The organism is Pseudonocardia sp. Ae717_Ps2 (genome assembly GCF_001932475.1).
In the GTDB taxonomy this organism is placed as follows: Bacteria; Actinomycetota; Actinomycetes; order Mycobacteriales; family Pseudonocardiaceae; genus Pseudonocardia.
The window spans coordinates 4,251,233-4,366,575 of record NZ_MCIS01000001.1; the positions used below are offsets into that span (position 1 = coordinate 4,251,233).

Annotated in this window: 107 protein-coding genes, 3 tRNA genes and 2 pseudogenes (2 of these 112 running past the window's edge); 68 read left to right on the forward strand and 44 right to left on the reverse strand. The window is 69.2% G+C overall.

The features are described 5' to 3' along the window. The 4 genes from Ae717Ps2_RS19545 to aceA all read right to left on the reverse strand — a co-directional run. Positions 1-692 carry the 5' portion of a bifunctional 2-methylcitrate synthase/citrate synthase gene (locus Ae717Ps2_RS19545; protein WP_075310874.1) on the reverse strand. Its footprint begins 442 nt before the window's first position, so 692 of the gene's 1,134 nt are visible here — the first part of the coding sequence; its start codon is at positions 690-692; the stop codon falls past the left edge of the window. A 33-nt stretch (positions 693-725) separates the two neighbouring features. Further along, positions 726-1,511, reverse strand: coding sequence for an isocitrate lyase/phosphoenolpyruvate mutase family protein (locus Ae717Ps2_RS19550; RefSeq protein WP_075333698.1), 786 nt, complete (start codon positions 1,509-1,511; stop codon positions 726-728). Beyond that, positions 1,511-2,392 carry a 3-hydroxybutyryl-CoA dehydrogenase gene (locus Ae717Ps2_RS19555; RefSeq protein WP_020621524.1) on the reverse strand — a complete coding sequence of 294 codons (882 nt, stop codon included), beginning with the start codon at positions 2,390-2,392 and terminating at the stop codon, positions 1,511-1,513. Before Ae717Ps2_RS19555 ends, Ae717Ps2_RS19550 begins: the two co-directional genes overlap by 1 nt. A gap of 79 nt (positions 2,393-2,471) precedes the next feature. After that, on the reverse strand, positions 2,472-3,776 hold the full coding sequence (aceA, locus tag Ae717Ps2_RS19560; RefSeq protein WP_020621525.1) for an isocitrate lyase: 1,305 nt from the start codon (positions 3,774-3,776) through the stop codon (positions 2,472-2,474). A 208-nt stretch (positions 3,777-3,984) separates the two neighbouring features. Between aceA and Ae717Ps2_RS19565 the strand changes: the two genes are divergently transcribed. After that, positions 3,985-5,433, forward strand: a complete 1,449-nt coding sequence (locus Ae717Ps2_RS19565) for a short-chain fatty acyl-CoA regulator family protein (protein WP_075333699.1) — start codon at positions 3,985-3,987, stop codon at positions 5,431-5,433. A 44-nt stretch (positions 5,434-5,477) separates the two neighbouring features. Here Ae717Ps2_RS19565 and Ae717Ps2_RS19570 read toward each other — a convergent pair whose 3' ends face one another. The 5 genes from Ae717Ps2_RS19570 to Ae717Ps2_RS19590 all read right to left on the reverse strand — a co-directional run bounded on the left by Ae717Ps2_RS19570 (position 5,478) and on the right by Ae717Ps2_RS19590 (position 11,197). Continuing rightward, entirely contained in the window at positions 5,478-6,284 is an 807-nt protein-coding gene (locus Ae717Ps2_RS19570) for an enoyl-CoA hydratase/isomerase family protein (protein WP_075310868.1), read from the reverse strand. Between the two features lie 97 nt (positions 6,285-6,381). Beyond that, complete coding sequence (locus tag Ae717Ps2_RS19575; RefSeq protein WP_020621528.1) at positions 6,382-7,509, reverse strand: bifunctional 2-methylcitrate synthase/citrate synthase; 1,128 nt, start codon at positions 7,507-7,509, stop codon at positions 6,382-6,384. After that, positions 7,506-8,414, reverse strand: coding sequence for a methylisocitrate lyase (gene prpB / locus Ae717Ps2_RS19580; protein WP_075333700.1), 909 nt, complete (start codon positions 8,412-8,414; stop codon positions 7,506-7,508). The genes Ae717Ps2_RS19575 and prpB overlap by 4 nt, the downstream gene beginning before the upstream one ends. Further along, positions 8,414-9,925, reverse strand: a complete 1,512-nt coding sequence (locus Ae717Ps2_RS19585; RefSeq protein ID WP_020621530.1) for an MmgE/PrpD family protein — start codon at positions 9,923-9,925, stop codon at positions 8,414-8,416. Before Ae717Ps2_RS19585 ends, prpB begins: the two co-directional genes overlap by 1 nt. A 405-nt stretch (positions 9,926-10,330) precedes the next feature. After that, positions 10,331-11,197 (reverse strand): fumarylacetoacetate hydrolase family protein, encoded by an 867-nt coding sequence (locus Ae717Ps2_RS19590; RefSeq protein WP_075333701.1) that lies wholly within the window; start codon positions 11,195-11,197, stop codon positions 10,331-10,333. Between the two features lie 197 nt (positions 11,198-11,394). Here Ae717Ps2_RS19590 and Ae717Ps2_RS19595 point away from each other — a divergent pair, with 197 nt between their 5' ends. The 13 genes from Ae717Ps2_RS19595 to Ae717Ps2_RS19655 all read left to right on the forward strand — a co-directional run bounded on the left by Ae717Ps2_RS19595 (position 11,395) and on the right by Ae717Ps2_RS19655 (position 24,957). After that, positions 11,395-13,026, forward strand: coding sequence for a bifunctional 3-(3-hydroxy-phenyl)propionate/3-hydroxycinnamic acid hydroxylase (locus tag Ae717Ps2_RS19595; RefSeq protein ID WP_075334323.1), 1,632 nt, complete (start codon positions 11,395-11,397; stop codon positions 13,024-13,026). Positions 13,027-13,106: 80 nt separating this feature from the next. Next, positions 13,107-13,559, forward strand: a complete 453-nt coding sequence (locus Ae717Ps2_RS19600) for a nuclear transport factor 2 family protein (RefSeq protein ID WP_075310860.1) — start codon at positions 13,107-13,109, stop codon at positions 13,557-13,559. Further along, a complete protein-coding gene (locus tag Ae717Ps2_RS19605; RefSeq protein WP_020622364.1) occupies positions 13,556-14,002 on the forward strand; it encodes a cupin domain-containing protein in 447 nt (148 codons plus the stop codon). Before Ae717Ps2_RS19600 ends, Ae717Ps2_RS19605 begins: the two co-directional genes overlap by 4 nt. 4 nt (positions 14,003-14,006) lie before the next feature. Beyond that, a complete protein-coding gene (locus Ae717Ps2_RS19610) occupies positions 14,007-14,903 on the forward strand; it encodes a VOC family protein (RefSeq protein WP_083695170.1) in 897 nt (298 codons plus the stop codon). A gap of 58 nt (positions 14,904-14,961) precedes the next feature. Continuing rightward, positions 14,962-15,675: a GntR family transcriptional regulator gene (locus Ae717Ps2_RS19615; RefSeq protein WP_075310858.1), complete on the forward strand. Its 714-nt coding sequence runs from the start codon at positions 14,962-14,964 to the stop codon at positions 15,673-15,675. 18 nt (positions 15,676-15,693) lie between these two features. Continuing rightward, the gene (locus tag Ae717Ps2_RS19620; RefSeq protein WP_075333702.1) at positions 15,694-16,881 is read left to right on the forward strand and encodes a cytochrome P450; all 1,188 of its coding nucleotides are present in this window, start codon (positions 15,694-15,696) and stop codon (positions 16,879-16,881) included. Between the two features lie 73 nt (positions 16,882-16,954). Next, positions 16,955-17,884 carry a MarR family winged helix-turn-helix transcriptional regulator gene (locus Ae717Ps2_RS19625; protein ID WP_075310854.1) on the forward strand — a complete coding sequence of 310 codons (930 nt, stop codon included), beginning with the start codon at positions 16,955-16,957 and terminating at the stop codon, positions 17,882-17,884. A gap of 102 nt (positions 17,885-17,986) precedes the next feature. Then, entirely contained in the window at positions 17,987-19,105 is a 1,119-nt protein-coding gene (locus Ae717Ps2_RS19630; RefSeq protein WP_075333703.1) for an aromatic ring-hydroxylating dioxygenase subunit alpha, read from the forward strand. 111 nt (positions 19,106-19,216) lie between these two features. Next, positions 19,217-20,560: an MFS transporter gene (locus tag Ae717Ps2_RS19635; protein WP_075310850.1), complete on the forward strand. Its 1,344-nt coding sequence runs from the start codon at positions 19,217-19,219 to the stop codon at positions 20,558-20,560. After that, positions 20,557-21,606, forward strand: coding sequence for a cupin domain-containing protein (locus Ae717Ps2_RS19640; RefSeq protein ID WP_075310848.1), 1,050 nt, complete (start codon positions 20,557-20,559; stop codon positions 21,604-21,606). Before Ae717Ps2_RS19635 ends, Ae717Ps2_RS19640 begins: the two co-directional genes overlap by 4 nt. Continuing rightward, positions 21,603-22,838: an FAD-dependent monooxygenase gene (locus Ae717Ps2_RS19645; protein ID WP_075333704.1), complete on the forward strand. Its 1,236-nt coding sequence runs from the start codon at positions 21,603-21,605 to the stop codon at positions 22,836-22,838. Before Ae717Ps2_RS19640 ends, Ae717Ps2_RS19645 begins: the two co-directional genes overlap by 4 nt. A gap of 37 nt (positions 22,839-22,875) precedes the next feature. Next, on the forward strand, positions 22,876-23,772 hold the full coding sequence (locus Ae717Ps2_RS19650) for a fumarylacetoacetate hydrolase family protein (protein ID WP_075310844.1): 897 nt from the start codon (positions 22,876-22,878) through the stop codon (positions 23,770-23,772). A gap of 213 nt (positions 23,773-23,985) precedes the next feature. Further along, positions 23,986-24,957 carry a PDR/VanB family oxidoreductase gene (locus Ae717Ps2_RS19655; RefSeq protein ID WP_075310842.1) on the forward strand — a complete coding sequence of 324 codons (972 nt, stop codon included), beginning with the start codon at positions 23,986-23,988 and terminating at the stop codon, positions 24,955-24,957. 43 nt (positions 24,958-25,000) lie between these two features. Here the strand turns inward: Ae717Ps2_RS19655 and Ae717Ps2_RS19660 are convergent, their stop codons facing one another. After that, positions 25,001-25,459, reverse strand: coding sequence for a VOC family protein (locus tag Ae717Ps2_RS19660; protein ID WP_158071517.1), 459 nt, complete (start codon positions 25,457-25,459; stop codon positions 25,001-25,003). Continuing rightward, complete coding sequence (locus Ae717Ps2_RS19665; protein ID WP_233147632.1) at positions 25,456-26,412, reverse strand: EamA family transporter; 957 nt, start codon at positions 26,410-26,412, stop codon at positions 25,456-25,458. The genes Ae717Ps2_RS19660 and Ae717Ps2_RS19665 overlap by 4 nt, the downstream gene beginning before the upstream one ends. 129 nt (positions 26,413-26,541) lie before the next feature. Here Ae717Ps2_RS19665 and Ae717Ps2_RS19670 point away from each other — a divergent pair, with 129 nt between their 5' ends. Then, positions 26,542-27,405: a LysR family transcriptional regulator gene (locus tag Ae717Ps2_RS19670; protein WP_075310840.1), complete on the forward strand. Its 864-nt coding sequence runs from the start codon at positions 26,542-26,544 to the stop codon at positions 27,403-27,405. Here Ae717Ps2_RS19670 and Ae717Ps2_RS19675 read toward each other — a convergent pair. Both Ae717Ps2_RS19675 and Ae717Ps2_RS19680 read right to left on the reverse strand, forming a co-directional pair. Further along, positions 27,313-27,870: a GNAT family N-acetyltransferase gene (locus Ae717Ps2_RS19675; protein WP_075310838.1), complete on the reverse strand. Its 558-nt coding sequence runs from the start codon at positions 27,868-27,870 to the stop codon at positions 27,313-27,315. The two genes, Ae717Ps2_RS19670 and Ae717Ps2_RS19675, sit on opposite strands and share 93 nt — an antisense overlap. Positions 27,871-27,891: 21 nt before the next feature. After that, entirely contained in the window at positions 27,892-28,875 is a 984-nt protein-coding gene (locus tag Ae717Ps2_RS19680) for a 4,5-dihydroxyphthalate decarboxylase (RefSeq protein WP_139318959.1), read from the reverse strand. 79 nt (positions 28,876-28,954) lie between these two features. Here Ae717Ps2_RS19680 and Ae717Ps2_RS19685 point away from each other — a divergent pair, with 79 nt between their 5' ends. The 14 genes from Ae717Ps2_RS19685 (at position 28,955) to Ae717Ps2_RS19750 (ending at position 43,548) form a co-directional block, all read left to right on the forward strand. Further along, positions 28,955-29,842, forward strand: a complete 888-nt coding sequence (locus tag Ae717Ps2_RS19685; protein WP_075312934.1) for a LysR family transcriptional regulator — start codon at positions 28,955-28,957, stop codon at positions 29,840-29,842. 686 nt (positions 29,843-30,528) lie between these two features. Then, positions 30,529-31,401, forward strand: a complete 873-nt coding sequence (locus tag Ae717Ps2_RS19690) for a diiron oxygenase (protein WP_075334325.1) — start codon at positions 30,529-30,531, stop codon at positions 31,399-31,401. Between the two features lie 249 nt (positions 31,402-31,650). Beyond that, positions 31,651-32,385, forward strand: a complete 735-nt coding sequence (locus Ae717Ps2_RS19695; RefSeq protein WP_198932214.1) for a hypothetical protein — start codon at positions 31,651-31,653, stop codon at positions 32,383-32,385. Positions 32,386-32,435: 50 nt separating this feature from the next. Next, entirely contained in the window at positions 32,436-34,751 is a 2,316-nt protein-coding gene (locus Ae717Ps2_RS19700; RefSeq protein ID WP_075333707.1) for a nitronate monooxygenase, read from the forward strand. 38 nt (positions 34,752-34,789) lie between these two features. Beyond that, positions 34,790-35,056: a phosphopantetheine-binding protein gene (locus tag Ae717Ps2_RS19705; protein ID WP_075333708.1), complete on the forward strand. Its 267-nt coding sequence runs from the start codon at positions 34,790-34,792 to the stop codon at positions 35,054-35,056. Beyond that, the gene (locus tag Ae717Ps2_RS19710; protein WP_083702433.1) at positions 35,053-36,108 is read left to right on the forward strand and encodes a methyltransferase; all 1,056 of its coding nucleotides are present in this window, start codon (positions 35,053-35,055) and stop codon (positions 36,106-36,108) included. Before Ae717Ps2_RS19705 ends, Ae717Ps2_RS19710 begins: the two co-directional genes overlap by 4 nt. A 93-nt stretch (positions 36,109-36,201) precedes the next feature. Beyond that, positions 36,202-37,254 carry a thiamine pyrophosphate-dependent dehydrogenase E1 component subunit alpha gene (locus tag Ae717Ps2_RS19715; protein WP_075333710.1) on the forward strand — a complete coding sequence of 351 codons (1,053 nt, stop codon included), beginning with the start codon at positions 36,202-36,204 and terminating at the stop codon, positions 37,252-37,254. Beyond that, positions 37,251-38,240: an alpha-ketoacid dehydrogenase subunit beta gene (locus Ae717Ps2_RS19720; protein ID WP_075333711.1), complete on the forward strand. Its 990-nt coding sequence runs from the start codon at positions 37,251-37,253 to the stop codon at positions 38,238-38,240. The genes Ae717Ps2_RS19715 and Ae717Ps2_RS19720 overlap by 4 nt, the downstream gene beginning before the upstream one ends. Further along, positions 38,237-38,473 (forward strand): lipoyl domain-containing protein, encoded by a 237-nt coding sequence (locus Ae717Ps2_RS19725; protein ID WP_083702434.1) that lies wholly within the window; start codon positions 38,237-38,239, stop codon positions 38,471-38,473. The genes Ae717Ps2_RS19720 and Ae717Ps2_RS19725 overlap by 4 nt, the downstream gene beginning before the upstream one ends. A 32-nt stretch (positions 38,474-38,505) precedes the next feature. After that, entirely contained in the window at positions 38,506-39,849 is a 1,344-nt protein-coding gene (locus tag Ae717Ps2_RS19730) for an MFS transporter (protein ID WP_075333713.1), read from the forward strand. 8 nt (positions 39,850-39,857) lie between these two features. Next, positions 39,858-40,598 carry an SDR family NAD(P)-dependent oxidoreductase gene (locus Ae717Ps2_RS19735; protein ID WP_043283090.1) on the forward strand — a complete coding sequence of 247 codons (741 nt, stop codon included), beginning with the start codon at positions 39,858-39,860 and terminating at the stop codon, positions 40,596-40,598. Further along, positions 40,595-41,458 (forward strand): FadR/GntR family transcriptional regulator, encoded by an 864-nt coding sequence (locus Ae717Ps2_RS19740; protein ID WP_083702436.1) that lies wholly within the window; start codon positions 40,595-40,597, stop codon positions 41,456-41,458. The genes Ae717Ps2_RS19735 and Ae717Ps2_RS19740 overlap by 4 nt, the downstream gene beginning before the upstream one ends. Then, positions 41,455-42,693 (forward strand): MFS transporter, encoded by a 1,239-nt coding sequence (locus Ae717Ps2_RS19745; protein ID WP_075333715.1) that lies wholly within the window; start codon positions 41,455-41,457, stop codon positions 42,691-42,693. The genes Ae717Ps2_RS19740 and Ae717Ps2_RS19745 overlap by 4 nt, the downstream gene beginning before the upstream one ends. Before the next feature lie 3 nt (positions 42,694-42,696). Beyond that, a complete protein-coding gene (locus tag Ae717Ps2_RS19750; RefSeq protein WP_083702437.1) occupies positions 42,697-43,548 on the forward strand; it encodes an ABC transporter ATP-binding protein in 852 nt (283 codons plus the stop codon). Positions 43,549-43,573: 25 nt separating this feature from the next. Here the strand turns inward: Ae717Ps2_RS19750 and Ae717Ps2_RS39230 are convergent, their stop codons facing one another. Further along, complete coding sequence (locus Ae717Ps2_RS39230; RefSeq protein WP_369804847.1) at positions 43,574-44,053, reverse strand: molybdopterin-binding protein; 480 nt, start codon at positions 44,051-44,053, stop codon at positions 43,574-43,576. On the opposite strand from Ae717Ps2_RS39230, the gene Ae717Ps2_RS19760 reads away from it, so the two are divergent. After that, positions 44,014-44,301: a hypothetical protein gene (locus tag Ae717Ps2_RS19760; protein WP_075333716.1), complete on the forward strand. Its 288-nt coding sequence runs from the start codon at positions 44,014-44,016 to the stop codon at positions 44,299-44,301. The genes Ae717Ps2_RS39230 and Ae717Ps2_RS19760 overlap by 40 nt on opposite strands. 47 nt (positions 44,302-44,348) lie before the next feature. Here the strand turns inward: Ae717Ps2_RS19760 and Ae717Ps2_RS19765 are convergent, their stop codons facing one another. The 3 genes from Ae717Ps2_RS19765 to Ae717Ps2_RS19775 all read right to left on the reverse strand — a co-directional run bounded on the left by Ae717Ps2_RS19765 (position 44,349) and on the right by Ae717Ps2_RS19775 (position 46,946). After that, entirely contained in the window at positions 44,349-45,794 is a 1,446-nt protein-coding gene (locus tag Ae717Ps2_RS19765) for an aldehyde dehydrogenase (RefSeq protein ID WP_075333717.1), read from the reverse strand. A 199-nt stretch (positions 45,795-45,993) separates the two neighbouring features. Then, positions 45,994-46,515, reverse strand: a complete 522-nt coding sequence (locus Ae717Ps2_RS19770; RefSeq protein WP_158071519.1) for a helix-turn-helix domain-containing protein — start codon at positions 46,513-46,515, stop codon at positions 45,994-45,996. An 80-nt stretch (positions 46,516-46,595) separates the two neighbouring features. Further along, positions 46,596-46,946 carry a hypothetical protein gene (locus Ae717Ps2_RS19775; protein ID WP_075333719.1) on the reverse strand — a complete coding sequence of 117 codons (351 nt, stop codon included), beginning with the start codon at positions 46,944-46,946 and terminating at the stop codon, positions 46,596-46,598. 419 nt (positions 46,947-47,365) lie between these two features. Here Ae717Ps2_RS19775 and Ae717Ps2_RS40460 point away from each other — a divergent pair. The 7 genes and pseudogenes from Ae717Ps2_RS40460 to Ae717Ps2_RS19810 form a co-directional block, all read left to right on the forward strand. After that, positions 47,366-47,554: pseudogene (locus Ae717Ps2_RS40460) on the forward strand (phenylacetaldoxime dehydratase family protein); the annotation flags it as partial. 94 nt (positions 47,555-47,648) lie between these two features. Beyond that, positions 47,649-47,846, forward strand: a complete 198-nt coding sequence (locus tag Ae717Ps2_RS38365) for a phenylacetaldoxime dehydratase family protein (RefSeq protein ID WP_255407972.1) — start codon at positions 47,649-47,651, stop codon at positions 47,844-47,846. Positions 47,847-48,614: 768 nt separating this feature from the next. After that, on the forward strand, positions 48,615-49,475 hold the full coding sequence (locus Ae717Ps2_RS19785) for an alpha/beta fold hydrolase (RefSeq protein ID WP_075334328.1): 861 nt from the start codon (positions 48,615-48,617) through the stop codon (positions 49,473-49,475). Between the two features lie 838 nt (positions 49,476-50,313). Further along, entirely contained in the window at positions 50,314-51,237 is a 924-nt protein-coding gene (locus tag Ae717Ps2_RS19790; protein WP_075333720.1) for a DUF4231 domain-containing protein, read from the forward strand. Continuing rightward, positions 51,234-54,110 (forward strand): toll/interleukin-1 receptor domain-containing protein, encoded by a 2,877-nt coding sequence (locus tag Ae717Ps2_RS35340; RefSeq protein ID WP_158071520.1) that lies wholly within the window; start codon positions 51,234-51,236, stop codon positions 54,108-54,110. Before Ae717Ps2_RS19790 ends, Ae717Ps2_RS35340 begins: the two co-directional genes overlap by 4 nt. 973 nt (positions 54,111-55,083) lie before the next feature. Further along, positions 55,084-55,971, forward strand: a complete 888-nt coding sequence (locus Ae717Ps2_RS19805; protein WP_075333721.1) for a TIR domain-containing protein — start codon at positions 55,084-55,086, stop codon at positions 55,969-55,971. A 453-nt stretch (positions 55,972-56,424) separates the two neighbouring features. Beyond that, positions 56,425-57,000, forward strand: a complete 576-nt coding sequence (locus Ae717Ps2_RS19810; RefSeq protein WP_143510413.1) for a hypothetical protein — start codon at positions 56,425-56,427, stop codon at positions 56,998-57,000. An 80-nt stretch (positions 57,001-57,080) separates the two neighbouring features. Here Ae717Ps2_RS19810 and mobF read toward each other — a convergent pair whose 3' ends face one another. The 11 genes from mobF to Ae717Ps2_RS19865 form a co-directional block, all read right to left on the reverse strand. Beyond that, positions 57,081-61,448 carry a MobF family relaxase gene (mobF, locus tag Ae717Ps2_RS19815; protein ID WP_075333723.1) on the reverse strand — a complete coding sequence of 1,456 codons (4,368 nt, stop codon included), beginning with the start codon at positions 61,446-61,448 and terminating at the stop codon, positions 57,081-57,083. A 223-nt stretch (positions 61,449-61,671) separates the two neighbouring features. After that, positions 61,672-62,547 (reverse strand): hypothetical protein, encoded by an 876-nt coding sequence (locus Ae717Ps2_RS19820; RefSeq protein WP_143510415.1) that lies wholly within the window; start codon positions 62,545-62,547, stop codon positions 61,672-61,674. Further along, on the reverse strand, positions 62,544-63,215 hold the full coding sequence (locus Ae717Ps2_RS19825) for a hypothetical protein (RefSeq protein WP_075333725.1): 672 nt from the start codon (positions 63,213-63,215) through the stop codon (positions 62,544-62,546). The genes Ae717Ps2_RS19820 and Ae717Ps2_RS19825 overlap by 4 nt, the downstream gene beginning before the upstream one ends. Next, positions 63,212-64,165 (reverse strand): hypothetical protein, encoded by a 954-nt coding sequence (locus Ae717Ps2_RS19830; protein ID WP_075333726.1) that lies wholly within the window; start codon positions 64,163-64,165, stop codon positions 63,212-63,214. Before Ae717Ps2_RS19830 ends, Ae717Ps2_RS19825 begins: the two co-directional genes overlap by 4 nt. Beyond that, positions 64,162-66,105: a type IV secretory system conjugative DNA transfer family protein gene (locus Ae717Ps2_RS19835; protein ID WP_075333727.1), complete on the reverse strand. Its 1,944-nt coding sequence runs from the start codon at positions 66,103-66,105 to the stop codon at positions 64,162-64,164. The genes Ae717Ps2_RS19830 and Ae717Ps2_RS19835 overlap by 4 nt, the downstream gene beginning before the upstream one ends. Then, positions 66,105-66,638 (reverse strand): hypothetical protein, encoded by a 534-nt coding sequence (locus Ae717Ps2_RS19840; RefSeq protein ID WP_075333728.1) that lies wholly within the window; start codon positions 66,636-66,638, stop codon positions 66,105-66,107. Before Ae717Ps2_RS19840 ends, Ae717Ps2_RS19835 begins: the two co-directional genes overlap by 1 nt. After that, positions 66,638-67,090, reverse strand: a complete 453-nt coding sequence (locus Ae717Ps2_RS40465) for a WhiB family transcriptional regulator (RefSeq protein WP_083702441.1) — start codon at positions 67,088-67,090, stop codon at positions 66,638-66,640. Before Ae717Ps2_RS40465 ends, Ae717Ps2_RS19840 begins: the two co-directional genes overlap by 1 nt. Positions 67,091-67,191: 101 nt before the next feature. Next, positions 67,192-67,545, reverse strand: a complete 354-nt coding sequence (locus tag Ae717Ps2_RS19850) for a hypothetical protein (protein WP_075333730.1) — start codon at positions 67,543-67,545, stop codon at positions 67,192-67,194. Continuing rightward, entirely contained in the window at positions 67,542-67,736 is a 195-nt protein-coding gene (locus tag Ae717Ps2_RS19855) for a hypothetical protein (protein WP_075333731.1), read from the reverse strand. The genes Ae717Ps2_RS19850 and Ae717Ps2_RS19855 overlap by 4 nt, the downstream gene beginning before the upstream one ends. Then, complete coding sequence (locus Ae717Ps2_RS19860; protein ID WP_075333732.1) at positions 67,733-67,978, reverse strand: hypothetical protein; 246 nt, start codon at positions 67,976-67,978, stop codon at positions 67,733-67,735. Before Ae717Ps2_RS19860 ends, Ae717Ps2_RS19855 begins: the two co-directional genes overlap by 4 nt. After that, positions 67,978-68,235: a helix-turn-helix domain-containing protein gene (locus Ae717Ps2_RS19865; protein WP_075333733.1), complete on the reverse strand. Its 258-nt coding sequence runs from the start codon at positions 68,233-68,235 to the stop codon at positions 67,978-67,980. The genes Ae717Ps2_RS19860 and Ae717Ps2_RS19865 overlap by 1 nt, the downstream gene beginning before the upstream one ends. Positions 68,236-68,410: 175 nt before the next feature. Here Ae717Ps2_RS19865 and Ae717Ps2_RS19870 point away from each other — a divergent pair, with 175 nt between their 5' ends. Together Ae717Ps2_RS19870 and Ae717Ps2_RS37395 are read left to right on the forward strand one after the other, a co-directional pair. After that, positions 68,411-68,767: a helix-turn-helix transcriptional regulator gene (locus Ae717Ps2_RS19870; RefSeq protein ID WP_075333734.1), complete on the forward strand. Its 357-nt coding sequence runs from the start codon at positions 68,411-68,413 to the stop codon at positions 68,765-68,767. A gap of 205 nt (positions 68,768-68,972) precedes the next feature. Further along, the gene (locus Ae717Ps2_RS37395; RefSeq protein ID WP_158071521.1) at positions 68,973-70,343 is read left to right on the forward strand and encodes an XRE family transcriptional regulator; all 1,371 of its coding nucleotides are present in this window, start codon (positions 68,973-68,975) and stop codon (positions 70,341-70,343) included. On the opposite strand, the gene cutA is transcribed toward Ae717Ps2_RS37395, so the two are convergent. After that, positions 70,299-70,619, reverse strand: a complete 321-nt coding sequence (cutA, locus tag Ae717Ps2_RS19880) for a divalent-cation tolerance protein CutA (protein ID WP_198932215.1) — start codon at positions 70,617-70,619, stop codon at positions 70,299-70,301. The two genes, Ae717Ps2_RS37395 and cutA, sit on opposite strands and share 45 nt — an antisense overlap. Positions 70,620-70,709: 90 nt before the next feature. Here cutA and Ae717Ps2_RS19885 point away from each other — a divergent pair, with 90 nt between their 5' ends. Beyond that, positions 70,710-71,960 carry a helix-turn-helix domain-containing protein gene (locus Ae717Ps2_RS19885; protein WP_075333736.1) on the forward strand — a complete coding sequence of 417 codons (1,251 nt, stop codon included), beginning with the start codon at positions 70,710-70,712 and terminating at the stop codon, positions 71,958-71,960. A 14-nt stretch (positions 71,961-71,974) separates the two neighbouring features. Here Ae717Ps2_RS19885 and Ae717Ps2_RS19890 read toward each other — a convergent pair whose 3' ends face one another. Together Ae717Ps2_RS19890 and Ae717Ps2_RS37400 are read right to left on the reverse strand one after the other, a co-directional pair. Further along, on the reverse strand, positions 71,975-73,786 hold the full coding sequence (locus Ae717Ps2_RS19890) for a tyrosine-type recombinase/integrase (protein ID WP_075333737.1): 1,812 nt from the start codon (positions 73,784-73,786) through the stop codon (positions 71,975-71,977). A gap of 91 nt (positions 73,787-73,877) precedes the next feature. Then, positions 73,878-73,947 (reverse strand) — tRNA-OTHER (locus Ae717Ps2_RS37400). A gap of 291 nt (positions 73,948-74,238) precedes the next feature. Between Ae717Ps2_RS37400 and Ae717Ps2_RS36235 the strand changes: the two genes are divergently transcribed. The 3 genes from Ae717Ps2_RS36235 (at position 74,239) to Ae717Ps2_RS38370 (ending at position 77,553) form a co-directional block, all read left to right on the forward strand. After that, positions 74,239-76,125, forward strand: coding sequence for a hypothetical protein (locus Ae717Ps2_RS36235; protein WP_143510417.1), 1,887 nt, complete (start codon positions 74,239-74,241; stop codon positions 76,123-76,125). Between the two features lie 64 nt (positions 76,126-76,189). Further along, entirely contained in the window at positions 76,190-77,389 is a 1,200-nt protein-coding gene (locus tag Ae717Ps2_RS19895; RefSeq protein ID WP_075332982.1) for an IS701 family transposase, read from the forward strand. Next, entirely contained in the window at positions 77,386-77,553 is a 168-nt protein-coding gene (locus tag Ae717Ps2_RS38370; protein ID WP_170917006.1) for a hypothetical protein, read from the forward strand. Before Ae717Ps2_RS19895 ends, Ae717Ps2_RS38370 begins: the two co-directional genes overlap by 4 nt. 140 nt (positions 77,554-77,693) lie before the next feature. Here the strand turns inward: Ae717Ps2_RS38370 and Ae717Ps2_RS36240 are convergent, their stop codons facing one another. From Ae717Ps2_RS36240 to Ae717Ps2_RS19905, 3 genes are all read right to left on the reverse strand, one after another. Further along, positions 77,694-78,104 carry a hypothetical protein gene (locus Ae717Ps2_RS36240; RefSeq protein WP_143510419.1) on the reverse strand — a complete coding sequence of 137 codons (411 nt, stop codon included), beginning with the start codon at positions 78,102-78,104 and terminating at the stop codon, positions 77,694-77,696. 278 nt (positions 78,105-78,382) lie between these two features. After that, on the reverse strand, positions 78,383-79,855 hold the full coding sequence (locus tag Ae717Ps2_RS19900; RefSeq protein ID WP_075333738.1) for a helix-turn-helix domain-containing protein: 1,473 nt from the start codon (positions 79,853-79,855) through the stop codon (positions 78,383-78,385). A 159-nt stretch (positions 79,856-80,014) separates the two neighbouring features. Next, the gene (locus tag Ae717Ps2_RS19905) at positions 80,015-80,419 is read right to left on the reverse strand and encodes a GntR family transcriptional regulator (RefSeq protein WP_075333739.1); all 405 of its coding nucleotides are present in this window, start codon (positions 80,417-80,419) and stop codon (positions 80,015-80,017) included. A 102-nt stretch (positions 80,420-80,521) separates the two neighbouring features. Here Ae717Ps2_RS19905 and Ae717Ps2_RS19910 point away from each other — a divergent pair, with 102 nt between their 5' ends. The 9 genes from Ae717Ps2_RS19910 to Ae717Ps2_RS19950 all read left to right on the forward strand — a co-directional run bounded on the left by Ae717Ps2_RS19910 (position 80,522) and on the right by Ae717Ps2_RS19950 (position 88,733). Next, on the forward strand, positions 80,522-80,794 hold the full coding sequence (locus Ae717Ps2_RS19910; protein WP_075333740.1) for a hypothetical protein: 273 nt from the start codon (positions 80,522-80,524) through the stop codon (positions 80,792-80,794). Next, entirely contained in the window at positions 80,791-81,396 is a 606-nt protein-coding gene (locus Ae717Ps2_RS19915; protein WP_075333741.1) for a hypothetical protein, read from the forward strand. The genes Ae717Ps2_RS19910 and Ae717Ps2_RS19915 overlap by 4 nt, the downstream gene beginning before the upstream one ends. Continuing rightward, entirely contained in the window at positions 81,393-81,716 is a 324-nt protein-coding gene (locus tag Ae717Ps2_RS19920) for a hypothetical protein (protein WP_075333742.1), read from the forward strand. Before Ae717Ps2_RS19915 ends, Ae717Ps2_RS19920 begins: the two co-directional genes overlap by 4 nt. After that, on the forward strand, positions 81,713-82,615 hold the full coding sequence (locus Ae717Ps2_RS19925; protein ID WP_075333743.1) for a hypothetical protein: 903 nt from the start codon (positions 81,713-81,715) through the stop codon (positions 82,613-82,615). Before Ae717Ps2_RS19920 ends, Ae717Ps2_RS19925 begins: the two co-directional genes overlap by 4 nt. Then, positions 82,615-84,858, forward strand: coding sequence for an FtsK/SpoIIIE domain-containing protein (locus Ae717Ps2_RS19930; protein WP_075333744.1), 2,244 nt, complete (start codon positions 82,615-82,617; stop codon positions 84,856-84,858). Before Ae717Ps2_RS19925 ends, Ae717Ps2_RS19930 begins: the two co-directional genes overlap by 1 nt. Before the next feature lie 198 nt (positions 84,859-85,056). Beyond that, on the forward strand, positions 85,057-85,995 hold the full coding sequence (locus Ae717Ps2_RS19935) for a bifunctional DNA primase/polymerase (RefSeq protein ID WP_075333745.1): 939 nt from the start codon (positions 85,057-85,059) through the stop codon (positions 85,993-85,995). Continuing rightward, positions 85,992-87,359 carry a DUF3631 domain-containing protein gene (locus Ae717Ps2_RS19940; protein WP_075333746.1) on the forward strand — a complete coding sequence of 456 codons (1,368 nt, stop codon included), beginning with the start codon at positions 85,992-85,994 and terminating at the stop codon, positions 87,357-87,359. The genes Ae717Ps2_RS19935 and Ae717Ps2_RS19940 overlap by 4 nt, the downstream gene beginning before the upstream one ends. A gap of 1 nt (position 87,360) precedes the next feature. Continuing rightward, entirely contained in the window at positions 87,361-87,567 is a 207-nt protein-coding gene (locus Ae717Ps2_RS19945) for a helix-turn-helix domain-containing protein (RefSeq protein WP_075333747.1), read from the forward strand. Beyond that, entirely contained in the window at positions 87,567-88,733 is a 1,167-nt protein-coding gene (locus Ae717Ps2_RS19950) for a site-specific integrase (RefSeq protein ID WP_075333748.1), read from the forward strand. The genes Ae717Ps2_RS19945 and Ae717Ps2_RS19950 overlap by 1 nt, the downstream gene beginning before the upstream one ends. 1,344 nt (positions 88,734-90,077) lie before the next feature. Here Ae717Ps2_RS19950 and Ae717Ps2_RS19965 read toward each other — a convergent pair. Next, complete coding sequence (locus Ae717Ps2_RS19965; RefSeq protein WP_075333750.1) at positions 90,078-90,920, reverse strand: AAA family ATPase; 843 nt, start codon at positions 90,918-90,920, stop codon at positions 90,078-90,080. A gap of 232 nt (positions 90,921-91,152) precedes the next feature. On the opposite strand from Ae717Ps2_RS19965, the gene Ae717Ps2_RS19970 reads away from it, so the two are divergent. The 9 genes from Ae717Ps2_RS19970 (at position 91,153) to Ae717Ps2_RS20010 (ending at position 98,203) form a co-directional block, all read left to right on the forward strand. Continuing rightward, complete coding sequence (locus Ae717Ps2_RS19970; protein WP_075333751.1) at positions 91,153-91,575, forward strand: plasmid replication, integration and excision activator; 423 nt, start codon at positions 91,153-91,155, stop codon at positions 91,573-91,575. A gap of 113 nt (positions 91,576-91,688) precedes the next feature. After that, a complete protein-coding gene (locus Ae717Ps2_RS19975; protein WP_083702444.1) occupies positions 91,689-92,039 on the forward strand; it encodes a WhiB family transcriptional regulator in 351 nt (116 codons plus the stop codon). Between the two features lie 187 nt (positions 92,040-92,226). Continuing rightward, a complete protein-coding gene (locus Ae717Ps2_RS19980; RefSeq protein WP_075333753.1) occupies positions 92,227-93,837 on the forward strand; it encodes an FtsK/SpoIIIE domain-containing protein in 1,611 nt (536 codons plus the stop codon). Positions 93,838-93,902: 65 nt separating this feature from the next. Then, positions 93,903-94,622 carry a replication initiator gene (locus Ae717Ps2_RS38375; RefSeq protein ID WP_369804879.1) on the forward strand — a complete coding sequence of 240 codons (720 nt, stop codon included), beginning with the start codon at positions 93,903-93,905 and terminating at the stop codon, positions 94,620-94,622. Between the two features lie 43 nt (positions 94,623-94,665). Beyond that, positions 94,666-94,953 carry a transposase gene (locus tag Ae717Ps2_RS38380; protein ID WP_075333031.1) on the forward strand — a complete coding sequence of 96 codons (288 nt, stop codon included), beginning with the start codon at positions 94,666-94,668 and terminating at the stop codon, positions 94,951-94,953. Continuing rightward, positions 94,950-95,834: an IS3 family transposase gene (locus tag Ae717Ps2_RS19995; protein WP_075333032.1), complete on the forward strand. Its 885-nt coding sequence runs from the start codon at positions 94,950-94,952 to the stop codon at positions 95,832-95,834. The genes Ae717Ps2_RS38380 and Ae717Ps2_RS19995 overlap by 4 nt, the downstream gene beginning before the upstream one ends. 38 nt (positions 95,835-95,872) lie before the next feature. Beyond that, the gene (locus Ae717Ps2_RS20000) at positions 95,873-96,769 is read left to right on the forward strand and encodes a replication initiator (RefSeq protein WP_198932217.1); all 897 of its coding nucleotides are present in this window, start codon (positions 95,873-95,875) and stop codon (positions 96,767-96,769) included. 13 nt (positions 96,770-96,782) lie between these two features. Next, a complete protein-coding gene (locus tag Ae717Ps2_RS20005; protein ID WP_075296915.1) occupies positions 96,783-97,001 on the forward strand; it encodes a helix-turn-helix domain-containing protein in 219 nt (72 codons plus the stop codon). After that, entirely contained in the window at positions 96,998-98,203 is a 1,206-nt protein-coding gene (locus Ae717Ps2_RS20010) for a site-specific integrase (RefSeq protein ID WP_233147635.1), read from the forward strand. The genes Ae717Ps2_RS20005 and Ae717Ps2_RS20010 overlap by 4 nt, the downstream gene beginning before the upstream one ends. 893 nt (positions 98,204-99,096) lie before the next feature. On the opposite strand, the gene Ae717Ps2_RS20015 is transcribed toward Ae717Ps2_RS20010, so the two are convergent. Both Ae717Ps2_RS20015 and Ae717Ps2_RS20020 read right to left on the reverse strand, forming a co-directional pair. Continuing rightward, entirely contained in the window at positions 99,097-99,492 is a 396-nt protein-coding gene (locus Ae717Ps2_RS20015) for a hypothetical protein (protein WP_075333755.1), read from the reverse strand. Positions 99,493-99,589: 97 nt separating this feature from the next. Continuing rightward, positions 99,590-99,660 (reverse strand) — tRNA-Gly (locus Ae717Ps2_RS20020). 120 nt (positions 99,661-99,780) lie between these two features. On the opposite strand from Ae717Ps2_RS20020, the gene Ae717Ps2_RS20025 reads away from it, so the two are divergent. Together Ae717Ps2_RS20025 and Ae717Ps2_RS38385 are read left to right on the forward strand one after the other, a co-directional pair. Further along, the gene (locus Ae717Ps2_RS20025) at positions 99,781-100,350 is read left to right on the forward strand and encodes a sigma-70 family RNA polymerase sigma factor (protein WP_075310820.1); all 570 of its coding nucleotides are present in this window, start codon (positions 99,781-99,783) and stop codon (positions 100,348-100,350) included. Continuing rightward, complete coding sequence (locus Ae717Ps2_RS38385; protein WP_083702446.1) at positions 100,347-101,015, forward strand: zf-HC2 domain-containing protein; 669 nt, start codon at positions 100,347-100,349, stop codon at positions 101,013-101,015. Before Ae717Ps2_RS20025 ends, Ae717Ps2_RS38385 begins: the two co-directional genes overlap by 4 nt. Here the strand turns inward: Ae717Ps2_RS38385 and Ae717Ps2_RS20035 are convergent. From Ae717Ps2_RS20035 to Ae717Ps2_RS20060, 6 genes and pseudogenes are all read right to left on the reverse strand, one after another. Next, on the reverse strand, positions 101,008-102,174 hold the full coding sequence (locus tag Ae717Ps2_RS20035) for an FtsW/RodA/SpoVE family cell cycle protein (protein WP_075333756.1): 1,167 nt from the start codon (positions 102,172-102,174) through the stop codon (positions 101,008-101,010). The genes Ae717Ps2_RS38385 and Ae717Ps2_RS20035 overlap by 8 nt on opposite strands. A 67-nt stretch (positions 102,175-102,241) precedes the next feature. Then, complete coding sequence (locus tag Ae717Ps2_RS20040) at positions 102,242-102,841, reverse strand: sortase domain-bontaining protein (protein WP_075310824.1); 600 nt, start codon at positions 102,839-102,841, stop codon at positions 102,242-102,244. A 193-nt stretch (positions 102,842-103,034) separates the two neighbouring features. Then, a pseudogene (locus Ae717Ps2_RS20045) lies at positions 103,035-103,529 on the reverse strand (CHRD domain-containing protein); the annotation flags it as partial. 73 nt (positions 103,530-103,602) lie between these two features. Next, on the reverse strand, positions 103,603-104,478 hold the full coding sequence (locus tag Ae717Ps2_RS20050; protein WP_075310828.1) for a hypothetical protein: 876 nt from the start codon (positions 104,476-104,478) through the stop codon (positions 103,603-103,605). 15 nt (positions 104,479-104,493) lie between these two features. Further along, entirely contained in the window at positions 104,494-106,224 is a 1,731-nt protein-coding gene (locus Ae717Ps2_RS20055) for a sulfite reductase flavoprotein subunit alpha (protein ID WP_233147636.1), read from the reverse strand. After that, positions 106,221-111,497 (reverse strand): glutamate synthase-related protein, encoded by a 5,277-nt coding sequence (locus Ae717Ps2_RS20060; RefSeq protein ID WP_075310830.1) that lies wholly within the window; start codon positions 111,495-111,497, stop codon positions 106,221-106,223. The genes Ae717Ps2_RS20055 and Ae717Ps2_RS20060 overlap by 4 nt, the downstream gene beginning before the upstream one ends. A 144-nt stretch (positions 111,498-111,641) precedes the next feature. On the opposite strand from Ae717Ps2_RS20060, the gene Ae717Ps2_RS20065 reads away from it, so the two are divergent. The 5 genes from Ae717Ps2_RS20065 (at position 111,642) to Ae717Ps2_RS20085 (ending at position 113,756) form a co-directional block, all read left to right on the forward strand. Then, positions 111,642-111,718: transfer RNA gene (locus Ae717Ps2_RS20065), tRNA-Pro, on the forward strand. A gap of 254 nt (positions 111,719-111,972) precedes the next feature. Continuing rightward, entirely contained in the window at positions 111,973-112,317 is a 345-nt protein-coding gene (locus Ae717Ps2_RS20070; protein WP_075310832.1) for a DUF4288 domain-containing protein, read from the forward strand. A gap of 60 nt (positions 112,318-112,377) precedes the next feature. Further along, entirely contained in the window at positions 112,378-112,692 is a 315-nt protein-coding gene (locus Ae717Ps2_RS20075; RefSeq protein WP_198932218.1) for a hypothetical protein, read from the forward strand. Positions 112,693-112,874: 182 nt separating this feature from the next. Beyond that, positions 112,875-113,078 carry a cold-shock protein gene (locus Ae717Ps2_RS20080; RefSeq protein WP_369804848.1) on the forward strand — a complete coding sequence of 68 codons (204 nt, stop codon included), beginning with the start codon at positions 112,875-112,877 and terminating at the stop codon, positions 113,076-113,078. A 195-nt stretch (positions 113,079-113,273) separates the two neighbouring features. Continuing rightward, positions 113,274-113,756: a hypothetical protein gene (locus tag Ae717Ps2_RS20085; RefSeq protein WP_075333758.1), complete on the forward strand. Its 483-nt coding sequence runs from the start codon at positions 113,274-113,276 to the stop codon at positions 113,754-113,756. Between the two features lie 131 nt (positions 113,757-113,887). Here Ae717Ps2_RS20085 and Ae717Ps2_RS20090 read toward each other — a convergent pair whose 3' ends face one another. After that, a protein-coding gene (locus tag Ae717Ps2_RS20090; protein ID WP_075333759.1) for an NAD-dependent malic enzyme crosses the window boundary here: on the reverse strand, positions 113,888-115,343 show its 3' portion. The gene runs 224 nt beyond the window's last position; only the last 1,456 of its 1,680 coding nucleotides appear in the window; its start codon lies beyond the right edge, outside the window; the stop codon is at positions 113,888-113,890.

Below are 115,343 nucleotides of genomic sequence, written 5' to 3' on the forward strand. Positions count from 1 at the left end.
TCGTTCGCACCGCCGTGCAGCTCGCCCTTCAGCGCCCCGAGGGCGGCGACGACGGCGCTGTAGAGGTCCGAGCGGGTCGAGGTGACGGTGCGCGCGGCGAACGTGGACGCACTGAAGCTGTGCTCGGCGTAGAGGATCATCGCGACCTCGAAGGCCCGCACGACCTCGGGTTCGGGGATCTCACCGAAGGTCATGTGGAACACGTTCTCGGCGTGCCCGAGGTCATCCCGCGGCGCGATCGGACGCTGCCCGCGGCGACGCCGCTGGTCGAGCGCCACGATCGTGGGCAGCACCGCGAGCAGCTGCACCGCCTTCTCCGCGCTGGCCCCGGCCGAGTGGTCGGTGGTCGCCGGGTCGTGGGCGCCGATCCAGCTCACCGCGGTGCGGAGCACGTCCATCGGATGGCAGTCGGTCGGCAGGGACAGCAGCATCGCCTCACACGCGGGGTCCAGCCGGCGCAGGGACCGCTCGCGCCGCTCCAGCGCCGCGAGCTCGGCCGGGTCCGGGAGCTCCCCGGTCCAGAGCAGGTGCGCGACGTCGAGGAAGCCGTGCCGCTCGGCGAGTGCCGGCGCCGGGTAGCCCCGGTAGAGCAGGACGTTGTGACAGGGGTCGACGTCGGAGATCGACGTCGTGTCGGCGACGACTCCCACCAGGCCGCGTCGGACGGGGGTGTCGCGTTGGTCGTCGGTCATGGGTGTCTCCTTCTGCGGCGGGCCGGTGGCCCGCTACCGGACGGCGTCGCGACGTGCTCCGGCCAGGAGCGCGTCGGCGAGACCTCGTGGTGTTCCTGTGTCGCACGGGATCCGGCTGCCACGGTCGGTGGCTGCCGGGGACCGCGGCCCGGTGACGGGGTGGATCACGGCGTCCATGCCGAAGGCGGCGAGCTGCGTGACGGTGGGCAGCAGGACGGAGGTCGGGTCGCCGCCGGTGACCGGGGTGGCGGTCACGAACAGCGGCGCGGTGAGGGCCTCGCGCAGGACCGGGTAGGTGGCCCGCGACGCAGGCGCCTCGACGACGACGAGATCCGCGCCCGCGGCGAGACGGGCGCGGGCCCGGTCGATGGTGTCGACCAGGCCGCGGGCCCGGTCGGTGGTCGTGCGGACCCCTATCAGCAGCGCGGGGTCGTGACGGGCGCGGACAGCGGTGCGGACACGGGTCTCGACGTCCCCGGCCGCCCCCTCGTCGGGCGAGGTGTCGTCGAGGAGCACGCCGGACGCGCCCGCCGCCGCGATGTGCGCCACCGTGTCGGCGTCGCCGGTCGGGCCGAGGTCGACCAGGACCGGCAGCGGGGTGGCCCGGACGATCCGGGCGACCAGCTCCGCGGCGTCCTGCCCGCCCGTGTCGGCCGCCGCCACGTGCACGCCGTCGAGCCCCATGGCCGCGATCTGGCGCGCGGACGCGGCGGTGGTGACGGTGTGGAAGCGCAGCGGGCGGCGTCCCGCACGGGGCCGGTCGAGCGCGGCCCGGAGCACGACGCGTCGGCGGGTGGGTGGGACGTCGGTCTGCAGCATCAGCGCGCCCCTGCCGTCGTGGCCGGGTAGGAGTGGAAACCGCGGCCGGTCTTGCGTCCCAGCAGGCCCGCCTGGACCATCCGCCGCAGCAGCGGCGGCGGTGCGTAGAGGGGTTCGTGCTCCTCGGCGTACATCGTCTCGGCGATCGCGGCGACGGTGTCGAGCCCGATCAGGTCGGCGAGCTCCAGCGGCCCCATCGGGTGGGCGCACCCGAGCCTCATCCCGGCGTCGACGTCGGCCGGTGTGGCCCGACCGGTCTCCACCATGCGGACGGCGCCGAGCAGGTAGGGCACCAGCAGCGCGTTGACGACGAACCCGGCCCGGTCGGCGGCTCGGATCGTCTGCTTGCCCAGCGCCCCGGTCACCCATTCCTCGACCCGGGCGAGGGTCTGCGCCGAGGTCGTGAGCGAACCGACGACCTCGACCAGGGGCAGCACCGGCACGGGGTTGAAGAAGTGCAGCCCCACGACCTGTCCCGGTCGCCCGGTGCCGTGCGCCAGCTTCATGATCGGGATCGAGCTGGTGTTGGAGGCGATGACCGCGTCCGGGTCGGCGAGCACCTTGTCCAGGCTCGCGGCGAGGTCGCACTTGACCATCTCGTTCTCGACGACCGCCTCGATGACGAGCTGGCGGTCGGCGAGGTCGCCGAGGTCGGTCGAGAACGTCAGCCGGCTCGCTGCCGCGTCCCGGTCGGGCACGGAGAGCCGCCCGCGGTCCACCGCCCGGTCCATCGAGGCCAGGATCCGTTCCCGGCCCCGGTCCAGCGCTCCGTGGTGCTGTTCGACGACGTGGACGTCGTTCCCCGCCCGCGCACACACCTCGGCGATGCCCGCGCCCATCTGTCCGGCGCCGACGACGCCGACCCGCTCGATCCCGCTCACCTGTTCTCCTCCTACGACGGGGTGCGGCAGGGGTGGCCGGATGCGCGGACGCACCCGGCCACCCACCGCGGGAACTCGCTCAGCCGTGGAACTGCTCGGCCTCGGTCGACCCGGCGAGCGCGGTGGTGGACGACTCCGGGTTGACCGCGGTGGAGACGGCGTCGAACCAGCCGGTGCCGACCTCGCGCTGGTGCTTGATGGCGGTGTAGCCGTCGGCCTCGGCGGCGAACTCGCGCTCCTGCAGGGCGACGTAGGCGGTCATGCCGTTCGCCGCGTAGCCCTTGGCCAGGTCGAACATGGAGTGGTTCAGGGCGTGGAAGCCGGCGAGGGTGATGAACTGGAAGGCGTAGCCCATCGCACCGAGCTCGCGCTGGAAGCGGGCGATCGTGTCGTCGTCGAGGTGCTTGCGCCAGTTGAACGACGGCGAGCAGTTGTAGGCCAGCATCTGGTCGGGGAACTCGCCCTTGATCGCCTCGGCGTACTTGCGGGCCAGCTCCAGGTCCGGCACCGAGGTCTCCATCCACAGCAGGTCGGAGTACGGCGCGTAGGCGAGCCCGCGGGTGATGCAGGGCTCGATGCCGCCGGTGACCCGGTGGAAGCCCTCCGCGGTGCGCTCACCGGTGAGATACGGGCGGTCCCGCTCGTCGACGTCGGAGGTGATCAGGTTCGCGGCCTGGGCGTCGGTCCGGGCGACGATCACCGACGGGACGCCGGAGATGTCGGCCGCGAGCCGCGCCGCGTTGAGGGTGCGGACGTGCTGGGAGGTCGGGACCAGCACCTTGCCGCCGAGGTGGCCGCACTTCTTCTCCGAGGCGAGCTGGTCCTCCCAGTGCACACCGGCCGCGCCCGCGGCGATCATGGCCTTCATCAGCTCGAACGCGTTGAGCGGGCCGCCGAAGCCGGCCTCGGCGTCGGCGACGATCGGGACCAGCCAGTGCGGGTCGTCGCCGCCCTCGGCGGCCGAGCGGCCCTCCAGGGTGCTGATCTCGTCGGCGCGCAGCAGCGCGTTGTTGATGCGGCGGACCACCGCGGGCACCGAGTTGGCCGGGTAGAGGCTCTGGTCGGGGTAGGTCTGGCCCGCGAGGTTGGCGTCCGCGGCGACCTGCCAGCCGGACAGGTAGATGGCCTCCAGCCCGGCGCGCACGCTCTGCACGGCCTGGTTGCCGGTCAGCGCCCCGAGGGCGTGCACGTAGTCGCGCTCGTGCAGCAGCGACCACAGCCGCTCGGCGCCGAGGCGGGCCAGCGTGTGCTCCTCGCGCACGCTGCCCGACAGCGCCACGACCTCCTCCGCGCTGTGACCGCGGGTGATCCCTGCCCAGCGCGGGTCGTTCGCCCACTCCTGCTTCAGCTCGTCGACCCGCTGCTGCCGGTTCGTCCCGGTCATGTCCTGCTCCTTTGCGAAGTTCGCGTCCGTGTCCGCGCTCACGGTCTCCCGGCGGTGGCCGGGGGCCGTGGCGATCTCTCGAACGGGGTGCGACCAGCATCGGAGCTGCAACGGAGGTGAGGCGACGGTGGCCGCCTGCCAACTCCTGCGCATCTTCCGGCCGGATTCTGCGAATCTTGCAAAGGGTGGTCTCGGCTACAGTCCCGCCATGGCGACCTCCGGCATCCCGGGCACCCGGCTACGCGCGCTGCGCGAGACCCGCTCGATGACCCAGGCGGAGCTGGCCAGGGCCCTGGAGATCTCGCCCAGCTACCTGAACCAGATCGAGCACGGCTCCCGACCCCTGACCGTGCCGGTGCTGCTGCGGATCACCGAGGTGTTCGGTGTCGACGCGGCGTTCTTCGCGGCCCGGCGACCCGAGCGGCTGGTCGCCGAGCTGCACGAGGTGTTCGCCGAGACCACGTCGGCGGCCGGACCGGTCCCGGCGGGACAGATCGAGCGGCTCGCCGGCGAGCTGCCCGCGGCCGCGGACGCGGTGCTGGAGCTGTACCGGCGGTGGCGCCGGGCGGACGAGCACCTGGCCGCCGCGTCGGACCACACCCGGGACGGCCGTCCGGTCGGCAACGACGGCACCGACCGGATCCGGTCGGCGTCGCCGCACGAGCAGGTCCGCGACTACTTCTACCGCCGTCGCAACCACGTGGCCGAACTCGACGACGCGGCCGAGACGCTGGCGTCGGAGATCGGGATGCGCCGGGGCGAGGTGCGCCGCGCCCTCGCCGAGCGCCTGCGGACGGTGCACGGCGTCAGCATCGCCGGGCTGGAGGACGACACGACCGGCTCCGGCGAGATGCACCGCTACGACCGGGTCGAACGGGTGCTGCGGCTGTCCCCCGCACTGCGCGCCGGCCAGCAGGCATTCCGGATGGCGACCCAGCTCGCGCTGCTGGAACACGACGCGCTGATCGAGCGCTTGGCGGCCGAGGACCCGGCGGACGACGACACCCACACCCTGACCCGGATCGGCCTGGCCCGGTACTTCGCGGCGGCGCTGACGCTGCCCTACGGCGAGTTCCGGGCCACCGCCGAGCGGTTCCGCTACGACATCGAGCGCCTGTCCGACCACTTCGGACAGGGGTTCGAGACGATCGCGCACCGGCTCTCGACACTGCAGCGCCCGTCCGAGCCGGGGGTGCCGTTCTCCTTCGTCCGCGTCGACCGGGCCGGGAACATGTCCAAGCGCCAGTCCGCGACCGGGTTCCACTTCTCCCGCGGCGGCGGCACCTGTCCACTGTGGAACGTCTACCGCGCCTTCGCCTCCCCCGGCGAGATCGACGTACAGATCGCCGCCATGCCCGACGACGCCCGCTACCTGTGGGTCGCGCGCACGGTCACCGGCTCCCAGCGCCGATGGGGACGACCGGGCAAGACCTTCGCGATCGCACTCGGCTGCGAGATCCGCCATGCACACCGGTTGGTCTACTCCGACGGGCTCAACCTCGACACCCCTTCGGCCGCGACACCGATCGGCGCCGGCTGCCGGGTGTGCAGCCGGGCGCAGTGCCCACAGCGGGCGTTCCCACGCCTGGACCACACGACGCTGATCCTGGAGGACCGCAGCACCTTCGTGCCCTACCCGGTCGCACCGGGCGGCTGAGGGGCCCCGCGGGCCCCGTCGACCGGGAGCCGGAGCAGGAGCTGTCAGTGCCGGCCGTAGGCCGGCCGGGTCCGATCGAGGATGCTGCGCACTGCCTCGACGTGGTCGCGGGTGCGGACCAGGTCGGCGAACCGTTCCGCCTGCACGGCCCGACCGCCGGCCGCGTCGAGCTGGTGTGCCCGGTTGGCGGCGGCCTTCGTCGCCTCGACCGACAGCGGCGACCGCCCCGCGATCCGGTGCGCCCGTTCCAGGGCGGCGTCGACCACCGCGTCGGTCGGCACGACGGCACTCGCCAGGCCGGTCCGCAGGGCCGTAGCCGCATCGCACCGGTCACCGGTGAGCAGCATGTCCTTGGCCGGGCCGAGCCCGAGCAGCCGCGGCAGCCGCCAGGCGCTCATGATCAGACCGACGTTGACCCCGGCAGCCACGAAGAAGCCGTCCTCGGCGGCGACCCGCAGGTCGCAGGCCAGTGCGAGTTCGAGCCCGGCGCCGACGGCGCCTCCGGCGACCGCGGCGACCACCGGGACGCGGAGCTCCTCGACCCGGTCGGTGAGCTCGACGATCTCGGTCAGGAAGGCCGCAGCGTCGCCGTCGTCGCGGGCGTGCTGCTCCTCGACGAGATGGCCACCGGCGCTGAAGTGTCCGACGCCGGTGAGGACGGCGGCGCGGAACCGGGTGTCACGGTCCACCTCGTCGAGGGCGTGGCGCAGTGCCGCACGCACGGGGCGGGACAGCGCGTTGGCGGGCGGGGCGTCCAGCGTGAGAACGGCGACGTGCTGCCCGTCGCGGCTCAGCCGGACGCCGGCGGTGCCGGGCGGCCTGCCGGAGCTCGCCACCACGGTCGCGGTCATGGACACCTCCGGATGTGGGCGGCCGACCCGCCCGTGATCGACGGGCGGGCCGGCCGCGGGAGAACCGGCGGTCGGCCGGTGGGCGAGGCCGGAACGGTCAGCGTCCGGCCGGGACCTCACGGCGGGCCGAGCCCTCGTAGGCCGCGAGCGGCCGGATGAGGGAGTTCGCCGCGAGCTGCTCGGCGATGTGGGCCGTCCAGCCGGTGATCCGCGCCATCACGAACAGCGGCGTGAACATCGGGATGTCGAAGCCCATGAGGTGGTAGAGCGGGCCCGCCGGGTAGTCGAGGTTGGGGTGCAGCCCCTTCGCCCGGTGCATCGCCTCGGCCAGCGCGGTGTGGGTGGCCAGCAGCTCGTGGGCCCCGCGCAGCTCCACGATCCGTTCGAGCGCGGCCTGCAGGGTCGGGACCCGGGAGTCGCCGCGCTTGTAGACGCGGTGCCCGAATCCCATGATCTTCTTCTTGTTCGCGAGCGCGTCGGCGAGCCACGCCTCGGCGGCGTCGGGCCCGTCGATCTCGGCGAGCATGTGCATGACGGCCTCGTTTGCCCCGCCGTGCAGCGGCCCCTTCAACGCACCGATCCCCGCGACGACGGCGCTGTAGAGATCCGACAGGGTCGAGGTCACGACCCGGGCGGTGAAGGTCGAGGCGTTGAAGCTGTGCTCGGCGTAGAGGATCATCGAGACCTCGAACGCACGCACCACCTCGGGCTCGGGCACCGCGCCGAAGGTCATGTGGAAGAAGTTCGCCGCGTAGCCCAGGTCCGGGTCGGGCGCGATCGGGTCGAGCCCCCGTCGGCGGCGCTGGTCGATCGCCACGACGGTCGGCAGCGCGGCGAGCAGCCGCAGCGACTTCTGCGTGTCGGCGGCCGGGTCGTCCTCCTGGGCGTCCTCGGAGCCGAGCCAGCTCACGGCGGTGCGCAGGGTGTCCATCGGGTGGCAGGTGGTGGGCGTGCCGAGCAGCAGTGCCTGCAGGCTGCGGTCGATCGGGCGGAGCGCGCGTTCCTGTGCCTCCAGCCGGGCCAGGGCGTCGGCGGCGGGCAGCTCGCCGTGCCAGAGCAGGTGCGCGACCTGGAGGAAGCCGGAGTGCGCGCACAGGTCCTGCACCGGGTAACCGCGGTACAGCAGGGAGTTGGTGTCGGCGTCGACCTTGGAGATGGCCGTGGTGTCGGCGACCACTCCGGCCAGCCCCTTGTGGATCTGCGGGGGTGCGTCGGCCACGGTCATGAGGGGTCCTCCTCGTCGAGATAGCCGGCGAGCCCGGCGTCGAAGGCGCCGTACTCGTCGTAGTGCAGGAGTTCGTAGAGCCGGGCGCGGGTCAGCATCCGATCGACCACTCCGGCCTGGGTGCCGGTGCGGCGGATCTCGGCGAGCCCGGCCTCCGCGGCACCCATGGCGAGCCGGAGCAGGGTCACCGGGTAGATGACGACGTTGACGCCGAGCTTCTCGAGGGTGTCCGCGGTCAGCAGGGGGCTCTTCCCGAACTCGGTCATGTTCGCCAGCAGCGGGACGTCGAGGGCGTCGCGGAACGCGGCGTACTCGTCCTCCCCGGTCAGCGCCTCCGCGAAGATCATGTCGGCACCGGCGGCCACGTAGGCGCGGGCGCGGTCGATCGCGGCGTCCAGCCCGTCGACGGCGCGGGCGTCGGTCCGGGCGCACAGCACGAACGCGTCGTCGCGGCGCCCGCGCACCGCCGCCCGCACGCGGGTGCACATGTCCTCGGTCGGCACCAGCGCCTTGCCTGCCAGGTGCCCGCAGCGCTTCGGGTCGACCTGGTCCTCCAGGTGGCACCCGGCCAGCCCGGCGTCCTCGAAGGTCTGGACCGTGCGGGCCACGTTCGCCGGACCGCCCCACCCGGTGTCGGCATCGACCAGGACGGGCAGGTCGGTCTGCCGGGCGATCGTCGCGGCGCGGGCCGCGACCTCGGTGGAGGTCGTGAGCCCGACGTCGGGCAGCCCCAGCTCCGCGGAGAGGACGGCACCGGAGACGTACACGCCGTCGAATCCCTGCTCGGCGATCAGCATCGCCGACAGCGCGTTGAACGCGCCGGGGAACTGCAGCAGCCGGCCGCTCGCCAGCGCCTCGCGGAACGCCACCCTGCGCGCGTGGGGGGTGCTGGTCGCGCCGAGCATCAGAACACCCCGCGACCCGGTGCGGTCGCGAGCGACGCCGGGACGATCGTCAGCTCGCCCAGCTCGGCGGCGCTCAGCTCGGGCAGACGCAGGGCGTGGTCGAGGAACCGGTCCTGTTCGACGCGGTCGACGACATCGCGCGCCAGGTCGCGGAACTTGCCGACGTAGGCGTCACGACCGAACGGGCGGGCGCCGAACGGGTGCGCGTCGGCAACGGCGATCTCGTCGACCAGGGTCGTGCCGTCGGTGAAGGTGACCTCGACCCGACCACCGAACGCCTTCTCCGCGGGGTCGTGGGAGTGGTAGCGGCGCGTCCACTCCGGGTCCTCGACGGTGGAGATCGCGTGCCACAGCCGGACGAGCTCCGCGTCGGCCGCGCGGTGCGGCGGGTAGGAGCGCTCGTGGTGGAAGCCGCCGTCGAGCAGCGCGACGGCGACGATGTAGGGGATCGAGTGGTCCAGGGTCTCCCGCGACGCCGTCGGGTCGTACTTCTGCGGGTCCCCGGACCCGGACCCGATCACGTAGTGGGTGTGGTGGCTGGTGTGGATGACGATGCTGCGCACCCGCTCCGCGCCGCCCGCCTCCCGGATCCGGGGGCCGAGCCGGCGCGCGAGGTCGATCAGCGCCTGACTCTGGTACTCCGCGGAGTGCTCCTTGGTGTAGGTCTGCAGGATCGCGCGGGGAGCCTCCCCGCGCTCCGGCAGCGGAACGGTGTACGCGGCGTCCGGGCCGTCGAGCAGCCAGGCGATGACACCGTCCTCGCCCTCGTAGATCGGCGACGGCGCGCCCTCGCCGAGCATCGCGCGGTCGGCGGCCTCGATCGCGACCTTCCCCGCGAACGCGGGGGCGAACGCCTTCCACGACGAGATCTCGCCCTTGCGCGACTGCCGGGTCGCGGTCGTCGTGTGCAGGGCCTGCTGCACGGCCTGGTAGGTGACCTCGGCCGGCAGGTCCAGCAGGGCACCGATCCCGGCGGCGACCGACGGACCGAGGTGCGCGACGTGGTCGATCTTGTGCTGGTGCAGGCAGATCCCGGTGACCAGCGCGACCTGGACCTCGTAGGCGACCGCGATCGCCCGGGTCAGCGCGGCGCCGTCCGCACCCGTGTGCTGGGCGACCGCGAGCAGCGGCGGGATGTTGTCGCCGGGATGGGAGTAGTCCGCCGCCAGGAACGTGTCGTGGAAGTCCAGCTCCCGCACCGCGACACCGTTGGCCCACGCCGCCCACTCCGGCGACACCCGCTCACGGGTGCCGAACACGACCGCCCCGGCCCGGTCCTGCGGGGCCGCGTGGCGCAGCGCCTGCGCCCGTGCGGCCACGACCGGACGACGGTTCACCGACGCCGTCGCCACACCCGCGTTGTCGACCACCCGGTTCACGACCATGTCGGCCACCTCGGCCGGCGGTGGTACCTGGTCGGCGGCCACCTCGGCGATCTTCCAGGCCAGCTGGTCGGCGCGGGCGAGGTTCTCCTCGCTGCGGTACACGCGCACCTTGTGCTCGACGGTCATACGTTCTCCTCCATCATGAACAGGCACGACGTCGAGGCATGGCGACGGAATCCGCGGCCGGCTCTCCGGCCACGCATCCCTGCCTCGACCATTCGTCGCACTGGCGCCGGCGGGGAGAACTGCCGTTCCCCGTGCTCGATGCACATCGCCGTCACAACGGTGACGAGCACGCGAGACCGCCCTGATCCGCTGGCCCGAGCGGGTCGGGCCGGAGTCCCGACCGGCCGCGCCTGGCGACGGTTCCGATACTCGCGCACGGACCGAGAGCAACTCCAGACTGCGATGGATGCAAATTCGTGCGCAGATCCGGCCCGTTCTTGTGAATGGTGCGAACCACCGATTCGCGGTCGGGGTTCCACCCCGACCGCGATGCCGGTCAGCGCACCTGCCGTGGCCGTCCGGGACTCAGCCCGCCACCACCGGGTTCACGAGCCGGCCGATCCCGGTGATCTCGACCTCGACGAGGTCCCCGTCGGTCAGGAAGACCGGCGGGTCCCGGAACAGGCCGACGCCGCCCGGCGTGCCGGTGACGATGACGTCCCCGGGAGCCAGCACGGTGAACGTGGTGATGTAGGCGATCAGCTCCGGAATGCCGAAGATCAGCTGACTGATCGAGGCCTCCTGGCGCAGCTCGCCGTTGACCCGGGTCCGCAACGTGGCGGCGGAGATGTCGTCGATCTCGTCCGCCGTGACCAGCCAGGGGCCGAAGCCACCGGTGGCCCGGAAGTTCTTGCCGGGAAGGAACTGGCTGGTGTGGCGCTGCCAGTCGCGGACGCTGAGATCGTCGTAGCAGGAGTAGCCGGCCACCACCTGCGCGGCGTCGGCCTCGGGCACGTGGTCCGCCCGCGCACCGATCACGACGGCGAGCTCACCCTCGTAGTCGAACCGGCTCGTCTCCGCCGGCCGCACGGCGGGCTGGTCGTGCCCGATCTGCGTGTCGGGGAAGCGGGAGAACAACGTGGGGTAGGCGTTGTCCGGACGCCGGGTCTCGTCCAGGTGCGACCGGTAGTTGCCCCCGGCACAGATGATCTTCGAAGGATCCGGGACGGGCGGCAGCAACCTGACCGACCCGATCGGCAGGTCGGCGGCACGCCCCTGGGTGGCAGCAGCCAGCTCCGGGAGCGCTCCCGCAGCCAGGACCTCGCGCACGGACCGGAACCGCCCGTCCGTCGCGGTGACTCCGTCGACCACGCCGTCGACCGCGCCGTCGGTCACGACCCGGCCGAACCGTGGCTCGTCCGAGCCCTCCGACATGTAGGACACCAACCGCACGTGAGCTCCTTCCGCGTCCTCGGCCACGGGCCGGAACCGGATGCCGGTCTGCCGGCCACTCCGCTGTGGCGACCCCACCGTACAAGAGTCGACTCTCTTGGCAAGACTCATTTCTGTACTTGACGATTCGACTCCTGAGTGGCTTCATGGGGCGGCCCGGCCACCGTCGGATCGGGCGGAGGAGGGATCGCGTGTCGATGACGCCGCCGGACCGAGAGGTCGACGTCCTGGTCGTCGGTGCCGGCCCGACCGGCCTGACCCTCGCCGCGCTGCTCGCCGCGGACGGCACCCGGGTCCACGTCGTCGACGCTGCCACCGACCCCGTCGACGAGCCCCGGGCGATCGCGTTGGCGGACGAGTCGTTGCGCACCGCGCACGCCCTCGGACTCGTCGACGACCTCCGGCCGGACCTCGTGTGGGTGTCCGGTTCGCGCTACTACGGCGCGCGCGGTCAGCTGCTGGTCCGCACCCAGCCCGCCGTGATGCGTCAGGGCTTCCCGGTCAAGACGCTGTTCGACCAGCCCGGATACGTCCAGGTCTACCGCAGGGCGGTCGAGGACGCCCCGACGGCGTCACTCGAGTACGGCTGTGCCGCGACCGCGCTGACCCAGGACGCGGACGGCGTGGACGTGACCCTCGATGGCCCGTCGGGGCTCCGGACCCTGCGCGCCCGGTACGTCGTCGGGTGCGACGGCGGGAAGAGCCTGGTGCGCGCCTCGCTCGGCGTCCGGATGACCGGGTCGAGCCAGAAGCACCCCTGGATCGTCCTGGACCTCGTCGACGACCCCCGGGACCACGGCGACACCGAGTTCCACTGCGATCCGCGTCGTCCACACGTCGTCGTCCCCGGCAGCGGCGGACGCTGCCGGTACGAGTTCATGCTCCTGCCGGGCGAGCGCGCCGAGGAGGTCCTGCGGCCGGAGTTCGTCGCCGAGCTGGTGGCGCCGTTCCGCACGGTGCGGCCCGACCAGGTGCGGCGCGCGGCGGTGTACGTCGCCCGCCAGCTCGTCGCCGAGCGCTGGCGGGTCGGCCGCGTCTTCCTCGCGGGCGACGCGGCGCACCTCATGCCGCCGTTCGCCGGTCAGGGCCTCAACACCGGCATCCGGGACGTCCGCAACCTGAGCTGGAAGCTCTCCGCCGTGGTGGCGGGCCGGGCCACGGACGGGGTGCTGGACAGCTACAAGACCGAACGGCGGCCGCACGCGACCGCGATGGTCCGTTTCTCGCACCGCCTCGGCGCGCTCGTGATGACCGGTCGGCCCCGCCGCGCCACGGTGCGAGACCTCCTCCTGCGCGCGCTGCGGCTGGTCCCGCCGGTGCACCGCCACGTCACCGAACTGCGGTTCGTGCCTCGCCCGGACGTGTCCCGGGGTGTGGCCGTGCCCGCCGTCGGGCCCGCCGAGGGCTCGCTCGTCGGTTCGCCCCTGCCGCAGGGCCCGGTCATCGACGAGGCGGGCGCCATCGGTCTGCTCGACGACGCGCTGGGCGCCGGCTGGGCACTGGTCGTCCTGACCGACGCCCAGTCGGCCGCGGTCCCCGATCCCGTGCACCGGCTCGCCGCCCGCATCGAGGCCACGGTCGTGGTCGTGTTGCCACGCGGGCGGATCCCGCGCCGGCGGCCCGACGGCACCGTCGTCGCGGAACAACAGCCCGCCCTGCACCTCGGCCCCGCTCCGGGCGGAACAACCAGGTACCTGCTCGTGCGCCCGGACCGCTACGTCGCCGCCGACTTCACCGCAGCCGACACCCCGGCGGTCGCCGACGCCCTCGCCCGCTACTACCCCACGCCCGCGACGCGCGCGGTCGACGATCGGACGGTGGTCGCGTGAAGGCGGGCGTCGGCGCATCGGCGCACGGAGAGCGGCAGACACCTCGGCACGATCGTCCTCGCGGCGGAAGGAGCACGCACATGACCGTGACCAACGAGCCGAACCGGGTGACCGCGGAGGTCAGGGCCGGGATCGAGGAGCTCGTCGCCGAGCACGCCTGGGTCCTCGACCACGGCGATCCCCGGCTTCTCCCCGAGCTCTACACCGACGAGGGCCAGCTGCTCGGCCTCGGTGACCCCCTGGTCGGACGGGCCGCCCTGCAGCGCTGGGCCGACCGGCGCGCGACCCTCACCGAACGGACCTCCCGGCACGTGCACACCAACCTCCGGCTGCGGTCCGGCGAGGACGGCACCGTCGGCGGCACCCTGATGACGCTGCTCTACCGCCACGACGGCGAGGGCACGGGCCCGAGCTGGCCCATGCTCGTGCTCGACTACACCGACGTCTACGCCCGGGAGGGCGATCGGTGGCTGTTCGCGTCCCGCTCGATCGAACGGGTCTTCACCGACCCGGACCGTGAGGCGGCCCGATGACCACGGAGCACACGCCGGGTGCCGGTCCCCTGCCCGGGCGGCCGAAGGCCTATCGGTTCGATCAGATGCCCGTGGAGCTGCTCACGCCGGGGCTCTCCCGCTCGGGGATCCGCAGCGACGGATCGCTGGTGACGATCAACTGGTTCGAGCCCGGGTTCCGCAGCTCCGGCCAGCACTCGCACCCGTTCGACCAACTCAGCTTCGTGCTCAGCGGCACGCTGGAGTTCTTCGTCGGGGACGAGGTCTACGTCCTGGAGGCGCCCGCGGTGCTGCACATTCCCGGCGACGTCCCGCACGGCGCCCAACCCGTCGGCGACGAGCGGGTCCTCAACATCGACATCTTCGCGCCCGTCCGCGACGACTACCGCGCCCTCACCGCCTACCAGGACGCCGAGCACGCCGACCGGTCACCGTCCCTGCAGCCCCGACAGAACAAGGAGTAGCACCGTGCACCAGGACCTACAGCTGGGCTACCTCGTGCTCGAGGTGTCCGACCTCGACGCCTGGTCGGAGTTCACGACGAGGACCCTCGGCATGTCCGTCGACGGCGCTCCCTCCGAGGACGCCCTGCGGGTGCGGATGGACGAGCTCCAGCAGCGCTTCCTCGTCCGGCGGGGACCCGCCGACGACGTCGTCGCCGTCGGGCTGACGGCCCTCAACGGCCAGGTGCTGCAGCAGATCCTCGACCGGGTGACGGCCGCCGGTGTGCCCGTGCGCGAGTGCGACGAGCAGGAGGCGCGAGACCGGCGGGTCAAGCGGCTGTACACCTTCACCGCGCCGGGCGGGATCACCGTCGAGCTCGTGAGCGCGCCGTACCACTCCCGGGACCCCCTGGCCGCCCCGCTGGTGCCCGGCGGGTTCCTCACCGGAGCGCAGGGGCTGGGGCACGCGGTCTTCATGGTCGACGATCTGGACGACGCGCTGAGGTTCTGGACGGGGGTGCTGCCGTTCCGCGTGTCCGACACGTCGGGGCAGGAGACCCCCAACGGCGTCTCCCACGCCGCCTTCCTGCACTGCAACCGGCGACACCACAGCATCGCACTCGTGCAGCGCCCTGCCCGCTCCACCTACCCGAAGAAGCTGCTGCACTTCATGGTCCAGGCCAACTCCCTCGACGCCGTGGGCATGGCGTTCGACCGTGCGATCGACGCGGACCTGACGATCAACCGGAGCCTCGGGCGCCATCCCAACGATCGGATGTTCTCCTTCTACGCGACGACTCCGAGCGGATTCGACTACGAGTTCGGGTGGGGCGCCGTCGAGGTCGGCGAGGACTGGGCGGAGGACCACTACGACCACATCAGCGCCTGGGGTCACCGTCCGTTGCCCCGGCCGGTCCGATGATCCGCTCGGCGCGACGCCGCGGCCCGCGGCGGCCGGACGGACGAGGGGCTCCCTGACAATGGCCCGTCGAGGAGGGGCCGAGACCCTCGGCCTGGACGTCTACCAACGCCTCCGCCGAGCCGTGCTCGACGGCAGGCTGCCGCCCGGGCACCGGCTCAAGCCCGCGGAGCTGCGGCAGGAGTTCGACGTCAGTGTGGGGGTCGTGCGGGAAGCGCTGACCCGGCTGACCGAGCAGCGTCTGGTGACCAGCTCGCACAACCAGGGTTTCCGGGTCGTGTCCCTGTCCCGCCGCGAGCTCGGCGACCTCACGGAGCTGCGCGTGGTCAACGAGAGCCTCGCCCTGCGGTTGGCGATCGAGCGCGGCGATCTGCGCTGGGAGTCCGAGGTGCTCGCCGCCCACCACCGCCTCACCCGCACCCCGCGCCGCGCGCCGGACAACCCCGATCTGATGACCGACGACTGGTCCGCGGCCCACCGGGCCTTCCACCACACACTCATCGCCGGGAGCGGGTTCCCCCTGCTCACCGACTTCTGCGAGCAGCTGTCGGACACGATGGAGCTGTACCGCCGCTGGAGCGCGCCGGCGTCGGGCGGGAAGCGGGACGTCGACGAGGAACACCGGCGCATCGTCGACGCGGCTCTCGCCCGGGACGTGCCGGCAGCGCTGGAGGCGCTCCGTGCCCACTACGAGACGACGACGGCCATCGTCCTGGCCAGCGGGTTGACCCCCGACCCGGGCGAGGCCGCGGAGACCAGCACCCAGGAACTCTGAGTACCGACGAGGACACCCATGTCGACGCTGCCAGGACTGTCCGACGACGAGCTGGACCACCACGATCCAGCGTTCGTCGCCGACCCGTGGCCCACCTACCAGCACCTGCGCCGCGACCGGCCGGTCAGCCACAGCAACCGCTACGGCGGCTTCTGGCTGATCACCCGCTACGACGACATCGTCGCCGCTGCCGCCGACTGGTCGAGGTTCACCTCCGCCGTCCCCGGCACCCTGCTCATCCCGTCGGGCATGCAGCGGTCGTTCGCGTTCCTCCCGCTCGAGTACGACCCGCCCGAGCACACCGTCTACCGGCAGCTCGTCGCCCCCGTGTTCTCCCCACGCCGCGTCAACGCCCTGACCGGTGAGATCCGCGGCCTGGCCGAGCAGCTGCTCGACCCCCTGCTGGCCGCAGGCGGCGGAGATCTGGCCACCGCCTTCGCCGCGCCGCTGACCAGCGGCGCACTGGCCCTGTTCATCGGTCTGCCGGACGAAGACAAGTCGCTCTGGGTCGACCTGGTGCGCCGCTCGTTCGAAGGCAGCGTGCGCGACCACGAGGACGCCGCCCGCGCCGGCGCCGAGTTCCGCGACTACATCGACGGGCTGATCGCCGCCCGGCGGGAGAACCGGTCCGACGACCTCATCAGCCTCCTGCTGGACAGCGAGGTCGAGGGCCGCAGGCTCACCGAGGACCAGATCCGCGGGTTCACCATGCTGGTGCTCGTCGCCGGACACGAGACCACGGCCGCCGCCCTGTCCTACTCCCTCTGGCACCTCGCCCGGCACCCCGCCGACCTCGAACGCCTCCGGGAGGATCGCGCGCTGGTCCCGTCGGCCGTGGAGGAGTTCCTGCGGCTCTCCTCCCCCGTCAGCATCTTCGCGCGCAACGCGGCGTCGGACACGGAGTTCCAGGGCTGCCCGATGTCCGCCGGGGAGGTCGTCGGCCTGTCCTTCTCCTCGGCGAACCGCGACGAGGACCGCTTCGACGCCCCGGAGACCTGTCGGCTCGACCGCCGCCCCAACCGGCACCTGGCCTTCGGCTCCGGCATCCACTTCTGCCTCGGCGCCCAGATGGCCCGTCGAGAGCTGTCGGTCGCCCTCGATGTCGTGTTGGACAGCGGGAGGTCGCTCGCCCTGGACGGCGAGGTGTGCCGGAAGGGGCGGGGCGACGCCCTCGCCCTCGCCAGCCTCCCGATCCGGTTCCACTGAGTCGTCCGCCGGGCGGCCGACCAGGAGAGGCGCGTCGCACCAGCGCGTCCGCCCCGGGTGTCACACTGTCCACATGAGTGCGAGCAGTGGCGCGCCCGGCAGCCCACCCACGCTCGATCTCGCCCGCACCCCGGGGCACCTCATCCGCAGGGCGCAGCGTGAGCACAATCTGCTCTGGGTCGAACACGTCGGTCCCGAACCGACCGGACCGCAGTTCGCCGTCCTGTCCGGCACGGCGCGGCGCCCCGGTCTCGACCAGAAGACCCTCGGGCAGCTGGCCTCGCTGGACAAGTCCACCACCACCGACATCGTGCGCCGCCTGGTGCGACGGGGATGGCTGACCGCGGGCCCCGATCCCGACGACCGCCGCCGCAAGGTGCTGCACCTGAGCCCACCCGCACGGGTGGCGTTGACCTCTCTGACCACCGCGGCCGCTCGGGTACAGCGCGACCTGCTGGCGCCCCTGAGCGCCGACCGCCGCCGCGAGCTGGTGACCGACCTGGCCCTCCTGGCCTACGAGGGCGACCCACCGCCGCGGGTCGAGGACGACGTCGCCGCCGGGCTGGATCTGGCGACCACCCCGGGACACCTGATCCGCCGTGCCCAGCAGGCCTACGTCGCGCGATGGACCCACACGTTCGGCGGCAGTCTCACCGGTCCTCAGTACGCCTTGCTCTGCGCCCTGGCCCACCACGAACCGGCCGACCAGTCCACGCTCGGCGAGGCCGCGGCACTCGACCGCACCTCGACCACGGAGATCGTCGAGCGACTGACCGCAGCCCGACTGGTCACCGCTGCGACCGACGTCCACGACCGGCGCCGCAAGGCCCTGCGGTTGTCACCGGCCGGGCGACGCGAGCTCCCCGACATCACGCGTCGTGCCGCCGACGTTCAGGCAGCTCTGTTCGACCTCCTCCCCGTGTCGTCCCGCGGACGCCTGCTCGACAACCTCGGCGCCGTCGCCTACAGGCGAGAGCCCTCGGGCCCCCCTTCCGCCGCCTGACCCCTCGGGCCCCGTTGACGACGCACCTCAACTGCCCTACCGTCCTCGATTAGGACGTACACGGAACATTTCGGCGACGCGGCCGAAGAATCGAGGCCCTCCATGTATCCCGACGAGTTCCCCCGCAACGCCTGGTACGTGGCAGCCCGTAGTGCCGAGATCGAGCAGGGCCGGATGCTGCCCCGGTTCCTGCTCGGTGACCCGGTCCTGCTGTATCGCACCCAGGACGGAACCCCCGTCGCGATGGTCGACCGCTGCGTGCACCGGCAGATGCCGCTGTCGCTGGGTCGCCTGCGTGGCGACAACGTGGAGTGCGGCTACCACGGCCTGACCTACACCCCGACCGGCGCCTGCGTGCGGATCCCCGGCTCCACCCGAGTCTCGGACAAGGTCCGGGTGCAGACCTTCCCCCTCGTCGAGGGCGACGGGCTGGTCTGGATCTGGATGGGCGACCCCGACCAGGCACGACCAGCGCAGATCCCCGACCACCACTGGTACACCGCCGACGGGTGGAGCACCGCAGCCGGAACCCTGCACATGGATGCCCGGGCACAGCTGCTCAACGAGAACCTGCTCGACCTGTCGCACCTGAGCTTCCTGCACCCGGAGTCCATCGGCTCCCCCGAGATCGCCGAACTGCCGATCACGACCACGTGGGACGACCACACCGTCACCGTGCGCCGCGAGATGGCCGGGGTCTCCTGCCCGCCGTTCTTCACCCGCGTGACCGGCATCGACTCCCCGATCGACCGCCAGCAGATCGCCGAGTTCTTCGCCCCCGCCTTCCACATCACCACCACCACGGTGAAGCCCTCCGGAGACCCGGACGACTCCCGGATGTGCCGACAGAAGACCATGCACGCCATCACGCCCGAGACCCGCACCACGACCCACTACTTCTGGTCGGTCAGCCGCGACTACGCCGTCGGCGACGATTCGGTCACCGACTACACCCTCTCGGCCGTCGCCGGGGTCTTCGAGCAGGACATCGCTGCCTGCGAAGCGATCGAGCACATCATCGCCGCCTGGGAGCCGTCCTACCCGCTCGAGCTGAACATCAAGGTCGACGCCGGCCCGCTCCGGTCCCGCCGCATCCTGGAGAAGCTGCTCGCCGCCGAAGGCGCCGCCGCGGGCGCCCGTCCCCAGGACCGGTTCACCGACACCGCCACCCGCGCCGCCGCCCGGGCCTGGACCGAGCGCGCCACGATCCTGTCGGGCTGAGCCGCACCCGCACGCACCTCGCCGTCCGCCCACGCACCACCTCACGCGCTCGACTCCACGCTTCGGCCGCACGCTGGCCATCTTTTACTACGTACACGGAAGGATTGAGCAGTGGCGCTCACCCCCACCGAGACCCGCGCAACCCGCGCACGACGGGTCGCCCGAGCGAGCTTCATCGGAACCGCGATCGAGTGGTACGACTTCTTCATCTACGCCACGGCGGCCGCGCTGGTCCTGGGCCCGCAGTTCTTCCCGTCGGCCTCCCCGCTGGCAGCAACCCTCGCCGCCTACTCGACGCTGGCGGTGGGGTTCATCGCGCGTCCGGTCGGCGGCATCATCATCGGGCACTTCGGCGACCGCGTCGGGCGCAAGCAGCTGCTGGTGTTCTCGCTGGTGCTGATGGGCGTCGCCACATTCCTCATCGGCGTCCTGCCGACCTACGCCACGATCGGCATCTGGGCGCCGATCCTGCTGGTCGTGCTGCGTTTCGCCCAGGGCGTGGGCGTCGGCGGCGAGTGGGGCGGCGCGGTGCTCATGGCCGTCGAGCACGCACCCCCCGGCAAGCGGACCCTCTACGGCTCGTTCCCGCAGATGGGCCTCCCGGCCGGCATCATCGCCGCGAACGTCGTGTTCCTGCTGCTCAGCCTGGCGATCTCGCCGGAGGCGTTCCTGGCGTGGGGGTGGCGCATCCCGTTCCTGATCTCCGCGGCCCTGGTCATGGTCGGGCTGCTCATCCGGCTGCGGATCAGCGAGTCGCCGGAGTTCGAGGCCGTGCGCACCCGCGGCGAGGTCGCCCGTCGACCGGTCGTCGAGGTGCTGCGCGACCACCCCCGCCGGCTGCTGCTGACCAGCGGCGCGAGCATCGCCGCGCCCGCGCTGGGCTACCTGGTGCTGGTCTATCTGCTCGGTTACGGCACGAGCACCCTGGAGCTGTCGCAGCCCACGATGCTGACGCTGATCGTCATCGGGAGCACGAGCTGGATGGCCGTGATCTGGGCGTCCGCGGTCCTCGCCGACCGGGTCGGCCGCAAGCCGGTCTTCCTCGTGGGTGCCGCGCTGGCCACGGTCTGGGCGGTCCCGTTCTTCCTGCTGATCGACACCGCACAGCCCGTGCTGATGGCGGTCGGCATCGTCGTGGCCACCTCGTCCATCGCTGCGATGGCCGGACCGCAGGCCGCGTTGATCGCCGACGTGTTCCCGGCCCGGGTGCGCTACAGCGGAACCTCGACGGCGTACCAGGTCGGCAGCGTGCTCGGCGGCGCGATCGCCCCACTGGCCGCGACGGCGCTGTTCGCCACCTACGACTCCTCCCTGCCCATCGCCGTCTACATGGCCGCCATGGGGCTCGTCACCCTGCTCTCGATGGCAGCGCTCGCCGTTCCCACCACACCGGAGTTCACCACCGCCCCCGAGTCCACCGAGGCTCCGAACACGACCCCGGAGGTCGCCACATGAGCACCCGCCGGTTCTCCCACTCCGACCCCGAGCTCGACGAGCTCTACAGCGATCTGAGTACCGAACACCTCCAGCCGCTGTGGGAGCTCAAGGGTCTGCTCACCCCGACACCGACCGTGGCGTCGGTCCCCCACCGGTGGTCGGCCGCGCAGCTCCGCAGCCTCGGCGAGCGCTCCGGCCAGCTGGTCGGGATCGACCGCGGCGGGGACCGGCGTGTGCTGGCCTGTGCCAATCCCGGGCTCGGCGGGGCGCCCTACGCGGTCAGCTCGCTGTGGGCGGCGGTGCAGTACCTGGGTCCACGCGAGGTCGCCCCGGCGCATCGGCACACCCCTGCAGCCTTGCGGTTCATCCTGGAGGGCTCCGGTGTGTGGACCCTCGTGGACGGGGATCCGCTGGCGATGTCGGCCGGAGACCTCGTGCTGACACCGAGCTGGACCTTCCACGAACATCACAATCCCAGCGACGAGCCGATGCTGTGGATGGACGTCCTGGACCTGCCGATGGTCGCTGCACTGGAGGCGGTGTTCTTCGAGGAAGGTCCCTCGGAAGACGTCGAACGCCTCACCGATCCCGTGTCGCGGTCGGAACGTTCCTACGGCGCGCCCGGTCTGCTTCCACCGCCGGCAGAGCGCACGACCCCCACGAGACACTCACCGCTTCTGGCCTACCGGTGGGCCGACACCGACCGCGCGCTGGCACGACGTCTCGACGTCACCGGTGCAGGGGCGGCCACGATGACCTACGTCGACCCCACCACCGGCCGTGACGTCATGCCCACCATGCGCTGCGAGGCCCACCGCGTCGTCGAGGGGGCTTCCTCACCGAGGATCCGCCAGACGGGCTCCCGGGTGCTGACCGTGTTTCACGGCAGCGGGGTCGCCGAGGTCGGTGAGCAGCGCTTCGACCTCGGCCCCGGAGACATCCTGGCCATCCCGTCCTGGGTGCCCTGGAGCCTGCACGCCCACGAGCGCATCGACGCGTTCTCCACCAGCGACGCTCCCGTGCTCCATGCACTCGGGCTCTACCGCGAACAGGAGCAGCCATGACTGCGATCGGACCGTCCACCACGTCGCCGCGGCCCCCGAAGGAGGTCGACACGCTCGTGGTCGGTGGCGGCATCGGCGGCCTCGCCACCGCGCTCGCGATCGCCCGCGGCGGTCGAGCGGTCCACCTGCTCGAGCAGGCTTCCGAGTTCGCCGAGGTGGGGGCCGGCCTGCAGCTCGGGGCGAACGCCACCCGCGTGATGCACCGGCTCGGGGTCCTCGACGCCGTCGAGGCGGTCGCGGTACACCCCGAACGCGCCGTGATGCGCGATGCCGTGACCGGCGAACGGCTCACCGGGCTGACCCTGGGAGAGACCTACAGGTCCCGCTACGGCTTCCCCTACCTGGTCATGCACCGCAGTGACCTGCTGCAGATCCTGCTCGACGCCTGCCGTGCCGAACCCCGGGTCACGCTGGAGAACGATCGGACCGTCCGCGACGCCGTCCCCGGCGACGACGACGTGCTGGTCACGTGCGAGGACTCGAGCAGCTACCGCGCCCGCGCGGTGCTCGCGGCCGACGGTCTGCACTCGCGGCTACGTCGTCTGTTCGTCGACGACGAACCGGTCTGCTCCGGGTACGTGGCCTACCGCGGGACCATGCCCATCGGCGACGTCGCCACCGACGTCGACGCCAACGACATCGTGCTCTGGGTGGGGCCGCGGCTGCACCTCATGCAGTACCCGGTCCGCGCCGGCGCCCTCTACAACCAGGTCGCGGTCTTCCACAGCGACAGCTTCGCCGCGGGAGTCCCCGACACCGAGTGGGGCACCCCCCAGGAGCTCGACGCGGCGTACGCGGAGACCACGGACGCGGTGCGGCTCAGCGCCGCCTCGGTCTCGCGAGCCCGACACTGGCCGCTGTTCGACCGCGAACCGCTCGACCACATCGCCGCCGGGCGGATCGCACTCCTCGGCGACGCCGCACACCCGATGCTGCAGGTGCTGGGTCAGGGCGCTTGCCAGGCGTTGGAGGACGCCGACACCGTGGCCACCTGCCTGAGCGAACACTCCGACGACGTGGAGAAGGCCCTGGCCGCCTACGAACAGAAGCGGTTGGCCCGGGTGACCACCTGCCAGCGTCGGGCCCGCCCGTGGGCAGACATGTGGCACCTCACCGACCCGGTCGCGCTCTCCCTGCGCAACCGCGTCCTGCGCGACCGCGCCGACGACGACTACCGCGACGTCGACTGGCTCTACCTCCAACAGCCCGACCCCGGACTCGTCCCGTCCTGACCCGCCCACCCGTCTCCCTCCCGATCGGAGAGCCTCCGTGAAGCTCTGCTCCGTACTCGACGCCACCGGCACGACCCGCCTCGGACTGGCCCACCAGGGCGTCACCCTCGACGTCACCGACCAGGTCCCCGCAGGGCCCGGCAGTCCGCTGCGGCGGCTCCTCGACGCCGGGACCGACCCGGCCTCGCTGCGCCCCAGCGGTCCGGAGCTGGACCCCACCCGGCTGCTCGCCCCCGTGCCGGACCCGAGCAAGATCGTTGCTGCGCCGGTCAACTACGTCGACCACCAGGTCGAGATGAGCCAGGCCTCCCACATCGACTCCCTCGGGGTCTTCCTCAAGGCGCCGAGCTCCCTGATCGGCCACGACGGCCTGATCGAGCTGCCCTACCACGACCGCCGCTTCGACCAGGAGGGCGAGCTCGCGGTGGTCATCGGACGCCGGGCCTCGCACGTCCCGGTCGACGACGCCGATGAGCACATCGCCGGATACACCTGCCTGCTGGACATGACCATGCGCGGTGGGGAGGACCGTTCGGTGCGCAAGAGCTTCGACACGTTCACACCGTGCGGGCCGTACCTCGTCACGCCCGACGAGGTCGGAGACCTCGACGAGCTGGAACTGCACACCTGGGTCAACGGCACGCTGCGCCAACGCGCCGACCTCGCCGATCTCATCTGGGGTGTCCCCGCGCTCATCGCCTACGTCAGCTCGGTGATGGTCCTCGAACCGGGCGACATCGTCTCCACCGGCACCCCGGCCGGAGTCGGGCAGGTCCACGACGGCGACGTCGTCACGGTCGAGATCACCCGCGTCGGGCGGCTGAGCGCCACCGTGACCGACAAGGGGGCGGTCGCCTGCCCCACCCTCGGCCGCGACTCGGGCCCCACGCCACCGACCGAACTCACCCCGGTCCAGGAGCGTCCCACCCGCTGAGCACCACGGCAGCCGTCCGACGGCCCGGAGCTCCAGGACCACGACCGACGACCCCGCAACGAGGAGACATGCGCGAGCCCCTCGATCCGGGAGCCCGCGGGACCCGCTGCTCCGACGGCAGGCCCGGCGCCGCCGGATCGGTCCCGCTCGGCCGCGGCGCCGAGGTGGGCGCTGCCCGCCATCCCCCACTCGACCGCGAACGGAGGCCCCGTAGTGGCACCCCCCGGTGAGCACACCACCCTGACCCTGGAGGTCACCGCACGCGACGAGGGCGCACACGGCGTCGCCGTCCTGACCCTGCAACGCCCCGACCGTTCGGACCTGCCCTCCTGGGAGGCCGGCGCCCACATCGACCTGCTGCTGCAGCCGGATCTGATCCGTCAGTACTCACTGTGCGGGCCGGTCCGGCAGACCGACCGGTGGCGGATCGCGGTGCTCCTCGATCCCGACGGGCGCGGCGGCTCCCGGTTCGTCCACGACGAACTGAAGCCGGGCAGCAGGATCGAGGTGCGCGGCCCTCGCAACAACTTCGCCCTCCTGCCCGCCCCGCGCTACGTCTTCATCGCCGGCGGGATCGGCATCACCCCGATCCTGCCGATGGTGGCCGCAGCCCGGGCCGCTGACGCGGCCGTCGAGTTGCACTACGGCGGACGGTCGCGCGCCTCGATGGCGTTCCTGCACGAGCTACGGGAACGCACCGGGGTTTCGGTCGCGCTGCATCCTCAGGACGAGGTCGGTCCGATCGATCTGACAGCGATCCTCGGCACTCCGAGGACCGACACGCTCGTCTACGCCTGCGGGCCCGCGTCCCTGCTCGCTGCGGTGGAAGCCCGCTGCGCGGCGTGGCCCGCCGGCGTCCTGCACGTCGAACGGTTCGCTCCGAAGCACGTCGTCGACCCGGCCGGGTCCGGACCGGGCGAGTCCTTCGAGGTGGAGCTGGCAACGAGCGGCATCACCCTCACCGTCCCGCCCGACCGGTCCGTCCTCGACGTCGTCGAGCAGGCAGGCGTCCAGGTCATGTACTCCTGTCGCGAGGGAACGTGCGGCACCTGCAAGACACCGGTCCTCGCCGGCGAGGTCGACCACCGGGACTCCCTCCTGTCGCCGGAGGAGCAGGAGGCCAACGACGTCATGTTCCCCTGCGTCTCACGATCCGCGTGCCGCCGCCTGGTCCTCGACCTCTGAACAGTGCTCGTCACCGGCGCCGCACGGGTGGCGAGACGGGCGCTCACGCGGCCGGCCGCGGTTCCTCGATGAACTCGACCGTGGTCCCGTCCGGGTCGCGGACGTAGACGAACCGGGTTCCCGCACGCGGCCCATCAGCCATCTCCCGCGGCCGCCCCGGGGCGGCCCATCCACCCTCCGCAACACGAGCGAGCAAGGCGTCGAGGTCCTCGACCACGAACGCGAGGTGCATCGCACCAGGGGTGTCCGGGCCCGGGGCGTGGTCCGTCGCGGGCCCCGGACGGACGTACTCCAGCAGCTCGAGGCGATGCCCGGGCAACGGGATGATCGCGGTCCGGATGTCGGCACCGGGCACCCCGACGACGTCCTCGGCGAAGGTCCCCGTGAGGTGGGCACGTCGCTCCACCTCGACGCCGAGGACGTCGCACCAGAACGCCACAGCCCGGTCCAGATCGGACACCGTGATCCCGGTGTGGTCGGTCCTGCGCAGTTCGAAGCTCACCGATCCATCATCCGCGCGGCGGCCGCCGCCGGCCAGGCGGCGCTCTCCGGCACCGACCAGGGCGGTAGACGGCATTCACTCATCTCGTCACGCGCCTCGGTCTCGGTCGTGGGGGGGTTCGGTGAACCCATCTCGGCCGCGACCGCCAGGAGGACGGCGCCGGCACCGGCCAGGGCGAGGATGCTGAAGGGCTCTCCGAGCACGGTGATCCCGATCAGGTAGGCCACGAGCGGTACCGCGTAGGCGTAGGTGCTGACGAGCCCGATGGGTGCCCGTCGCAGCAGCCAGTTGTAGAGCGCGAACCCGGCCGACGAGTCGACGACGATGAGGTAGCCGAGGGCCACCCAGGACGCGATGGACACGTCGTCCGGTGCGAACGTCGACAGCTCCCCCGAGGCCAGCCCCGTGCCGACGAGTGCTGCACCACCGGTGATGAGCTGGATCGTGGTCGCGTCGCGGGGCGAGGGCAGCATCGTCGAACGGGAGGCCCACAGCGTGGCCGCGGCCCAGGACAGCGAGGCTGCGACGACCAGAAGTAGCCAGACCGACCATGGGTCGCCCTGTGCCGGGCGTACCGCGAACAGGACTGCCACTACTCCGACGAGTCCCACGACGACCTGGCCCGCCGCCGCGAGCCCCGGCCGATCGCCGAGAACGGCCCGGAACAGCACGACCCACAGCGGGACGGCGGCGACGATGAGCGCGGCGGTGCTGGCATAGACGTGTTGCTCTGCGACGGCCACGGCGCCCTGGGCTCCGAGCAGGCCGATACCGACGCCTGCGGCGACCACCGACGGCCCGAGCCGGGCCCGACGGATGGTGGACGGGAACGCGATGGCCAGCCCGAGGCCCGCCGTCAGGAAGATCGACCCCGTGCCGAGCAGCGGCGGAAGGGTGTCGACCATGATCCGGATCGCCGGGAACGACGACCCCCAGCACAGCCACAGCACCACCAGGCCGACCAGAACACGGGGGCTGGTGGTCGAATTGCCGTCGGTCAGCACATACGCATACGACCCGAGCAGTGAGTATGAGTCCAACAACTTCTTCGAACACCGCTCATGAGCTGTCAGCATGACGCGGTGGATCTGACCCTTGTGAACCTTCGATGCCTGCTCGCCATTGCCGACCGCGGCAGCTTCACCGGCGCGGCAGCAGCTGTCGGGCTCACACAGTCAGCAGTGAGCCGGAACATCGCCACGCTTGAGCGCCACCTCGGTCATGCCCTCGTCGCCCGCCGCCCGGACGGGGCAGCGTTGACGGCGATCGGGACCCGCGTCGTCGAACACGGCCGTCGCGCAGTCGAGCACATCAGGGCCATCGAGGATCTGCGAGAGCAGCCCGTCCCAGCGACGATCCGTGTGGGGGCCGTGCACAGTGCAGCGCTCCACCTCGTCCCGGAGGCAGCCCGCCAGTTCCGGACCCTTCATCCGGATGCAGAGGTCCTCATCGCTCGGGGCGATGACGACGAACTGCTGAGCTGGCTCGATGCAAGGACGATCCACGTCGCGGTGACGACGCGGCCCACCACACCGGACCGCACCTGCTCGTCAGCCGCGGACGAGTTCCTGGCCGTCCTGCCGCGAACACACCCGCTCGCCCGAGCCACGGAGGTTCGTCTGGACGATCTCGTCGCGGCCGGCGTCGCCGATCCCGGCGGCACATGCGGACCGCAACTGGAAGAGGCCTACGCGGAACACGGGGAACGGTGGGCGCCGGCGCACACCGTCCGCGACCTCGAAACCATGTTCGCCATGGTCGCGGCGGGAATCACGGTCGGTGTCGCCCCCGCCGTCGCCGTACCTCACGACATGCCGACGAGCGTCGTGGCACGCTCACTCGAGCCCCGGATATCACGTCAGCTGTTCGTCAGCACCGGGCCGACGCATCCCCTCGGCCCCTCGTTGACGAGCGCCTTGATCGCGATACTGCACCGCAGGTCCTGAGCTGAGCAGGGGCGCCCGCATCACCGGGGAGCGGGAGGCGCGGAACCCGGACTTCTCGTACATCCGACGCCCGTCCTCGGTAGCGAGCAGCTCCGCACGGCCGGCACCGACGGTGCGACTCCAGGCGAACACGGCGTCGAACGCTGCGCGGCCGTGCCCCCGCCCTCGGGCCCCGGGATCGGTGCACACGTTGCAGACCAGCACGTCGCCGCCGGGCGAGTGCGGAGACGGGGGTGCTTCCCGGAGGATGCCCATCGCGGTCGCGACGACCGCACCGTCCACCTCGACGACCATGATGCAGACCCGCGGGTCGTCCAGCCGCCGCGTGAACCACTCCGCCGCCGCGGCCTGCCAGTCGGTGGCATCGTGCTGCGGGACCTCCATCGCCCGGAACATCTCCGCACGAAGCCGCACGACGTCCTCGACGTCGCGTGCCTCCGCCCTGCGGATCCGTCGGGAGCCCACACCGTCGAGCGTAACGGCCGCTCAGGTGTCCAGGAGGTCGGGCGCGAAGACCTCGTCGACGGTGAAGCGGTGTGCGGACAGTCCCTGCTCGTGCTGGTAGCGCAGGAACGTGTCGAGGGCCGCGCGGTTCGCGGCGATCCCGTAGGGCCACCAGTCCTCGCCCATGAGGGCGACGTCGTCCTCGGCCAGCCGGCTCGCCCAGGGCAGCATGGTGTGCACCTGGTAGAGCCGTCGTCCCGCGCCGAGATAGTGGTCCCGGGCGAGGTTCTTGGCGTCGAGGAAGCCCTGGTAGGCGGCGCGGGCGAGGTCGGGGTGCGCGGCGAGGCTGTCGGTACGCACGACGACCGCGTGCATCATCGGGAACAGCCCGGTGCGCCGGTACCAGTCCTGCTCGACCGGGACGTAGTCCTCGAAGAGCCGCCGCACCCCGGGCCCGGCATGGCTCGCGGGCACGTTCGCGCTGAACAGCGCGTCGATCTCACCGGCGGCGAGCAGGTCACCGAGAGCCCTCTCGGACTCCGCGACGATCTCGACGCCCTCGGGTCGGCGTTGCGGGACGAAGTCGAAGGGTGCCATCGGGGTGTCCAGCCCGCCGATCACCCAGCGGTTGCGCCTCGGGTCGAACCCGTACTCGTCGGCCAGGATCCCCTTGGCCCACACCCCGGAGTCCTGCGAGTACATCCCGAACTCGCCGATCGTGCGCCCGACCAGGTCGGCCGGGGTCTCGATGCCCGATCCGGTGTGGACGTAGACGCAGGAGTGCCGGAACACCCGGTTGGGGAACGCCGGGACCGCGACGAAGGCTCCCGGCTCCTCCTCGAGCACCCGCAGCAGGAATCCGAGACCGAGCTCGGCGATGTCGAACTCGCGGTCGCGGATCATCCGGGCGAACACCTCGGGAACGACCGACCCGCTCCGCATCTCGATGTCGTACCCCGGGAGGCTCGCGGTGCCGTCGAACAGGGCGGCGGTCGTGTCGTAGCGCATGGACCCGACGATGATCATGCCTTCACGATGCGCCGCCGTGCCGCCCACGTCCAAGACAGTCTTGCGCTGGGATCCATAGCGATTGATGCTCGGTGCCGTGGAGCTGCGGCAACTCGTGTACTTCGAGGCCGTCGTGCGGTGCGGCGGGTTCACCCGGGCCGCCCACGACCTCCGCGTGGCGCAGCCGGCGATCTCCGCCCAGGTGCGACGGCTCGAGTCGGAGCTGGGCGTCACTCTGCTCGCGCGCACCACCCGACGGGTGACGCCGACCGAGGCGGGCGAGCTGTTGCTGGTGCGGGCCCGGCGGGTCCTCGCCGAGCTGGCCGCCGCACGCGACGAGGCCGCGCAGATGGCCGACGTCGTACGCGGCTCGGTCACGGTCGGGACCACCGGTGTGCTCGGTGGCCTCGACCTGCCCGCCGTGCTCTCCGGCTTCATCGGCCGGCATCCGGGCGTGACGGTCTCGTTGCGCACCGGGCTCATGGACGCCCTGCTCGACGACCTGGCCGCCGGAGCGGTGGACCTCGTGCTCGGCCCGGTCCATCCCGACCGGCCAGCGGGCATTCTCGTCACACCCCTGTCCGAGGACCGGCTCGTGCTCCTCACACCGCTGGACCGGGACGGCGGCGAGCTCACGGAGTTCGCCGGCGAGCCGTTCGTGTCCCTGCCGGTCGGCAGCGGGCTGCGGAAGCTCCTCGACGGCCTCGCCACCCGGCTCGGCGTGGACCTGCCGGTCCGTTTCGAGGCGTCATCGCCCGACGGGGTCCGCGACCTCGTCGCCGCCGGCCTCGGGGTCGCGCTGATGGCCGCCTCGGCCGTCGCGCGGCCGGGCCCCGCCGTCGGGGTGCACGAGGTGGTACCCGCAACCCCGCACCCCACGATCGGCGTGCTGTACGGCGCAACGACATCGCCGGCGGCGCGGGCGCTGCGCTCGTGGGTGATCCGGTCTGCGGGGCGGCCGCCGGGTGGGGAGCAGGCGAGCTGAGAGGACTCCGCCGGTGTCGTCGATGACCGTCCGTGGCGCGCCCCCTCCACCAGTTCATCGAGGCGCAGCTTTGTGTCCGGCACGGTCGGTCTCGTCCAGACGGCTCGTGTCGACCGATCGGCGGGGCGCTAGAAGACAGATCACTCCCAAGATCGAACGGTGGGCGCCACAACCGCCTATGCCACCTCCTGGTACGAACGCGGGACGGCAGCCCTTCCATGATCAGGGGTGGGCACCGTTTCCGCTGCTAGGACCCCCTGAGCGGGCGCCGGGAATCGAACCCGCGTGGCCAGTTCAGAAGGAAGTTCGCGGACTTCGTCCTTCACCTTCACCGAGGACAACCCGCGTCCGGCGCGCTCCTCGGTCATGGTGCCGTCGGTACTGGAGCTGCTGCCCTGCTGCCCCAGTGGGATGCCCGGCACACCAGGCGGGAGCACCTCATCGCCAGCCACCTCCTGCCGATCGCTCTTGTCAAGAGGTCTGAATCAAAGACGCATCTGCGACTGAACAGCAGTCTGCGCACCGCACCTGCGCCAACATCTTGCCCAGAGTCGATCTCGTACGTGTCTTGCATCACGCAAGCCGTCACACTATCGTGCATCGGTACTACCAAACCGGTAGCACCAATGGGCGGGACCTCGGTGGCGCACACGTCCCGAGCGCCCGTCTGGGAGGAGCCCGACGTCGTGCCCACCAAGACTCACGAAGACCAGCTGCAGTCAGTCGTGGATCGCCTGAGCGCTGCTGCGGAAGCTGACTACTACAACCCCTACAAGCGGTTCGCCTGGCCGGACAGGTTGGACGTGGATGGCTACTGGATGAGCCCTGAGCTGATGACAGTTCACGGCACGTCGGCAGCCCGCGAGCTGGACGAAAAGACCTTGCAAGAGATCTCGAAGTGGGAAAGTGGCCACTTCTACAGCCTCAATGTGCACGGGATCCGTGAACTACTGATCGAGGTAGTTCGCCGGATCCACACCACGGGCTTCGAGATCCCGACGAAATTCTTCCACCACTTCGTCGGCGAAGAGAACGAGCACATGTGGTTCTTCGCCGAGTTCTGCCTGCGCTACCTCGGCAAGATCTACCCGGACCGATCCATGAGCTTCGGCACGGATCCCGGGTCACCGCTGGTGCAGAACTTCATCGTCTTCAGCCGAATCCTGATCTTCGAGGAGATCGTCGACTACTTCAACAGCCGCATGGGCTCCGATGACCGCCTCCACCCCACAATCCGGGACCTGAACAAGATCCACCATGAGGACGAGTCCCGGCACATCGCCTTCGGTCGTCAACTTGTGACCCTGGCTTTCCAAAAGGTCTGCGACGACGGCACCGACGATGAGCGTGAATTCTGCCGCACCTACACGCGCCGCTTCCTCGACAGCTCCATCGCCGGCCTCTACAGCCCGGCCGTTTACCGGGACGCAGGCGTCACCAATCCTACGGCGTTCCGCCGAGAGGTCATGAACGACCCCGCTCGCGCAGCTGCGAACCAGGCCATGTCCAGGCGCACTACCTCGTTCTTCCATCGTATCGACGCGATGGCCGCTGCCTGAGCCTCCGCCCCTCGCCTCGCTGCCCCCTCCCCCACACGCTGACGGCCATGAGTCGGCGGAGAACCCGCCTCCTCTGGAACAGGCCCGTGCGCTCCCAAGCAAGCCGACCGGCAACTTGCCGTCCGCGACCCGGACGTTGGAGACATACTGATGACACAGTCCGCGACCACGGATCCGGCTATCACTCCTGTCGGATGTGCCGTACTCGATCCCGCCCAGACCACACTCTTCAACTACGTTGACTCCGAGGTGAGCGAACTCGCCGCGCGACAGGAAGCCGTCCCGGTGATCGGCCCAGGGCTGCTGGCGACAGGGTTCTTGCAGCAAATCGATTTCTTCCAGAACTTCCCACAGCTGGCCTTGCATCCGGCAACGTATGCGACAGATTTTCGTGAGCTTCTGGCGAACGGTGCTGATCCGAGCACGATCGGCAGCGATATCCTGGTTCCCGGAACCGGACTGCTGCCGAGCGCAACCTGCTATGGCGTTTTCGGCTCACTTCAGGGTACCGACTTACATCAGCGCGCCGCGTTCACAGCCGTCGGACGCTGCTTCCGAAACGAGGACACTTACCGAGGGCTCGCCCGCCTGATGTCGTTCCACATGCGCGAGATCATTGCCATCGGCACCCGGGAGGACGTCGAAACATTCCGAACATGGGCCATCGAGGCGGTCCACTCGATGGCGACGCACCACGGATTGGAACTCGGCTTCGAGCCCGCGAACGATCCCTTCTACCTGAAGAGCTCACGAGCCCTGCTGACAGCGCTGGACCCGGTCAAGTTCGAGTTCCTCGCCGATGACGGAACGGCCATCGCCTCCGTCAATCGGCACCGGAACTTCTTCGGGGAGCGCCTCGGTATCACGATCGGCGGCGAGCCGGCTCACTCGGTCTGCCTTGCGTTCGGACTCGAGCGGTGGGTTCATGCGTTGTCGCAGAAGCACGGCTCCGCCGGCGCGGCACTGCCGGCCAGCAGCACATGACGACTGCATCTGCCCAGGCGCGCTGGCATTCCGCTGCAGCAGGTCTCGGAGTGCAGGCCCCGCTGGTGCAGGCGGGGATGGGTGGCGTTGCCGGCGTTGAGCTGGCGGCCGCCGTCAGCAACGCCGGGGCGCTGGGAACGGTCGGCCTGTACCGTCTGCCCCCCGAAGCCTGCCGCTCCACCGTGCACGCCGTGCAGGCGCGGACCACGGCAACCTTCGGCGTCAACCTCATACCTGAAGTCGCAGGTCGTCGGTTGCTCATGCAGCAGCTCGATGCGGTGCTGGATGTCGCCGACCGTCCTATCGTCGTGAACATCTACGGCGTTCCGCCGGAAGAGCTCGCCACGTCGGTGCGCTGCCATCGCCATGTGCTCCTCGTACAGCTGGGCACAGTGGACGAACTGCTCGATGTTGACGCCGATGCCGTGGTCGTCCAAGGGAGCGAGGCCGGCGGGCACCTGCTCGGAGAATCCCCGTTGCTCGAACTGCTGGCTGTCATCGCCTCTCGGCGTTCCGATCTTCCCGTTCTCGCTGCAGGAGGTATCGCCGACCGTCGTTCGTTGGTCGCTGCGATGGACAGCGGCGCGTGGGGCGTACAGGTAGGCACAGCCTTCGTCGTCGCAGACGAGTCGTTGGCCCACCCGCGTTACAAGCAACTCCTGGTCGCCGCCACCCACGCCGACACGGTCATCACCGACCGGTTCGACCACGGTTGGCCTGGCCGTCGTCACAGAGTTCTCGTAGTCGATACCGACGGGTCTGGCAAACGAAGCGACAGCAGCTTCATCGCGGTGGACCGCGATGCTCGCGGCCGGAGGGCCCCCATCGTGCGTGGCTCGGCGAACGTGCCGCTTCGCACGACGGAAGGCGCGGTCGAACAGATGGCTCTCTATTCCGGCGTCGGAGTCGACGAAGTTTCGAGGTCTCGACCGGCACGTCACATCGTCGAAAGTCTCGTGTCCGCCATGCAACCCGAGTTCGGCGCTCCTCGCTCCGTCAGCGGTTCAACATTCAAGGAAACGATGTCCACCGCCACAGCCTTCTCAGATCCGGACGACCCTACTCACCTGGCAACGCCCTTCCCCCTGTCGTCGGCCCAGCGGACACTTCTTCTCGATCCGTACATCTCCAAACGGGTGGTCTCCTGTTGTATCGAGGTCACGGCTCCTGTCGAATCAGAGAAGATCCTGGACGCGTTCGACGAGGTGCTCCGCATCCACCCTGGATTGACGACACGCCTTATCCCGGGGCCCGACACATCCGCGGACGGAACAATCTGGCTGCAGATGCCGACTTCGGTCAGTTCCCGCGACGTGGTTGTTCTGCGCCCGCCTTCGGGGGATCCGGCGCATGTGATCATCCGCCGTGAGCTGGACGACATACGCATTGGGAACCTGGATCCACGCGAGAACCTCCCCGTCAGAGGCAGCATCACACCAGCGCGGGGCGGCGCGATCCTGGTACTCGCGGCGCACCACCTCGTGATGGACGCACTCTCTCGTCTCCTCCTCGTCCGCACCCTCGACCAGGCGCTTCGAGGCGACAGCACCGATCCGACTCCACCGGCGGGCGGCATACGAGACATGGTCGATCGTGAACAAGCCGCCTGCGGCCAACCACCACCAGACTCCGCCGTCGAGGCCGTGGAGAAGGTGCTCCGCGGCGCTCAGCCGATCGACGTCGGCCGGACCGACGTACCCCGAGATCAGCCCGCCGACCTGGTGTCGATCTGGTTGAGTTCTGCCGAGTACGAAGCGTTCCACCGCTGCAGAGCCCGGTTGGGCGCGACGTCGTACACCGTGTTGCTCTCCGGCTTCCTGACGGAGTTGGCATCGCGCAGCAACTCGGCGTGCCCGGCGGTCATGACTGTCCGAACCCGCCGGGTCGGACGAACCCTGCGATCCCTGGTCGGGACGTTTGCCGACGGGATCGTCATCGCCCCTCCCCGGCCGATCCACCCCGAGGCGACCGTCGAGTCCGTCGTTCAGGATATCGGGTCCGTCCTCTTCCGAGGCCTCGCCGCGAAGCACAACCTCGTCGATCTCCTGCCTTCCTCACCCTCGCTTCAGCGCTACCTGGCCGGCGACCTCGGCCCGGTTATTGCCTTCCAGTATCTGGACATCGCGTCCGCGACGCTTCCGGAGCCAGGAGCCAGAGCTCGACTGTGGTATCGCTCCGAGACGGAGATCAACTTCGATGGCATGGGTATGGAGACGCTCCATGTCATCTGCACGGATCACGGAGACTCGATGGAGATCGGCGCCTGGTATCCACCCGGCGCTTTCAGTGTCGACACGGTGCAAGACATGCTGAAAGGATTTGTCCCGAGGGCGATCGAGCCGATCCGTCCGACGCCAACTGCGTGAATCACATCCCGCTGACCGCAATGACACGGAGAAACTAAATGGCCACCCATGCCTTTCCGGAAGCTGAGGCCGCGATCATCGCACTCATTCTGGACAACAATCCTGAGCTCACCACTGTGGATCCAGGCGAGGACCTGATCGAGAGCAGGCTCATCGACTCCTTACAGTTCGTCGAGGTGCTCGCCATCATCGAGGACGCGATCGGGCACGAGGTCGACGTATCACGGTTGACCGTCAACGATTTCCGCTCCTTGGATGCTATCGCGCGAACATTCTTCACCAACGACGTCGGAGCGTCGGCGTGACGGCCGTCGAGCGGCAAGCTGTGCACCGAGAAGCCGCCTCGGGATCCGACCTGCTCACCCGGGCAGCGTCGTCGAAGCTAACTCAACAAGCTTTCGGGTACTGGCAGTCCGGTGCTCTGTTTGAGCTCCTGTCCTCGGGCCTTGTCGATCGACTGGACGGAACCTCCTCCGGTGAGCAGCTGGCGCACGAATGTGGTCTGCATCCGGAGGGAACCCTGGCCTTGCTGCGCGCGGCGCAGGCGATGGGGCTTGTAGCACCTGCAGGGACAGGCTGGGCCCTCGCTCCCGCGGTCGAACCCTTTCTCGACCCAGGGTCGCCGACATCGCTGCGACACTGGTTCGCCGTCATGGATCGTTGGAGAGAGCCCTGGTCTTCGCTGTCGACGACGCTCAAGTCAGCGGAGGGCGGTGGCGGCTCGGCCCGTCTCGAGACAGATCCGGCGTACGTACGCGACTTCATCATCGGAATGCACGAGTTCGCGCGGCTCTCGAGCAACGCAGTCATCGACGCCGTCCGCGACGCCTTCCCCGCGCCTGGAGCTCAGGACACCTTGCTCGACGTCGGTGGCGGCGCCGGGACGTACGCGATCGCTGCCTTGTTGGCCGCGCCCGATGCCACGGGCACCGTTCTCGACCACCCCGATGTCGTCCCGTTGTGTGACGAGATCGCGCGTCACGAAGGGGTCGCCGACAGGTTGTCGGCAGTGGCCGGCGACTACCGGGGTTCGTACGGAGACCGGCGATACGGGACGGTGCTGCTCTCCAACGTCCTGCATCAGGAGGACGACGACAACGCCGTGGCCATGCTGCGGGAGAGTCGCCGTGTCACCCGCCCGGGCGGGCATGTCGTCGTACACACCCATCTCAGTGGGGGACAGCGCCCGAAGCTCTTCCCCGCCCTCCAGGGGGTGTCCGCATTCGTCCTCTGGTCGGGTGGTGCGGGCATGACCGAGGAACGGCTGCACAACCTTCTCTCCGCAGCTGAGCTGAAAGCGGCCCGCATCAGCACCGTCCGGGACAGCGGCACCACCATCGCCGTCTGTCCCGTCTGACGTCACGCTCGCCCGACCCCGCTTATCGCTCCTCAGGCCGGCCGGCGATCCCGGAGACGGCCTTCACACGTCATCTCCGATCGGAGCCGTCGCATGCCCATCACGAAGAAGGGACACCTCTTGTCTCCACAAGCGCTGGATGTCGAGCTGTACACGACCATGAGTCGGATACGAGCATTCGAACTCACGGCAGAGAAGTTGTTCCTCGCGGGAGAGCTCCCCGGCTTCATCCATGTGTCGATCGGCCAGGAGGCCGTTGCCGCCGGCGTGTGCGCCGCGCTCTCGGTGGAGGACTACCTCACGACCACCCACCGTGGTCACGGCCACACACTGGCCAAGGGGGCCGACACCGGCGCCATGATGGCGGAGCTGTTCGGGCGTACCACCGGAGTGTGCGCAGGCCGCGGTGGCTCAATGCACATCGCAGATTTCAGCGTCGGCATGCTGGGGGCCAACGCCATCGTGGCGGGCGGAATCGGGATCGCCGTCGGAGCAGCGCTGACTTCCGCGATGACGAGCAACGGTCGCGTCGCCGCTACGTTCTTCGGTGACGGCGCGACCGGGCGAGGACCGTTCGCCGAAAGTCTGAATCTAGCTCAATTGTGGGAACTTCCTGTCGTTTTCGTCTGCGAGAACAACGGGTGGGCATCAACCACGCGCAACACCGAGGCCCTGGCTCAACCTGATGTCTCACAGCGCGCCCGAGCTCTAGGCATGAACGCGGTCGATGTCGACGGCAACGATGTGTTCGACGTTCACGCCGCCGCGCGCAAAGCCGTCCAGCGCGCGCGTGCAGGAGCAGGTCCCACCCTCATCCAGGCGCACGTACATAGGTGGCGTGGGCACTACGTCGGCGACCCAGCCAAGTACTACAACCCCTCCGAAGTCGCGCGGTGGAAGGACAAAGATCCGTTGGAGCTGGCCGCCGCAGTTCTGTCCGAGAACGGGACGTGGCGGCCCGGCGAGCGAGAGCAGATCGACGCCGAAGCAGCGGCCGAGATCGAGAGCACTGTCACAGCGGCCAGAAAGGCGCCTGAGCCGGACCCTGGATCGGCCGCTCGTTTCCTCTTCCATGAGTCGTCGACAGGCCCGCGGCAGGGTCCTGGAGAACGGGTGACGTCGTCGCGGATGGCAGGTGCCTCGTGAGGACCAGCTACGCGAAAGCGACGCTCGCTGCCATGCGGGAGGAGATGGAGCGCGACGCCGGGGTCTTCCTCATGGGTGAGGACATCGCCAAGCAGGGCGGCATCTTCGGCCAGTTCAAGGGGCTCAGCGAAGAGTTCGGGGCACACCGGGTCCGAGACTTCCCGATCAGCGAAGCTGCGCTGATCAGCTCTGCGATCGGAGCAGCCCTCACCGGACAGCGTCCGGTCGTGGACATGCACTTCAGCGACTTCGTCACATGTGCCATGGACGAGCTGACCAATCAGGCGGCGAAGCTCAGCTACATGTTCGGTGGGCAGGCGAACGTGCCCATCGTCGTCCGCGCGCCGGAGGGTGCCGTCCGCTCCGCGGCCGCGCAGCATTCTCAGAGCCTCGAGGCATGGTTCGTCCACACTCCGGGATGGCGTGTGGTCGCACCCGCCACCCCGGCGGATGCGAGATCGTTGCTGAAGGCAGCGATTCGATGCGACGACCCCGTGCTGTACCTGGAACACAAGGCTCTGTACTCCATGAAGGGGGAAGCGGTTGCGGCGGACGAGCACGAGGACGGCGTAGCCACCCTGGGACGAGCTCGTGTCGTTCGACCGGGCCGGGATCTGACGATCGTGACCTGGTCGAAGTCTCTCCACACCTGTCTGTCCGCCGCGGACGAGCTTGCCGGAGGAGATCGCCCGGTCGAGGCCGAGGTGCTCGATCTCCGCACACTTGCACCCTGGGACCGCCAGTGTGTCCTGGAGTCGGTCGAGAACACCGGGAGACTTCTGGTCGTCCACGAGGCCGTCCGCACCTGTGGTCTGGGCGCCGAGATCGTGGCGACGGTGGCCGAAGACTGTCACGGCCTGCTAGATGCACCGCCTAGGCGAGTGGCGAATCCGGATCTTCCGGTTCCGTTTGCCGCGAGTCTGGAGCGAGCCGTGATCCCCCAGGTCGCGGACGTGGTCGCTGCGGCCCGGGAGGTGGCGGGATGAGCACGGATATCGTCATGCCGCAGCTCGGCCTCACGATGGAGACCGGAATCCTGACCGGGTGGCTGGTCCAGGAGGGTGCGACGGTCGCGCAGGACGACCCTGTCGCCGAGATCTCGACGGACAAGGTCGAGCACGAACTCGTCGCACCTGCCGACGGAGTCATCACGATTCTGCGGCCGGCTGACGACGAGGCCGAGCTCCCGGTCGGCACCGTGTTGGCCCGCCTCAACTGACGCCCGCCCATCGACGTTCAACGGAGACCGTCATGCAGGTCGACCAGCCCACCACTCATACGTCGTCGCAACGCCGGCGAATCATCGTCGCGAGCTTCATCGGGACGGCGATCGAGTTCTACGACTTCTACATCTATGGGACTGCCGCAGCCCTCGTGTTCGGACGGCTGTTCTTCCCGAGCTTCTCCAGTACAGCTGGTACGCTCGCCGCCCTCGCGACCTTCGCGGTCGGATTCGTCGCGCGCCCCCTCGGCGCCCTGCTCTTCGGGCACTGGGGCGATCGACTCGGCCGCAAATCCATGCTGATCGCATCACTTCTGATCATGGGTGGCTCGACGGTCGCCGTCGGGTTCGTCCCCACGTTCGAGGTATGGGGTGTGTGGGCACCGATCACTCTGGTCGTCGTCCGCTTCCTGCAAGGGGTCGGTTTGGGCGGCGAGTGGGGAGGCGCGGTGCTGATGGCCACCGAACATGCCCCGGAGGGAAAGCGTGGTCTCTACTCAGCCTTCCCCCAGCTGGGACCGGCGGTAGGGTTCATCATCGGGAATCTCTTCTTCCTCATACTGAATTCCACGATGAGCGCCGAGGCGTTCTTGAGCTACGGATGGCGTATCCCATTCCTGGCCTCGGCGGTACTCCTCGCCGTTGGCTACTACATCCGGATCAAGGTCGCAGAGACTCCGGTCTTCGAGGCCGCGATGGAGAAGCAGGAGCGTTCGAAGGTTCCGCTACTCGATCTGCTCAGGTTTCAACCGAAGGTCCTTGTACTCGCAACACTGTCGTTCATCCTGGCGCACACGTTGTTCTATACGGTCACGACGTTCTGCTTGTCGTACGGCACCTCCGTGCTCGGGGTATCGAGGACATCGATGCTGCTGTCGGCGCTGGTCGCGGCCGCGGTGATGGGAGTAGCCACGCTGTACTTCGCCGTGGCGTCCGATCGACTGGGGCGACGACGGGTATGCATAGTGGCCGCGGTCGCTGCGGCCGTCTGGGCATTCCCCATGTTCTGGCTGATCGACACCACATCCGGCCCCCTGATCACGATCGCCCTGGTGGGTGGACTGCTCTGCTTCGCCATGCTCTACGGACCGATGGGCGCGTTCCTACCCGAGCTGTTCAGGGTTCGTTTCCGCTACTCCGGTTCATCACTCGCCTATAGCGCAGCCGGCATCGTCGGCGGCGGGATCAGCCCGCTCGTGGCAACAGATCTACTGGCGACCACGGGCACATCATGGCCGGTATCGGCCTATCTTGTCGCGATTGCGCTCATCTGCCTGTTCGCCTTGCTCGGCCTGCCCGAAACCAAAGAGGACGATTTCCCGGACGGCCTCGTGTCGTCCGACACCGTTGGCGAGTCGGAGGCCACAAGATGAGAAAGAGGATGTTCGATCTCACCGGAGCAGTCGCGCTCGTCACCGGCGCCGCGCGAGGCATCGGTCTCTCGGCGGCAGCAGGGCTGACGCTACAAGGCTGTCGAGTTGTCCTCGCAGACATCGACTCGACCACCGTGAAGCAGGCCGCACACGAGATCGGTGACGGGGCCGAAGCCTTCGAGGTCGACGTCCGGGACACGAAGGCACTCGCCGCGCTGGTCGCAGACGTGCTGGGACAGCCTCACGAACTCGGAATCCTCGTCAACAATGCAGCTGTCCTGAACACGGATCCTCTCGAGCAGGTCTCGACCGACGACTGGGCTCACGTCATGGACGTGAATCTGACGGCGGCGTTCGAGGCGACGCGCGCCGCGGCGAAGGCTCTGGACGGACGTCCCGGCCGGATCATCAACGTCGCGTCCGTCGCGGGCAAGCAAGGGGGTGGCGTCTTCGGAACGTCGGCCTACGCGACGTCGAAGGGTGGACTCATCGCACTGACCAAGAGTTCAGCACGAGAGTTGGCTGTGCGAGGGACGACGGTCAACGCAGTCGCCCCTGGCCCCGTCGACACGGACTTCATCGCGCAGCAAGATCCACGGCGGCGCCGTGACCTCGTCGATCTCATTCCCCTGGGTCGTTTCGCACGGGCGGACGAGGTTGGAGCAGCAGTGTGCTTCCTCGCCTCGCGAGAAGCCGGATACGTCACCGGCAGCGTGCTCGACGTCAACGGGGGGATGGTCATGGCATGACCGGACAGGCCGTCACCGGACTAGTGGTCGTACCATTGCGGCCCGGCCTTCTGGTGGCGGCCGAACAACCGGTACCGGGGTCCCCCAGCGGCAGGGCGCGATGGGTCACCGGTCGGAAGGGAACCTCTGCCATGCAACCTGCGCGAGATGCCGAGCAGCTCGACGACGACGTCGACCCCATAGCCGAGGGTCTGTCGGCGATCATCAAGGGCCTGAAGCCCGGGGACAGACTTCCCCCAGAGCGTGAGCTCGCCACCAGGCTGGGTGTGAGTCGTACAGCTCTGCGAGATCGCCTTCAGCAGGCCGAGGCCCTCGGAGTGCTGCGTCGGAGGGTCGGCTCCGGCACCTACGTCGAACGAATCGACCCGAACGGTCTCGCCACCGGCCTGCAACTGGCCATAGACGCGTCACAGATCGACCTGAGCTCACTCCACTCCGTGCGTGTCGCGCTCGAGCGTCAAGCCGCCCTCGATGCGGCTCGGCATCGCCCAGAGATTCCACTTGCCGAGATGGCGGAAGCCATCGCCCTGATGCGGTCGGCCGCCGCGGACCGCGACATGGCACGCATGGCCGAAGCGGACGCCTACTTCCACCGAGCACTAATGGATTCGTCAGCGAACACCGCACTCGCGTTCTTCGGTCATGCCATGGCGAAGGTAAGGCGAGATGCTATGCGAACGAGAACCAGGCAGCTCAGCCTCGTCGACCGGACTCCGACGTTCATCGTCGAACTACACTCGGCGATCTTCAGCGCCATCAGCAGCGGCGACCCGGAGCGCGCCACGGAGGCAGTAGAAAGCCATTTCGCCGAGTTCGCCCAGGCGGTCGTCGAGATCGGCCAGCATCCATACGCGGAGTGAATCTCATCGGAACCAGGAAGGACGACATGAGCCGGCCGAATTCGCATTCTGTCGCGCCCGCGACTCCCGTGGTGCGACTCTGGTTGGCAGTACTAGCCGGTTACCTCGCTCTCGGCGCGACCATCCAGGCGATCCCCGGCTATGTGACCGACGATCTGGGCGCTGGAACATTCGGTAGCGGTCTGGCCGTGGGAATAGCCTTTCTCGCAACCGCAGCAGTCCGGCCGATCGCAGGCCTACTGGCCGACACACGAGACCCCCGGCCGGTCGTCATGCTCGGTGGCGTCCTGACTGCCACTGGTGGCCTGGGGCACTTGCTTGCGCCGAATCTCGTCCTGCTCCTGGTCGCTCGACTCGTCATGGGAGCCGGCGAGGCTGCCTTGTTCTCCGCGGCGCTACCGTGGGTGCTCCGACGAACTCCACCGGAGCGAAGTGGTCGGGTCGCGGGTTGGTTTGGCCTCTCGATGTGGGGCGGCCTCGCGGTCGGGCCTCTTGTCGCCTCGCTCACGGTCCCGGCTGCGGGCTACACCGTGGTCTGGCTTCTGGTCTCGGTGCTCGGCCTCGTGTCCGCTGTCTTGGTGTCGACGACACGCGCCCAGAGCAAGGAAGGCCCTGCACACAGTCGTCCGCTGCGCCAGCTCCTTGATCTCCGAACACTCGTCCCCCACGCCGCAGTCGCGCCCGGCATCGCGTTCGGCTTGTCGAGCTTCGGGTACGGAACCATCGCGGCGATGGTGGTGTTGTTCCTGAGCGAGGCCGACGTGTCAGCGGCCGGGTACGCACTGGCCGTATTCGCGGTCGTCTTCCTGATCGTCCGGGCCGTCGGCAGCCCGATGGTAGATCGTTTCGGCGGAGCGCGGATCGGGCAGATCGCAGTGGCCAGTGAGGTCGTCGGCCTGGTGGTTCTGGCGTTGCTGCCGCCGTCGAACCTCTCCGTCCTCGGAGTGGCCATCGTCGGGGCCGGTGTCGCGCTCACGTACCCGGCGACGGTGTCGATGACAGTGCACCGCGCGAAGTCGCTCAACCTGGGAACAAGCGTCGGCGTGATGATCTCCTTCTGGGACCTCGGCATCATGATCGCCGGTCCGATCGCCGGGATGGTCGCGGTGTTGCTCGGCTTCCCAGCTGCGTTCCTCATCGCAGCGCTGCTCGGGATCGGCTCGATCGCGGTGATTCAGTTCGGCGTCGGACGCCCGGAACCCATGGCGCCGGCGACCCACGGCACGAAGGAGTGAGAAGTGGGAAAGCCCGGCGACATCGGCCCGAGATACGACGGACCGGCGATCGAGCTGGTCGGCGTCACGGTCCGCCGCAAACTGGTGCCACTCGTGCAGGACATCGATTGGAGAGCCGAGTACGGACAGCATTGGGTCGTCTTCGGCCGTAACGGTGCCGGCAAGACGACGATCATGCGAGTGGCTAGTGGAACTACGTTCCCCAGCAGCGGTCACGCAACCGTGCTCGGACATCGAATGGGACGGGTCGACCTTCGGTCGCTGCGCAAGCACGTCGGCCTCGTGACCACCAAGCAACGGCTACCGGACGAAGAACGGTGCACAGTAGAGACTGTCGCGCTGACAGGACATACCGGCACGACCCTTCCCCTGTGGAGCTACTACGACGATGCCGTCCGGGATCGCGCACATTATTGGCTGAAGTTCGTGGGCTGCGACTATCTGAGAGAACGTTCCATTCGCTCCTGCTCGCAAGGTGAGCGAGCACGTGTCCGACTGGCCAGAGCCCTCATGGCCGACCCTGCGCTGCTTATCCTCGACGAGCCATTCGCAGGCCTCGACATGCCGGCCCGCGAAGATCTCGTCGATGCACTCGAGCAGCTGCCTACGCTCAAACCGGCCCTCACAACCGTTCTCGTGACCCATCACGTCGAAGAGATTCCCCGGACATCGTCGCACGCCCTGCTTCTCCGAGATGGCAGAGTAACTCGGTCGGGACCGTTCGACGAAGCATTCACCGAGGAGACACTAGGAGAATGTCTGGATCGCAGAATCCGCTTGACCGAGATCGACAGTCGTTGGACTGCGCTTGTGCCTCGATCAGGGCCATCGAACGGAATCGCACGTCCGAGCTGAGAGAGTTCGGTTCCTCAACCGCCATTCAGGTCGTGGACAGATCTCGACGATCGACAGCTTGGGTCTGCCCGACCACGGGCATCTCGACGAGGACGTCGGTCGACTTGATGATCGCGACGGCCAACGACCCCTGTTCGAGACGTAGCTCGCGGGCAGCTTCGCTACTCATCACCGACACGATCCGGTGCGGCCCACACTGGATCTCGACCCTCGCCATCACCAGGTCGCGGACGACCGACGTCACGAGGCCGACCATGTGATTGCGCGCCGACCGGTCCCCCGGTCTCGGGTCCCCGGCCGCCGAGACATCCTCCACCAGCCCAGCCCCCACCCCGGGCGAGGTGGCCGTGACCGGGGATGTCCGCGCGCCGCGGACCTGGACCCGCAGCGACCTCGCCGCACTGCCACAGACGACGGTCGACGTCCGATACGGCAGCGGAAAGGGGCCGCAGGAGCACACCCTGAGTGGCGTCCCGCTGGTCCGGCTTTCTCCCTCCGGAGGCACTCGCCACGACCGATGCGAAGAACGACCTCCTGTCCTTCGGGGTGCTCGCGGTCGGCGCGGACGGTTACCGCGCGCTCGTCTCCTATGGCGAGGCGTCCCCCGACTTCGGCAATCGCGGACTGCTCGTCGCCCTGACCGAGGACGGGAAACCTCTGGCGCAGCCCCGACTCGCCGTGCCGGGGGATGTGAAGGGCGGCCGCTACGTCAGCGACCTGGTCCAGCTACGGGTCGTGCGGACCAGTGACTGACCCCCATCCGGCCGCCGCCCGAACGCTCAGGGCGGCGGCCGGCGGACTCACGGCGCGAGGTAGATGGACTTCAGCGCCTGGTAGGCGGCGAGCCCCTCAGGGCCGAGCTCACGGCCCATCCCGGACTGCTTGACGCCACCGAACGGCGCAGCCGGATCCGGCAGGTAGGCGTTGATTCCGATCGTCCCGGTCTGCACCCTGGCCGCGACCGCCTCACCCCGTTCCGGGTCCGCGGTCCACACGCTGCCGCCGAGGCCGAAGTCGGACTCGTTCGCGATCCGGACCGCGTCGTCGACGTCGGTGTAGGAGATCACCGACAGCACCGGGCCGAAGATCTCCTCCTGAGCAATCGTGTGCCGATTGTCGACGTCGGCGAACACCGTCGGCTCCACGAACCAGCCCCGGTCGAGACCTGCCGGGCGTCCGCCGCCGGTGGTGATCCGTGCGCCCTCACCGGAGCCCTTGGCGATGTAGCCCTCGATCCGGTCCCGCTGCCGAGCCGAGGCGACCGGGCCGATCTGGGTCCGCTCGTCGAGGGCATCGCCGACCTGCAGGCTGCGCGCGAACCCGGTCAGCGTGTCGACGACCTCGGCATAGCGCGACGACGGAGCCAGGATGCGCGTACCCAGGTAGCAGGTCTGACCGTTGTTCAGCAGCGTCGCACCGAACAGGCTCTCCAGGTTGGACCCGAGATCGGCGTCGTCGAGGACGATCGCCGCGGACTTGCCACCCAGCTCGAGGGTGACCGGTCGCAGCAACCGTGCGCACGTCTCCGCCACGGTCCGACCCGCCGCCGTCGACCCGGTGAAGGCCACCTTGTCGACCTGCGGGTGCTCGATCAGGTACTGACCGGTGTCCCGGCCGCCCTGCACGATGTTGACGACGCCTGCCGGAAGGCCGGCGGCCGCCGCGGCCTCGGCGAACAGCTGGGCGTCGAGGACGGTCTCGGGGCTCGGCTTGAGCACGATGGTGCAGCCCATCGCGAGCGCCGGTCCGAGCTTGAATGCGGCGAGGGTCTGCGGGTAGTTCCACGGCACGATCCCGGCGACGACCCCGATCGGTCTCCGGGTCACCCGGATCCGCCCGCCCATGAGTCCGTCGCGGACCTCGTCGAGCTCGGTGGTGCGAGCCAGGCCGGCGTAGTACCGCAGCAGAACCTGCGGGAACACACCCTCCAGCTGGGTGGCGATGGAGATCGGCATCCCGTTCTGAGACGCCACCCGGCGCGCCATCTCCGGTGCGCGCGCGTCGAGCTCGTCGGCGAGGCGCTCCATCACCGCAGCCCGGTCTCCCGGCGCCCAGCCGGCCCACCCAGACGGATCGTCGAACGCCGAGCGGGCCGCCGCCACGGCGGCGTCGACATCACGCTCCACTGCCTCGGGAACCCGGCCGATGACCTCCTCAGTACTGGCGGAGACGACCTCGATGATCCGGGAGGACGACGGGGCGACCCACTCCCCGCCGATGTACAGGGACTCGTACACAGTGCTCACTGCGACTCCTTTGTCAGGCTGCGATGCACTACAACACACTGCCGCTGATTCGTTCGCGTGTCGACCTTCGATCCGCAGATGCGGACTTGTTCGCTCCACTGCCGACGTCTATCCGCGAGCACGCCTGACAGAAGAAGGGACGTGCCCAGGGGCCGGGCAGGCAGCCCGCCCGGACGAGGTCGATGATCCGGATCCGAGGTCAGCCGGCCGGTCGGACCCACGCGCCTCCATCCGACAGCGCAACGGAGCGGCCGAATCGCGCCCGGAACACCCGTCCGAACCACGCCGGGTTCCGGAACCCCCATCGAGCCCCCACCTCGGCCACCGTCAGGTGCGCGAACCTCGCGTCACGGAGCTCGGCCCGGCAGCGTTGCAGCCGCTGCTCCCGGATGACGGCCGAGACGGACGTTCCGGTCTCGGCGAAGAGCCGGTGCAGATGCCCCAGCGAGATCCCGCACCGCGCCGCGACGAGACCGGGCCCGAGATCGACATCGGAGAGCCGCGCGTCGATGACCGCTCTCGCCCGTTCGACGTGGACCGACTCGGACACCAGCCCTACCGCTTCGCCCGCGAGGATCGCGAACAGATTCCCGACTGTGCGCTGCACCCCGTCGAGAGCCGGACCCGGCAGCTCCGCGGCGGCCACCTCATGCAACGAGCCGAGTAGACCGGCGACCACCGCTCCCAACCCGCCGGTGCCATCGAACCGCACCGCGCTCATCCGGACTGCCTGAGCCCGGCGCACCCGAGCCATGCCGATCGGCTGCGTGCAGATCGTGTAATCGAAGGACTCGAAGGCGGTCAGCGTGAACGAGCTCCCCCATCCAGAACGACGATGTCCCCGGCACCCAGCACGACCTCGCGACCGCCCTGTACCGCTACCGAGCGCCCCCGCCGGATCAGCGCGGCGTGCAGATCGGTCTCAGTCGCAGACTCGATATGGCGCTGCGCCCTGATGAAGCGATGGGGCCCTGACGCGAGCCGGGACACGCGACTGACCCCGATGCTCGCCGCGACGATCTTCCCGAAGACCGTCCGCCCTCCCCGGGGGAGCACGTCGAGGCTCCCGAGCTGGGCACAGACAGAGGACGACCAGCGCGCGAGTCTCTCACTCTCGGGGACCGTCGCAGTGTCGAACTCCACCACGCTCATCCGGTCACCTCCCCGGAATACCGACCGGGCAGCCCCTCCACAGAAGTCGCACGGCCTTGACCGTGACAACACAGTGCGCGCCGCGCCCCGGCGTCCACACGTCGGCCAGTGCATGACCACGATGCCGCTATTGCGCCTGGCATATGCACTGAGAACCGCATCTGCGGGATTCTAACGGCAGCCCGGGTCAGTCGCGTCAATCTGTCAGTACTCGTTGACTCGCGCAGGTAGCTGTTCTTGACTTCCGCCGACCGCCACCTGGGCGGGAACCACAGGACGACCAGGAGCACGCCATGGAATCAGCCATCGACACCCACCTGCAGTGTCCGCGGACGCTGTCCCGACGGGTCGCCGACGAATACCAGCCGCCGTTCCCGATGTTCGTCGCCCGCGCCGGTAGTGATCTCACCCAGGTGGTGATGGGCTACTTCGGCGTCCAGTACCACGGCGACGACCACCGCGCCGAGGCGCTGAGCACGTTGCGGCACATCGTCGGACAGTTCGCGCTCCCGGACGGCCCCGGCGAGTACGACACCACCGAGCACACCGACGCGCAGGACCACGTGAACCTGATCGCCGTCGGATACTGGCGGGACCCGGCGACTTACGAACGCTGGCTGTCCGGCCCCGATGTCGCCGACTGGTGGAACTCCGACGAACGCCTCTCCGCAGACACCCGTGTCGTAGGGCTCACTCGACCTGCTGGAGCGCTGGGCCGAGTCGCACCCTACGCACCTGCGGATCTTCGTGACCTTCTTCCGTGTCGTCGAACAGCTCGAGAAGCTCCGGCTCTACCACGAGGTCTCGGTCTTCGACGCCGGCGACCAGTACTACGAGTACATCAACTGCCACCCGGCGACAGGCCTGTTGCGCGACGCTGCGGTTCCGACCAGCACCTGAACCTTCCCGGTCGCCGGGTGCGCACCACGCGCACCCGGCGGCTGCTCCCAGGGCAGGGCTTGCACACGGTAGGCCTGCAGAGTGTTCAACCGGACCCGCACCACGTCCTCGATGTCGCGTGCCTGCGCCCTGCGGGTCTGTCGGGAGCTCGCGCCGTCGAGCGACCATCCATGGGCACGCAACGAGCGAGCAGCACCGCCGCAGCGGCGACGAGATGGGCACCATGATCGAGCGCGGCAGAAAGCGTCCGCCGGATGCGGAGACCCGACGACCGCACCTCCGAGGGCGGCCAATCGCCCGAAACAACAGCAGCGCCCCTCCCAAGATCGGGAGTGGGCCGTTTCCGCTGACAGAACCACCCGAGGGGGCAACGGAAATCGACCCCGCGTAGCCGGTTCGGAGGCGGAGGGCATCTCCGTCGCCTCCTGTGCTGCCCCTCCCCCGCCGGGCGCCTCCGACTCCAGCAGACCGACGGCAACCGCGAGTCGCCGCGAGTACGCGTCTGTTCTGGCACGCATCTGGCATCGCCCCCGGGATGACAGTGCTAGTTGGCTCCAGCGGCGGAGGTGCTCGTAGTGCCGAGTGACGAGCCCGCCTTGCCGTTGTGAGGGACTGGCCTGACCTTGACGGTTGTTGTCCGTCCAGCCACTAGAGTTCGCGGAAGGCGATCGTCGATGCTGCTGGGTCGCTCGACGCGCGAGAGCGTGCGTCTGCTCGCGGCTCGCGGCTCGGGTCGCGGGCAAGGGTTCTGGAAGGAGCGTGTTCTCTGTGTCGAAGGGCGCCCCGGTCGATGGGTTCACCCTGAGCTTCGACCGTCTGGGATCGGTTGGTCGGCCGCCGGTGGTCCTGCTTCATGGCTGGCCCGGGGACCGGACGGACATGGCGTCCGTCGCCGAGAGGCTTGGGGACGAGTTCGACGTCGTCGTGCCGGACCTGCGCGGTTTCGGCGCCTCGGATAAGCACCTCCGTGACCCCGGCGAGTACTACAGCCTGGTGGCCCAGGCCCGCAGTATCGCGGGACTGATCGAAGAGCTGGGGCTCTCCCCAGTCGTGCTGGGCGGTTACGACATCGGCAGCAGGGTCGGTCAGCAGCTCGCGAAGGACAGGCCCGACCTGCTCAGCGCCATGGTCATCACGCCACCAGCTCCAGGCGTCGGGTCACGGATTCTCAGCGAAGGTCCGTTTCGCGAGTTCTGGTATCAGTCCTTCCATCATCTCGACCTGGCCGAGAAGCTCGTCGACGGGAAACCGGACGCTGTCCCGGACTATCTGGAGTACTTCTGGACCCACTGGTCCGGCCCTGACTTCATCCTGGACACCGCCCGGCTTGAGCACCTGACGTCGGCGTATGGCCCCGCCGGCGCGTTCGTTGCTTCGATCGGGTACTACCGAGCGGCCGGAGACGTCGTGGCGCGCTACCTGGGCGAGACGATCCCCGACGAGAAGATCATGGTTCCCACGACGTTCCTGTGGGCCGAGCACGACCCCCTGTTCCCGGGCGCCTGGTCCGACCGCGTCGGAGAGTTCTTCGCGCAGGTCACCGTGCAGCCCGTGGACGGGGTCGGCCACTTCGTCCCGGTCGAGGCGCCCGACACATTCGCCAGCGCCATCGTGCAAGCAAGCCCCTGAGGGGGCAGGTAGTGGGAGCCGTCTGAGACCGCGAAACACGGCAGGGTCCGAAAGATCAGGAGACCGCCCTCGTCGGGCGCGGGCGTGGGCAAGGAGTCCGGTAGCACCATCGAAGACCGATGGTCAGCCGAAGTACGAACAGCGCTCCTCCCATGATCGGGAGCAAGCGCCGTTCTGACCGTCAAGATCGTATGAGCGGGCGACGGGAATCGAACCCGCGTAGCCAGTTTGGAAGGCAGCCGCAACTCCCCACCCCGGCCTCTGGCCTGCGACGACTGCAACGCCGTCAGCTGCAGATGCCACAAGAGCCACCCTTGCACAACGCCAGTTCGCACCACGACTGATGCACGTCAAGGAGGACCCATCAGTCATCAACTCTGATGACCGAACGCAACGATCGGAGACCCCTCCGCGACTTGGTGGGTACTACCACCAACCGGCACGCACCGTGGAGGGAAGTGCTGACGAACGCCAGCCTTAGCACCATGGTCTTGCCAACGCCACGCAAGCAACTGGATCGCCGTCTCGTCGAGTAGTCACGTCGCGACTAGCTCAGGACCAGATCGTACAGCCGTCCTACGTGAATCCGACGGGTCGTCACCTATTGTCGTATAGCAGACCCAGACAAGAAGGGGCGACCTAGCCGCGCGACGATGGCCCCAGCAATGAGCAGCACTTATCATCCGCAGGAAAGACCAGTTGCCGCGGCTGGGAAGTACGGGAATTGACTCGACACAATGACTTGCACGTGGCCCGCGACGGTGATCGACGAGTTCAGAGCGCAGAAAACTCCGCCCTGTGCGCAATGCCGCAAACCAGAATGAGCCAGAAGGTATAGATGACACACCTCACCGACCACGATCTCGGAGCCGTTTATCATGCAGCAGACACTCTTTCTGGCAGCGGGCAGCAATCGACCAGGAAACTTGTACGAGTCGAACTGATATCAGTCATCGTAGCCTCAATTACAGGGATTACGACATTTCGCGTCGGTGACGGCCGATTTGATCTGCTCGCGGTCATCTCAGGCTTGGCGTTTCTTCTGGCATTAGGCGCATCACTGCGACGCTTTCAAAGATCACCCGAGAAGCACTGGTATCAGGGTAGGGCCGCAGCAGAAACAGTCCGAACACTGAGTTGGAAGTTCGCGATGTGCGCGGATCCGTTTCCATCAACACTGGTCGACGCACAGGCGGAGAATCGATTCCTTAATCGAGTCCGACGGGCTCTTCACCAGCTTGACGAAACAGTACTTCCATTACCAACCCTGGGAGATCGAGAACTCACCGATGCTATTCGAAACCTCAGAGAAGCCGACTTGGCAACAAAGCGAGAAGTATATCGACGGGACCGTATTCAGAATCAACTGAAGTGGTACACGAGGCGCAGTCACGAACATAACCGACTGGCAAGAATCTGGATTCGAGCTGCTATCTTCGCTAGCGCCCTTGGAGTCGGCGCGGCAGTTACTAAATTTCTACTAATAGACATAGACCTATTGGGGGTATTCGCTGCTGTAGCCTCCTCCGCTGTCGCCTGGAACCAACTGAATCAGCACCGTAGCCAGGCAATAGCCTACACAGTCACTGCACGCGAACTTACCATCATTAAGGATGCCATTTCGACCATCCCCGATGCGGAATGGACCCAGTTCGTAAACGACGCCGAAGAGGCGATTTCTCGTGAGCATACAATGTGGACCGCAAAGAATGGGGTCCTTTCCAACCGATCTCTCGAACGCGACCTAGAGGACGAGCGGTGAAAAACGATCAGTCCAGCAGCCCAGCTGCACGGCAGTACGCTGCTTTCATCTCATATAGTCACCGCAGTGACAAGCGGACCGGGCCTCTAATCGAGTCAGCCCTAGAGCAATTCCCTGCCACTTGGCATCGACGACGGCGCAGGAGAATCTACCTCGATAGTGGCGACCTCTCTGCATCCGACGATCTCTGGCGATCCCTGGAAGAAGCTCTGACCGATTCTGATCGACTGATACTGATAGCATCTCCTGAGTCTGCCGAATCCAGATGGGTGCAGAGAGAAGTCACCTGGTGGTTGGACAATCGGTCAATAAGCACGATAATCATCCTGCACTCAAAAGGCGATCTAGAGTTTGACGCTGAGGGAAAGATCTCAACCGACGCGTTGCCGGCCGTCCTGCTTCAGAGTATGAATGCCGAACCGAACGTCATCTTCTTGCCACCCATTCCGAAGCGTCAAATCGATCCCGCCGACCCACAATGGAACGCCGTTCTCGCCGCCGTCGCCGCAAACCTCGATGGCGTTTCTAAAGATGCACTAATTGGCGAACATGTCCAGAATAGGAGGCGTTGGCAAATCCTCCGCTCGGTCACCATAGCTCTTCTCTCCGTACTCCTTGTTATCTCCCTGGCAGCAACAGCGATAGCAGTCGTCCAGCGAGACGACGCAGTTCATCAGCAGCGTGTAGCGATTGGTCGGCTGCTGCTCAACAGAGCCGAAGGCGCAATTACAGACGATCCCAGATTGTCACTTCGCCTGGCCGAAGCTGCCTATCATATGAGTTCTGACGCTGAGAACGAAGCCGGCCTCGACCGACTTTTTCGAGGTACCCGCTACTTTGGAACCCTCGAATCGGCAGACGATGACATTCTCTCCTCCGCTTTCTCGCCTGACGGGAAAGCGCTAGCGGCTGCAAATGCAGATGGAAGTCTGATGCTGTGGGATACTTCCGATATTCGCGAGCCTCGAGCAGCCGGGTCACCGGTCAGTTCCCAGAATGCTGTTCTGACCGCAACCGCTTTCTCCGCCACCGGTACTCTGCTCGCGACTGGAGATAACGGCGGCGCCGTTGTCATCTGGGACGTGACAAATCTTGCCGAACCCCGTCCCATCCTGGACGGACAACTTGAGAACGGAGACCTGATCACCGATCTTGCCTTCACCCCGGACGGGAAGACCCTCTTGTGCTCGCTCTCCAACGGTAAGGTTTCGCTGTGGGGTGTTCGTAGCGACGGCAAATCTTGGCAACACGAGACCGTTCAAGTCTTTGAAAAGGGTGTCGAATCTATGGCGCTTTCCCCGGATGGCAGGACCATCGCGGTTAGCGATGGCGGATCCCAAGTGCAACTGCGTCAGACAGCCCAAGGACTGCCGCTCGTCAGATCGATTCCTGTAGCGTCTGGCGAGACTACGACAGCTCTCGCATTCTCGCCAGACGCGTTCCAACTTGCAGTTGGCAACTCGACCGGATCAGTCTCGACTTTCGATCTTCGAGATGGAGCTACACGATCATATGGGGAGCGTAGCGAGGATGGAACCGAATCCGTTGTTGGTATCGCTTTCGCTCCAACCGCTAACATCATCGTGGCCAGCCGGAGATCAGGGACAACAGTGGTGTCAGATCTGACGGACGGTCGCGAGGTAGCGCGTACAAGGCAACCTGCGATCAAAGGCTCATCCGGCGCCAACTCGCTTTCAGTTGATCCACGTGGCTCGGTCTACGCTGTTAACGGCGAGAACGGGGATATCGTGTTATGGCGCCTTGAGGAGTCGAGACGCCCCCAGCTTGTAAGCCCACTCCTTAAGGGCGATCCAACTGACTATCTTTCGGTCCCAAACAACCAAACCTTAGTCGTTGCAGGCGTATCGGGCATGCAATCCATCGATATCTCAGATACCGCAAATCCTCGTCCCGGCACGTTCCAACCCACTGTTGAGGGCGCAGGAGTTTCTGCGATCTCCGCCAATGGAGCCGTGGTGGCGGCCGCTAAAATGGGCATCGTACTGTATCAACGAGATACTACTGGACGTCTGACGCGTCGAGGAATCACGCCACCCCTTCAAACAGTAGGCATCACCGCGCTTGCCGTAAGCCCAGATGGTGCCGCAATGGCAGTGGGAAACGGGAACGGAACCGTGGAGCTTTGGAATATTGCCGATCTGGATAATCCAGTTCAGATTGGCTCGCCACTGACAGGATACGCTGGAACTGTTAATGCACTTTCTTATGATCTCGCTGCCAATACCCTCGTCGGGGCCAGCAGTGGAGCCAGCTATAAAGGTCCTGGATTGGCACCTCCTGGCGCTGATGGAGTTGGAACCGTCATAGTCTGGGATATCCGAGTTCCGGGTGATCCTCAGGCATCTGAACCGCTCGTTGGCCATGTCGGACCTATTGACGCAGTAGCCATTTCACAGGACGGTCTCACACTGGCATATGGCGGAAGCAACGGTAAGATCTTCCTTTGGAATATCGCGGACCCCCGCGAGCCGCAGCGCATAGGACTGCCGCTTCCAACCACGGAAGTTACGGCTTTAGCTTTCGCTCCAGACAACTTGGTCCTCGCAGCGGGCGGAACGGCAGGCAGCTTAAGCTTATGGGACGTCGCCGACCTCTCACGCCCAGTCGTCCCCTTTCCCGCTCCCTCAAGAGTTTTGTCCAGTTCCATACGCTCTATATCGATTTCCCCCGACAGCAATATCCTAGCTGCAGCAACAATTGATAGGATCGCACTGTGGGATATCGGCGTAATCGGCCAGGATCGCCGAAACGTCGTGTCAGCTTCGTGCGCCGCTTCAGCTGGTGGGCTTAGCCACACCGAGTGGGCAGCTGCCATTCCTGGACTCGCCTGGGAGAAGACATGCCCAAACTAGTTCTCAAGCGGTCGTATCCTCGAGCTGCCTACAAATCACTCTTTGCTTTAGCACTTCTCATAATATCAGTAGGTTGCACGGCGCCGTCGGTGTCGCCCGAGCCGGAACGGAATCGACCACCCGTACGGCGATTCGGTGAGGCCGCAGCTGCCGCCCAGAGTGTCGACAAGGAGACTGCAGCTCGATTGCTGACTGACACGTTTGCGCGGGGCTCCTCAGTCACTAGCAAAGTGGAAGTAGGTAGCAGCGAGGTTATTGGCCGTGTCCAGCAAGTTCCTGCGAATCCGGTTCGATCTCTTCCAGGAGTGTACGCCAGGGACAAGAAGACGGGAGCCTTCTACGAGGAACCGCGTGTCCGAGTTCGAGACCCCAAACTCTTCCCCACTATTACGGCGCCGAACACTCTTGACGACCTTCTAGCTCCTTCGCGAACAGCTCTCGGCATCACCCGTGGCGGTACAGAAATGAACGGCCCTGGATGGGATATTCACTTATCCACTGACTCCAACTTCGAAGATCGATTTACCCAGAGAGCGATCGACATCTTCTGCACTGCAAGCATTCGTCGAATCGACGATACCGCTGCCCAACTCACAGTCGTGCGGTACTGTGGAACCTGGGTCTTCGATATCTCATCTGACTCTTCACTAAGGTACCAGTCCATGGTTTCCCCTGATGAAGTTGTCCCTGGCGTCGTCGACCGGTTTTTTTTAGAACCATGATCCGATTCAAGTCGCGATCGCTATCGCGCTCGCACCCCGGGAAAACTTGGTACTCGAGGTACTGCGAAAGGCTGTGCCTTGCGTCCTGAATGATCGGGCTCGGAGGGTTCGGCCCCAGAACGACGTGCGCTGTCATCTCCGACATGAAGGCGTGCATGCATGTACGCTCACGATGGTCCCCCCACAATCTGCACTCCGCAGGAATATCTTCAACGACACCACTGCGGTTCAATCCAAGATGGAGATGCACAGTGACTGGCAAGGTATTCGTAAGCCACGCATCCGTTGACGCAAAATTGGCACAGCTGTTCGTAGACACGCTCGTACTCGGCGGAATCTCACACGACCAAGTTTTCTACTCATCTCAGCGTGGCACCGGGATCTCGCCAGGCGCCGACGTTAGAGGCTCACTTCGAGAGAATCTCAGTTCGTCCAGCGTTGTGGTGGCGCTCATCTCCGAGGCGTTCTTATCTAGTCCGTACTGTCTTATGGAACTTGGCGGCGCGTGGGTTACGGAGAAACCAACCTGCCCCGTCATTGTTCCGCCATTAGGTCAGAACGAGGTCGTCCGAAAGATTGGCAACATTCAGTACTTAACTCTCGGCGATAGCGAAGATGTCGACAAGTTGTTCGCCGACCTCAGTGATCAGATCCGTGAACACGCTTCCATCTCGGTCAAGATGTCCAACCTAACGCGCGCCGTGGGCGACTTTAAAGCAAAGTACTCCGAAATCATCTCAGATCTCAGCGGATACGGCAGAGTCCAGCCCCTCAACGCCGGATCCAGAACAGGAGGTGAGGTCGCAGAGGAAGTCAGTTCCGACGAGGCGAAAGCCCCCATCGCACCAGGCGGCACGGCGATAGAGGCCGAGCTATACGGAGTCTCGGCAGGAAATCTTTCAATAGAGCAGACGCAGTATAATACGGAGGTCTTCGGCGAGGCAACGAACAACAACTCTGCACATAAGACGGCGATCTTGACAGCCACATTCTACGGAAACAGCGGCAAGATCGTGGGTCGCGCTAACGGGATCGCCAGCGACATCGGCCCTGGTCAAACGAACTCGTTCACACTTACGTCAGTGAAGCCCATCACTGACTACGTTAGATACTCGCTACAGTTCGACAGCATCTTCTAAGGGAAGAGATGCAGGCCAACCTACCTCCCCCAATAGATTCTATCTAGAGTTTTTGTTCGAGCGGGAGAAATGGCCAAGGAAGTTATCTGTTGACTCTCTCTCACGGGTATAATCTCGTGGCGGTGGTTTGCGCCATCTCGTCGACCTGGCGCAGCCCGATCACGCCCAGAGCAGGGGGCAGCCGCCGCGCGCACTCGACCGCCTACAGCCGGCGCCCCGGGTTTGGGCGCCGCTGCGACCCGGCCACCTCGTCAGGCTTGCCCCCTGGTCTGGGTGTGATAGCCCTTCGGGAGGTCGTCGCGATGGCGCGAACCACCGCCTCCCACGACCGGACCGCAGCGAACCGCGTGGGTGTCCATCTCGGAGACCTGCCTGCCCGGCGAGGGCCGGGGTGTGGGGCGGAGCCCCACGGTGTTGCCCGGTTCTGTCGGTGCCCGGTCGCATACTCGCGCCATGAGCCAGAGCATCGGTCCGCTACCCGGGTGGGTGGTCCCTGCCGAGCAGCAGGTGCGGGACTGCTGGTGGAACGCCCACCAGGTGGCGACCGTGGCCGCCGAGGACAGCGCATTGGGCGTGTTCGTCGCGCTGGACTGGGTGCTGCGGCCGGTCGAGCGGCAGACGCCGGTGACGGTGCGGTCGGTCCCGCCGAGTTGGGAGTTCGTGCGGGGTGAGTCCTGGGCGGCGCTGTCGGTGGCCGCGGGGCGACCGGAGCCGACGGCGCAGGACTGGCAACAGCTCGGGGCGCTGCCAGGTCCGACGCGGGCGACGCATCGGGTCCAGTGCTGCGGTGTCTGGCAGGGGCTGTCGTGGCTGTTGGGGGTGCGGGCGGAGCCGCCGATCAGGATTCCGGATCGCGACGAGTCCGGGGCGGTCGTGCCGGGCTCGGAGGTCTACTGCCTGCCGGCGAACCGGTCGCGTCCGGCGCTGTTGGCGGCCAAGCGCAGCCGGGAGGAGCGGGAGCTGGACGAGTCGGTTCGCCACTGGGAGCACATCCGCACCCTGGCTGACCGCCAGAGGCCGGCCGTGTAACGGCGCCGCGGCCGGTGGACGGAACGAGGGCGGGGAGTCGACCAGGGGTCGGCTCCCCGCCCTCGTCTCGTCCCGGGTAGCTAGAGACCGGACGGTTCCAGGTGGTCTTCCGCGTCGTGGGCGTTGGCCTGTTTGGTGGTCTGGTCGTCGTAGTGCCACTGGTTGAACTGTTGGTGGCGGTCGTGCTGTTCGCTGTCCTGCTCATCGAGGGCGTCGCGGTAGGCGATCTCGTCGAGTACCCGTCCGGCATGGGCGACCGAGTCGGCCGCCTCGTCCGCGGTCGGGACCCGGACGACGTCCTCTGAGGCGCCGGACCGCGGCGCGGCGTCGTGGAGGTTCGCCTCGTGGGTCGCGGCGTCGTCGTGGTCGGCGGGGTCGCGGTCGGCGATGAGGTCGGCTTCGGTGATCTCGCGGTGCTGCTCGTCCTCGGCCTGGGCGGCCAGGTGCGCGGTCATCCATTCCTCGGCGGTGACGTGGTCGGCGGGGTCGTCGGTGGCGTCGCGGGAGGCCAGCTCGGCCTTGGATAACTCGGCCTGTAACCGGGTCTGGGTGGTGTGGAGCAGCCACCGGCCCCGGGCGTCGTCGACCTGCTGGAGTTCCGCGGCCCGTTCGGTCAGCGTGCGCGCCAGGGCCGCGGCCTGCTCGGCCTCGACGGTGAGGCGTTCCCGCTCGGTCTGCTGGCCGGCGTTCTCGGCTTCGGCGCGGCGTAGGGCGGCGTCCTGCTCGTAGCGGGCGGCGGCTTGGCGGGTTCCGGCCAGCTCGTTGCCGACGTAGCGGGGCGCGGCGGCCAGCTCGCGTTCGTAGGCGCGCACGCGCATCCGGAGCTGACCGTTGGACAGCTCCAGGTGCTCGCGTTCGACTTCCGGGCGGCCCAGGGCCCGCCACGCGGCGCGGTGTGCGGCGAACTGTTCGACCTGTCCCGGCTGCGGTGCTGGGCCGAGCGGGTCGGTGTCGTCGTCGTGGCCGCGGACCTCTCGGTAGGCCGCGATCTGCCCGACGGCGCTCTGCCACCGCTGGCGCGCCTGGTGGTCGGCCGGTGGCTCACCGAAGGCGTCCACTGCCCACCGCGGCGGTTCCGCGGCCGCGTCGGCGCCGAGCTGGGCGGCGCGCTGCTCGGTGGCCTCGGCCAGCACCCGTAGGTAGGCGTTCCAGCTGTCGTCGTCGGTGCGCGGCACCCAGTCGGTCCAGCGCTCCCCCACCGGGTCGAAGCGGTGCGAGTCGCGGATACGGGAGTAGAGCACGTTCGCGACGCTGCGCGACCCCGACAGCGGTCCGCGCTGCACGGCGTCGGCGAGCACGGTGTGGGGGTCGTGGCCGGCCAGCTCGGCGCGGCGCAGGATGCGGGTCAGGGCGGCGGTGCCGTCCTCCGCGGCGATCTGAACCCGCTCGTCGGCGGTCAGGACCCCGGTGGAGACGAGCTGGTCGAGGGAGTGTGCGGTGCGCGCGGTGGCGATCCGCTGTGCGCCGTCGGCGAGCCGCTCTGCCGCGGTCGCCGCGCTGGCCGCTCGCTCGACGGAGGCGGCCTCGGTGGCGAGGGCGGACTGGGCGACGGCCTGGTCGGCGCCGTCAAGGATCGTCGCGACCGCGGCGACGGGGCTGCGATGGATGCTGTGCGCCTGTGGGGTGCCGTCGGCGAGGTCGTCGGGGCCGGTATGGGTGGTGACGTGGGCGGTGTTGCAGTCCCGGCCGCGGGACATGCCGACGTAGAGGGAGTTCGCGCGGGTCGCGGGGGTGACGACGGTGTGGGTGGTGTCGACCGTCGCGCCCTGCCCGGCGTGGGTGGTCCCGGCGTAGCCGAGCGCGAGGTGCTCGGCGACGTAAGCGGCCGGCAGGACCATGCGGTCGCCGGTCCCGGTGCGGTGGGTGTCGGTGGTGACCTCGAGTGCGCCGTCGTCGCGGACCGCGGTGACCCGGAACAGGTCGCGGTTCATCACCGGCCGTCGGTTGCCCTCGTACGCGGCCAGGGTCCAGTCGATCGCGCGGGCCTCGACCAGGTCTCCGACGCCGGCCACGGTCCCCTGCATCCGTAGCGGCACGCCGGTCTCTGCGACCCGGCCGAGCCGGACGAGCTCGGCCCGGACGCCCGCGGAGACGCGGGCGGCCTGGTCGTTGGAATCGACCAGCAGCAGCGACCTCCTGCCTGCGAGGGTGTCGGCCAGCCACGCCCGAGCCGCGGACTCCTCCGCCCCGTCGCGGTCGCCGGCGTCGAGGAGACGGCCGTGCTGGTGGTAGTCCTGCAACACCGTCTGGTCGGCCTCGCGCAGCCGTAGCGAGGCGTCGCGTTCCCACCCGGCGCTGAACCGGCGGGCGTCGGTCAGCTCGTAGCTCGACCCCGCCGTGGCGAGCAGATCCATCGCGCCGCCGGCACCGACCGCGGAGAGCTGGCGGTGGTCACCGGTGAGCAGCAGCTTCGCCCCTGCCGCCGCCACGCGGGCGTGGATCTCCTCCAGCGACGCGGTGTCGGTCATCGCGGACTCGTCGACCACGACCAGGTCGCCCTCGCGCAGCCGCCACGCCTCGTCGCCGTCGCGGGTACGGCGCTCGGCCGGTGCCGCGTCGAGGCGGGCCTGGGTGGCCGACCAGCGGGCGATGTTCGCCGCGGTCAGCCCTTCGGCGGTCAGGACCTCGGTGGCCTTCTGGCTGGTCGCCAGCCCGAACACCCGCCGCGGTGCGGCGGGCGGGGTGCCGTCGGGTCCGGCGGGCAGGGCCGGGTCGCTCCACGCCCGGGCAAGCGCGCCGACCACGAACGACTTCCCGGTCCCTGCGGGCCCGACGAGGGTCTCGACCCGGGCACCGGAGGTCAGGATCCCGCGCACCGCGGCGGCCTGGTCGACGCCCAGCTCGATGCCGTCGGTCCTGAGCCGGTCGACGAAGCGGTCCGCGGCGCTGCGGGTGAGCGCGGTGCCGTCGTGGGCTGCGGTCGCCGCCAGCAGGATCCGCTCGGAGCGGATCTGGTCGGTCGTGGTGTAGAGCCGCCCGCCCGGCGCGCGGAACGCCGACTCCCCGTTCGCGGTCCGCATGTCGGCGGGCAGCAGGTCTTCGCCGGGCTCGGCGGCGTCGAGGTCGACCAGGTGATCCAACGCGACGTCGGTGAGCTGATCCAACAGGGTCGCCACATCGGCGCCGCCGGGGACGCCGAGGTAGTCCGGCAGGGCTGCGTTCACCGCCCGGGTGACGTCGGCGCGGGTCCAGCCGGCCTTGCGGTCCCGCACGTCGGCGACCGCGATCTCCACGACCGCGGTCGGGTTGAACGTCTGCGGCGCCACGCCCTCGCGGCGGGCGGCGAGGGCGGTGTCGGCGATCCCGGCCAGCCCGCCGTCGATGTCCGCGCGCAGCTTCGCCGCGGTCGCGTCGAGGAACTCCTCACGGGTCTGCCCGTCGTGGGACTTCGCCGCCCTGGTCGCGAACGTCGCCTGTCGAGAGAGCCGGTCGCGCTCGGCGGAGTTCGGGGCGCGGCCGTAGCGGTCCTCGAACGCCTCGAACAGCTCCGCGGTCTTCGCGGTCACCTTGTGCCGCCGCGAGGACAGCAGCGACATCGCCTCGTCCGGCACGCCGACGATCTCCCGGGACTTCCCGTCCGGACGCGTCACCGCGAGCGTCCCCAGGGTGTAGGCCAGCGTCTCCTCGGTCGTGCGCTCCGCTACCGCTGCCGCGGCCGGGCGCCACCGGTACAGCGAGCGGCCGTCGAGGGTGCGCCACTGCCCGTCCGGGCCCTCGACCCGGTTCAGGGTGCCGTTGTGGATGTGGAGCTGCGGGTCCCCGTCGCGGGAGTCGTGCTGGAAGAACGACGCCACGGTCCACTCGTGGGCGTCGGCGTAGCGGCCGGCGGCGCCGCCGTGATGCCCGACCCGGGTGTAACCGGCCTTGTCCTGCAGGTAGGACAGGGCGGCGTTGTTGCCCGCCCAGATCGCGTCCTCGACGGCCGTGCGGAACTGGCCCCACGCCGCTGCGGTCTCCTCGTCACCCGCGTTGCGGGCGGCGACCTCGCGGGCCTCGAACGCGGTGTGCAGCAGCGTCACCGACTTCTGCACGCTGAACGTGATGTCGAAGAACGCCACGTTGTGCCGGGCGGCCTTGCCCGCCTCGGTACGCAGCTCCGCGCGGCGTTCCGCGGCGGCGTCCGGTTCGCGTTCCAACGCCTGGGCGTACAGCTCCTCGGCGGTCCGGTACTTGCGTCCCACGTGTCCCAGCGTCGCCGCGGTGTCCCACCGCTCCGGGTCACCGAACACGGTGTCCCGAGGGTCGATGAAGCGCTCGTAGACCGCCCGCATGTCCTGGGCGTCCACCAGGCCGCGCAGGCCGAGCTTCTCCGCGCCCGCGCCCCACCAGCGCCCGGGCGGTTCGCCCTCGGCGACCGCGCCGGTGTAGTAGTTCTCCCGCCCGGTCGCGACCTCCTTCAACAGGTACTCCGGGCTGTAGCCCGAGGAGATGCTCAGCACCCCGACCACCCCGAAACGATCGTGGTCGGGGTCTGGTCGCGGTCGAAGGCACGGGTCCTGCGGCGTGGCCGGCCGGAGGCCGGCCCGCCCCCTCGGATCGTGATGCATCGGTGTGAGGCTTTTGATCTTGGGGTGTTCTTGCTCTGTTCGGTGTAGTCGTTCTCGGTTCTGGTCTTGTGCTCGGTCTCTGTCTTGCTCGTGCTGCTCGTGTAGGTGGTCTCGCTGCTGGTGCTCATCGCTGGGTCCTGTTCTGGGGCTCGTCGGGGACGAGGTGCAGGCCGGTCGCGGTCTGTGTGGGGGTGTCGCGGAGCTGCTGGAGCGCTCGGGCAGCTGTGCCCCGCCCGACGGCGGCGAGGTCCTGCAACTCGCGCACGGTCGGGAGGTCGCCGTGGCGCTGCCGGTGGGTCTGGGCGGTGATGCGGGCGCGCTCCTGCGCGCCCGCACCCGACCCGGCCGTTCCACCGGCCCCGGCGGAGTCCGGCCGGACGTCCGGACTCGGGGCGGGGTGGGACACCGGCCGCGGCGGGCCCGGGATCACCGGTCCGTCCAGCGCGGGTGGGACACCCAACCCGTGTCCCACCCCGACGGGGTGTTCCACCGGTGTCCGGTCGCTCCCGTCGGACGAAGGGACGGTGATGGTCGCCCGGACCCGCGGCCCCAGCCCGGTGGCGGGCTCCGGGTCGGCCGTGGGGGTGTCGGCGAGGAGATAGAGCAGGTGCGCGACGACCGCGGCGGCGATCGCGGGCCACGCCCCGACCCCGAACCGCAGCCCTGCCGACACCTCCAGCTCGCCGCCCGCGGTCACCGCGTCCGAGGCGAGGTAGACCGCCTGCGCCAACCCCGAGAGCCCGGCCGAGACGACCACCACGCTCCACGCGTAGCGGGCCGCGGAACCGGCCAGCCGCGCCGTCGCCGCATAGGCGACCAGCGCCAGGCCATCGGTGATCAACGGGTAGATCCACGCCACCCCGACCGGCACCCGCGCCGCCACCGCCACCTCGAACAGGCCATGCGCGGTCGCCACCGCAGCCCCGAGCGCGACGGCCAGCCCCGGCAGCCACACGGCCGCCCGGCCCCACCGCCCCGCACCGCTGCTGCTGGGGCTCATCGGAGGGCACCCCCGATCGGGCCAGCCGCGGCCGGGGCGGGCTCGGGCGGCGACTGCTCGCGGCTGCGCGCCCACCACTCGGCGATCGCGGCCGCGTGCTCCAGCCCCGGGACCGGGACCGGCGCCCCGGCCGGGGCGCTCCAGCCGGGGCGGGTCTGGTGACGCTCGATCGAGCACGACCCCGCGCTCTTGCGGACCCGAGCGACGACGCCGGGGCGCTGGCGGTCGTGCCAGTCCCCCGCCACACTGACCGAGGCGTCAGGGCCTTGGTAGGCGGCGAGCCATGCGTGGGCCAGCCAGAGCAGTTCCTCCACGACGTCGGGGTGCCACAACCAGCACTCCGGCAGCACCGACGCCCCGTCGGGGTAGCGCAGGAACACCGCTCCCAGCCACACGGTCAGCTCGTCGAGCAACCCGGCGACGTCGGCGGGCTCGGTGGGGGCGAGCAGCCAGGACGGGGCCGGGAGCTTCTGCTTGCGCCCGACGAGCGACTTCACGGTGTCGGCCATGCGCACGGCCATCTCCTCCAGGCGATCGACCCGTCCGGTGAGCGGGTCGAGGCCGTCCACGCGACGGAGCAGGACGTCGACCTCGTGGGCCAGACCGGCCAGCACCCGCGGCGACGGAGCGCCCGGCTCGGGGGACTCCGGGTGCGGGGGCGCGCTCATCGCTCCCACCCGTCCATGTCCGCCGACGACGGCGCCCTGTCGGTGAGCGCGGTGTCGTCGTGCTCGGCGGCGACGGCCTCGGCCTGCGTGGCGCGCACCAGGTCGGCGACCCGCCGCATCTCGGTCTCGGTCAGCGGCCGGATCCCGCCCTCGACGCCGTCGTCGACGGTGAACCACAACCCACCCACCGACCCGGCCGACCCGGCCGCGGCGGCGCGACCGTGGTCGTCCCGGCCGCTGCCCTGCTCCGCGGCGACGGCGTCGATGACGTCGCTCCAGTGGGCGGCGTTGAGCATCGACTCGACGTCAGCCACATCCCGCACGACGTCGTGGTCCGGATCGCGGTCGGGGGTGTCCACCGGTGCCTCCTGCTCGTCGTGTGTCTCGTGGACCCGGCAGCTGCCGGGGTGCTCGTGCGGGTCCTCGTCGAGCGCAGCAGCCGCGGCCGCCGCCTCGGCAGCGGCGGTGCGGGTGTCGTGTGCAGCAGTGGCTTCTCGGTGCGAGCGCTCCCGGCCCTCCCGGGCGACGGTCACGAGCCGCGGCTGCGGGTCACACGCCGTGGTGTCGGTCAGCTCGTCGAGCCCGACCGTGTGGGCGCGGTAACCCCACATCTCGGCATCGGAGTGCAGCCCGAACAGCCGAGCCGGGTCGGTGATCGCCGACGTCCCCCGTGCCTGCCGCAGTGCCGCGACCGCAGCGGCATCGGCCCGTGTCCGGGCCTGGGCGACGGTCTCCCCGCCCGCGAAGTCGACCCACCCGAACCGGGCGCGGGCGTCATCGAGGTCGAACTCATCGAGCCGCCACCCCGACGAGGGCCGGCCGTGGACACCGGTGGCGTCGCGCAGGTAGGAGGCGACGACCTGCTCGGCGTCCGCCCGCCCGCCCGGGAGGTCGGCGGCGAGCCGGTCGACGGCCTGGGACGGGGTCAGAAGCTCGTAGCGCTCGCTCATCGGGTCCACCGCCCGTCACCCGCGCCGCCCGCCGGCGGGCCGGCTGGACGACCGCCCTCGCCGTCTGGGCCCGGTTCGATCAGCGCCGTCGCCTCGACGGCCTGGCCCTGCTCCTCGCCGCGGCGGATCGCGCGCAGCTCGGCGAACATCCGGTTCGACGACCGCACCCGCTCCGCCGCCTCGCCGAACCGCCCCGGCCAACGGCCGGCGAGCGCGGTGAGGGCGTATTCGAGCTGGAGGTCGGCCCACGTCCGGACGGCCTCACTGCGGCGGTGCCAGCGGGTCTCCGCCTCGATCCGGCGCAGCAGCCGGGCCCGACGGCGGACGTCGCGGCGGCGCCACGCCATCTGCGCCCGCCCGATCACCGGCGCGATCCCCCGCCGGATCACCACCACCCGCCCGGCAGGCAGATTCGCGATCTGCGCCGGCGCCAGGACCGGGACCTTGCGGACCGACCGGGACGCGACCCGGCCGTGGTCGTCGGTCGTGGTGACCCGCTCGTCCCGCTCCCCGGCCAGGGTCGACCAGAACTCCAGGTCCGCCTTGTCCCGCGTCCCACCGAAGATCATCACCGCGGCGGTGTTGTTCAGGATCGTCGCGGCCTTGTGCTCACCCCACCGCGCGAGGAGCTGGGCGCGGGACTGGAACGCACACAGGATCGTGACCCCGCGCCCGCCCATGTCCGCGGTCCACGACTCCAGCGGGACCGGGGAGATCAGTGCGGCCTCGTCCAGGAACAGCCCCAGCGGCGGGTCCAGCCGTCCCGCGGGCTGTCCGGCCGCCAGGCGGCGGGCCTCACGGGCGATGTGCCCGGTCAGAGCGCACACCAGGGGTGCGGTCTGGGCCTCCTCCGCGCCGAGCAGGAACACCGTCGCCCGCTCGTCGAGAAGACGCGCGACGTCGAACCCCTCCCCCGGCTCCGCGGCCGCCGCGGCGGCCGGGTGGGTCAGCCATCCGAGGGCGGGCATCACGCTGGAGGTGATCGAGGAGCGCGTGCGCTCGTTGGTGGTCAGGAACTGCATGACGTCCTGCTCGAACGCGGTCACCCCCGAGCGACGCAGCAGCGCGGGGACCTCGCGGCCGGCGGCGTCCGGGTCGGCCACCCACCCGAGCACTTCGGCCATCCGCCTACCGCCCAAGGCCGCGGCGTGCAGCAGCGCGGCCAGCACGCGGCGGGCCTGACCGTCCCAGAACTCCCGATCCCCACCCGACCCAGAGGCGACGGCGGCGAGCATGTCCGTGGCCCGCTCGGTGGCCGTGACGGGGTCGGTGCAGCCGGTCAGCGGGTCGAACGTGATCGTCGACGCGCGGTCGCCGAGGCCGGCCGGGTTGAACACGAACACCTCGCCCCGGCCCTGGCGGCGCAGCGGCGCGCACAGGTCGAGCAGGTCGGTGCGGGTCGAGGTGACCAGGGCGGCGCCCGGGGCGTCCAGGACGCGCCCGGCGAGCCAGCCGGTCTTGCCGGTGCGGGGCCCGCCGACGACGATCACGACGTCCTCGACCAACGCCCACACCCGCAACACCCCCGTGCGGCACAGCTCCACCGCGGCCTCGCTCGTGGCGAGCCGGAGCCGCTGCCACCGCGACAACCCGGCCAGCGACGGGCGCACCGTGCTAGTCCGGCGCCGCACCGCGACGGTCCCGGCGTGACGAACGATGTCCAGACTGGACGCCACCCCGACCTTGCGACGGGACCGCGCAGCCCACCGGGACACCGTCGCTGACGAGCGCGACCAGCGGTGCCACACGATCACCCCCGCCAGGGCAAGCACCGCGACCAGCGCGGGCCAGGACAGGGCGGTGACGATCGTCGCCGCGGGCAGCAGCGCGACCAGGGCGAGGCCGGCGGCCAGCGCGCGGGCGCCGCGCGCCCAGGCGAGCAGCGCGCCCGCGGCGAACACCGCCAGCACGAGAGCGGTAGGGCTGAACAGGATCTCCATCAGAGCTCCCACCCCTCGTTCCACGCCTGCACCTCGGCGCGGTGCCGCGTGCAGCCCTTGGCGTGGCCGTCCTCGCTGCTGGCCGGGTTGCCCTCGAACGGGCCGTGATCGGTCACCAGGCCCTCGCACGTCGAGCAGCGCCAGTACGCCGACGGCGTCCGCCACGACAGCACCCCGTCCGGCTCCGAGTCCGGGACCCGACCGCAGACCAGCCAGTCGAACGCCTGCTCCCCCACCGGCCGGTACTCCCCCGACGGCAGATCCAGCGCGGCACCGATCTCGTCCCACGACCGGCCCGCCGCACGGGCGGCACGGGCGTACTCGTAGAGCTGCCCCTCCGCGACGGTGCGCATCAGCAGCGCCGCGCGGATCCCGGCGAACGGGTCGTCGAGACGGCGGTCGGTGAACACCGTGAACCCGGGGATCGGGACCTCGGTCTCGGTCGAGCCGAACGCCTCGACCGCGATCCGCCGGAGCAGCTCACGGATCCGGCCGGACGCCGTGGTCGTCGGGGAGACGTCGAATGCGGCCATCACCGACCACCACCCGCGACGACGGCACCGGCGGCAGCCCAGCGGTCGACGGTCCGGCGAGTGACGCCGAGGGCGCGGGCGATGTCGTCGCGGTCGACGCCCGCGGCGAGGGCGGCGCGGCCGGCGGAGATGACCGGCGCCCGGTCGGTGCGCAGCACCGGCGCGGGAACGAGGGCGGGGCGCAGCTCGGCGCGACGGGCCCGGCGGGTCGTCGCCCGGCGGGCGCGGCGGCGCTCGTCCTCGGTCAGCCCACCGGCGACGCCGTGCGGGAGGTCGTCGATCGCCCAGTCCCGGCACGCGGTCTGCACCGGGCAGCGGCGGCAGACCCGCTTGGCGCGGGCCACCTGCCGGTCGTGCGCGGTGCCGCTCTCCGCCGTCGGGAAGAACGTGTCGGGGTCCACCGACCGGCACGCCGCGCGGGCGCGCCACCGGTCGTCGTCTCGCTCTACCATCGTTGCCTCTCCTGCCTTCTGCTGATGTGCGGTGAGAGCGGCCCGGCGGCTGTGTCCCGCCAAGAACCCGTCGCCGGGCCGTCCCAGGTGGTGTGCTCGTGTCATGGCCGCGCTCCGCTCGGCCGGACCCGGCGGGGAGCCGGGAACAGGCCGGCCGCGGAGTCCTCGGCGGCGCGGCGGTCTTCGTCGCTGGGCGTCTCGGTCCGGACCCGGACGCCCGGCACCTGTCCGGCCAGCTGCGCCAGCCAGGACGGCAGCGGCCGGTTCTCCAGCAGCGACAGCGCGACAACGTGCGACGGGCACCCCGGCCGGGTCGGGCTCACCGCCCACCGGCACGTCGGGCACCGGCCCGCGCTCTGCGCGCTGTGGTCGACGAGGACCTGCAACCGGATCGTCCGGCCGGTGACCTCGGCGAGCCTCGGGTCGAGATCGACCAGCCGCACCGCCCCGGTCACCGGAGCACCTCGACCGGCTCGGGCACCCGGCCCCGGTCGTCCGGGCACAGCACCGACCCGTCGCGGTGCGAGAACGCCGGCGGACGTCCGGCCCGGTCGGGCCAACCCGTCGGCGGCTCCCCCGCCACCGGGCGCCCGCAGCCCGGGCAGACCAGCGCGGACAGCTCGACCCGCTCGGCCGCGGCCGTCACCCCGCACCGCCCTCGGTCGCGGCGTGCTCGGCCGGGGTCCGGTTCAGCGCGGGCGTCGCCGCCTGGTCGAACGCCGACATGAACGTCGCCACCGCACCCGGCACGCCCTGCCCGACCGGCGTCGCCACGAACACCACCGCCGCGACCACCGTGAACAGCGCCGCTCCCGCGGCCGACCGCGCCTTCGCGCAGATGAACGCACCCGCGACCAGGACCAGCAGCACCACACCGACGCTGCCCATCAGACGGCGCTCCCACGCTGCACCGGCGCCCACCCGGACGTGTCGACGACCGTCTGCTCGGCCACCGCCAGGTCCGCGATCGCCTCGATCGCCTTCGCCGGGATGATCAGCCGCCCCCGGACCTTCACGGCCGGGAACTCCCCCGCCGCGATGGCCCGGTAGACCGTCATCGTCGACATCCCGAACATCGCCGCGACCTGCGCGACGCTGTAGAACCGCGGCGCCGCCGCCACGGCCACCGGCTCCTGCTTGCTCATCGATTGCCCCTTCCTCTAGATCCGCTGTGTGCTAACAATAGCACCAATATTAGCTGCTAATACCAGTCCCATCGTGTGACTGAGCAGGTCGTCGCACCTGGACGGACCTGCGACCGCTAGCCTCAGCACCGAAATCAGCAGGTCTGTACCTACTGAGGCACTGAGGAAGGTCTGCGTGGCCAAGGACTGGGACGCCGTCGCCGAGGCGATCAAGACGCGTCTGGCCGAGCTCGACATGACCCAGGCCGAACTCGCGACCCGCGCGGGCGTCGCCCTCATGACCGTCCGCGAGCTGCAGCACAACCTTCAACCGCGGCGACGCAGCCCCCGCACCCTCGCTGCCGTCTCCGAGGCGCTGGGCTGGCCCGGCGACCACATCGCCCGCATCCTCGACGGCGACCAGGTCGACGACCCCGACGCCGACGACCCCGTGCTCGTCGAGCTGGACGCGCTCAGGGCGGACGTGAGCGCTCTCGTTCGACGGATCGACTCCATCGAGCGTCGGCTAGGTCCCGACGCCGGCGGCGCCTGAGCCGCTCGATCCGCTCGGCCATCTCGCGGGTCAGCTCGCGCAGTTCCTCGAACTCGACCCGGGGGTCCCGTGGCTGTGGTGCACTGCTGTTCATGCCGTCGACGATGGTGAGTCGCGGCGGAACAAGGCAGGTCAGAACCCTGGTAGCGCAGGGCATTCGCCCGGCAGACTGGGTTCTGCGAGCGATCGGGGGGTGGCCGTCGGCGTGGATCACGACAGAAGCGACGAGCCCTGGGGTCATCAGCTCCGGCGCTGGCGCGACGAGGTGCAGCGCTGGTCGCAGCAGGACCTCGTGGACCACGTGGTGCGGTTGGCGTTCACGACGAACGAGGAGCGCGGCACCAAGCTTGATGTCCGACTCGTCGGCCGCTGGGAGACCGGCTCCGTGCAGCGGCCCCAGGCCGTGTACCGACGGCTGCTCGACCAACTCGGCGCCCCGGTCCCGTCCGCCCGGCGTGCGCCCGCCGTCACACGTCCGGTCGCGAATATGCCGGGTGGATGCCCTGCTCCTGCCGAACCCGTCTCCGTAGCGTCGACGCCGTCCGATCGGGACTCAGACGCCTGGGACGGTGACAGTTCAGTGCTGCGACGCGACTTCCTGCGAGCCAGCGGCTCGCTCGCACTCTCCGGACTCCTCGGGAGCGTGCTCGGCGACACCAGCTCCAACGCCGCGACGATCGACGTCGCCACCGACCTGTCGAACCGGCTCACCAGCCTGCGGCGCCTCGACGACACCCTCGGCGGCGCCGACACCTACCGCCTCTACAACGCCGAGGCCGAACTCTCGGCGCGCATCCTCCAGAGCGGCACCGCCCACGACGTCGTACAGCGCGCCCTCCTGTCCGTGCACGCCGAGCAGTCGCAGCAGGCCGGATGGGCCGCGTTCGACGCCGGATGGCACGACCTGGCCCGCGAGCACTTCCGTCGCAGCCACGCCGCCGCCCTCGAGTCCGGCGACCCCGGCCTGGCCGGGAACGCCCTCGCCTTCCACGCCTACCAGCTCATCGCGCTCGGCAAGCCCGCACGGACGATCTCCGAGAAGTCAGTCCAGGCCGCCGGCCAGGACGGCGTCGACCCCGGCGTCCGCGCCCTGCTCTACTCCCGAGCCGCCTGGACCTTCGCCCTCGACGGCGACGCCGACACCACCGCCCGCTGCCTCGGCCTCGCCGAAGAGGCCCACGCCGTCGCCGGAGCCCGCACCCCGGACTACGCCGCCTGGATCGACGCTGACGAGCTGGCCATCATGACCGGCCGCTGCTGGTCCGAACTCCGCCGGCCGCTGCGCGCCGTCCCCGTCCTGGAGAGCGCGCTCAGCCGCTACAGCGACGCGCACGCCCGTGACAAGGCGCTCTACTCCTCGTGGCTGGCACAGAGCTACGCCGACGCCGGAGAGGTCGAACAGGCCGCCGAGACGATCACCGCCAGCCTGCGCGTCATGGGCAACGTCGCCTCGGTCCGGCCGCGGCAGCGCCTCGCCGAAGTCGCCGGACGGCTCGGACAGCACCACGGCGACGTCCCCGCCGTGCGGGAGCTACTTCGCGGTGACGCGCTCCACCCACTCGACGTACGCCGCTGACGCCCGCGCGATCGGCACCGCCGTCACCTCGGGGTTCTGCCACTCGTGGTGCTCGATGAGGTGCGCTTCCAGATCGTCGTAGCGGACGGCGGTGGTCTTGAACGAGACCACCCACTCCTCGCCCTCACCGAACTCCCCTGCGTGCCAGAAGACAGAACCGACGGGTCCAGTGATTTGGCCACCCGCGGCGATGCCTGCCGATATCGCCGATCGAGAGAGTCGCACTGCGGCATCACGTGTCGGAGTGGCTGTTGAAACAGTCAGAATCTCGCCCATGCGTGGATCTTAGGCGTAGCGACACACCCGACGCGCCTGGCGCAGACGGCGACCGCCTGGCATCGCCCGCGGATCCGATACGCTACGCGAGTGACTTTCACCGCACTGCATCGAGCTCTCGGCGTGCCCCCCGGCCCTCTAACCGAAGAACTCCTTGATGCGGCCATCGAAGACGGCGTCACCGAGACCAGCGACCTCGACTGGAAAGGTGAGCTTCCGCCCACAAAGAACGTACAGCAGACGGATTTTCCGAAAGACGTCGCAGCAATGGCGAACAGCGGCGGCGGAGTCATTGTATTCGGAGTTCGGGAGGCCGAAAAGGCCGCCACGGAGCGCACTGACACCGGTGAGCTGACAGAGATTCACGAGCGGACACTCCGAGCGGCGGCGATCACAGCCATCTCGCCGCCAGTATTCGGCTTAACTTTCCACCGGATTGGCCCCGAAGGCAACCGCGTGATTGCCCTGGAAGTCCCTTCGAGTATCGACGGGCCACATCTAATCTACCGAGGGGAGTATTTCGGCGCTCCGATCCGAAGCGACGCTGACACGGTTTGGATGAAAGAGCGTCAAATCGAATCAATGTATCGAGCACGATTCAATGAGCGGCGCAATGCAACACAGGCGATGGAGAGTCTCTATAGCGAGACACGCTCAGGGCGCGACATCTCTCAACGAGCCTGGCTCGTAGCGGTCGGACACCCCCGAATTCCATCCATTCGAGAGAGACTGAGCCGCGATCAGACGCGCGAAGTAATGTCCGACACCGAGCGTCTGACTCTAACCTTCGCAGGAAGTCACGGGATCCACCCGATAGCGAGCGTCGATCGACTTAACCCTCGGCCGGGCCTGCGCCGTTGGGTTGCAGCCAACACAGCAACTGACGAACGCGCACGCTGGAAAGAGTCGTGGCTGAGTATCCACCACGACGGCTCGGTCACGATTGCCGCAGCGATAGGCGGGCATCGAGTTCAAAACGGCTTCCTCAAGGGTCACCAGATCGAATCGAAAGCCATCGAATGCGCCGTCGCGGACTTCATGGCACTCGTCCGCTCTGTCGCTTCGAAGACCGGGAGCGAGGAGTACGACGTCCGGGTTGGCATCGAATGGAGCGGCGATGAACCGCTGACCATCGTCATGGACGACGGCTACGGTTTCGTTCACGACCTCTCATCCACTCCCCTGCATCAGTTCGTCCCGGTCGATTCAACCATCGACGCGAGCGAATCCGATCTGGACTACTTCTGGCACGTACACGACCTTGCCGAAGATTGCATCAACCAGGGCGGAGTCTCGAACGTATCCATGATCAGACCGCCTGCACGCGACGATAACAATTAGCAGAGTATTTTGAACTACCAACGCAGCACCATGACCTCATTTTCATCAACGGTCGAGCGGACTTCCAACTCGTACTCTCCGACCCATGCTTCTCCAGAATCAGTGCCAGCCGGATTCTCGATTCCCGCTATGCTAATCAGATGCTGACGAAACTCGTCTGGGTTATGCAGCGATCCGTAGATGACGCGGACGCCTGAGCGCAGGCCAGCCGGACCACGGACGGTCGCAATCCAATAGGTGCCTTCGGTCGCCTGTGGTGGTTTCGTAGTCGCCAACGCGACGGGGAGACCCGAGCATTCGCCACCTGATGGAGCTTCGAGCGCTGCGCCGGCGGCCAGGACTGGACGTCCCCGAACCGACACGACTACTCCCCGGTCTTTGAGTAGCCGGACTGCCCGTCGCGCAGTTGACAGTGAGACACCAGCCTCTGCGGCGATCTGTTCAGCCGGCTGGAGACCTTCGCCAATCGCAAGTTCGCCTGCCACAACCTTCGCAACGATTGCATCCGCCAGATGCTCATAGGGAAACTCCGACACCCGGCCGGCGCGGCGCACCTCCTCGGCCCGACTGGGCCGTTCCGGCATCCGCGCCCCGATCCCGGCCGCCGCCCGCTGGTCCGCCTCCGACACCCATGCCGTGTAGGTCTTCAACGTCGTGGTCCCGCCGTCCCCGTGGCCCAACCGCCCCGCGACCGTCCGCGGGTCGACCCCACCCACGATCAGCTCCGTCGCCGAGTAGTGCCGGAGCTTGTGGAACGTCGTCACGATCCCGAGCTTCTTCGCCATCCGGTCGTAGCGCTGGGTCACGCTGTCCGGCGTCGGGAACGTCGCGCCGTCGGCCGCGGTGCTGAACACGAACGCGTCCGGCGCCAGCTCGATCCCGAGCGTCTCCGCGCGCTTCATCGCCCGGGCGCGCAGGTCCGTGAGCACCGCGACCGTCTCGGCGTCGAGGGCGATTCGGCGCTGCTGGTGGGTCTTGAGGTCGCCCTCGACCCAGCCGTCGTCGCTCTTGCGGATCCCGCTCTGCAACCAGAGGGTCTCGCGGCCCTCCTCGAAGTTGAGCCACGTCCAGCGGACGGCGCACAGCTCGCCCCGGCGGGCGCCGGTCGTCATCGCCGTCCAGATCAGGGCGCCCCAGTCTGGGTCGTCCCACGCCTTGTTGAGGAGCTGCGCGGCCTGCTCGGCGCTCGGCGGCCGCGGGTTCGACTTCGGGGCCGGCGGTGGCTCGGCCTGGGCGAGCGGGTTTACCGCGACCCAGCGCCAGCGCACGGCGCGCTTGTAGGCGCCGGAGAGGATGAAGTGGATGTGCCGGATCGTCGTCGCCGAGAGCGGCTTGCAGCGGTGCGGGCGGCACCGGTCGTCGCACTCGTGGTCCCGGCGGGTCCGGTGGTCGACGAGCCCGGACCCGGAGCAGTGGATCCGGCAGCGGCGCAGCTCGGCGTAGAAGGAGTCCAGGATCTCGGGGTCCAGGCGACCGATGTTGATCCGCCCGAGCAGCGGGGAGATGTGGTTCTTCACGTGCCCGCGGTACATCTGCAAGGTGTTCGGCGCCCCGGCGAACTGGTCGAGGTGGCGCCGCACCAGCTCGTCGACCGTGGCGTTGGTCCGCGGGTTGCGGCGCTCCTCGACCTGGGCGAGCAGCCGGGCCCGCACGGCCTCGGCCTCCCGCTGCGCCTTCTTCCCCGGCTGGACCAGCTCGGTGAGGTAGTGCCGGCGTCCGGACACCGGGTCGATCCCGGCGTAGACCCGGACGCGGATGGTGCCGCTCGGAAGCGTGGTGATGCTGCCCCGTGCTCGGGCGGTGCTCGCGGGCTGTCGACCTGCCATGCAGTCAACGCTAGGACCGACTCGCACCACGTTTGATGCACGAAGTCTGTCTCAAGATCAGAGCTGATCAGCGTTTCCGCTGGTCAGATGGTGGAGCGGGCGACGGGAATCGAACCCGCGTAGCCAGTTTGGAAGGCCGAGCCAGACTGGCCTTCACCCGCTCAACCTGCGTCAGCGGACCGGCACTAGCAACCGCCAGTAGCCGTGGTCCGCCGCAGGTAATCGCCCGCTAATCGTCCGCTGCCGACGCCAGAGGACGCACGGCGGCTGAGCGGTCAGCACCTCGTCCGGGCCGCGAACGAGATGGCGGGGTCACGACCCTAGAGCCCCCACGAAGACGAGCAACGGACCAACAGATAGGCACCCATTTGGCCTAGTAACAGGTGGCGCTCGACATGCGACGGTCCGTACATACCAAGCGAAACCTGCCGGACCGCCTACAGGAGAGCATCGTGCCCGAAGCTGGTGTCCCGACCTCTGATACCAGCGCTGGCCACCCAGAAGTACAGATCGGAAGCCTTCGACTGTACTTTTCGGTGACTATTCTCGAATGCGTTGTCGATGATGGCGATCGCGCCTTCCGTGAGCTTGTCAAATTTGTTCGATCTTCGGCGAAATACCTAGGTCGATCAACTAGTGCAGTTGTGGTTGCGGAGACACTGGTTGGAGGACCAAGCGATCGATTCGAGGACGGCTCGACCGAGATTCTCACCGAATTAGGATTTGACCGGTTGCACGCGCTCGTACGACGCCGACAAGCAACCCCGCCGTGGCTCAAGCCTGACAATGACCTCCTCGACACCCACCACGAACTCACCTTAACCTTACGACGTGGCAGACTTGTGACGATTCGCAGCGACATTATGGACGCCACGAAGATTGTAAAGTGGGCAAATACGCTCAGCTCTCCCTATAGGCCACTGCTGCCGGAGATACTGGAAGGGACGTTTAAGGGCGACGGGAAGATGCTGTGGGCCCAAGGCGTGCATCGCCGCCGGACAACAAAGCCCGACAGCAAATCAGCCGGAGGAGGTCGACTGCAAGATATCTTCGATGCGACGGAGGACTTTAGTTTTGCTTTGACCGCAATGAGACTGGATTACACTCCTGCACGATCCGATGCCACACTAGCCGGATCACTAACCATATCGCCGGAACGCTCGCACATCAGCTCTCGTTCGTTACCTGACTTCGCCTCTTTTGCGGCATCAACAGACGAAGCTCTGGACATGGTCGAGAAGTCGCTTAGCGGTGAGAATCCGCCCGAACCGGCACTTCCTGGATACGCCAGGAGAGCCTCCAGCACATCGGGCGTTCTTGGCCCGTTCGACCTTCGAGTCATTTCAAGCGAAGAGATTGCTAATCACGAGGGAGACGATCGCGACCTACTAGAAGAGCAGGCTCAGTTTCTCCGAGACTCCATAGGTGAGGTATACGGGAGCCCGTCCTCGGCGAGGGCATTCCTAGAGATTTGCCGAGACGGGGCAGTACAAGGGCAAGTCGTATTGAACCCATCTGCGGGAAAGAGCAAGTTCGCGCTCTCTGTAGGACTAGGAAGGATTACAGGATCTTCCGAACTAGTGTGTCGCGCCCGAGACATTATTGACGAAAGTGACGCTGTCAGCATCTACTACCAGTCTGGCCACATGTACTCAGCTGGCCAGATATTTACCCAGAATCTTAATCCTCCACCGTTCTCCGGAGTCCAGTTCGAGGACTTCGATGGCTTTGACATCCTCCACGAGAAGCCGAAAGCCAGCGGGGACAACGAGATCCACCGCAAGATCGCACTGGACGGCGACCGTTCGATATTCTCGTGGATTGTCGACTACTTCAGCGATGGTTGGCTCATCTGCGACGACGGACCAGGTGAGGTGGCAGACTTCCTGCACATTTCAAACGACGGCACGCTATCAGCCATCCACGCTAAAGCCGCTGGTCGCAGCTCACTGAGCCGACGCATATCGGTCACTAGATTCGAGCAGCTCGTCAGCCAGGCCGAGAAGAATGTGGCAACTCTTCGAGATGGCTCTCTCGTGACTGCTCTATCTCCTGGTCGAATTCGTATGCCAGCCTGTTTCACCGATGGTGAGCGAGTCGGTGACCGTAGCGAGTTTCTGGAACAGTACCGAATGCGGACAGCGACTGACCGAACTTATGTCTACTTAGTTCAGCCACACCTTCTGAAGAGTCGTTACGACGAGGCGCGAGAGGCATCGAACAATGGAGAGGCCACACTCGACACAATGAGTCTGGCACTTCTAGATAGCCTTCTAGCCAGCACCGACAGGACTATTCGAAACAGCTGTGACCGACTTTTCGTGATTGGCTCCACCTAATACTGCAACGGCAGTTCGGCGTGTGGTGAGAGGCTGACGGCCGTTCGGCGGTGATGATCACCGCGTGGTTGATCTTGCCGGGTGGGTGGCCTCGTTGGATGCGGTGGTGGAGCTGATCTCTGGCCGTTTCCGCAGGGTCGAGCCGCGCCGGCGGGTCGGAACCTACCTGCGAGGCCTGCTCGCGGGGCTCGAGCGGAAGAACGGCTGGACCCTCGCCGAACACGCCGGGGCGATGTCGCCGGACGGGATGCAGCGGCTGCTGCGCACCGCGGACTGGGACGTCGACGGGGTCCGCGACGACCTGCGCGGCTACGTCCTGCAACATCTCACCGACACCGCGTCGGGGGTGTTCATCGTGGACGAGACCGGGTTCATCAAGAAGGGCCTGTGTTCGGCCGGGGTGCAGCGCCAGTACACCGGCACCAGCGGGAAGATCGACAACTGTCAGCTCGGTGTGTTCCTGGCCTACGCCTCGAAGCGGGGGCGGGCGTTGATCGACCGGGAGCTCTACCTGCCGACCTCGTGGACCGAGGACCGCGAACGCTGCGAGCGCGCGGATGTCCCCGATGACGTCGAGTTCGCCACGAAACCGCAGCTGGGGACGGCGATGCTGGCCCGCACGTACGCCGCTGGGGCACTCACGTCCGGGTCGTGGGTGACCGCGGACGAGGTCTACGGGCAGAACCCGGGCTTTCGCGACTGGCTCACCGAGCGGGAGATCCCGTTCGTGTTGGCCACCCGCAATGACGACATGCTCACCAGCCCGGACGGGAATCGTCGCCCGGCCAAGGCCCTGGCCACGATCGCCGGGGCGCGTGATCTCGACACCGGGCACGACGGGTGGGAGCGCCGCGCGATCGGGCCGGGCGCGCACGGGATGCGGGTCTATGACTGGACCGCGGTTGCGCTGGCCATCGACGGCCTCCCGGCGGGTTGGGGGCACTGGCTGCTGGTGCGCCGCCAGACCGAGCCCGCAGAGGGCAAGACCATCCGTGAGCTGGCGTTCTACCGCTGCGCCGCCCCGGCGAACACGCCGCTGCGCGACCTCGTTCGAGTCGCCGGGGCGCGGTGGGCGATTGAGGAATGCTTCCAGACCGCGAAGAACGAGGCCGGCCTCGACCACTACCAAGTCCGCTCCTACCGAGCCTGGCACGCCCACATCACCCTGGCCATGCTCACCGCGGCCTACCTCGCCGTCACCCGCGCCGCCGAACACGCACGCGAGGCCGAAAAGGGGGATCCTCAGCCAGCCGGCGCGCATTGATTCAGCTGTCGGGCAACGAGATCCGCCGTCTCCTCGCCGCGCTCGCCTTCACCCCGCTCACCTGCATCGACCACGTCATGCACTGGTCGACCTGGCGCCGTGAACGCCAACAACAGGCCCGCGACTGCCACTACCGCCGACGCGGCGAACGACCCCCGAGCTGATCAACTGCCGTTGCAGTACTAACCAGGCGGACAGCCCTGGACTCAGCCTCGTCGCCTGGTCGATGCGCTTCCAGGACCGATCGATCGTGAGGAAGACCCTTAAGAGGGATCAGTCGAGATTCCAAACCTTACGATCTCGATTAGCCCTTGCTGCGCAAACGAATCCCAGCAAACGTCTCGCGGACCTTCTGCGCGACAGCCCGGAACTTCAGCTTCAGAGCATTGAATCGACTATTTTGAGAACTATCGACATACAGGTCCCCGAATGGATCCCGGGCCCATCGAATTCCCGCCGCGTCCGTGAACGACACATACATCCCGCTGGACTGCAACTCTCGGCCATTTACTCGCGCCGGGCGGGACTTTAAGAGCCAGTATCCGCCGGTCATCGCGCCAGCAAGAAGCGAATACCTTGCGCCTTCCAGCTCACTAGAGTTGTCCATCAGTTCAAGCTGCTCAATCAGAGGACTCATCATTCCATTCTTCCATTCCCAATGGAAATCCAAGGGGACGGCGGAGTCGGCAGGTCCAAGCACAGGTTCGATAGCCAAGTTTCCAAGTTTAGATGGCCCGACTCTTACGTTCCATACTGGAAGGCCACTAGTGTTCACATACCACAAGGCTAGCTGGTTCCCAGATATTTCACCCCAGAAAGCCACCTTGCTGGCTTGCTCGCGAACCTCACGCCCTACAGATCTCTGATATGTAGAGCGAGCGTAGAGAGTGCCGACCACGAGACCAACGAGCGCAAGTATTCCAGTAACCGCCGTTGTAGCATCGGCCCAGTGAGGCAGCTCGGACGAAACTCCCACCGCAGGAAATCTTAGACTCATGGCCGACTCGACCGGAGGAGTACATCGCGATGCTTTAGGCTCTCACGGAGAATGCAGGCTGCAGGCGAGGCGAGAGGCTCATCCTGAAGTAGCCGCCTTACATTAGGTTCGGTAAACTGTAGGCCGTCTGTAACGTTGACGGCGTCAGCGAAGCTAACAAGTGATCCCTCGGAATTCACCGATACGGCACCGCCGAACAGCTCATCGAAGGCGTTTTCGTCGAAGACGACAACGGTCAAGATTGTCGCCGTCAACGTGAGCGTGTCGAGTCCAATTCCGAGGCAGTACGGCCTCACCTGCCCGTCCTGCCGGGCACGCTCCAGTTCCTTGAAGAGCGGCCAATTATCGTAGATCAGAGGTTCGCCGGAGCTGCCGTCGCGCTCCGGGTCACCCAGTATCTCCTCGCTGTACTCGCGCACCATGCTGCGCCACAGACTGAAGTCGTTCTCGCGGTCGTGAGTCGCGACCGTCGAAGGCTGGAACTCCCCCGCCGAAATAAGCCCGTAGATGCCGGCCGATGTGGCGACCTTCGCCGGATCACGCCAGTGCAGCAGAAACGTTGCCTCGCCGGTCTCCCGGTTCCGGCGCAAGGTCAGCGTCTCGATGGCCGGGATGATGTAGCGACGTTCCATATCGAACGGGTCACCGATGAGCGCCCGCAACGGCAGCTCGTCCCAGTCGAGCTTCTTGCCGGCGCGCTCGGCCGCAATCGCCATCTCGTGCGCGATCGCTTCGGCAATGTCGAGCTTGTCGAAGTAGGCCGCGAGGCCGAACGTCATCCGCGGGTCGTCGCGTAGGTCGACGTCGAGCAGCCGGTAGCTGGTGCGGTTCTCGAACAGCTTCGGCGGGTCGAGGTAGCGCACGGCGGAGGTGTAGCGCGGGAACGACTTCCCCGGTGCCCGCAGCGGCAGCGTGGCCGCTGCTTCCGGCTCACTGCCGGTGATGCTGACCGGGGGCGGGTTGTCGCTCCACTCCAGGCGGATGTCGTCGAGCGGGATCGGCCGCTCCGGCGTCCACTGCGGCAGCGCCAGGAACGTCAGGTCCCCGACCCGCACGTCGGGTTGGTAGAGGTCGGCTGCCCGCTGGGCCAGCTCCCGGCGGGACCGGTTGAGCGCACGGCGCGTCCGGCGCCACTTCTCCTGGCTCACCGCGACCGGGTCGACGTCGCCGACCAACCGCGAGTCCGACGGCTCGGCCACGGGCCGCAGCAGCTCGTCCGCCAGTCCGAGACGGGCCGGCGAGATGTTGAGCTGCTGGGCGATGCGCAACAGCATCTCGATGTCGGTGACCCGGCGCTTGCCCGTCTCGATCTTGGAAACGTAGGACTGATCCAGGTGCAGCAGTTGGGCCAGGTCCGCCTGGTTGATCTTGTTGGCGCGGCGGTACTCGCGCAGGACTTCGCCGAGCAGGTCGGTGTTCAGTTCCAGCTCCGATGACGCGGGGGACGACAGCCACGGCTCGTCTGGCACGAGAATTCTCCGCCTTCCTCTCGGGCGCCGGCCCCGCGGACGCGGGCTCCGACCAGTGCTTATGCCTGGTAGTCCTAGCAGGTCACGGGGTAGGTCAGAGGGTCCTTGGACTCCTCTGTCCGGAGACTCGATTCTCGGTTCATGGCACCGAGACGAGCACTACGAACCCGAGTCCGAACCCGACGCCGGCGCCCGGTCGAGCATCTCGCCGATGGCTCGTTCGACATCGTTGAGCGTGGCCTTCGCCCGGCGGACCTGGTCGCGCAGCGCGGCGAGTTCGAGCCGGTCCGCCGCGGTGGTCCGGGTCGCGCCGGCCGGCTCGTCGGCGACGAACGCCCCGCTGCTGGGCCGGACGACGGCCCGGCCGGACGCGACGAGGAGCCGCACCGCCGCCTGTGCGGTGTTCACGGCGATGTCGTGGTCGGTCGCGATCTGCCGGTAGGAGGGCAGCCGCTCCCCCGGCCCGTAGGTGCCGGCGTCGATGTCACGGGCGAGCAGCTCGGCGACGCGGTGGCTCGCGTGGCGCGGCTCGGCGTCGTCGGGCTCGGGGTCGGGCGCAGCCATGCCGGCGAGGCTACTCGCCGTCTCAAGACGGCGGTTGACGTTGCGACAGTCGGGCCTTACCGTCGCAACCGCAGCAACCGTATTAAGACGGATCGGAGCGTCATGCACACGGATCGACACGAGACCGCCGAGCTGGACGACTGCACCGTGCCCCTGGCCGACGAGCAGCGCGATGCGCTGCACGAGTTCTGGGACCGCGTCATCGCCGAGGAGTGGGGCCCGGCCCCGATCCCGCGACCGGCCCCGGTGGACGGGGCGTTGGTGGAGCTGGCCGAGCGCCGGCGCCGGCGCAGCACCCGCCGGGCCATGACCCGGATGACCCGAGCAGCGCAGGTCACCGCGCCCGCACCGAGCTACGGAGGTGAGGCAGCGTGATCGCGCTGCGGATCACCGTCGGCTGCGACGACTGCGCGATGGCCCTGGCCGGTACCGACCAGGTGCGGACGACGACCGACGGACTGGCGGCGGCCCGCGCCGCCGGCTGGGTGGTCCGGCTGTCCGGCCGGCTGCTGTGCCCGGCGTGTGCCGACCCGGCGCTGTGCCGGCTGCTCGGTCACGACTTCGGCCCCGCCCCGGTGTGGCGGGCGTGTGCCTGCGACGGGGCGTTGTGGGAGCACTCGACCTGCGAGCCGTGGCAGGACCCGACCTCGTGGGAGGGCTGCGGGTGGGAGTGGCGGACGTGCCGGCGCTGCGACCACGTCGACGACCGGCACGTGACCCAGGCGGACGCGGCATCGAGACGAGCCGATGAGCGCGCAGCGGACGCATACATCGCCGCGCTCGAACGTGGCGAGCTGCGCCCGCAGCCGGCACGCCGCAACGGGAACCGCAGTGAGCACCAGCCCGGCGACGGGATCTTGGCGGATGTAGCCGCCGGGCTGGCTCTCCCCCACCAGCAGAACGCACGTGAGGAGACCGCGATGGTAGAGCCGAACGGGCCCCGGCCCGCCACCCCGGCCGGGGGTGAGCAGCGGTGAGCGGGCAGACGATCGCCGTCGCGCTCGGTGTCCTGGCCGGGCTGGTCCTGATGTGGTCGTGGGCGGCCGGTGCCCGGGCCGGACGCAAGGTGCAGAAGTCGATCCACCACGCCGGCCGTACCGGCAACAACGCCGCCCGGATCGTGATGACCGCGGCTGTGGTGGTCGGGGTGCAGTGGGTGGTCGTGAAGCTCTCGGCCGACCCGATCGCGTGGGTCATCGTGCTCGGCGTCCCGGCGCTGATCGCCGGGGTGACCGTGGCGCGGATGCTCGCCGGTCCTGACGACGTCGTCCGCGTCTCGTCGCGGGGTGTCCGATGAGCGCCGCGGTGGAGCGCCTCGCCGAGCAGGCCGCCGACGCTGCCCGGGTACGAGCGCTGACCACCGATCCGGACGTGATCGCGCTGCGGGTCGAGCGGGTGCGTGCGCAGGTGGACGGGCTGCTGTGGGCCGGAATCGTGCTCGGTCTGGCGTTCACGATGGTCAACGTCCAGAGCTTCGCCGCCGCCGGCGCTCCGACGTGGTCGGCCGCGTGGTGGGTGGCGTGGCTGCTGGACCCGATGGTGTCGCTGGTGCTGCTCGCGGTGCTGCGCGCCGAGCAGGTCACCGCGCGCTACCAGGTCGCGTTGCCGACATGGGCGCGGCGGACGAAGTGGCTGACCTTCGCCGCCACCTACGTCATGAACACCTGGACGTCGTGGGGCCTGGGCGACGCGCCGTTCTCCGCGGCCGGGGTGGTGCTGCACTCGGTGCCGCCGCTGGTGGTGTTCGCGACCGCCGAGACCGGCCCAGTCCTGCGTGACCGCCTGACCGAGGCCGTGCACCGCGCGGTGACGGCCGGACCGGTCCCGACCGCCGAGCCGACTCCGGTGGTTCACGACTCGGCCGAGCCGGACGTTCACGAGCCGGTCGCCGAGCCTGCCCCGCGAATCGCGGCGGCACCGGTACGGGCGTCGCGCGGCGGTGGCAGGCGGAAGGCGGCGGCCCGGCCGCGTCGGCTGCTGGCCGACTACGTCCGGGCCGCGTCCGAAGCGCTCGACAGTGCCCGGCACGCCGGCGAGCAGGTCGACGTCACCCCGGCGTGGTGCCGGCAGGTGACGGGCTGCTCGGCCGGCACCAGCGTCAAGGTCGCCGCCGCCCTGCGGGCTGCGCCCGCGTCGATCGACTCCGCTCGTTCCCACAACCGCCGGCCGGTGGCCGGCGAGGAGGTGGCTGCGTGATGGCCGACCACCCGCACACACCGAACACCGATGAGCAGACACCAGCGACCGCGGCCGTTCACGAGCCCGCGCCCGACACCGTTCACGACGAGGGCGGGACCGGCGCCCGGGTGCTGAACTTCCGCCCACGTTCGGCCGACCCTGTCGAGCGCTCGGCACGCCCGACGGTCGTCGACGGCGAGATCATCGACGACACCGACGTCCAGCACGTCGCGGTGGACCCGCCCGCAGGCACGGACCTGGCGCTCCCGTGGCGCCGTGAGGTGTCCCGCCGCCCGGTCGTGGAACCGTGGCTGCGCAGCCGGGAGGACATCGCGGCCGCCGCCCGCTGGGCCGCCGGGTGGGCGTGGCACTCCACCGGGTTCCACACCGTCCGAGCGCCCCTCTACGCCGCCCGCCCCACGGCCCGCGCCCCGCGCGGCGCGGTGACCGCGGTCGCCGGCGCCGCCCGCTGGGCCGGCGACGCCGAGTCCCGCCCGCTGCGGGAGCAGGCCATCCGCTCCGGTGAGCCGGACCAGTACCTGCGCCTGACCGCTGCTCGCGCCGAGCGGATCACGGTCCGGCGCCGGCTGCTCGCCGCCGCGGTGCTCGGCGGCGCCGGTGCCCTGGTGGCGCTGTGGACCTTCGCGCCGCCGTGGCTGCTCGCCATCCTGCTGGTCGCCGGGGTGCTGGTGCTCGGCTGGGTCGGGTCGCCGGCCGACAAGCCGGTCACCGGGCGGTCGGTCGTCACCCACCGGCCGACGCGGCTCACCTCAGAGATGGTCGTTCGCGCCCTGGGCGCGCTCGGTCTGAGCGAGATGAACAAGGCGCTCGCGAAGGGGCCGAACGGGATCACGTTCCCCGCGCCGATCACCCGTGACGGGCCGGGCTGGCGCGCGGACGTCGACCTGCCGTTCGGGGTGACGGTGACCGACATCGTCGAGCGCCGCGACCGGCTCGCGTCCGGCCTGCGCCGCCCGCTGGGCTGCGTGTGGCCCGAGCCCGCGCACGACGCCCACGCCGGCCGTCTCGTGCTGTGGGTGGGCGACCAGGACATGAGCCAGGCCCGCCCGCGCCCGTGGCCGCTCGCCGCGCACGGCGAGGTGGACCTGTTCAAGCCGGTCCCGTTCGGGGCCGACCAGCGCGGCCGGTCGGTGTCGCTGCTGCTGATGTTCTCCAACGTCCTGATCGGGGCGATGCCGCGGGTGGGGAAGACGTTCGCGCTGCGGGTGCTGCTGCTGGCCTGCGCCCTGGACCCGACCGCACAGCTGCGGATCTTCGAGTTGAAGGGCACCGGGGACCTGTCACCGATGGAGGGGTGCGCGCACCGCTATGCCTCCGGCGCCGACGACGCCACGCTGGAACTGGCGATGGAATCGCTGCGCGAGCTGTACGCCGAGCTCAACACCCGGGCCAAGCGCATCCGGGAGCTGCCGCGGGAGCTGTGCCCGGAGAACAAGGTCACCCCGCAGATCTCCGGGCGCCGCGACCTGGGCCTGTTCCCGATCCTCCTGGCGGTCGACGAGTGCCAGGAGCTGTTCTCCCACCCCGACTTCAAGGACGAGGCCGACCGGCTCGCGACCGGCATCATCAAGCGCGGACCGGCGATGGGGATCATCCTCATCCTCGCCACGCAGCGCCCGGACGCGAAGTCGCTGCCCACGGGGGTCAGCGCGAACGTCGGGACCCGGTTCTGCCTGCGGGTGATGGGCCAGACCGAGAACGACATGGTGCTCGGCACGAGCGCCTACAAGAACGGCATCCGGGCGACCACGTTCACCGCGAAGGACAAGGGCATCGGCTACCTCGTCGGCGCCGCCGACGAGCCGCAGATCGTGCGCTCGGCCTACATCGACGCACCCGCCGCGGAGACCATCGCCGCGCGCGCCGGTGCGCTGCGGGAGGCCGCCGGCACCCTGTCCGGCCACGCCGTCGGCGAGACGACGGAGCAGACCGGCGGACCGTCGCGGTCGGTGCTCGGTGACGTCGCGGCGGTGTTCGCACCGGGCGAGGACCGGCTGTGGTCCGACGTCATCGCCGCCCGGCTGGTCGAGCAGTGGCCGACCACCTACACCGGCACCACCCCGGCGACGCTCGCCGCCGCCCTGCGCCCGTACGGGGTCGAGCCCAAGCAGGTGTGGGGCACCGACCCCCAGACCGGCGACGGGCGCAACCGGCGCGGCTACCACCGCGATGCCATCACGACCGCGTGGGAGACCGCAGAACGGCGGCGGCGCACCGGCACCGACGGTGACACCGAGTAGCGAGACGGAACGGCGCGGCGGCGGGTGCGACTAGCAGTGAGCCCCGCTAGGCCTAGCACCCGCCGCTAGCGCGCCACACCACATCTGATCAGCCCGCTAGCAACATAGCGCCACCAGGGCGAACGCACCGGGAAACCCTCCACACAGCATCCACGCGGGTGCTGCGGCGCTAGACCCATGCCGAAATCAGGAGCCCGAATGTCGACACAGAGTGACCGTTCCGGCAGTCCCGCAGCCCGTGCTCGTCTCGCCGGCTGGCTCGACCTCGCTGCCCGCGGCTGGCACCTCTTCCCGGTCCTGCCCGGCCGCAAGCAGCCCGCCATCCCGGCGTGGGAGTCCCGCGCCACCACTCACCCGGAGACCATCGTGGACTACTTCACCGCCCACCCCGACCACAACGCCGGCATCGCCTGCGGCCCCTCCCGGCTCCTGGTCATCGACTGCGACACCCCCAAGCCGACCGACCCCGACCAGACCCGCGACGGCACCGCCGTGCTCGCCGGCCTCGCTGCCGGCCGGAGCGGACTGCCCGACACCTGGACCGTCGCGACGCCGTCCAGCGGCCGGCACCTGTACTTCCGGGCCCCCGCGGTCCGGCTCGGCAACACCGCCCGCACGCTCGGACCGATGCTCGACAGTCGCGGGCACGGCGGGCAGGTGCTCGCCCCCGGCAGCCGGCTGCCGAACGGCTCCTACGAACTGCTCGACGACACCGACCCGCCCCCGCTGCCGGGGTGGTTGGTCTGGCACCTGTCCGTTCGCCCCGCCACGGCCATCTCAGCGCCGTCCGAGCGGCCCGCCACCACGCCGCGCGACGCCGGGGCCTACGTGTCGGCAGTCGTTCGGGCGGAGCTGCAGCGGGTCGCTGCGGCCGGGCGCGGGGGCCACAACGCCGCGGTGTTCACCGCCGCTCGCGCCCTCGGACAGCTCGTCGGGGCCGGGGTGCTCGACCACGACCAGGCCGCCGCGGACCTGACCGCTGCGGCCGGCCACATCGTCGACGGGCCGTGCGACTGCACCGCCGCCGACATCGCCGCCACGATCGCGTCCGGACTCGGCTACGGCGCCCGCCGGCCGCGCCGGCTGCCCACCCTGTCGAGCGCTCGCTCCCACGGCGAGGGGCGGCGGTCGGCATGAGCACCACACCCGCCGGCCTGCGCGCCGTCCCGGACCTGCCCGCCATCGCGCCGGCCGAGCTGCTCGACCAGGTCGCCGCGTTCGTCTCCCGGTTCTCGGTGTTCCCCGACCGGCACACCGCCCCGATGCTGGCGCTCTGGTACGCCCACACCCACGCCGTCCAGAACTTCTACACGACCCCGCGCCTCATCCTCGACAGCGCCGAACCCGGCTCCGGCAAGACCCGCGTCCTGGAAGTGGCGCAGTACCTCGTCCGCAAGCCCGAGATGACCATCTCGATCACCACCGCAGCCATCTTCCGGATGCTCTGCGACGGCCCGGTCACGCTGCTGTTCGACGAGATCGACGCCGTGTTCTCCCCCAAGGGCGGCGGGAACAACGAGGACCTGCGCGGCCTGCTCAACTCCGGATACAAGCGCTCGGCCACCGTGTCCCGCTGCGTCGGCGACGCCTCCCGGATGAAGGTCGAACGGTTCCCGGTCTTCGCCCCGGTCGCGCTGGCCGGGATCGCCGGCGCCATGCCCGCCACGATCACCACCCGAGCGATCACCGTGCACATGCGCCGCCGCGCCCCGCACGAACGCGCCGAAGCGTTCCGCGAGCGCCGCGTCGAGAACGAAGCGACGCCGCTGCGCGAGCAGCTCGCCGCTTGGCTCGACAGGGTCGGGGAGGACGAGCTGGTCGGGGCCGAGCCGGTCATGCCCGAACAGGTCACCGACCGCGCCGCCGAGGTCTGGGAGCCCCTGCTCGCCATCGCCGACCTCGCCGGCGGGCACTGGCCCGACACCGCCCGCGCCGCCGCCGTGCACTTCGTCGGCCAGGCCACCGAGACCGGCACGTCGGTCGGGACGCGGCTGCTCGCCGACCTGCGCGCCCTGTTCACCGCCCACGAGGCCGAGCGGATGGCGACCAGCGACATCATCGGCCGGCTCTGCGCCGACGAGGAAGCCGGCTGGGCCGACCTCGACGGCCGCCCCCTCGACGCCCGACGCCTCGCCCGCGAGCTGGCCCGCTACGGCGTCCGCCCCGGCCCACTGCGCATCGGCGGGCACGTCACGAAGGGCTACCACGTCGACGGCGCTCTCTCCGACGCGTTCGCCCGCTACCTCCCACCCGCGACCGAGCCCACCCCGGCAGGTGCGGTTACTGCGGTTACACCGGTTACACCGCAGGTCAGGGTCGTAACCGATCCCGAGCGCGTAACCGCACCGTCGGTTACACCCCCTGTCGAGCCTCCATCCGACGACCCTCCCGGCGGAGCCGCCGTAACCGACGCTGCGGTTACACCCCGCTCGTCGGTTACGCCCCTGACCAGGCACGTAACCGCTGTAACCGCTGTAACCGACTCCGACGGGGGTGCCTGACATGGCGAGCCAGTACCTCACCGTGCCGCAGACGGCCGAGTACCTGAACACCTCAGAGCGGTTCGTCCGCAGGCTCGTTGCGGAGCGACGGATCGCGTTCCACCGAGTCGGGCGGCACGTGCGCTTCGCCGTGGCCGACCTGGACGCGTGGCTGTCCGGATGCCGTGTCGAACCCATTCGGCGCGGCCGTCGGCGGGTGGCTGCCTGATGGCGAACAAGAAGGGGCACCGCCGATTCGGCAACGTGCGCAAGCGAGCGTCGGGGCGGTACCAGGCCAGCTACTTCACGCCCGACGGGCGCCGGCAGTTCGCGCCGGAGACGTTCGAGCGCAAGGGCGACGCCGTGCAGTGGCTGGTCGTCGTCGAGGGCGAGATGCTGCGCGGGGAGTGGGCCGACCCCTCGTTGGGCCGCGTCCTGTTCGGCGACTACGGCGCGACGTGGATCGAGGAGCACAAGATCAGCCTCCGGACCCGGGAGGAGTACCGGAGCATCTGGCGGAACCACGTTGAGCCCTTCCTCGCCTCCGTCGAACTCGCCGCCATGTCCACCGGCACCATCCGGACCTGGCGGGCGAACCTGCTCGACAGTGGGCGCTCGGAGGACCGGACGGCGAAGGCGTACCGCCTGGTCCGAGCGATCATGAACACCGCGGTGGACGACGGCCGGGTCAAGCGCAACCCGTGCCGTATCAAGGGGGCAGGCGAGCACCGGACTCCCGAACGCACAACCGCAACCGTGGAGCAGGTCTTCGACGTCGCGGGGCGGATGCCCGAGCGGTTCCGGGCACTCGTCCTGGCGGCCGCGTTCACCGGCCTGCGCTGGGGCGAGCTGGTCGGTCTGCGTCGCTGCGACATCGACCTGAGCACCGGCACCGTGCACGTGAGGCGCAAGCTCGCGCAGTTGAGCCGGGGAGGGCTGCAAGCCGGACCTACGAAATCCGCCGCAGGGGTCCGCAACGTCGCCGTTCCGGACTTCCTGCGTGAGGAACTGCGGGCCCACATCGAGAAGTTCGCCGGGGCCGGCCCCGAGGGGCTGGTGTTCCGGGGCGAGCGCGGGGCGATGCTGCGGCGCGGCAACTTCGGCCGCGCCGCCCGGTGGCCGGAGACCGTGGTGAAGGCCGGCCTGCCGGTCGGGTTCCACTTCCACGATCTCCGGCACACCGGCAATCAGCTCGCCGCCAACTCCGGCGCGACCACCCGCGAACTCATGCACCGCATGGGCCACGGGTCGATGCGAGCCGCGATCATCTACCAGCACGCGAGCACCGAGCGGGACCGGCGCATCGCCGACGAGATGGGCGCCATGGTCGAGCGCGAGAGACAGCCTCGCCCGGCTGCGGAGCGGCCCGACGACCGCTCCTCCGAGAACGGCTAATCGCCCGCTAATCGCCCGAAGAAGGAACGGCGCCCCTCCCAAGATCGGGGGTGGGCGCCGTTTCGGCTGGTAGACCTACCTGAGCGGGCGACGGGAATCGAACCCGCGTAGCCAGTTTGGAAGACTGCGGTCAATGCGCTGTCCACCTGCGCGGCCTGCGCCGGTCGACTGACCGTGAGTGACCGTGGTTGTCCGCCAGTACTCGCACGCTCATTGCACGACCAGACCCCGTCGGGTGTCTTTTTTCCCACGCGCCCGGCCCTGCTGGTGATCTCCTCGCGGCGCGGGTTCACCCCTGCCAGGCCGAGGGGCGGGGTGCAAGGCACGGGGTTCAGCCTTGCACCCCGCCCCTCGGCCTGGTTGCCGTCTCGGCGCGCCGTGAGGAGATCACCAGCCCTGCCGCACTCCCCCCGATCTCCGAGCGGTGTCGGGTTCGGGCGGAGCCCGGCCGCCGGAGGCACCTCGGGCGGCACGCCCGGCCTACAGGGCGGACGGACGGCGGTCCCGCATCGACAGCGGCGCGACACGACGCGGAGCAGGAGCACCGGCGACCATCGTGCAAGCGTGCCGTCGGCGACTCTCTGGGGTTCAGGCGACTGCCTGGTGGTTTGGGGTCGGGTAGCCGAGCCCGCCGCCGCGAACGGGCCGGAGGTGTAGTGAGCGAGCGGCGGGGGCGGCGTGCCCGACCCCGCGCCGCCGAAGGCGGCGCCTTGATCCCCTAAAGCACAATTCGGCAACACGCACGACCTAGGCAGACGACGTGTTGCAAGCCAGCTCGGGCGGAACAGCGCCGGCAACGAGGTCAGCCACCGGACGCATCATGGCGGTTGAAAGAAGCGATGATGTGGTGGGCGGCGTCGACGGGCGTGACCATCGAGGTATCCAAAGTCGTCGCCGGCGGAGGCAAGAGTGGCGTGGCGTCCCAAGCATCGAGCCGCGCCTGGAGGTCGGTGCTTCCTCGCTGCTGCAATCTACTGTTTGCCACATCACGGGGACACCAGAGAGCGAGAACGAGCCAATGAGTCTCTGGAGTCGCAGCAACAACGGCGTCAACGGCTTCCGGCTGACCTAGATGCAAAACTGGCCAACCGCTAGCGAGACTTTGCCTTAGTCCGACTCTGTCAATAATATAGGTAGCGCTGTACCGACTGTTCTGCCAAATTACACAACCGGAGCGAGTCAGCCTATCGCACACCAATCGATCCACCATCCGGTAACCATCAGTTCTACCGGGACCACACTTTATACGACGAAACAAGTGGAAACGCATATCGCAGCTAGTCAGCGCCGCCGTGACAGTGTCCTTACCTGCCGCGGGCGGCCCATAGAGCAGAATCCCGCGGGTCATACTGAGATCTTTTCGATGATCCGGCGAGCCTGTGACTGAAGCGGCTCACTTGATGCAGAGTTCTCTACAACAAAGTGGTCGACCGGAGGTCGAAAATTAAGATCGAGACCATCCAGATGAGCCCCCCAATCTGCAAGCTTTGTCGCGTCCCGGGCTGCTCCGCGCCGACGAAGATAGCTATGCATCGTCCGTGCATCACAGGCAACCCAAACGAGGGTGGTGTCTGCATTGAATGCAGCATGGGAGTCAATCGTGCGACGTAGCCATGCCGGATCAGAAAACTCTCTCAAGAAAGGGGCATCAGCGATGACGCTGTTACCACACTGGAGATTCTCGGTCACGACAGCAGCGACCACCTCGTATTCGCGAGGACGCACCTGCTTGAGGTAGACGGCAGATTCGCGGTCATGGGGAGATCGCCCAAGGACCTCTAGCACTTGTTCCACTAGCGGGCGAGTCACGGTGTCTTTGTCAATCACAGCCCAGCCGACCTCGCGAGCAATAGTGCGCGCCAATTCAGATTTTCCGCTACCTGGATAACCCCCTATCAAGATCACTTGCGGGCGGCGGTCTCGCCGAAGATCAGGCCGCCCCTGCCTCGGAGCACGAACGGTCCGCCTGGACCTCGGCTCGTTTACGATCAGGCCATCCTCAGCAAGGAGCTTCATCGCCTCAGAGATCGTGAAGGGGCTAACTCCCCACTCGGATGCGAGCGCCTTGGTTGAGGGGAGAGTCGCGCCGTTGATTAGGCGGCCCGCTGAGATGTCATTGGCGATGTGGCGAGCAATCTGCGCGTGCAGCGCCTCGCCCCGCGACAGTGTCCGTCGTAGTGGCTCCATGATCTCGACTTCCTGGCCGTCCCGCTCGGCCGCTCTAGCTAGCTGCCCGGTGTTCCACTCGCACCCCGGCGCGCGCGGTGCACGGAAATTCTACCAACGCAGCGAGCGTTGTAGCTGGTCAGCACCCCCGTCAAGAGGTCGTTGCCATTCAGTTGACATGCTTAACTGTCAACTGCTAGCTTCACGTAGAGCTTGCAGCTGAACGCAGAGAGCGAACTACGGAGGAGCTGGCATGGCACGGAGCAACAGGTTTGTGGTGGCGATGGGTGATGTGTTCCCGCGCGGCGCGTTCGTTGTGTCGGAGGTGGAGGCGGTGCGGGACTTCGACAAGTCTTCGCCGGGGCGTCCGGTGCAGCAGGTGGATCGGGAGTCGGGGTTGCCGGTGTGGTCTGTGTCGGTGCTGGATGCTGATCCGGAGGCGCGGCGGTCGGAGAAGACGGTGGTGGTGAAGATCGCGGCGGCGCATCAGCCGGTGCCGCCGGAGGCGGCTGGGGGGTTGCCGTTCCGGCCGGTGGAGTTCGACGGCCTGACGGTGACTCCGTATGTGCAGGAGTCGGGTGGTCGTCCGCGTGTGGCCTACAGCTTCCGCGCGGCGGGGATGCGCTCCCCTGGTCCGCAGCGTGGGCAGGCGGGCAAGAACCAGGACGCGGCCTGACCGGGTGTGGTGTGGAGGAGCCCGTTAGTGGCGGGCTCCTCCACGAGGTCTTCCTCGTCTCATGTTGTGGCCGTAGCAGGCACTCGATCGACTCGGAAGGACACCGAGCATAGATGAACGTTGAGTTTTCTCCATCCCCTGCCGTTCGGCTCGGGGGTGTGACCGGTGCTGGCGAACGCAGCTGGGTTGCTGGGGCGGCGTGTCGGGGGATGGACACGGGGTTGTTCTTCCCCGTCGATGATCGTCCGGGGGCTGCCGAGTCTGCGTTGGCGGTGTGCCGTCGCTGCCGGGTTCGTGGGATCTGTCTGGTGGAGGCGTTGCTGGTGGAGGACCCGGCCCGCCGTTTCGGTGTGGTTGGTGCCACGACTCCGGCGGAGCGGGATCGTCTGCATCGCACCGCACGTGTCGCCTCCCGCCGCGAGGCTGCCGCTGTCACCTCGATGTCGGGGAGGGCTGCGGCATGAGCCCCAACGCGACCACGGACATCGATGGCGGGGAGCGTGCGGTGTGGTGTGAGGTGTGTCTGACCCCGCTGGATGAAGTGGCGTCGGCGCCGCGGCGGTGTGGTGATCATCGCGGGCAGCTCGCGTTGGTCCCGGCGCCGGTGGTGTGTGGGCCGCGTCGTTCCCCGGGGTGGGACGGGGACCGGCGATGACAACGACGACGGCGGGTGCTCTGGTCCTGGCCGGGTTGGTGGCGCTGGTGGCGCTGGCTGGTCTGCACTGGTTGGGGCAGTTCTTCGGTCGGATCGCTGAGGGGGTGGCGACGATCGCGGTCGTGTTCGTCACCGTGTGGCTGGTGGGCAAGGCCACGGTGATCGTCGCGGTGTGGGTGGTCCGGCATTGGCGTACCACGATCACGACGGTCGGGGTCGTCGGGTGGTGCTGGCTGTGGGGCTGGCCGTCGCTGCTGGGCACTGTTGTTGCGGCGGTGCTGGTGTTGTCGGTGTGGTGGTGGGTCTCGGTGGTGTCGTTCGACCGCGGGGCCGGGCGACGGTTGCGGGCGTGGTGGCTGCGCTGGACGGTCTATGCCCCTCGGATGCCCCGCTGGCTGCGTTCGTGCAACCTCACGGTCCCTGACCGGGTGGGGCCGGCGGTGGCGCAGGTGAATCCGTTGCGTCGGACCCCGGTGGTGTCGCGGTCGCGGCCGGTGGCCGATCAGCTCCCTCGGATCGTGGGGGTCCGGTCGGGGCCGTCGTGGGACGAGGTCCGGGTTCGGCTGGTGGCGGGGCAGACCCCCGAAGAGTTCGACACCGCGACCCGCGCTCTGGCGGTGGCCCGGGGTGTGCGCCGCTGCCAGGTCCGGGAGGTCGCCCCGAATGTGGTGTCGATCGATTTCCAACGCCGCAACCTCCTCGATGTCCTGGTTCGTTCGCCAGGGGTCGAGACGCTGTCCGGGATCGACGGGGCTGCGGTTGATCTGGGGAAGGTCTGGTCGGGGCGCACCGAGTACGGCACGGATTGGTGGCAGTCGTTGATCGGCGGTCACACCCTGGTTGCGGGGGCTACGGGGGCGGGGAAGGGGTCGTTGATGTGGGCGCCGCTGGTCTCGGTCGCCCCCGCGATCCGTGACGGTCTGGTGCGGGTCAACGGGATCGACCCCAAGGGGATGGAGCTGGCCTACGGACGCGGGGTGTTCCACCGCTACGCCGTCACCTCGAAAGACGCACTCGCCCTGCTCGATGACCTCGTCGAGCAGATGGAAGCCCGTAAACGCGCCTACGCCGGTGCGACCCGCCTGGTCCCGATCACGACGGAGACGCCGTTGGAGATTGTAGAGTTCGACGAGATCGGTGCGCTGCTGCGTTACGGCGGGGACCGCAAGACCCGCGAGGCGATCACCGACCGCGTCGCCCTGTTGACGACCCAGGGCCGCGCTCTGGGGTTCACGGTGCGCGGGTATGTGCAGGAACCGACGAAGGACACCGTCCCGGTGCGGGAGTTGTTCCCCCGCCGGATCTGCCTGCGCGTGGCGTCGAAGTCCCACGTGTCGATGGTGCTGGGGGATCAGGCCTACGACCGTGGTGCGTGGGCGAACCGGATCGGTGAAGACGAACCCGGCGTGGGTTATCTGTTCGGCGACGGCATCCGTGAACCCCTGCGTGTCCGGGCCGGGTGGGTGTCCGACGGCGCGGTGAAAGACCTCGAAACGTTCGTCACCCGCACTGCCCCGCCCGCAGATATGGCGGCACCGGTACTCACCCTGCCCGCGCCCACCGACACCCTGCCCGAGGCCCACCGCGAGATCGGAGACGCCGCATGACCCCCACCGACACAGCGAGTCGGGAGCCGGTCGATCAGGACACGCTCAGCCGGGCGCAGAAGGCGATGCTCGCTCTGTCCGACGATGTCGCGGTCCAGCTCGCCGCAGACCACGGGGTGTGTGTCCGCCCTCTGGCGATGCGGCGGATCGACCAGTCCAGCGGCCGGGTCGAGGTCGTCCCGGTGCCGTGCAGGTCGACACGGGAGGATCAGTGCCGCCCGTGCGCGGACAAAGCCCGACGGCTACGCATGGTCCAGTGCCGCGAAGGCTGGCACCTCGACAACGAACCCATCGTGAAACCGGCTGACCCGACCGACGCGCAGAAAGAGTTGATGGCCGCCCGCGCGGACTTCCACGCCGCCTACACCGACTGTCTCGCCGCAGGTGCCGAAGCCGAGTGCGCTGAGATCCGCGAGATCGTCGAGGACATCGACACCGAACTCCGCGCTCTCGGTGTCCGGGGCCGCCTCGCCCCTCTCGACCCGACACCCCAGACCGTGCGCCGCTCCACCCGCCGACGCCAGGACGCACCCAACCTCCCACGCCGCCCGGTGGAGGACCGCACCGTGGGCCGGGTCTTCGGCGGGAAGTACCGGCCCTCCACGTTCCTCACCCTCACCCTCGACACCTACGGCCGCGTCGACGGCCACGGCGCCGCCCTCGACCCCGACACCTACGACTACCGCCGCGCCGCCCGGGATGCGATCCACTTCCCGAAACTGCTCGACCGGTTCTGGCAGAACACGCGGCGCTGTGTGGGTTGTGGACCGTTCCCGATCTTGTAGACACCGGTCGTAGACTGCCGCTGATCGCAGCGGAGGGGATCGCGTGGCGACACGCCGCCATTTCACCCAGGAGTATAAGGACCAGGCCGTCAGTCTTGTCCTCGATTCCGGCCGAACAATCGCCGAGGTAGCGAAGAGTATCGGCGTCCACGAGATGACGTTAGGCAAGTGGGTGAAGAAAGCACGCGAATCCGGGCAGGTCCCGGACACGGACCTGTCCGAACCGGAGCGGGCCGAGCTGGAACGGCTCCGCAAGGAGAACACGACCCTGCGAATGGAGCGGGACTTCGCAAAAAAAGTAGCGACCTGGTTCGCGAAAGAACAGCCGTGAAATACGCGGCGATCGCGGACTGGGCAACCGAGGGCGAGTATCCGGTCACGTTCATGTGCGCCCAGCTCGGCGTGGCCCGACAGGGCTACTACCGGTGGCTCAAGACCGGACCCAGCCAGCGGGAACGCACCGACGCCGAGCTCACCGACACGATCCGAGAGATCCACCACGACCTGCGCGGTGACCCCGGCGTGCGCCGGGTGTGGGCCGAGCTGGTCGCTCGCGGCCACCGGACCGCCCGCAAGCGGGTCTGGCGGCTCATGCGCGCCGCCGGCCTGCAAGGCCGCCACCCTCACACCTGGCGCAAGACGACCGTCGCAGGTCTACGCCCGATCGACGCCCCGGACCTGATCGGGCGTGACTTCACCGCCGAGGCTCCCGACACCCGCTGGTGCGGCGACATCACCTACATCCAGACGGTCGACGGCTGGGCCTACCTCGCCACCGTGATCGACCTGCACTCCCGCAAGGTCGTCGGCTACGCCGTGGCCGACCACCTGCGCACCAACCTGATCATCGAGGCCCTCGCCGCCGCCCTGCTCACCCGCCGCCCACCAGCCGGAGTGATCATGCACAGCGACCGCGGGACGCAATACACGAGCCGGGAGTTCACCGACTTCTGCGCCGCCAACAATGTGGCCCGATCGATGGGCCGACGCGCCACCTGCTTCGACAACGCCGTCGCCGAGTCGTTCTTCGCCAGCTACAAGAAAGAACTCATCCACACCCGGCCATGGAACGACGTCACCGAGGTCCGACAGCAGACATTCGCGTGGATCGAGAGCTACTACAACCGTCGCAGACGGCACTCCACCCTCGGATACTTGACACCCACCGAATACGAGCTAGGATTCAGGAAAATAACCGACTTGGCAGCCTAAACCGGCGTCAAAGAAATCGGGAACACTCCAGTTGGGACGTGCAGTACTTCGGCACCGTCGAACCCCAGAAACGCGGAGCACCCCATTTCCACGCCGCCATCCGCGGCACCATCCCCCGCTCCGAACTCCGAGCGATCACCGCCGCGACCTACCACCAGGTCTGGTGGCCCGCCCACGACGAACTCGTCTACAGCGGGGACCGGCTCCCCCGCTGGGACCACCACCACAAGGCGTTCGTCGACCCCGACACCCGGGCACCGCTGCCCACCTGGGACGAGGCCACCGACCCCGACGCCCTCGCGGCTCCGGCGCACACGGTGGTGTTCGGGCCGCAGGTCCACGTCAAGGGAATCCTCGGCGGCACCGAAGAAGCCGGACGGCACATCGGTTACCTGACCAAGTACCTCACCAAGAGCGTCGGGCAAGCCGCCGGCGTCGACGAGTCCGCCACGTCACGGCAGCGCGAGCACGCCCGCCGCCTCGCCGCCGAACTCGCGATCACGCCGTGCTCGCCGCGCTGCCCGATCTGGCTGCTCTACGGGATCGAACCCAAGGGCGCCCGGCCGGGGACGACGCCAGGGCATTGCAAGGGCAAGGCACACAAGCCCGAGCACCTCGGCATCGCCGGACGCCGCGTCCTCGTCTCCCGAAAATGGTCCAACAAGTCCCTGTCCGACCACCGCGCGGAACGGACGGCGTTCGTTCGGCAACTCCTCGACCAGGCCGGAGTGAAACCCGCTTACGCGATCGATGACGGGCCCTTCGACTGGGAACCCGTACGCCCCGGTGACAGCGACGTCCCACCCCGCCCCGTCCTGCTCCTGCACGCCATCCACCAACGCCAACGATGGCGAGCCGACTACGACGCCGCCCTCCTCGCCACCAGCAACGCACCACCTGACGAGCGTTCGACAACTACCGATCAAGCCGCGTAGGAGGGGCCGGTCGATGGAGCAGTACCTGACCGTGGCCGAGACCGCGCAGTACCTGAACACCTCCCCGCGGTTCGTGCGGCGCCTCGTCGCAGCCCGGCGGATCGCATTCCACCGCGTCGGACGACATGTCCGCTTCGCTGTGACCGACCTCGACACCTGGCTCGCCGAAGGACGAGTCGAACCGTTCCCCCGCCACCGACACCGGCCCCGGCACCACCGAGGAGGCCGATGATGACGAGGCAAAAGAGTTGCTCGACAAAGCGACGTCGGTTCGGTTCCATCCGCCGCCTGCCCTCCGGGCGTTACCAGGCCAGCTACCTCACCCACAGCGGGCACCGCCAGACCGCACCGGAGACGTTCGACCGTAAAGGCGACGCCGACCAGTGGCTCATCCTCGTCGAGAGCCAGATGCTGCGCCGCGAATGGCTCGACCCTGCTCTCGGCGAGGCCCTCTTCAGCGATTACGGCGACCAGTGGATCACCGAACACAAGATCAGCGCCCGCACCAGAGAGGAGTACCGCAGCATCTGGCGACACCACATCGACCCGTTCCTCGGCCCGATCAACCTCGCCGAGCTCAGCCCTGCGGTCATCCGCACCTGGCGTACCACCCTGCTCGCCGCCGGACGATCCGAAGACCGCACCGCGAAGGCCTACCGCCTGGTCCGCGCGATCTGCACCACCGCTGTCGACGACGGCCGCATCACACGCAACCCCTGCCGCATCAAAGGCGCCGGTGAACACCGCACCCCCGAACGGCCCACCGCCACCATCACCCAGGTCTTCGACCTCGCCGACGCGATGCCTCCGCGCTTCCATGCCCTGGTCCTGTCCGCCGCGTTCACCGGCCTACGCTGGGGAGAACTGGCCGGGCTCCGCCGCTGCGACCTCGACCTGGACAGCGCCACCCTCCACGTCCGGCGACGCCTGGCCCAACTCAGCCGAGGCGGACTCCGCCCCGGACCACCCAAGTCCACCGCAGGGATCCGCACCATCGCGCTCCCCTCGTTCCTCGTCGCGGCCCTCGACAACCACATCGCCGCCTACTCCGGCCCACCGCCGGATGGGCTGATCTTCTGCGGACAACGCGGCGGCATGCTCCGACGCGGGAACTTCGGACGCGCGACCAACTGGCCCATCACCATCATCAAGACCGGGCTACCGGCCGGGTTCCACTTCCACGACCTGCGCCACACCGGTAACCACCTCGCCGCCACCGCCGGAGCCAGCACCCGTGAACTCATGCACCGCATGGGCCACGGCACCATGCGCGCCGCACTTATCTACCAACACGCCACCACCGAACGCGACCGCCGCATCGCCACCCAGATCGCCACGCTGGTCGACCGCGAACGCCACCACCATGGCCGCCAAGGCCCTATCATCGGCCGCAACGAACAAAACGCAGGAGTCCACGACGCGCTCGATACCTGATCCTTGTCCACGCGGTCAGCCCTCGGCTACCATATTCTCCATCGAGCACGTGCGCATCATTCCGAAGAGAACGTCTCAGTCAGCGGAGCGATATCGCTGCGCCCCTTGATCTTCAGTCCACCCAATTTCGTATTCACCGTAGGAGAATGTTGACTCAGGAAATTCTCGGCCTTTGCGCATCATAAATTCATCGGCAGCCGCGCTGTCGCGAAAAACTCCGAGGATTCGACAGGATTCGACACCCTCCTCGAGAACAATCCAGACCGTCCGTTTCATCGCGGCACTAGTAGCCACAGGGCAAGTCTACTCGGGGAGTAATTACAGCTGACTGGTAGGTGCGACCGAGCTGAACGGAGTACCCCTTTGTCTCCTGCTGGAACCTCGAAGTATTATTGTTCTTGCAGTAGAACTCAATATTCTTCTGCGTGAGCGATGCTACCCCGCGGGACGTTCCCGTCTTCCTGTCCACCTGCTTGTAGCGCAGGCCGGCCCACTCCACGATGTAGAGAGTGCTCGTCTGTGAAATAATTGTCGGCCTGCCGGCTTTGCAACTTGTGTATGGCTTAGCTCCGACGGACTTCTTGCCTGCAGAGGTTCGGGGATGAACGACCGATGGATATAATGTGCATTGGAACGGATCTAGGGTCGCCATCGGTTGAGCCGATCGAGGGTCAGCGTCGTGATATGGTTGATACGCAGCACTCCGCCCCGCAATACGCTGAAGTTCGTCCAGATAGTTCTCGTCAGGACCCGGTTCACTGGCGAGTGCCGGATGAGCCAGTCCCACCGTTGCGAATACAACAGCCAGGGCCAGTCCGATAGAACGCCTCACTGATTACCTCCCCCATAGAGTGGATGAATACTAAACAGGCGCAAATAGGCGTCGCGACGCATCACCACTGGCAAATATTGGTGATCGCCGTGTTGGCGTAATGGAGCTGCAGCTTGACCCCCTCGTCGACTTGAACGTCGAATCCTTTCGGATCATCTACAGCAAGATACGGCAGCACCACCTTGTAGCTAGCCACCCACGCCTCAACTGCAACTTTCAGATCCCCGTTCTTCAAATTTAGCGCTCCTCCTTCCATCATCGAGGGGATGGAGTGAAGCTGGATCGGGGTCAAGACTTGATTCGCCACAGGCCAGCCGACGCCGTGTGCAGTCAGGTCAGCCTGGGTGATCGCGCACCATTCGACATCCTCGAGGGGTTTCTGACAGCCAGCAACGAGAGACCCCACCACCCCGAGCGCCAGCAGCAACGCCGCAGACCCGACCTTCGGTCGAGACATCGGCGCCCCTTCTCTCCTTGCACACCGGTCGCACGTCCCTGCCCGACCTCTCTTCAAGATCGACTAGGGCTGGTGTTTCGGCCTGTCGTGCGGCGTGAGCGGGCGACGGGAATCGAACCCGCGTAGCCAGTTTGGAAGACTGGGGCTCTACCATTGAGCTACGCCCGCATGCCCCGATCTCACCGATCAGGACCTCCACAGCGTATCCCACACCGGCCCCGTGAACATCCCCGCCCCCGGGTACGTACACACCGGCCACAGGGACGTTCAGGAGGTTCGCAGACACCGATGAAGGCGCCCCACCGCAGGCTGCGCTCCGTCGACGCGCGCGCCGCAGAACCCGGGCTCGACACCGAGCAGGGGCTCCGGGCCGCGTACACGGCGCACGGAGCCGAGCTCTACCGCTACGCCCTGCGTCAGCTCGGCGACGAGGGCGCGGCCCAGGAGTCCGTGCAGGAGGTCTTCCTGCGCGCCTGGCGTCGCGCCGACTCCTACGACCCGTCGATCGCCAGCCTGCGGGTGTGGTTGTTCGCCATCGCCCGCAACGTGGTGATCGACGAGATCCGTAGGGTCGCGGCGCGGCCCTGGCGACGCAGGCTCACCGACGAGCCCGACCCCGGGAACGACTCCGTCGGCCCTGCCGACGACGCGCTCGTCGACGGCTGGCTGGTCGAGGAGGCGTTGCGGCGGCTCCGTCCGGAGCACCGGCAGGCGATCGTCGAGGCGTACCTGCGGGGCCGCCCGCACGCCGAGATCGCGGCGGAGGCGGGGGTTCCCCTGGGGACGATCCGGAGCCGGGTCTTCTACGGGCTGAAGGCGTTGCGACTGGCGATGGACGAGATGGGGGTGGAACCGTGACTCCGGACGAGCACCGGGCGATGCGGGAGTCGCTGGGCGACCACGCGATGGGCCGGCTGGAGGGCGACGAGCTGGCGACCCTCGAGGCCCACCTGCAGGGCTGCCCGGCGTGCCGCAAGGAGCTGGCCGAGGTCGCGAGTGTGCTGCCCGCGCTGGGCCGGGTCGATCCGGACCAGCTCGACCACACCCCCGCTCCCCCGCCGGACCTGGGTGACCGGATCGTCGCGGCGGCGCGGGCCGAGCGCCCGGCGTCCACCGCGGGCCGGTCACGGAGCCGGTGGGCACCGGTCGCCGCGGCGGCCGCGGCCGCGCTGCTCGTCGGCGGCGTCGGCGGCTACCTGGTCGGCGACCACGACGGCATTCCGCGCGAGCCGGTCGCGGTCCAGGCGATGGACCCCGCGGTGCGGGCCACGGCGGTCGCGATCCCGCACACCTGGGGCGTCGAGATCGTGCTCGACGGCGACGGGTTCCGCTCCGGTGCGACCTACCGCGTCGTCGTCGAGGCCGAGGACGGGCGCGAGGTGAGCGCGGGCGAGTTCATCGGGACCGGCGCGTCGCCGATGGTCTGCAACCTCAACTCCTCGGTGCTGCGGGCCGACGCGGAGCAGTTCCGGGTCGTCGACGGCGCCGGGGCCACGGTGCTGCGCGGCAGCCTGGCTACCTGACCCGGCGGGCGGCGTTGGCGACCAGCCCGAGCAGGAACAGGGTGCTGACCAGCGCCGTCCCGCCCGCGGACACCAGCGGCAGCTGCTGGCCGGTCACCGGGAGCAGACCGACGACGTAGCCGACGTTCATCACGGCCTGCACGACGACCCAGGTCACGGTCGCCGCCGTCACCAGCCGCAGGAACGGATCCCGGGTGCGAACGGCGACGCGCAGCCCGACCCAGGCGAGCAGCAGGTACAGCGCCAGCACGGCGAGCCCGCCGACCAGCCCGAGCTCCTCGCCGATGACGGCGAAGATGAAGTCGTTCGCGGCGTTGGGCAGGTAGTCCCACTTCGCGCGGCCCTGCCCGAGGCCGGTGCCGAACAGGCCGCCGTCGGCGAGGGACAGCAGCGCCTGGCGGGACTGGTAGCCGGCGCCGAGCTCGTCGCCCGCGCCGAGGAACGTGCTGATCCGGTCGCGGCGGTAGTCGGCGGTGAGCCCCAGGACGGCGACGCCGAGCAGCGCCCCGACGGACATGCCGCCGAGCAGCAGCAGCGGCGCTCCGGCGAAGAACAGCAGCGACAGCACGATGACACCGAGCGCCACCGTCGTGCTGAGCGCGGGTTGCAGCATGAGCAGCGCCGCCGCCAGCAACGCGATCGGGACCAGTGGGAGGACGGCGTAGCGGCCCCGGCGCACGGCACGGCCGCGCAGGGCCAGCACGTGCGCGCCCCACAGCAGGAGCACGACCTTGGCCGCCTCGCCCGGCTGCACGGTGAACCCGGCGACCGAGATCCACCGGCGCGCACCGCCGCGGACCTCGCCGATGCCCGGGACCAGCACGAGCACCAGCGCGGCGAGACAGGCGAACAGCAGCCACGGCGTCCACCGTCGCAGCCCGGCCGGTGACACCCACATCCCGAGCGCGAACGCGCCGGCCCCGAGCAGCAGGAAGATCAGGTGGCGGACGAAGACGGTCAGCACCATCCCGTCCGCGACGGTCCGCCCGCCCGCCGAGGCCGACAGCACCATCACGACGCCGACCGCGAGCAGCACGCCCGTCGCCCCGAGCAGCAGGTGCAGCGGCGGGACGCGGCGCAGCCGGGCGAGCCGCGACGCCCGGGGGCGTCCGGCTGCGGCGCCCGTCGGGCGCGGGTCGCGCTGTCGCGGCACCGTCACCCGATCAGTGTGGTCCCGGACCGGGTGTCCGGAGTGGAACCGGACGTCTCGGCGCGTCGGGCAACGGTCACAGCGCGCGGGCGTGCACGACCACGTTGTCGAGGTAGCTGAGTGCCTCCCGGTCGAAGTCGCCCGCACAGGTGACCAGGCGCAGCTGGTCCGGTGACGTACCGCCGAACACGGCGAAGGTCGGGAACGCGTCCTTGGGCATCTGCTCGGTCCGCTCGACGGCGTAGCTGTCGACGGAGCCGTCGTCGCGACCGACCTCGATCACGTCGCCCGGGGCGAGGTCGGCCAGGTCGATGAACACCGCGGGCCCTTCACGTGAGTCGACGTGCCCGAGCAGGACGGTCGGGGCGGGCGCGGTGCCGCGGTCGAACCAGCCGACGCGGTCGTAGTCCTGCGGCACCTCGGCGGTGCCGTCGTCGGCGATGCCGAGCCGGAGCAGCTGCGACTCGTCCACCCCGATCGCCGGGATGTGCAGCGAGACGGGCACACCGGCGGCCGCCGGGACCGCGCCGGGCGGCGCGCCGGCGGACGGCACCGCAGGCGCGGGAGTGGGGGCGGGCGGTGCCGCGCACCCCACGAGCAGGAACACCAGCGCGACGACGCCCGGGAGCAGCAGGGCTCCCGGGCGCCGGTCACGCGCGCGGTCAGCCCTGCGCACGGCCCCGGCGGGCCATCAGCACGCCCGCACCGGCCGCGGCGGCCAGGCCGGCAGCACCGACCGCGTAGAGCGCGGTCGAGTCGGAGGAGGACCCACCGGCGCCGGTCTCGACGCCGCCCATCGGGACGGCGGCGAGCTGGCCGCGCACCGTGCCGGCCGCGAAGTCGGCGGTGTGGGTGTCACCGGTGAAGCCGGCCGGGTTCGCCTCGATCTGCTTCAGCGAGAAGCCGGTGGCGGTGTCCTGGCCGTTCGGGCCCTCGAGCCCGGTGGTGAACGGGCCCTGCAGGCAGCCCGACGAGGTGCGGACGTCGCCGTCGCCCTCGGGGTTCGGGAACGCCAGGCGCGGCGGGCCGGGCTTGCCGAGCGCCGCCTCGTGGATGTGCGTCGCGGTCTTGGCCGGGCTCTGGTACTCCCCGGTGACGCCGCGCAGGGTGATGTCGTAGCAGATGATCTCGTCGTCGGAGTTGATCCGGAAGTTGAACTCGCCGGTCGCGCCGGGCTGACCGGGGACGGCCTGCCCGTCGTTGTTGACGATGGTGTCCGGGGTGGCGCTCACGGTGTACATGCTCGTGAAGGTCGACGGCTCCCCGACCTCGGTCTCCTGGGCGAACGCGATCCCCGCGGTCGCGGCGAAGCCGAGTGCGGTGGCGGCGGTGACGGCGGCGAGGCGGGGCAGGGTGCGGCGCATCCCGGTGTCCTTTCTGACGGGTTCATCCTTGATTGCCCGTCTCTACGACCACCGCGTCGGCCGCGTTCACCGCTCACCTGATCGGGTGCAGCAGCACGTCCCGGACCATGCGCTCCCAGGCCGTCACAACGTCGGTGGACGGCAGTCCGAACTGGCCGATCAGGGCGGGGCAGCGGCCGTCCGGCCCGGTCAGGAGCACCGTCGTCATCGGACCGTACGGGCCGTGCGTGCGGACCGGGCGCACCGCCTCGATCTCGCCGGGGGCGAACGCGAACTGCACCGCACCCGACACCACGCCGACGACGTCGGCGGTCTCGACGTGGTCGACCGAACCCGTGCCGACCTGCAGACAGCCGCCGTTCGGCACGGCCAGCCCGGCCGGGACCCCGTGCTCGCAGAGCAGGCACAACAGGTCGACCGCCCGGGCGACGTCGCACGGCGGGGCGGCCGGGACGAGCCCGGCGGGGACCCGGCCGCCGCCGTCGGTGAGCGCGTCGAGCAGCCCGAGGTGATCGAGCTCGTCGGGAACCGCCGTCGGCACGACGGGCGGGTCGTCGACACGCGGGGCCAGCCGCATCACCTCGGTGACCAGCGGGGCGTCGGGCGACAGCAGGTGCGTGCGGTGCACGGCCCCGCCGTCGCCGTCGAACAGCCACAGCGCGGCGGGCTCACGACGCTCGTCGTCGGCCCGGGTCGCGACGACCGCGGCGACCGCGGGCCGGGACAGGCGCAGGGTCACCGCGTCGGCCCGGACCCCGAACGCCTCGCCGGTGAAGGTCGGCTCGGCGTAGGTACCGAGCTCGCTGATCAGGGCGATGCCGTTCGCGGTGGTCGCGACGACCTCGTCGAGCAGCGGGAGGTGCCGCGCCAGCGTGCCGGCGTCGAGGTCGAGCCGCTCGCCGACGAGGTGGGAGAGCAGGACGTCGAGGTCGGTGTGGGGCAGGGTCACGAGGCACGCTCCGGTTCAGTAGACGTCACGCAGGTACCGCTTCCCGCGCTTGAGGTCGGCGACGAACTCGGCCGCACCGTCCTCGCCCCCCGTGTGGGCGGCGAGGATCTCGTGCAGCGCGGCGTCGACGTCGCGGGCCATCCGGCTCGCATCGCCGCACACGTAGAGGTGGGCGCCCTCTTTCAGCCACGCGTACAGCCGGGCGCCGTGTTCGCGCATCCGGTCCTGGACGTACACCTTCTCCGGCTGGTCGCGGGAGAAGGCGAGGTCGAGGTGGGCGAGCAGGCCGTCGGAGGCCCAGCCGAGCAGCTCGGACCGGTAGAGGAAGTCGTGGTCGGAGCGGCGGTCGCCGAACAGCAGCCAGTTCCGGCCCCGCGCCCCGCGGGCGGCCCGTTCCTGCAGGAACGCGCGGAACGGGGCGACACCCGTGCCCGGCCCGATCATGATCATGTCGACGTCGTCGGCGGGTGGCCGGAACCCGGTGTTGGGCTGCAGCGAGACGACGGCGGTGTCCCCGACGGCGAGCCGGTCCGCGAGGTGGGTGGAGCAGACCCCGCCGACCGCGCGGTCGTCGCACCGGTAGCGGACCGAGGCGACGGTCAGGTGCACCCGGTCCGGGAAGAGCAGCGGGCTCGACGAGATCGAGTACGCCCGGTGCTGCAGCGGGCGCAGCAGCCCGACGAACTCCTCCGGGTCGAGCCGCACCCGTGCGGCGTGCAGCAGTCCGAGCAGGTCGCGGTCCCACAAGGCGCCCGCGCGGTCCTCACGCAGGGCGGCGCGCAGCCCGGCGTCGGCGGCCCGCTCGGCGAGCACCTCGAGCAGGTCCCGCGACGGCGTGACGATCTCGTGCGCGCAGGTCAGGAGCTCACGCAGCGGACGGTCACCGACCGGGGTGTCGCCGTCGTGACCGAGGTGGTCGAGGAGCGCCTCGACGAGCGCGGGATCGTTGGCGGGCACGACGTTGAGCGAGTCTCCCGCGGCGTAGGTCAGGCCGGTGCCGGTGAGGTCGAACTCGTGGTGGTGGATCTCCTTGTCCGAGGCGGGCCCGGACAGCCGCACCCGGTGGGCGAGCACGGCGGGCACCGGGGCGGGGCGTTCGCGGCGGCGCGCCGGCTCCGGCACGGGTGCGGGCGCGGGTGCGGGCTCCTCCGCGGCGGGCGCGGCGCTCAGCACGGCGACGATCTCGGGGAACCACTGCGCGGAGGCGTCCTCCCACATCACGTCGCAGTCGCGGCGTTCCAGGAGGCGGGTGGCCCCCAGCTCGGCGAGGCGGGTGTCGAGCAGCCGCCCGGCCGCGCAGAAGTCCTCGTAGGACTCGTCGCCCAGCGCGCACACCGCGAACGACATCGCGTCCAGGCGTGGCGCGTCGTCGGCGGTGATCATCTTCCGGAAGAGGTCGGCGTTGTCGGGCATCTCGCCGTCGCCGTAGGTGGAGCAGACGACGACCACCCTGCTCATCGCGGCGAGCGCGTCGGCGTCGACCGCGTCGAGCTCGTGCAGCTCCCACGGCACCCCGGCCTCGGTGAGGCGTTCGGTGAGAAGGTCGGCGACGTACTCGGCGTTGCCGGTCTCGGTGCCGTACAGCACGTGCACCGGGGTCATCCCGGACTCCTTCCGGACGGGTGCGGCGGCGCTGCGGGCGCCCGCGAGGTAGCCGGACAGCCAGATGCGCTGCTCGGCGGTGAACGGGGCGTCCGGCGAGATCGCCAGGTCGCCCAGCTCGGCCGGGGGCGGCGGCGCGATCACGGGGCACCCACCAGGTCCGGTGCGGCGCGGGCCGCGAACAGCTCCTCGACGCTCGGGATCCGGCCGAGGCGCGCGGTGTTCGCGGCGTCCTGGGCGAGGATCCAGCCGTAGGTGCCGGGGCTGTCGGTGCCGTACACGTCGCGCCGGGCGAGGGAGCGCTTGAGGTCGCCGACGCGCTTGTCCGAGACCAGTACGGCGAGCTCGTCGTCGGTGTAGCCGGCCAGCGCGTCGCGGGCGTAGCGCACCAGCCGCGTCCGGACGGCATGGTCCTCGGTGAGCAGCAGCGTGCGGACGGGAACGCCGCGGCGCGCGGCGACCTCCTCGGCGACGGTCTGCACGGTCAGTCCGTTGAGCAGGACGAACATCTCCTCTCCGGCGTCGCCGTCGGGTACCACCCCGGACGCGACGGGGACGCCGTCGCGCTGGGCGAGCTTGTGCCGGCGCAGCTGGTGCGCGGCGAGGGCGGCGGCGAGCTCGTCGACGAGCTCGCGCCGGGTGCGGGCGGCGAGGATCTCCCCGGCGTCCTGGTAGAGCCGCAGCGACCGCGGGGTCGCGACGAGCAGGTGCGCGCGCTCGCGCTCCCAGTCCTCGAGCAGCCGGGTGGCCAGCGGCGAACCGGTCGCCTCGACGTGCCACTCCAGCAGCAGCCGGACGGCGGTCGTGTGGAACCCCGAGACCGGTGCGACGTCGACCGAGTCGGTCGAGAACCCGACGGTCCCGGTCGGGTCGTACTGGTAGAGGAACCCGCCGGACATGCCGTTGCCCAGACCCGACCCCGCGGCGCCGAGGTTCAGCACGGCCCCGCCGGTCATGTACTCGCAGCCGAAGTCGCCGAGCCCCTCGACGACGGCACTCGCCCCGGAGTTCCGCACCGCGAACCGGTCCCCCGCCTCGCCCTGCACGAACAGCCGGCCGCCGGTGGCCCCGAACAGCGCGAAGTTGCCGACGAGCACGTTGGTGCCGGGCCGGTCGTCGTGCACGGTGCCGGGCGACCGGACCGCGATGGTGCCGCCGCAGGCGGACTTGCCGACGCCGTCGTTGGCGGTGCCGGTGTGGACGAGCCACATCCCGTCGTTGCAGAACAGCCCGAACGACTGTCCCGCGGCGCCGTGGGTGCGGACCCGCAGCCACCGCTGCGGCAGGAACCGGCGGCCGCGGTCGTCGACGAGTGCCGGTCCGGGGACGTGCTCGTGGTTCAGCATCCGCTCCACGTCGACGGCGAGGCGCCCGCCCACGGACCGGTGCCGGTTGCCCAGCACGCCGCCGTCGATGTCCACGCCGGACTCCCCACGGGCCAGGGCCGCCCGGACGGTGGCCGACCACCGCTCGTCGTGGTCGTGGTGGGCGCCGACCCGCACCGGGTCGGCGACCTGCGGGGTCATGACGCGGTGCAGCAGGCGGCGCAGGTCCAGCCGCCCGACCAGCGACGGGTGCCGGGCGAGGTGCAGCAGGTCGGCCCGGCCGCGGGCCTCGCGCAGGCTGCGCAGCCCGAGACCGGCGAGGATCTCGCGGACCTCGTGGGCGACGCCGAGCAGGTACTGGGCCAGCGCGCGGGGGTCGCCGTCGAAGGCGTCGGCGTCGGTGGTGATCCCGGCCGGGCACTTCACGTTGCAGTTCTTCGCCATGACGCAGCGCAGCATCATCAGCGCGGTCGTCCCGAACTCGAAGGAGTCGGCGCCGAGCAGCGCGGAGACGACGACGTCGCCGCCGGTCTGGTGCGCCCCGGAGCAGCGCAGCTCGACGGCGTCGCGCAGACCGTGCGCGGACAGCGCCTGGTGCACCTCGGCGACGCCCAGCTCCGCGGAGCGCCCGGCGAACTTCAGGCTGGTGACGTTGGCGGCGCCGGTGCCACCGGTGTTGCCGGCGACGTTGATGACGTGCGCACCGGCCTTCGCGACGCCGACGGCGATCGTCCCGATGCCCTCCGAGGACACCAGCTTGACCACGACCCTCACCCGCGCCGCGGTGGCGTCGTGGATGAGCTGGGCGAGGTCCTCGATGGAGTAGGTGTCGTGGTGCGGCGGCGGGGACACCAGCTCGACACCGGGCGTCGCGCCGCGGGCGGCGGCGATGTCGACGGTCACCTTGGCACCGGGCAGCTGGCCGCCCTCGCCGGGCTTGGCCCCCTGCGCGATCTTGATCTCGACCTGGTCGAGCATCGGGTCGGCGAGGTAGCCCGCCCACACCCCGAACCGTCCGGAGGCGAACTGCTTGACCCGGGAGCCGCGGATGGTGCCGAACCGGCTGCGGGACTCGCCGCCCTCGCCGCAGTTGGACAGCCCGCCGACCATGTTGGTGCCGTGGGCGACGGCCTCGTGCGCCCCGGCGACGAGGGCGCCGTGGCTCATCGCGCCCGAGGCGAGGGTGCGAGTGATCTCCGAGGCGGGCTGTACCTGCGACAGCGGGACCGGGTCGGGGGCGGTGACGAGCAGGTCCAGCCGGTCCGCGGCCGTCCCCGTCGCGGCCACCCGCAGGGTGCGGTGGTCGAGGCGTTCGACGGACACCCCGAGCCGCTCGGTCAGCCAGGACGCCAGCGGGCCGGCGTCGCCGTCGACGTGCAGCAGGTCGCCGTCGCGGCGGAGCCCGCGCACGGCGATGCAGGCGTTGCCGTGCGGGTCGATGCGGTCGAGCGCGGCGGCGGGATCGCCGTCGCGCAGGTCCGGCGGCAGGACCAGGACGTCGCGCAACGCGGACGGGCGCCGTTCGCGCTCGGCGGCGAGGGACCGGACGAGCTCGCGGTAGCCGGGCGTGGGCGCGGACGCGTCGATCTCGGCGTCGGTGAGTGCACCCAGTCCGGTGTGGACGTAGGCGTCGTCGTGCAGGCCGAGGGAGTCGGTGAGCGCGGCGAGCGGCAGCAGCCGGAGCTCGCGGTCGACCGTGCCCGCGGTGAGGCCGGTCCGTTCGTCGACCAGACCGGTGAAGGCGGTGACGGCGGCGGCGCCGTAGGAGTGCCCGGCGCCGTCGGAGCGTTCCTTGAACAGGCCGAGCTGCGGGAGGTCCTCGGGGCCGGTGACGGTCAGCGCGCGGGCGTGCCAGTCGCGGACCGAGCGCTCGACGTCGGCGAAGCCGGCACCGCCGACCGGGGCGTCGACCTCGGGGAGCCAGCGGGCGAGCACCGGGTCGCGGGTGTCGAGGTAGGCGGACTCGAAGAACTCGCCGCCGACGTAGCTCTCCATCGTGCACAGCCCGACCCGGGCCATGGTCTTGAGCAGGGACTTCTCCGCCGCGGCGCGGAAGCGCGCGAACGCCGCGCCGGGGTCGTCGGGGTGCTGCTGGACCGCGCGCAGGTGCGCGGTGTGCGGGTGCACGGCCGAGGCCCCGAACCCCAGGACGACGGCGAGGTGGTGCGCCGAGCAGACCTGCCCGGTCGCGACGACCAGCGAGACCGCGGGGCGCAGACCGGCCGCGACCAGAGCACGGTTCACCGCGGCGACGGCGAGTGCCGCGGGGACCGCGGCCCGGTCGCGGGCGACGGCGCGGTCGTCGAGGACGGCGATGCCACCGCGGTCGCGGGCGAAGGCGACGACCTCCGCGCACAGTCCCTCGACCGTGGCCTCCAGCGTCCCCGGCTCGTGCAGCAGCGCGAACCGGCCGACCGGGACGACCTGCTGGGCCTCGATGCGGGCGAGCCCGTCGGCGTCGAGCACGGGCGAGTCGAGGACGATGCGGTGGAACGGGCCGTCGTGCACCGGACGGGCACCGAGAGCGACGCGCAGGGTCATGCCGTCGGCCTCGCGGATCGGGTCCAGCGGCGGGTTGGTGACCTGGGCGAAGCGCTGGGAGAAGAAGTGCGCGACGCCGCCCTCGCGGTCGCTGAGGGCGTTGATGGCGTTGCCGTAGCCCATGGCGGAGACGCGTTCGGTGCCGGTGTCGAGCATCGGGTCGAGCAGGACGCGGAACGCCTCGGCGTCGAGGCCGTAGGCGACGTAGCGCTGGTGGACGGTGAGGTCGTCACCCCAGGCCTGCTCGGGGGCCCCGGGGGCGGCCGGGAGCTCGGCCGCCGGTGTCCGCGCCCCGGCCAGGAGGGCCTCGTGGTCGGCACGGGCGGCGAGCAGCTCCAGGGTCTGCGCGGTGTCGTAGGTGCGATGCTCACGGGTGCTCCACCACAGCATCCCGCCGGCCTCGATACGGCCGCGGCGCAGCACCTCGTCGTCGGGGAACGGGAATTGGCCCGCCTCCGAGGAGACGGTCAGGTAGTCGGCGGTCTCGCAGGTCCGCAGGGGACGCAGGCCGAGCCGATCGAGACGGGCGCCGATGACCTCCCCGTCGGAGAAGACCAGCGCGGCCGGGCCGTCGTTGATCTCCTCGACCAGCGACCGGTACTCCAGCATCGCACGCACCGGCGCGGGCAGCGTGCGGTCGTTCTCCCAGGCCGGGGGCATCGCGGCGACGACGGCCGCGACGAGGTCGAGCCCGTCGCCCGCCACACGTGCGTGCAGGGTCTGGTCGAACCGCGCGCTGTCGGACTGCCCGGGCGGCCGCACGATCCGGCGGCCCCGGGCGCGGGCGAGCGCCTCGTCGGCGATCCGGTTCTTGCGGTCGGTGTTGAGCTCGCCGTTGTGCGCGAGCAGCCGGAAGGGCTGCGCCATCGACGGGTGCGGGTCGGTGTTGGTGGAGAAGCGGGTGTGGAAGTAGAGGCTGCGCACCCGGTGCTCGGGGTCGGTGAGATCGGCGAAGTACGGCACGACCTCCCACGAGTTCAGCCGTCCCTTGAGGACCTGGGTGCGGGTCGAGAGGCTGAGCGGGTAGAGGCCGGCGACGGTCTCGTCGGTGTAGGCGACCGACTCGACGTCGAGCAGGATGCCGTGCGCCAGGCGCTCCGGGTCGGCGACGTCGGGGACCTCGACGATCCACTGCCGCACCGGGAGCTGCTGTGCGGCGGCCGCGGGGCGCAGCACCGACGGATCGACCGGCACGTCGCGGACGGCCAGGACGGTGCAGCCGTGCGCGGTGAGGGTGAGCGTGACCAGCGCCGCGGCCGCCGCGGCGCGTTCCGGGTCGGCGGGGAGGAAGACGTTCGCGACGGCGAACCGTCCCGGGGTCAGCTCGCGGCCGGCGAGCCGGGAGAAGAACGACACCGAGAGGTCCACCGAGACCCCGCCGCCGTCGCCGACGCCCTCGGCGGACATCCCGCCGCGGTGCGGCACGGCGCAGAGGGCACGATGAGCGAGGGCGAGCACGTCGTGGGTCTGCACCCCGTCCTTGCGGACGATCAGCCCGACGCCGCAGCTCGCGTGCTCCGCGGTGGGGTCGTGCAGTCCGGACGGTGCCACGTGGCGGTCCTCCTTCAGTAAGGGAAGGCTTACCTTAAGAAGGCGGGAGCGGCGGGATCAACGGCCGGTCGCTGTCGCGCAGGACACACCCGGCGTCGACGGCGGCGGACGGGCGGGACAAGCGCAGGGCTAGACTGCGGGCGACGGGGTGTGGCGCAGCTTGGTAGCGCACTCGCTTTGGGAGCGAGGGGCCGTGGGTTCAAATCCCGCCACCCCGACCAGCGGAAACGTCGCCGTGCGCGGCGTTCCGGAGGCGGTTGAGCGCGGCATCTGACAGGAACCTCAGTGCTCGTCGGCGTTCTCGACACCGGCCCCGAGCTGGGTGTTCAGCAGGTCGAGGGCATCACGCTGGCTGTCGAGCGTCACGTGACCGTGGACGTTCATCGTCTCGGTCGCGCTGTGGCTGACGACCCTCGGGTGCGCCTCGGGGATCGCCCCGAGGCAGGTCGACAGCCTCCGGAGCGACTATGCGGACATGGCCTCCGAAGCGCTGTTCGTCGCCATTCTGCTGTTCGAGTCGACATCGTCGGTACCGAGCTACCGACCGCTCTACCGCGAGGACGTCGTCCTGCTCCGAGCACTGTCGCTGGAGGACGCACAGGATCTTGCCGGACGACACGGGCACGAAGCCGAGACCTCCTACACGAACCACGCGGGGGAGACGGTCAGGGACCGCCTGTTACACGTCGTTGATGTCACCCCGGCTCTGACCGACGACCTCACAACGACAGTCGTTGACGTGTACAGCCGCCACTTCCGCGACATCGCGGCGTACCGGCGGTTCGACCCCCTGTGCGACGGCGAGCAGCTCTGGCAGTGAGCAGGGCGGGCCCCTGACCCGAACTCTCGAGACAGCCGTACCGAACCAGGTGGAACCCTGATGCCGTTCTACGCCACCATCGTCACAGTCACGGACATGAATGCAGGACCGGAGCCGGTAGGCCAGGAGCAGACAGGTGTGTGGGAACTCAGGATCGGAGTGTTCTGCACGGCCGACCAAGCCAGAGACCTGACCGACAAGATCCAACTGATGCTCTGCCCCGACCCGATGCACAGGTCGCCCTGCCCGATCCCCTGGTCGACGGCGCATTGGAAGCTCGATGACGATCAGGCCGCCGAGAACTACCCTGAGTTGATCGAACAAGCACGGATCGAGCGACAAGGCAGTGGACCAGCGCCCGCGCCAGCAGAGTAAGGGCTGCCCCCATCACGCAGTTGCGGCAGCCGGTCTCTTCGCCCGAGAGGGACCGAACTCGCTGTCACTGTTGAAGCTCGACGCGAAGGTCGGGATGCAGCAGTTGATCCAGCAGTAGCGCCCGGAACCGCGTGGACCGTGGCGACCCGACCTGCTCTGATCGACGCATGGCAACCGGGGTCGTGAAGTTCTACAAGGCCGAGAAGGGCTGGGGTGCGATCAGCAGCCCGGAGCTGCCCGACGGCCTCGACGCCTTCGTCCACTTCAGCGATATCGAGGCCGAGGGCTACAAGGCATTCGAGCAGGGCGACCAGGTCGAGTTCGACTACGAAGCGGCTCAGCAGGACAGCTTCCGTTTCCGCGCGACCCGCGCACGACGGCTCTGACACCTGGTTCCTCCCGCCTCGCGCTCGATCGCATCGAGCGCGAGGCGGATATCGTCGGTGTCAGCGTGGGCGTAGATCGTCGTGGTCGAAGAGCTGAACAGGATCGATGGCGGTCGACATGTGACAGTCCTGGAGGAACGGGGCGCAGTACGCTGCCGTTGACACGTCTCGAGAGTGCGTTCGGACAGAACCTAAGTGAGCACCGACCTTCAGTACGACGGGCCCTCCGCGTGGCGCCTGCACGTCTCCGTCGAGGCCTTGGCCCATGTCGCATGCGAGGTTGCCGGACTCGTCCCTGAGGGGGTCCACGCGCAGGCGGTCGGTACGCAGATCTCGATCTGGTCGAATCGGGGAGCGGGGTCGCCGCGGGTCGTCGAGATGAAGGACCTCGGCGTACCCGGCGATGCAGTGACGGCAACAGACATCCCGGCCGAAGCCGTGCTCCGTGCTCTGGACGCCATCCAGGAGATGGTCATGGACCACCTGCACCAGAGCTGGCCGGAGGCATCCGGAACGAGCGGCGGACTTCATCCGCAGGCCCAGCGCGACGGAGACCAGGTGGCATTCGGGTATGTGGACCGTTCCGGAGCCGGTCTGCAGCTCACACCGTTCCCGGTACCTCCCGAGCCGGAGCGGGTCGTCGCGGGCAGCGCTGTCGTGCCCGTCGCAGGCCGATAGCCGGCGTGCCCGTCGACGACGAGCCGAGCAGGCAAGGACGACTGCGTGCGAGCCAGGCGGAGAGTAGCGGTACGAGTTCACACTCACGTCTGCACAGACGCCAAGGATCGTGCGCGCCACCTCCTGCGACGTCAGTTCGATGGAGCCTCGCCGCGCGGAGCCAGGTCGGTGTCGTTCTCGTAGGTCGGTTGCCACATGGCGTCCTGAACGGCCTGAACGAGGTCCTCGTGCTCGATCGTCGCAACGTCGTCCGTTGCCGCCTGGCGGGCGACGGCAGCCGCGACCGTGGCCGAGGATGCGCGAAGGTTCGCCACGTCCGGGAGCAGGGATGCCCCCGGTGAGGTGGGGTCGACCTGAGACGCGACGGCCTCCGCAGCGGCGAGAAGCATGCCGTCGGTGACGTGCGTGGCGCCAGAGACGACGACACCCAGGCCGAGACCGGGATACAGGAGCGCGTTGCTCCCCTGGCCGATGACATATCGAGTGCTGCCGTGCTCCACCGGATCGACCGGGATACCGGTGGCGACGAGAGCCCGTCCCCCGCTCCACGGGATGATGTCCGCCGGCATCGCCTCGATCCGCTCGGTGGGGTTCGACAACGGCAGGATGATGGGCCGCTCGACATCAGCGCACATCGCTTCCACGACCTCTCGGGTGAAGGCTCCGTGGTCGGTGGACGTACCGATGAGGATCGTCGGCTTCGCCCGGCGGACGACCTCGAGCAGGCCGATCTTGCCGTCGTGCCGGTCCCAACCCTTCACCTCGGCGGCAGGCCGGGCGTAGGCCCTCTGGTAGTCGGGCAGGTCGGGCTGGTCGTCGGTGACGAGACCGTTGACGTCGACGAGCCAAATGCGGGCCTTCGCATCCTGGTCGGAGAGCCCGGCGCGGAGCATTCCGGCGTGGATCTGGTCGGCCATGCCGGTACCGGCGGTGCCTGCTCCGTAGACCAGCAGGCGCTGGTCGGCGAAGGTCTGGCCGGTGACCTTCATACCGGAGATGACCGCGGCCACGACGATGGCGCCCGTTCCCTGCATGTCATCGTTGAAGATCCGGTATTTTGCGGCGTTGTCGACGAGAATTCGGCGGGCATGAGACGGCCCGAAATCCTCGAAGTGCAGCAGTGCTTTGGGGAACTTGTCAGAAGCAACCTTCAAGTAGGTGGCAATGAATTCGTCGTAGCGCTCTCCGCGCACCCGGGAGTGGCGGTTGCCCAGATATGTCGGATCGTTGAGCAGGCTTTGGTTATCGGTACCGCAGTCGAGATTGACGGCGATCGTCCGGCCCGGGTGAATGCCGGCCGCGGCGGTGTACACCGCCAACTTGCCGACAGAGATGTCGGTTCCGTTGACACCCCAGTCCCCGATTCCGAGGATCGCTTCAGCGTCAGAACAGACGAGCAGGTCCACGTCGTCCGGTCCGAGCCCGAGACCGTCGAAGGACGTCTCGATGTCCTCGACCCGGTCGATGGACAGATAGACGGCACGAGTGCGGCGGTAGTCCCTGGACCACTTCTTGATGGCCTCTCCGACCGTGGGGTCGTACACGACCGGGAGCAGCTCGACCATGTGATCGACGAGGAGCCGATAG

Coding starts and splice junctions, on each gene's coding strand:
- Ae717Ps2_RS19835 (WP_075333727.1), bottom strand. CDS start 66,105: ATGGAGATCCTGTTCAGCCCTACCGCTCTCGTGCTGGCGGTGTTCGCC.
- Ae717Ps2_RS19810 (WP_143510413.1), top strand. CDS start 56,425: ATGAGCCAGAGCATCGGTCCGCTACCCGGGTGGGTGGTCCCTGCCGAG.
- Ae717Ps2_RS19725 (WP_083702434.1), top strand. CDS start 38,237: ATGAGCACGGATATCGTCATGCCGCAGCTCGGCCTCACGATGGAGACC.
- Ae717Ps2_RS19935 (WP_075333745.1), top strand. CDS start 85,057: ATGTCGACACAGAGTGACCGTTCCGGCAGTCCCGCAGCCCGTGCTCGT.
- Ae717Ps2_RS19680 (WP_139318959.1), bottom strand. CDS start 28,875: ATGATCATCGTCGGGTCCATGCGCTACGACACGACCGCCGCCCTGTTC.
- Ae717Ps2_RS19735 (WP_043283090.1), top strand. CDS start 39,858: ATGTTCGATCTCACCGGAGCAGTCGCGCTCGTCACCGGCGCCGCGCGA.
- Ae717Ps2_RS20015 (WP_075333755.1), bottom strand. CDS start 99,492: ATGTCTCGACCGAAGGTCGGGTCTGCGGCGTTGCTGCTGGCGCTCGGG.
- prpB (WP_075333700.1), bottom strand. CDS start 8,414: ATGCTCGGCGCGACCAGCACCCCCCACGCGCGCAGGGTGGCGTTCCGC.
- Ae717Ps2_RS19770 (WP_158071519.1), bottom strand. CDS start 46,515: ATGAGCGCGGTGCGGTTCGATGGCACCGGCGGGTTGGGAGCGGTGGTC.
- Ae717Ps2_RS19945 (WP_075333747.1), top strand. CDS start 87,361: ATGGCGAGCCAGTACCTCACCGTGCCGCAGACGGCCGAGTACCTGAAC.
- Ae717Ps2_RS19715 (WP_075333710.1), top strand. CDS start 36,202: ATGCCCATCACGAAGAAGGGACACCTCTTGTCTCCACAAGCGCTGGAT.
- Ae717Ps2_RS19565 (WP_075333699.1), top strand. CDS start 3,985: ATGGCGACCTCCGGCATCCCGGGCACCCGGCTACGCGCGCTGCGCGAG.
- Ae717Ps2_RS38375 (WP_369804879.1), top strand. CDS start 93,903: ATGCTCGCTCTGTCCGACGATGTCGCGGTCCAGCTCGCCGCAGACCAC.
- Ae717Ps2_RS19905 (WP_075333739.1), bottom strand. CDS start 80,419: ATGGCTGCGCCCGACCCCGAGCCCGACGACGCCGAGCCGCGCCACGCG.
- Ae717Ps2_RS40465 (WP_083702441.1), bottom strand. CDS start 67,090: ATGGTAGAGCGAGACGACGACCGGTGGCGCGCCCGCGCGGCGTGCCGG.
- Ae717Ps2_RS19775 (WP_075333719.1), bottom strand. CDS start 46,946: ATGAGCGTGGTGGAGTTCGACACTGCGACGGTCCCCGAGAGTGAGAGA.
- Ae717Ps2_RS19605 (WP_020622364.1), top strand. CDS start 13,556: ATGACCACGGAGCACACGCCGGGTGCCGGTCCCCTGCCCGGGCGGCCG.
- Ae717Ps2_RS19970 (WP_075333751.1), top strand. CDS start 91,153: ATGGCACGGAGCAACAGGTTTGTGGTGGCGATGGGTGATGTGTTCCCG.
- Ae717Ps2_RS19860 (WP_075333732.1), bottom strand. CDS start 67,978: ATGGGCAGCGTCGGTGTGGTGCTGCTGGTCCTGGTCGCGGGTGCGTTC.
- aceA (WP_020621525.1), bottom strand. CDS start 3,776: ATGACCGGGACGAACCGGCAGCAGCGGGTCGACGAGCTGAAGCAGGAG.
- Ae717Ps2_RS19740 (WP_083702436.1), top strand. CDS start 40,595: ATGACCGGACAGGCCGTCACCGGACTAGTGGTCGTACCATTGCGGCCC.
- Ae717Ps2_RS19585 (WP_020621530.1), bottom strand. CDS start 9,925: ATGACCGTCGAGCACAAGGTGCGCGTGTACCGCAGCGAGGAGAACCTC.
- Ae717Ps2_RS19940 (WP_075333746.1), top strand. CDS start 85,992: ATGAGCACCACACCCGCCGGCCTGCGCGCCGTCCCGGACCTGCCCGCC.
- Ae717Ps2_RS19705 (WP_075333708.1), top strand. CDS start 34,790: ATGGCCACCCATGCCTTTCCGGAAGCTGAGGCCGCGATCATCGCACTC.
- Ae717Ps2_RS19825 (WP_075333725.1), bottom strand. CDS start 63,215: ATGAGCGCGCCCCCGCACCCGGAGTCCCCCGAGCCGGGCGCTCCGTCG.
- Ae717Ps2_RS19790 (WP_075333720.1), top strand. CDS start 50,314: ATGACACACCTCACCGACCACGATCTCGGAGCCGTTTATCATGCAGCA.
- Ae717Ps2_RS19645 (WP_075333704.1), top strand. CDS start 21,603: ATGACTGCGATCGGACCGTCCACCACGTCGCCGCGGCCCCCGAAGGAG.
- Ae717Ps2_RS19615 (WP_075310858.1), top strand. CDS start 14,962: ATGGCCCGTCGAGGAGGGGCCGAGACCCTCGGCCTGGACGTCTACCAA.
- Ae717Ps2_RS19630 (WP_075333703.1), top strand. CDS start 17,987: ATGTATCCCGACGAGTTCCCCCGCAACGCCTGGTACGTGGCAGCCCGT.
- Ae717Ps2_RS19925 (WP_075333743.1), top strand. CDS start 81,713: ATGAGCGCCGCGGTGGAGCGCCTCGCCGAGCAGGCCGCCGACGCTGCC.
- Ae717Ps2_RS19930 (WP_075333744.1), top strand. CDS start 82,615: ATGGCCGACCACCCGCACACACCGAACACCGATGAGCAGACACCAGCG.
- Ae717Ps2_RS19595 (WP_075334323.1), top strand. CDS start 11,395: ATGACGCCGCCGGACCGAGAGGTCGACGTCCTGGTCGTCGGTGCCGGC.
- Ae717Ps2_RS19575 (WP_020621528.1), bottom strand. CDS start 7,509: ATGACCGTGGCCGACGCACCCCCGCAGATCCACAAGGGGCTGGCCGGA.
- Ae717Ps2_RS19820 (WP_143510415.1), bottom strand. CDS start 62,547: ATGAGCCCCAGCAGCAGCGGTGCGGGGCGGTGGGGCCGGGCGGCCGTG.
- Ae717Ps2_RS19830 (WP_075333726.1), bottom strand. CDS start 64,165: ATGAGCGAGCGCTACGAGCTTCTGACCCCGTCCCAGGCCGTCGACCGG.
- Ae717Ps2_RS20075 (WP_198932218.1), top strand. CDS start 112,378: ATGCCGTTCTACGCCACCATCGTCACAGTCACGGACATGAATGCAGGA.
- Ae717Ps2_RS19975 (WP_083702444.1), top strand. CDS start 91,689: ATGAACGTTGAGTTTTCTCCATCCCCTGCCGTTCGGCTCGGGGGTGTG.
- Ae717Ps2_RS19980 (WP_075333753.1), top strand. CDS start 92,227: ATGACAACGACGACGGCGGGTGCTCTGGTCCTGGCCGGGTTGGTGGCG.
- Ae717Ps2_RS19865 (WP_075333733.1), bottom strand. CDS start 68,235: ATGAGCAAGCAGGAGCCGGTGGCCGTGGCGGCGGCGCCGCGGTTCTAC.
- Ae717Ps2_RS20070 (WP_075310832.1), top strand. CDS start 111,973: ATGGCCTCCGAAGCGCTGTTCGTCGCCATTCTGCTGTTCGAGTCGACA.
- Ae717Ps2_RS19730 (WP_075333713.1), top strand. CDS start 38,506: ATGCAGGTCGACCAGCCCACCACTCATACGTCGTCGCAACGCCGGCGA.
- Ae717Ps2_RS20005 (WP_075296915.1), top strand. CDS start 96,783: ATGGAGCAGTACCTGACCGTGGCCGAGACCGCGCAGTACCTGAACACC.
- Ae717Ps2_RS19620 (WP_075333702.1), top strand. CDS start 15,694: ATGTCGACGCTGCCAGGACTGTCCGACGACGAGCTGGACCACCACGAT.
- Ae717Ps2_RS19890 (WP_075333737.1), bottom strand. CDS start 73,786: ATGGCAGGTCGACAGCCCGCGAGCACCGCCCGAGCACGGGGCAGCATC.
- Ae717Ps2_RS19965 (WP_075333750.1), bottom strand. CDS start 90,920: ATGGAGCCACTACGACGGACACTGTCGCGGGGCGAGGCGCTGCACGCG.
- cutA (WP_198932215.1), bottom strand. CDS start 70,619: ATGGGCGAGATTCTGACTGTTTCAACAGCCACTCCGACACGTGATGCC.
- Ae717Ps2_RS19570 (WP_075310868.1), bottom strand. CDS start 6,284: ATGACCGCGACCGTGGTGGCGAGCTCCGGCAGGCCGCCCGGCACCGCC.
- Ae717Ps2_RS20025 (WP_075310820.1), top strand. CDS start 99,781: ATGAAGGCGCCCCACCGCAGGCTGCGCTCCGTCGACGCGCGCGCCGCA.
- Ae717Ps2_RS19625 (WP_075310854.1), top strand. CDS start 16,955: ATGAGTGCGAGCAGTGGCGCGCCCGGCAGCCCACCCACGCTCGATCTC.
- Ae717Ps2_RS19840 (WP_075333728.1), bottom strand. CDS start 66,638: ATGGCCGCATTCGACGTCTCCCCGACGACCACGGCGTCCGGCCGGATC.
- Ae717Ps2_RS19600 (WP_075310860.1), top strand. CDS start 13,107: ATGACCGTGACCAACGAGCCGAACCGGGTGACCGCGGAGGTCAGGGCC.
- Ae717Ps2_RS19550 (WP_075333698.1), bottom strand. CDS start 1,511: ATGCTGCAGACCGACGTCCCACCCACCCGCCGACGCGTCGTGCTCCGG.
- Ae717Ps2_RS19640 (WP_075310848.1), top strand. CDS start 20,557: ATGAGCACCCGCCGGTTCTCCCACTCCGACCCCGAGCTCGACGAGCTC.
- Ae717Ps2_RS20010 (WP_233147635.1), top strand. CDS start 96,998: ATGATGACGAGGCAAAAGAGTTGCTCGACAAAGCGACGTCGGTTCGGT.
- Ae717Ps2_RS19910 (WP_075333740.1), top strand. CDS start 80,522: ATGCACACGGATCGACACGAGACCGCCGAGCTGGACGACTGCACCGTG.
- Ae717Ps2_RS19950 (WP_075333748.1), top strand. CDS start 87,567: ATGGCGAACAAGAAGGGGCACCGCCGATTCGGCAACGTGCGCAAGCGA.